This window comes from Paenibacillus sp. F024 (assembly GCF_057814255.1).
The window spans coordinates 1-113,281 of sequence record NZ_JBVASZ010000011.1 but is presented as its reverse complement, the minus strand read 5'-3'; the positions used below and the strand labels follow the sequence as shown (position 1 = coordinate 113,281).

At 48.0% G+C, this 113,281-nt stretch carries 120 protein-coding genes and 3 pseudogenes (1 of these 123 cut by a window edge); 90 read left to right on the top strand and 33 right to left on the bottom strand.

Annotated elements, in window-relative coordinates; all coding sequences use genetic code 11:
- The 6 genes in view from ACZYR9_RS13520 to ACZYR9_RS13495 are tightly spaced (at most 57 nt apart) and all read left to right on the top strand, a layout consistent with a single transcriptional unit that may run on beyond the window.
- A protein-coding gene (locus ACZYR9_RS13520) for a CaiB/BaiF CoA transferase family protein (RefSeq protein ID WP_488979020.1) crosses the window boundary here: on the top strand, positions 1-771 show its 3' portion. 444 nt of this gene lie to the left of the window's left edge; the window shows 771 of its 1,215 coding nt (coding positions 445-1,215); its start codon lies off the left edge, out of view; its stop codon occupies positions 769-771.
- Entirely contained in the window at positions 771-1,556 is a 786-nt protein-coding gene (locus ACZYR9_RS13515; RefSeq protein WP_488979019.1) for an enoyl-CoA hydratase-related protein, read from the top strand. Before ACZYR9_RS13520 ends, ACZYR9_RS13515 begins: the two co-directional genes overlap by 1 nt.
- A gap of 15 nt (positions 1,557-1,571) precedes the next feature.
- Positions 1,572-1,988 carry a PaaI family thioesterase gene (locus tag ACZYR9_RS13510; protein WP_488979018.1) on the top strand — a complete coding sequence of 139 codons (417 nt, stop codon included), beginning with the start codon at positions 1,572-1,574 and terminating at the stop codon, positions 1,986-1,988.
- Positions 1,989-2,045: 57 nt separating this feature from the next.
- Positions 2,046-3,074 carry a tripartite tricarboxylate transporter substrate binding protein gene (locus ACZYR9_RS13505; RefSeq protein ID WP_488979017.1) on the top strand — a complete coding sequence of 343 codons (1,029 nt, stop codon included), beginning with the start codon at positions 2,046-2,048 and terminating at the stop codon, positions 3,072-3,074.
- Positions 3,075-3,518: a tripartite tricarboxylate transporter TctB family protein gene (locus tag ACZYR9_RS13500; protein ID WP_488979016.1), complete on the top strand. Its 444-nt coding sequence runs from the start codon at positions 3,075-3,077 to the stop codon at positions 3,516-3,518. It abuts the gene before it with no gap.
- A 21-nt stretch (positions 3,519-3,539) separates the two neighbouring features.
- Positions 3,540-5,048, top strand: a complete 1,509-nt coding sequence (locus ACZYR9_RS13495) for a tripartite tricarboxylate transporter permease (RefSeq protein ID WP_488979015.1) — start codon at positions 3,540-3,542, stop codon at positions 5,046-5,048.
- 84 nt (positions 5,049-5,132) lie between these two features.
- Here ACZYR9_RS13495 and ACZYR9_RS13490 read toward each other — a convergent pair whose 3' ends face one another.
- Complete coding sequence (locus tag ACZYR9_RS13490) at positions 5,133-6,176, bottom strand: FUSC family protein (protein WP_488979014.1); 1,044 nt, start codon at positions 6,174-6,176, stop codon at positions 5,133-5,135.
- A gap of 221 nt (positions 6,177-6,397) precedes the next feature.
- Between ACZYR9_RS13490 and ACZYR9_RS13485 the strand changes: the two genes are divergently transcribed.
- Complete coding sequence (locus ACZYR9_RS13485) at positions 6,398-6,709, top strand: hypothetical protein (protein ID WP_488979013.1); 312 nt, start codon at positions 6,398-6,400, stop codon at positions 6,707-6,709.
- A 287-nt stretch (positions 6,710-6,996) separates the two neighbouring features.
- Positions 6,997-7,656, top strand: coding sequence for a phosphatase PAP2 family protein (locus ACZYR9_RS13480; protein WP_488979012.1), 660 nt, complete (start codon positions 6,997-6,999; stop codon positions 7,654-7,656).
- A 144-nt stretch (positions 7,657-7,800) separates the two neighbouring features.
- Here ACZYR9_RS13480 and ACZYR9_RS13475 read toward each other — a convergent pair whose 3' ends face one another.
- Positions 7,801-8,724 (bottom strand): S66 peptidase family protein, encoded by a 924-nt coding sequence (locus tag ACZYR9_RS13475; RefSeq protein ID WP_488979011.1) that lies wholly within the window; start codon positions 8,722-8,724, stop codon positions 7,801-7,803.
- 441 nt (positions 8,725-9,165) lie between these two features.
- Here ACZYR9_RS13475 and ACZYR9_RS13470 point away from each other — a divergent pair, with 441 nt between their 5' ends.
- Positions 9,166-9,915: a sulfite exporter TauE/SafE family protein gene (locus ACZYR9_RS13470; RefSeq protein WP_488979010.1), complete on the top strand. Its 750-nt coding sequence runs from the start codon at positions 9,166-9,168 to the stop codon at positions 9,913-9,915.
- A gap of 2 nt (positions 9,916-9,917) precedes the next feature.
- Here the strand turns inward: ACZYR9_RS13470 and ACZYR9_RS13465 are convergent, their stop codons facing one another.
- The 3 genes from ACZYR9_RS13465 to ACZYR9_RS13455 all read right to left on the bottom strand — a co-directional run bounded on the left by ACZYR9_RS13465 (position 9,918) and on the right by ACZYR9_RS13455 (position 12,465).
- Positions 9,918-10,775 (bottom strand): alpha/beta fold hydrolase, encoded by an 858-nt coding sequence (locus ACZYR9_RS13465; RefSeq protein ID WP_488979009.1) that lies wholly within the window; start codon positions 10,773-10,775, stop codon positions 9,918-9,920.
- Positions 10,776-10,952: 177 nt separating this feature from the next.
- Entirely contained in the window at positions 10,953-11,468 is a 516-nt protein-coding gene (locus ACZYR9_RS13460; protein ID WP_488979008.1) for a MogA/MoaB family molybdenum cofactor biosynthesis protein, read from the bottom strand.
- A gap of 1 nt (position 11,469) precedes the next feature.
- Positions 11,470-12,465, bottom strand: a complete 996-nt coding sequence (locus ACZYR9_RS13455; RefSeq protein ID WP_488979078.1) for a CobW family GTP-binding protein — start codon at positions 12,463-12,465, stop codon at positions 11,470-11,472.
- A gap of 276 nt (positions 12,466-12,741) precedes the next feature.
- Between ACZYR9_RS13455 and ACZYR9_RS13450 the strand changes: the two genes are divergently transcribed.
- The 9 genes from ACZYR9_RS13450 (at position 12,742) to ACZYR9_RS13410 (ending at position 21,467) form a co-directional block, all read left to right on the top strand.
- Entirely contained in the window at positions 12,742-13,200 is a 459-nt protein-coding gene (locus tag ACZYR9_RS13450; protein WP_488979007.1) for a hypothetical protein, read from the top strand.
- A gap of 32 nt (positions 13,201-13,232) precedes the next feature.
- Positions 13,233-13,382, top strand: a complete 150-nt coding sequence (gene rpmG / locus ACZYR9_RS13445; RefSeq protein ID WP_488979006.1) for a 50S ribosomal protein L33 — start codon at positions 13,233-13,235, stop codon at positions 13,380-13,382.
- 91 nt (positions 13,383-13,473) lie between these two features.
- Positions 13,474-15,057, top strand: coding sequence for a nickel ABC transporter substrate-binding protein (gene nikA / locus ACZYR9_RS13440; RefSeq protein ID WP_488979005.1), 1,584 nt, complete (start codon positions 13,474-13,476; stop codon positions 15,055-15,057).
- A gap of 1 nt (position 15,058) precedes the next feature.
- A complete protein-coding gene (nikB, locus tag ACZYR9_RS13435) occupies positions 15,059-16,003 on the top strand; it encodes a nickel ABC transporter permease (protein ID WP_488979004.1) in 945 nt (314 codons plus the stop codon).
- Complete coding sequence (gene nikC / locus ACZYR9_RS13430) at positions 16,000-16,878, top strand: nickel transporter permease (protein WP_488979003.1); 879 nt, start codon at positions 16,000-16,002, stop codon at positions 16,876-16,878. The genes nikB and nikC overlap by 4 nt, the downstream gene beginning before the upstream one ends.
- 14 nt (positions 16,879-16,892) lie before the next feature.
- The gene (locus ACZYR9_RS13425; protein ID WP_488979002.1) at positions 16,893-17,774 is read left to right on the top strand and encodes an ABC transporter ATP-binding protein; all 882 of its coding nucleotides are present in this window, start codon (positions 16,893-16,895) and stop codon (positions 17,772-17,774) included.
- On the top strand, positions 17,767-18,546 hold the full coding sequence (locus tag ACZYR9_RS13420) for an ABC transporter ATP-binding protein (protein WP_488979001.1): 780 nt from the start codon (positions 17,767-17,769) through the stop codon (positions 18,544-18,546). Before ACZYR9_RS13425 ends, ACZYR9_RS13420 begins: the two co-directional genes overlap by 8 nt.
- Positions 18,547-18,700: 154 nt before the next feature.
- Positions 18,701-21,028, top strand: coding sequence for a type IA DNA topoisomerase (locus ACZYR9_RS13415; RefSeq protein WP_488979000.1), 2,328 nt, complete (start codon positions 18,701-18,703; stop codon positions 21,026-21,028).
- A gap of 28 nt (positions 21,029-21,056) precedes the next feature.
- Positions 21,057-21,467: a DUF4395 domain-containing protein gene (locus ACZYR9_RS13410; protein ID WP_488978999.1), complete on the top strand. Its 411-nt coding sequence runs from the start codon at positions 21,057-21,059 to the stop codon at positions 21,465-21,467.
- Between the two features lie 61 nt (positions 21,468-21,528).
- Here ACZYR9_RS13410 and trhA read toward each other — a convergent pair whose 3' ends face one another.
- Positions 21,529-22,164, bottom strand: coding sequence for a PAQR family membrane homeostasis protein TrhA (trhA, locus tag ACZYR9_RS13405; RefSeq protein ID WP_488978998.1), 636 nt, complete (start codon positions 22,162-22,164; stop codon positions 21,529-21,531).
- A gap of 115 nt (positions 22,165-22,279) precedes the next feature.
- Complete coding sequence (locus ACZYR9_RS13400) at positions 22,280-23,605, bottom strand: N-acyl-D-glucosamine 2-epimerase (protein ID WP_488978997.1); 1,326 nt, start codon at positions 23,603-23,605, stop codon at positions 22,280-22,282.
- A 250-nt stretch (positions 23,606-23,855) separates the two neighbouring features.
- Between ACZYR9_RS13400 and ACZYR9_RS13395 the strand changes: the two genes are divergently transcribed.
- The 3 genes from ACZYR9_RS13395 to ACZYR9_RS13385 all read left to right on the top strand — a co-directional run bounded on the left by ACZYR9_RS13395 (position 23,856) and on the right by ACZYR9_RS13385 (position 26,371).
- Positions 23,856-24,857: a CobW family GTP-binding protein gene (locus ACZYR9_RS13395; protein ID WP_488978996.1), complete on the top strand. Its 1,002-nt coding sequence runs from the start codon at positions 23,856-23,858 to the stop codon at positions 24,855-24,857.
- A gap of 68 nt (positions 24,858-24,925) precedes the next feature.
- Positions 24,926-25,381, top strand: a complete 456-nt coding sequence (locus ACZYR9_RS13390) for a Fur family transcriptional regulator (protein WP_488978995.1) — start codon at positions 24,926-24,928, stop codon at positions 25,379-25,381.
- Between the two features lie 153 nt (positions 25,382-25,534).
- A complete protein-coding gene (locus tag ACZYR9_RS13385) occupies positions 25,535-26,371 on the top strand; it encodes an alpha/beta hydrolase family protein (protein ID WP_488978994.1) in 837 nt (278 codons plus the stop codon).
- Positions 26,372-26,381: 10 nt separating this feature from the next.
- Here the strand turns inward: ACZYR9_RS13385 and ACZYR9_RS13380 are convergent, their stop codons facing one another.
- Positions 26,382-27,164, bottom strand: a complete 783-nt coding sequence (locus ACZYR9_RS13380; RefSeq protein ID WP_488978993.1) for a YheC/YheD family protein — start codon at positions 27,162-27,164, stop codon at positions 26,382-26,384.
- 107 nt (positions 27,165-27,271) lie between these two features.
- Between ACZYR9_RS13380 and ACZYR9_RS13375 the strand changes: the two genes are divergently transcribed.
- The 4 genes from ACZYR9_RS13375 to ACZYR9_RS13360 all read left to right on the top strand — a co-directional run bounded on the left by ACZYR9_RS13375 (position 27,272) and on the right by ACZYR9_RS13360 (position 30,284).
- Positions 27,272-27,730 carry a protein-tyrosine phosphatase family protein gene (locus tag ACZYR9_RS13375; RefSeq protein WP_488978992.1) on the top strand — a complete coding sequence of 153 codons (459 nt, stop codon included), beginning with the start codon at positions 27,272-27,274 and terminating at the stop codon, positions 27,728-27,730.
- Positions 27,731-27,924: 194 nt separating this feature from the next.
- The gene (locus ACZYR9_RS13370; protein ID WP_488978991.1) at positions 27,925-28,782 is read left to right on the top strand and encodes an ABC transporter substrate-binding protein; all 858 of its coding nucleotides are present in this window, start codon (positions 27,925-27,927) and stop codon (positions 28,780-28,782) included.
- A 106-nt stretch (positions 28,783-28,888) separates the two neighbouring features.
- Positions 28,889-29,569, top strand: coding sequence for an amino acid ABC transporter permease (locus ACZYR9_RS13365; protein WP_488978990.1), 681 nt, complete (start codon positions 28,889-28,891; stop codon positions 29,567-29,569).
- The gene (locus tag ACZYR9_RS13360; protein WP_488979077.1) at positions 29,562-30,284 is read left to right on the top strand and encodes an amino acid ABC transporter ATP-binding protein; all 723 of its coding nucleotides are present in this window, start codon (positions 29,562-29,564) and stop codon (positions 30,282-30,284) included. Before ACZYR9_RS13365 ends, ACZYR9_RS13360 begins: the two co-directional genes overlap by 8 nt.
- 86 nt (positions 30,285-30,370) lie before the next feature.
- Here ACZYR9_RS13360 and ACZYR9_RS13355 read toward each other — a convergent pair whose 3' ends face one another.
- The 3 genes from ACZYR9_RS13355 to ACZYR9_RS13345 form a co-directional block, all read right to left on the bottom strand.
- Positions 30,371-31,543 (bottom strand): M20 family metallopeptidase, encoded by a 1,173-nt coding sequence (locus ACZYR9_RS13355; RefSeq protein ID WP_488978989.1) that lies wholly within the window; start codon positions 31,541-31,543, stop codon positions 30,371-30,373.
- Between the two features lie 125 nt (positions 31,544-31,668).
- Positions 31,669-31,854 (bottom strand): hypothetical protein, encoded by a 186-nt coding sequence (locus tag ACZYR9_RS13350; RefSeq protein ID WP_488978988.1) that lies wholly within the window; start codon positions 31,852-31,854, stop codon positions 31,669-31,671.
- Positions 31,855-32,040: 186 nt separating this feature from the next.
- Positions 32,041-32,211: an aspartyl-phosphate phosphatase Spo0E family protein gene (locus ACZYR9_RS13345; protein WP_488978987.1), complete on the bottom strand. Its 171-nt coding sequence runs from the start codon at positions 32,209-32,211 to the stop codon at positions 32,041-32,043.
- Between the two features lie 186 nt (positions 32,212-32,397).
- Between ACZYR9_RS13345 and ACZYR9_RS13340 the strand changes: the two genes are divergently transcribed.
- From ACZYR9_RS13340 to ACZYR9_RS13330, 3 genes are all read left to right on the top strand, one after another.
- Positions 32,398-32,544, top strand: coding sequence for a hypothetical protein (locus ACZYR9_RS13340; RefSeq protein ID WP_488978986.1), 147 nt, complete (start codon positions 32,398-32,400; stop codon positions 32,542-32,544).
- A gap of 121 nt (positions 32,545-32,665) precedes the next feature.
- Positions 32,666-33,148 carry a DinB family protein gene (locus ACZYR9_RS13335; protein WP_488978985.1) on the top strand — a complete coding sequence of 161 codons (483 nt, stop codon included), beginning with the start codon at positions 32,666-32,668 and terminating at the stop codon, positions 33,146-33,148.
- 79 nt (positions 33,149-33,227) lie between these two features.
- A complete protein-coding gene (locus ACZYR9_RS13330) occupies positions 33,228-33,956 on the top strand; it encodes a phosphonate ABC transporter ATP-binding protein (RefSeq protein WP_488978984.1) in 729 nt (242 codons plus the stop codon).
- Positions 33,957-34,035: 79 nt separating this feature from the next.
- Here the strand turns inward: ACZYR9_RS13330 and ACZYR9_RS13325 are convergent, their stop codons facing one another.
- Positions 34,036-35,013, bottom strand: a complete 978-nt coding sequence (locus ACZYR9_RS13325) for a YpdA family putative bacillithiol disulfide reductase (RefSeq protein ID WP_488978983.1) — start codon at positions 35,011-35,013, stop codon at positions 34,036-34,038.
- A gap of 255 nt (positions 35,014-35,268) precedes the next feature.
- On the opposite strand from ACZYR9_RS13325, the gene ACZYR9_RS13320 reads away from it, so the two are divergent.
- The 7 genes from ACZYR9_RS13320 (at position 35,269) to ACZYR9_RS13290 (ending at position 43,255) form a co-directional block, all read left to right on the top strand.
- Positions 35,269-35,805, top strand: a complete 537-nt coding sequence (locus ACZYR9_RS13320; protein WP_488978982.1) for an NfeD family membrane protein — start codon at positions 35,269-35,271, stop codon at positions 35,803-35,805.
- Positions 35,806-35,818: 13 nt separating this feature from the next.
- Complete coding sequence (gene floT / locus ACZYR9_RS13315; RefSeq protein WP_488978981.1) at positions 35,819-37,336, top strand: flotillin lipid rafts scaffold protein FloT; 1,518 nt, start codon at positions 35,819-35,821, stop codon at positions 37,334-37,336.
- 282 nt (positions 37,337-37,618) lie between these two features.
- The gene (locus ACZYR9_RS13310; RefSeq protein WP_430071914.1) at positions 37,619-38,668 is read left to right on the top strand and encodes a Bug family tripartite tricarboxylate transporter substrate binding protein; all 1,050 of its coding nucleotides are present in this window, start codon (positions 37,619-37,621) and stop codon (positions 38,666-38,668) included.
- Positions 38,669-38,758: 90 nt separating this feature from the next.
- The gene (locus ACZYR9_RS13305) at positions 38,759-39,223 is read left to right on the top strand and encodes a tripartite tricarboxylate transporter TctB family protein (RefSeq protein ID WP_430071873.1); all 465 of its coding nucleotides are present in this window, start codon (positions 38,759-38,761) and stop codon (positions 39,221-39,223) included.
- A 30-nt stretch (positions 39,224-39,253) separates the two neighbouring features.
- The gene (locus tag ACZYR9_RS13300) at positions 39,254-40,780 is read left to right on the top strand and encodes a tripartite tricarboxylate transporter permease (RefSeq protein ID WP_430071876.1); all 1,527 of its coding nucleotides are present in this window, start codon (positions 39,254-39,256) and stop codon (positions 40,778-40,780) included.
- Between the two features lie 116 nt (positions 40,781-40,896).
- Positions 40,897-42,540 (top strand): ATP-binding protein, encoded by a 1,644-nt coding sequence (locus ACZYR9_RS13295; RefSeq protein WP_488978980.1) that lies wholly within the window; start codon positions 40,897-40,899, stop codon positions 42,538-42,540.
- Positions 42,530-43,255, top strand: a complete 726-nt coding sequence (locus ACZYR9_RS13290) for a response regulator (RefSeq protein ID WP_488978979.1) — start codon at positions 42,530-42,532, stop codon at positions 43,253-43,255. The genes ACZYR9_RS13295 and ACZYR9_RS13290 overlap by 11 nt, the downstream gene beginning before the upstream one ends.
- 14 nt (positions 43,256-43,269) lie before the next feature.
- On the opposite strand, the gene udk is transcribed toward ACZYR9_RS13290, so the two are convergent.
- Positions 43,270-43,884 carry a uridine kinase gene (gene udk / locus ACZYR9_RS13285; RefSeq protein WP_488978978.1) on the bottom strand — a complete coding sequence of 205 codons (615 nt, stop codon included), beginning with the start codon at positions 43,882-43,884 and terminating at the stop codon, positions 43,270-43,272.
- 204 nt (positions 43,885-44,088) lie between these two features.
- Here udk and ACZYR9_RS13280 point away from each other — a divergent pair, with 204 nt between their 5' ends.
- Entirely contained in the window at positions 44,089-44,484 is a 396-nt protein-coding gene (locus ACZYR9_RS13280) for a hypothetical protein (RefSeq protein ID WP_488978977.1), read from the top strand.
- 70 nt (positions 44,485-44,554) lie between these two features.
- Here ACZYR9_RS13280 and uraA read toward each other — a convergent pair whose 3' ends face one another.
- The 4 genes from uraA to ACZYR9_RS13260 all read right to left on the bottom strand — a co-directional run bounded on the left by uraA (position 44,555) and on the right by ACZYR9_RS13260 (position 49,625).
- Complete coding sequence (gene uraA / locus ACZYR9_RS13275) at positions 44,555-45,835, bottom strand: uracil permease (RefSeq protein ID WP_488978976.1); 1,281 nt, start codon at positions 45,833-45,835, stop codon at positions 44,555-44,557.
- Between the two features lie 95 nt (positions 45,836-45,930).
- Positions 45,931-47,016, bottom strand: a complete 1,086-nt coding sequence (locus tag ACZYR9_RS13270) for a Ger(x)C family spore germination protein (RefSeq protein ID WP_488978975.1) — start codon at positions 47,014-47,016, stop codon at positions 45,931-45,933.
- A 5-nt stretch (positions 47,017-47,021) separates the two neighbouring features.
- Positions 47,022-48,137, bottom strand: coding sequence for a GerAB/ArcD/ProY family transporter (locus ACZYR9_RS13265; RefSeq protein WP_488978974.1), 1,116 nt, complete (start codon positions 48,135-48,137; stop codon positions 47,022-47,024).
- Positions 48,138-48,140: 3 nt separating this feature from the next.
- Positions 48,141-49,625, bottom strand: a complete 1,485-nt coding sequence (locus tag ACZYR9_RS13260; RefSeq protein ID WP_488978973.1) for a spore germination protein — start codon at positions 49,623-49,625, stop codon at positions 48,141-48,143.
- Between the two features lie 204 nt (positions 49,626-49,829).
- Here ACZYR9_RS13260 and ACZYR9_RS13255 point away from each other — a divergent pair, with 204 nt between their 5' ends.
- The 7 genes from ACZYR9_RS13255 to ACZYR9_RS13225 all read left to right on the top strand — a co-directional run bounded on the left by ACZYR9_RS13255 (position 49,830) and on the right by ACZYR9_RS13225 (position 56,168).
- Positions 49,830-50,135 (top strand): DUF3846 domain-containing protein, encoded by a 306-nt coding sequence (locus tag ACZYR9_RS13255; RefSeq protein WP_488978972.1) that lies wholly within the window; start codon positions 49,830-49,832, stop codon positions 50,133-50,135.
- Between the two features lie 165 nt (positions 50,136-50,300).
- On the top strand, positions 50,301-51,335 hold the full coding sequence (locus ACZYR9_RS13250) for a tripartite tricarboxylate transporter substrate binding protein (RefSeq protein ID WP_488978971.1): 1,035 nt from the start codon (positions 50,301-50,303) through the stop codon (positions 51,333-51,335).
- A gap of 96 nt (positions 51,336-51,431) precedes the next feature.
- On the top strand, positions 51,432-51,878 hold the full coding sequence (locus ACZYR9_RS13245; protein WP_488978970.1) for a tripartite tricarboxylate transporter TctB family protein: 447 nt from the start codon (positions 51,432-51,434) through the stop codon (positions 51,876-51,878).
- Between the two features lie 21 nt (positions 51,879-51,899).
- On the top strand, positions 51,900-53,420 hold the full coding sequence (locus tag ACZYR9_RS13240; protein WP_488978969.1) for a tripartite tricarboxylate transporter permease: 1,521 nt from the start codon (positions 51,900-51,902) through the stop codon (positions 53,418-53,420).
- 195 nt (positions 53,421-53,615) lie between these two features.
- A complete protein-coding gene (locus ACZYR9_RS13235; RefSeq protein ID WP_488978968.1) occupies positions 53,616-54,296 on the top strand; it encodes a GntR family transcriptional regulator in 681 nt (226 codons plus the stop codon).
- A 108-nt stretch (positions 54,297-54,404) separates the two neighbouring features.
- A complete protein-coding gene (locus ACZYR9_RS13230) occupies positions 54,405-55,088 on the top strand; it encodes a haloacid dehalogenase type II (protein WP_488978967.1) in 684 nt (227 codons plus the stop codon).
- Between the two features lie 21 nt (positions 55,089-55,109).
- Positions 55,110-56,168: a tartrate dehydrogenase gene (locus tag ACZYR9_RS13225; RefSeq protein WP_488978966.1), complete on the top strand. Its 1,059-nt coding sequence runs from the start codon at positions 55,110-55,112 to the stop codon at positions 56,166-56,168.
- Between the two features lie 46 nt (positions 56,169-56,214).
- Here ACZYR9_RS13225 and ACZYR9_RS13220 read toward each other — a convergent pair whose 3' ends face one another.
- Positions 56,215-57,093, bottom strand: a complete 879-nt coding sequence (locus tag ACZYR9_RS13220; protein WP_488978965.1) for a LysR family transcriptional regulator — start codon at positions 57,091-57,093, stop codon at positions 56,215-56,217.
- 124 nt (positions 57,094-57,217) lie between these two features.
- Between ACZYR9_RS13220 and ACZYR9_RS13215 the strand changes: the two genes are divergently transcribed.
- The 10 genes and pseudogenes from ACZYR9_RS13215 (at position 57,218) to ACZYR9_RS13170 (ending at position 62,838) form a co-directional block, all read left to right on the top strand.
- Entirely contained in the window at positions 57,218-58,429 is a 1,212-nt protein-coding gene (locus tag ACZYR9_RS13215) for an MFS transporter (RefSeq protein ID WP_488978964.1), read from the top strand.
- A 77-nt stretch (positions 58,430-58,506) separates the two neighbouring features.
- The gene (locus ACZYR9_RS13210) at positions 58,507-58,938 is read left to right on the top strand and encodes a GNAT family N-acetyltransferase (protein WP_488978963.1); all 432 of its coding nucleotides are present in this window, start codon (positions 58,507-58,509) and stop codon (positions 58,936-58,938) included.
- A 28-nt stretch (positions 58,939-58,966) separates the two neighbouring features.
- Positions 58,967-59,188, top strand: a complete 222-nt coding sequence (locus ACZYR9_RS13205) for a hypothetical protein (RefSeq protein ID WP_488978962.1) — start codon at positions 58,967-58,969, stop codon at positions 59,186-59,188.
- Positions 59,189-59,577: 389 nt separating this feature from the next.
- Positions 59,578-59,817, top strand: a complete 240-nt coding sequence (locus ACZYR9_RS13200) for a YkuS family protein (protein ID WP_488978961.1) — start codon at positions 59,578-59,580, stop codon at positions 59,815-59,817.
- 988 nt (positions 59,818-60,805) lie between these two features.
- Positions 60,806-60,970 carry a helix-turn-helix domain-containing protein gene (locus tag ACZYR9_RS13195; protein WP_488978960.1) on the top strand — a complete coding sequence of 55 codons (165 nt, stop codon included), beginning with the start codon at positions 60,806-60,808 and terminating at the stop codon, positions 60,968-60,970.
- A gap of 15 nt (positions 60,971-60,985) precedes the next feature.
- Positions 60,986-61,303, top strand: a complete 318-nt coding sequence (locus ACZYR9_RS13190; protein WP_488979076.1) for an XdhC family protein — start codon at positions 60,986-60,988, stop codon at positions 61,301-61,303.
- Entirely contained in the window at positions 61,188-61,811 is a 624-nt protein-coding gene (locus ACZYR9_RS13185) for a nucleotidyltransferase family protein (RefSeq protein ID WP_488978959.1), read from the top strand. Before ACZYR9_RS13190 ends, ACZYR9_RS13185 begins: the two co-directional genes overlap by 116 nt.
- 65 nt (positions 61,812-61,876) lie before the next feature.
- Positions 61,877-62,191 (top strand): annotated as a pseudogene (locus ACZYR9_RS13180) (hypothetical protein); the annotation flags it as partial.
- 48 nt (positions 62,192-62,239) lie between these two features.
- Positions 62,240-62,621: pseudogene (locus ACZYR9_RS13175) on the top strand (molybdopterin cofactor-binding domain-containing protein); the annotation flags it as partial.
- Positions 62,620-62,838, top strand: a complete 219-nt coding sequence (locus ACZYR9_RS13170; RefSeq protein WP_488978958.1) for a 2Fe-2S iron-sulfur cluster-binding protein — start codon at positions 62,620-62,622, stop codon at positions 62,836-62,838. The pseudogene ACZYR9_RS13175 and the gene ACZYR9_RS13170, both read left to right, overlap by 2 nt.
- Positions 62,839-62,899: 61 nt before the next feature.
- On the opposite strand, the gene ACZYR9_RS13165 is transcribed toward ACZYR9_RS13170, so the two are convergent.
- From ACZYR9_RS13165 to modA, 3 genes are all read right to left on the bottom strand, one after another.
- Positions 62,900-63,997: an NAD(P)-dependent alcohol dehydrogenase gene (locus ACZYR9_RS13165; protein WP_488978957.1), complete on the bottom strand. Its 1,098-nt coding sequence runs from the start codon at positions 63,995-63,997 to the stop codon at positions 62,900-62,902.
- A 212-nt stretch (positions 63,998-64,209) separates the two neighbouring features.
- Entirely contained in the window at positions 64,210-64,869 is a 660-nt protein-coding gene (gene modB, locus ACZYR9_RS13160) for a molybdate ABC transporter permease subunit (protein ID WP_488978956.1), read from the bottom strand.
- Between the two features lie 5 nt (positions 64,870-64,874).
- Positions 64,875-65,726, bottom strand: coding sequence for a molybdate ABC transporter substrate-binding protein (gene modA, locus ACZYR9_RS13155; protein WP_488978955.1), 852 nt, complete (start codon positions 65,724-65,726; stop codon positions 64,875-64,877).
- A 166-nt stretch (positions 65,727-65,892) separates the two neighbouring features.
- On the opposite strand from modA, the gene ACZYR9_RS13150 reads away from it, so the two are divergent.
- From ACZYR9_RS13150 to ACZYR9_RS13100, 11 genes are all read left to right on the top strand, one after another.
- A complete protein-coding gene (locus tag ACZYR9_RS13150; RefSeq protein WP_488978954.1) occupies positions 65,893-66,843 on the top strand; it encodes a substrate-binding domain-containing protein in 951 nt (316 codons plus the stop codon).
- 175 nt (positions 66,844-67,018) lie between these two features.
- On the top strand, positions 67,019-67,324 hold the full coding sequence (locus ACZYR9_RS13145) for a creatininase family protein (RefSeq protein ID WP_488978953.1): 306 nt from the start codon (positions 67,019-67,021) through the stop codon (positions 67,322-67,324).
- Between the two features lie 66 nt (positions 67,325-67,390).
- Positions 67,391-67,534 carry a hypothetical protein gene (locus tag ACZYR9_RS13140; RefSeq protein ID WP_488978952.1) on the top strand — a complete coding sequence of 48 codons (144 nt, stop codon included), beginning with the start codon at positions 67,391-67,393 and terminating at the stop codon, positions 67,532-67,534.
- A gap of 8 nt (positions 67,535-67,542) precedes the next feature.
- Complete coding sequence (locus ACZYR9_RS13135) at positions 67,543-68,106, top strand: hypothetical protein (RefSeq protein WP_488978951.1); 564 nt, start codon at positions 67,543-67,545, stop codon at positions 68,104-68,106.
- Between the two features lie 477 nt (positions 68,107-68,583).
- A complete protein-coding gene (locus ACZYR9_RS13130) occupies positions 68,584-69,588 on the top strand; it encodes a 2-oxoacid:acceptor oxidoreductase family protein (protein WP_488978950.1) in 1,005 nt (334 codons plus the stop codon).
- Between the two features lie 31 nt (positions 69,589-69,619).
- Positions 69,620-71,923: a thiamine pyrophosphate-dependent enzyme gene (locus ACZYR9_RS13125; RefSeq protein ID WP_488978949.1), complete on the top strand. Its 2,304-nt coding sequence runs from the start codon at positions 69,620-69,622 to the stop codon at positions 71,921-71,923.
- Between the two features lie 76 nt (positions 71,924-71,999).
- Positions 72,000-72,296, top strand: coding sequence for a hypothetical protein (locus ACZYR9_RS13120; protein ID WP_488978948.1), 297 nt, complete (start codon positions 72,000-72,002; stop codon positions 72,294-72,296).
- Between the two features lie 33 nt (positions 72,297-72,329).
- Positions 72,330-72,851 carry a hypothetical protein gene (locus ACZYR9_RS13115; protein WP_488978947.1) on the top strand — a complete coding sequence of 174 codons (522 nt, stop codon included), beginning with the start codon at positions 72,330-72,332 and terminating at the stop codon, positions 72,849-72,851.
- 92 nt (positions 72,852-72,943) lie between these two features.
- The gene (locus ACZYR9_RS13110; protein ID WP_488978946.1) at positions 72,944-73,633 is read left to right on the top strand and encodes a response regulator transcription factor; all 690 of its coding nucleotides are present in this window, start codon (positions 72,944-72,946) and stop codon (positions 73,631-73,633) included.
- Positions 73,630-74,994, top strand: a complete 1,365-nt coding sequence (locus tag ACZYR9_RS13105; protein WP_488978945.1) for a sensor histidine kinase — start codon at positions 73,630-73,632, stop codon at positions 74,992-74,994. Before ACZYR9_RS13110 ends, ACZYR9_RS13105 begins: the two co-directional genes overlap by 4 nt.
- A gap of 241 nt (positions 74,995-75,235) precedes the next feature.
- Positions 75,236-75,745, top strand: a complete 510-nt coding sequence (locus ACZYR9_RS13100) for a C40 family peptidase (RefSeq protein ID WP_488978944.1) — start codon at positions 75,236-75,238, stop codon at positions 75,743-75,745.
- 145 nt (positions 75,746-75,890) lie between these two features.
- On the opposite strand, the gene ACZYR9_RS13095 is transcribed toward ACZYR9_RS13100, so the two are convergent.
- Positions 75,891-76,817 (bottom strand): DMT family transporter, encoded by a 927-nt coding sequence (locus ACZYR9_RS13095; protein ID WP_488978943.1) that lies wholly within the window; start codon positions 76,815-76,817, stop codon positions 75,891-75,893.
- Entirely contained in the window at positions 76,814-77,743 is a 930-nt protein-coding gene (locus ACZYR9_RS13090; RefSeq protein WP_488978942.1) for a DMT family transporter, read from the bottom strand. Before ACZYR9_RS13090 ends, ACZYR9_RS13095 begins: the two co-directional genes overlap by 4 nt.
- 232 nt (positions 77,744-77,975) lie before the next feature.
- On the opposite strand from ACZYR9_RS13090, the gene ACZYR9_RS13085 reads away from it, so the two are divergent.
- Positions 77,976-78,500 (top strand): ADP-heptose synthase, encoded by a 525-nt coding sequence (locus ACZYR9_RS13085; RefSeq protein ID WP_488978941.1) that lies wholly within the window; start codon positions 77,976-77,978, stop codon positions 78,498-78,500.
- 45 nt (positions 78,501-78,545) lie between these two features.
- Positions 78,546-79,349: a (S)-benzoin forming benzil reductase gene (locus ACZYR9_RS13080; RefSeq protein ID WP_488978940.1), complete on the top strand. Its 804-nt coding sequence runs from the start codon at positions 78,546-78,548 to the stop codon at positions 79,347-79,349.
- On the opposite strand, the gene ACZYR9_RS13075 is transcribed toward ACZYR9_RS13080, so the two are convergent.
- Positions 79,346-79,876, bottom strand: coding sequence for a hypothetical protein (locus tag ACZYR9_RS13075; RefSeq protein ID WP_488978939.1), 531 nt, complete (start codon positions 79,874-79,876; stop codon positions 79,346-79,348). The two genes, ACZYR9_RS13080 and ACZYR9_RS13075, sit on opposite strands and share 4 nt — an antisense overlap.
- Before the next feature lie 150 nt (positions 79,877-80,026).
- Here ACZYR9_RS13075 and ACZYR9_RS13070 point away from each other — a divergent pair, with 150 nt between their 5' ends.
- Positions 80,027-80,569, top strand: coding sequence for a hypothetical protein (locus ACZYR9_RS13070; protein WP_488978938.1), 543 nt, complete (start codon positions 80,027-80,029; stop codon positions 80,567-80,569).
- A gap of 115 nt (positions 80,570-80,684) precedes the next feature.
- Here the strand turns inward: ACZYR9_RS13070 and ACZYR9_RS13065 are convergent, their stop codons facing one another.
- A complete protein-coding gene (locus ACZYR9_RS13065; RefSeq protein WP_488978937.1) occupies positions 80,685-80,936 on the bottom strand; it encodes a DUF2533 family protein in 252 nt (83 codons plus the stop codon).
- A 115-nt stretch (positions 80,937-81,051) separates the two neighbouring features.
- Here ACZYR9_RS13065 and ACZYR9_RS13060 point away from each other — a divergent pair, with 115 nt between their 5' ends.
- Positions 81,052-81,705 carry an NUDIX hydrolase gene (locus ACZYR9_RS13060; RefSeq protein ID WP_488978936.1) on the top strand — a complete coding sequence of 218 codons (654 nt, stop codon included), beginning with the start codon at positions 81,052-81,054 and terminating at the stop codon, positions 81,703-81,705.
- 261 nt (positions 81,706-81,966) lie between these two features.
- On the top strand, positions 81,967-82,647 hold the full coding sequence (locus ACZYR9_RS13055) for an SOS response-associated peptidase (protein ID WP_488978935.1): 681 nt from the start codon (positions 81,967-81,969) through the stop codon (positions 82,645-82,647).
- Between the two features lie 89 nt (positions 82,648-82,736).
- Here the strand turns inward: ACZYR9_RS13055 and ACZYR9_RS13050 are convergent.
- Positions 82,737-83,083 (bottom strand): annotated as a pseudogene (locus ACZYR9_RS13050) (aldo/keto reductase); the annotation flags it as partial.
- A gap of 130 nt (positions 83,084-83,213) precedes the next feature.
- Positions 83,214-83,405 carry a hypothetical protein gene (locus tag ACZYR9_RS13045; protein WP_488978934.1) on the bottom strand — a complete coding sequence of 64 codons (192 nt, stop codon included), beginning with the start codon at positions 83,403-83,405 and terminating at the stop codon, positions 83,214-83,216.
- A 191-nt stretch (positions 83,406-83,596) separates the two neighbouring features.
- Here ACZYR9_RS13045 and ACZYR9_RS13040 point away from each other — a divergent pair, with 191 nt between their 5' ends.
- Positions 83,597-85,126 (top strand): NAD(P)H-hydrate dehydratase, encoded by a 1,530-nt coding sequence (locus tag ACZYR9_RS13040; protein ID WP_488978933.1) that lies wholly within the window; start codon positions 83,597-83,599, stop codon positions 85,124-85,126.
- Between the two features lie 167 nt (positions 85,127-85,293).
- Entirely contained in the window at positions 85,294-86,523 is a 1,230-nt protein-coding gene (locus ACZYR9_RS13035) for a PASTA domain-containing protein (RefSeq protein ID WP_488978932.1), read from the top strand.
- 34 nt (positions 86,524-86,557) lie between these two features.
- On the opposite strand, the gene xerS is transcribed toward ACZYR9_RS13035, so the two are convergent.
- Positions 86,558-87,643 (bottom strand): tyrosine recombinase XerS, encoded by a 1,086-nt coding sequence (gene xerS, locus ACZYR9_RS13030; RefSeq protein WP_488978931.1) that lies wholly within the window; start codon positions 87,641-87,643, stop codon positions 86,558-86,560.
- Between the two features lie 638 nt (positions 87,644-88,281).
- Here xerS and ACZYR9_RS13025 point away from each other — a divergent pair.
- The 8 genes from ACZYR9_RS13025 (at position 88,282) to ACZYR9_RS12990 (ending at position 98,180) form a co-directional block, all read left to right on the top strand.
- Positions 88,282-89,307, top strand: coding sequence for a Gfo/Idh/MocA family protein (locus tag ACZYR9_RS13025; RefSeq protein ID WP_488979075.1), 1,026 nt, complete (start codon positions 88,282-88,284; stop codon positions 89,305-89,307).
- A gap of 20 nt (positions 89,308-89,327) precedes the next feature.
- Positions 89,328-90,599, top strand: a complete 1,272-nt coding sequence (locus tag ACZYR9_RS13020) for an ABC transporter substrate-binding protein (RefSeq protein ID WP_488978930.1) — start codon at positions 89,328-89,330, stop codon at positions 90,597-90,599.
- An 11-nt stretch (positions 90,600-90,610) separates the two neighbouring features.
- Positions 90,611-91,600, top strand: a complete 990-nt coding sequence (locus ACZYR9_RS13015) for a carbohydrate ABC transporter permease (protein ID WP_488978929.1) — start codon at positions 90,611-90,613, stop codon at positions 91,598-91,600.
- Entirely contained in the window at positions 91,597-92,439 is an 843-nt protein-coding gene (locus tag ACZYR9_RS13010; protein WP_488978928.1) for a carbohydrate ABC transporter permease, read from the top strand. The genes ACZYR9_RS13015 and ACZYR9_RS13010 overlap by 4 nt, the downstream gene beginning before the upstream one ends.
- Before the next feature lie 27 nt (positions 92,440-92,466).
- The gene (locus ACZYR9_RS13005) at positions 92,467-93,642 is read left to right on the top strand and encodes a Gfo/Idh/MocA family protein (RefSeq protein WP_488978927.1); all 1,176 of its coding nucleotides are present in this window, start codon (positions 92,467-92,469) and stop codon (positions 93,640-93,642) included.
- A 21-nt stretch (positions 93,643-93,663) separates the two neighbouring features.
- The gene (locus ACZYR9_RS13000; protein WP_488978926.1) at positions 93,664-94,629 is read left to right on the top strand and encodes a sugar phosphate isomerase/epimerase family protein; all 966 of its coding nucleotides are present in this window, start codon (positions 93,664-93,666) and stop codon (positions 94,627-94,629) included.
- Positions 94,630-94,783: 154 nt separating this feature from the next.
- Positions 94,784-96,319, top strand: coding sequence for a response regulator transcription factor (locus tag ACZYR9_RS12995; RefSeq protein ID WP_488978925.1), 1,536 nt, complete (start codon positions 94,784-94,786; stop codon positions 96,317-96,319).
- Positions 96,312-98,180 carry a sensor histidine kinase gene (locus tag ACZYR9_RS12990; RefSeq protein ID WP_488978924.1) on the top strand — a complete coding sequence of 623 codons (1,869 nt, stop codon included), beginning with the start codon at positions 96,312-96,314 and terminating at the stop codon, positions 98,178-98,180. The genes ACZYR9_RS12995 and ACZYR9_RS12990 overlap by 8 nt, the downstream gene beginning before the upstream one ends.
- Positions 98,181-98,259: 79 nt before the next feature.
- On the opposite strand, the gene ACZYR9_RS12985 is transcribed toward ACZYR9_RS12990, so the two are convergent.
- Complete coding sequence (locus ACZYR9_RS12985) at positions 98,260-98,571, bottom strand: hypothetical protein (RefSeq protein ID WP_488978923.1); 312 nt, start codon at positions 98,569-98,571, stop codon at positions 98,260-98,262.
- A 63-nt stretch (positions 98,572-98,634) separates the two neighbouring features.
- On the opposite strand from ACZYR9_RS12985, the gene infC reads away from it, so the two are divergent.
- The 3 genes from infC to ACZYR9_RS12970 all read left to right on the top strand — a co-directional run bounded on the left by infC (position 98,635) and on the right by ACZYR9_RS12970 (position 100,788).
- Positions 98,635-99,108, top strand: a complete 474-nt coding sequence (gene infC, locus ACZYR9_RS12980) for a translation initiation factor IF-3 (protein ID WP_488978922.1) — start codon at positions 98,635-98,637, stop codon at positions 99,106-99,108.
- Positions 99,109-99,162: 54 nt separating this feature from the next.
- Entirely contained in the window at positions 99,163-100,473 is a 1,311-nt protein-coding gene (locus tag ACZYR9_RS12975) for a hypothetical protein (RefSeq protein WP_488978921.1), read from the top strand.
- Between the two features lie 66 nt (positions 100,474-100,539).
- On the top strand, positions 100,540-100,788 hold the full coding sequence (locus tag ACZYR9_RS12970) for a hypothetical protein (RefSeq protein ID WP_488978920.1): 249 nt from the start codon (positions 100,540-100,542) through the stop codon (positions 100,786-100,788).
- Positions 100,789-100,866: 78 nt separating this feature from the next.
- Here ACZYR9_RS12970 and ACZYR9_RS12965 read toward each other — a convergent pair whose 3' ends face one another.
- Positions 100,867-101,496 (bottom strand): TraX family protein, encoded by a 630-nt coding sequence (locus tag ACZYR9_RS12965; protein WP_488978919.1) that lies wholly within the window; start codon positions 101,494-101,496, stop codon positions 100,867-100,869.
- 51 nt (positions 101,497-101,547) lie between these two features.
- Complete coding sequence (locus tag ACZYR9_RS12960; protein ID WP_488978918.1) at positions 101,548-102,027, bottom strand: MarR family winged helix-turn-helix transcriptional regulator; 480 nt, start codon at positions 102,025-102,027, stop codon at positions 101,548-101,550.
- A gap of 152 nt (positions 102,028-102,179) precedes the next feature.
- Between ACZYR9_RS12960 and ACZYR9_RS12955 the strand changes: the two genes are divergently transcribed.
- The 4 genes from ACZYR9_RS12955 to ACZYR9_RS12940 are packed head-to-tail and all read left to right on the top strand — an operon-like array spanning position 102,180 to position 105,566.
- Entirely contained in the window at positions 102,180-102,815 is a 636-nt protein-coding gene (locus ACZYR9_RS12955) for an HlyD family secretion protein (RefSeq protein ID WP_488978917.1), read from the top strand.
- Positions 102,816-102,854: 39 nt separating this feature from the next.
- A complete protein-coding gene (locus ACZYR9_RS12950) occupies positions 102,855-104,483 on the top strand; it encodes a DHA2 family efflux MFS transporter permease subunit (protein ID WP_488978916.1) in 1,629 nt (542 codons plus the stop codon).
- A gap of 44 nt (positions 104,484-104,527) precedes the next feature.
- The gene (locus ACZYR9_RS12945; protein WP_488978915.1) at positions 104,528-105,055 is read left to right on the top strand and encodes an NAD(P)H-dependent oxidoreductase; all 528 of its coding nucleotides are present in this window, start codon (positions 104,528-104,530) and stop codon (positions 105,053-105,055) included.
- A 34-nt stretch (positions 105,056-105,089) separates the two neighbouring features.
- Positions 105,090-105,566 (top strand): hypothetical protein, encoded by a 477-nt coding sequence (locus tag ACZYR9_RS12940; RefSeq protein WP_488978914.1) that lies wholly within the window; start codon positions 105,090-105,092, stop codon positions 105,564-105,566.
- A gap of 97 nt (positions 105,567-105,663) precedes the next feature.
- On the opposite strand, the gene ACZYR9_RS12935 is transcribed toward ACZYR9_RS12940, so the two are convergent.
- On the bottom strand, positions 105,664-107,301 hold the full coding sequence (locus ACZYR9_RS12935; RefSeq protein ID WP_488978913.1) for an S-layer homology domain-containing protein: 1,638 nt from the start codon (positions 107,299-107,301) through the stop codon (positions 105,664-105,666).
- 199 nt (positions 107,302-107,500) lie between these two features.
- Entirely contained in the window at positions 107,501-108,346 is an 846-nt protein-coding gene (locus ACZYR9_RS12930) for a polysaccharide deacetylase family protein (protein ID WP_488978912.1), read from the bottom strand.
- Positions 108,347-108,681: 335 nt separating this feature from the next.
- Here ACZYR9_RS12930 and ACZYR9_RS12925 point away from each other — a divergent pair, with 335 nt between their 5' ends.
- The 4 genes from ACZYR9_RS12925 to ACZYR9_RS12910 all read left to right on the top strand — a co-directional run bounded on the left by ACZYR9_RS12925 (position 108,682) and on the right by ACZYR9_RS12910 (position 112,804).
- Positions 108,682-109,440 (top strand): SDR family NAD(P)-dependent oxidoreductase, encoded by a 759-nt coding sequence (locus ACZYR9_RS12925; protein WP_488978911.1) that lies wholly within the window; start codon positions 108,682-108,684, stop codon positions 109,438-109,440.
- Positions 109,441-109,649: 209 nt separating this feature from the next.
- The gene (locus ACZYR9_RS12920) at positions 109,650-110,195 is read left to right on the top strand and encodes a MerR family transcriptional regulator (RefSeq protein ID WP_488979074.1); all 546 of its coding nucleotides are present in this window, start codon (positions 109,650-109,652) and stop codon (positions 110,193-110,195) included.
- 232 nt (positions 110,196-110,427) lie between these two features.
- Positions 110,428-112,017, top strand: coding sequence for a PTS sugar transporter (locus tag ACZYR9_RS12915; protein ID WP_488978910.1), 1,590 nt, complete (start codon positions 110,428-110,430; stop codon positions 112,015-112,017).
- A gap of 232 nt (positions 112,018-112,249) precedes the next feature.
- Positions 112,250-112,804: a hypothetical protein gene (locus tag ACZYR9_RS12910; RefSeq protein ID WP_488978909.1), complete on the top strand. Its 555-nt coding sequence runs from the start codon at positions 112,250-112,252 to the stop codon at positions 112,802-112,804.
- Positions 112,805-113,281: the final 477 nt, after the last annotated feature.

The following is a 113,281-nucleotide window of genomic DNA, read 5'->3' as shown; positions in this document are numbered from 1 at the left end:
AGAATGACCGGTGAACGCGGTGGAGGTCCCGTCAGAGTTGGAGTAGCTATTAACGATATTGCCGCCGGCGTAACGGCAGCCTATGGCATACTGGGCGCCCTTTTCCATAAATTAAAAACAGGGGAAGGACAATATCTGGAAACGTCCTTGGTAGAGGCGGCATTGGCATGGACATTCTGGGAATCGGCGGCATATTTCGGGTCGGGTGAAATTCCCGAGGGAACCGGAGCGCGTCATAGAAGGTCAACTCCCTATCAGGCCTTCAGAACGAAAGACGGATATGTCACGATTGGGGCGGGCAACGATAAGCTGTGGACCATTTTGTGTCAAAAAGTATTGCTAAAACCGGAATGGATTGGCGATGAGAGGTTCATTGATTTACAAACCAGAATGAAAAATATCGACTTGCTGGAGGGCCTGATCGAAGAAATATTAATGCAGCAGCCAACCTCTTACTGGGTTGAAAAATTGGATCAATTTGGCGTACCTGGGGGCCCCGTATACACCTACGACCAGACCTTAAGCGATCCTCACATCCTGGCCAGGGATATGGTCCTCGATATGAAGCATCCGATTCTGGGAGATATGAAAACGTTAGGCTTCCCGGTGAAGTACTCGGGGACGCCGCTTTCGATCCGAATGCCGGCTCCATGGCTCGGACAGCATACGAAAGAGGTGCTTTCCGAATTGGGATTGCAGGAAGAGGAAATCAATGAATTGTACAAGGAAGAAGTGGTTTTCAATAAATATCCATTAAAGGAGACGATCTAATGATAACAAATCATGTTTATCTGGAAAAAACGGGAGAAATCGCTACCATTTATTTTAACCAGCCGGAAAAAAGGAATGCTTTAACCCATGAAATGTGGAAAACGATTCCATCCCTGCTGGATGATGTGGATCAGGATCGGAGCATAAAAGTGCTCATTTTGCGTGGAGTAGATGAAACGGCGTTCGCCGCAGGAGCGGATATCAGCGAGTTCAAAACGTTAAGATCCACCGCTGAAGGCGCCAAAATTTATAACGATGCTTGTCATAAAGCGGAAAGGCAATTAGCGGGCTTCAAAAAGCCGGTCATTGCGATGATACAGGGACCCTGCATCGGCGGCGGCTGCGAATTAGCGTTAGCTTGCGATTTCCGTTTTGCCGACACGACGGGACGCTTTGGTATAACCCCCGCCAAGCTAGGTCTCGTATATGGACTTGATGCAGCAAAACAATTGGTTAACCTTGTCGGGCCATCCAATGCCAAGTATATTCTGTTTTCCGGAAAAATACTCAACGTGGAGCACGCGCACAGAATTGGGCTTGTTGACGAAATTTATTCACCGGAGGAAATTGTAGAAAAGACGTACGAATTTGCTCATTTGCTATGCAAAAACGCCCAATTTACCGTACGCAGCATGAAGTATATCATTTCTGAAATTATGAGAGGCGTGACGGAGGACACGGAGGAAACCAAACGTCTTCGACTGGATTCGTTCACTACGGAAGATTATCAAGAGGGAGTAAGAGCTTTCATGGAGAAGAGAAAACCGGATTTTAAGTACTCCTGAGAAGAAGGTGAATCCATGAACGTCGAAAGAGCAAGATCTAAATTTGAGGAGGCGGCTGCTTCCCATGAGTACGATTATGAGAAATTTTTTCTCTCGCGATTTTTTGATCTGAATTTTACCTATGAGGATGAAATTTGCATCGTGGAAGTTCCTGTCGAGGATTATTTGTTCAATACCCATAGGACATTGCACGGCGGAGTTATAGCCTTTATTCTCGACATGTCTATGGCGCATCTGTGCCAAAGGTTTGTCGGGCGGGGGGTTACACTAGAAATGAAAACCCAATATCTGAACGCAGTGGATTCCGGAGCCGTAAAATGCACCGCTTCCTTCTTGAAGAAAGGGAAGAAGATTGTTCACATGGAATCAAGAATGATCAATCAGGACGGCAAGCCGATCGCCTTTGCAACCGCCACATTTTATCTTGTTTGAGACTGACCCCGGCTTAAATGAAGAAATTGGCGAGAATATTTGAAAGGAGAGGGCCATATGAAAGGAAAAATGATGAAAATCGTTTCGATCGGTCTGTTGACCCTGTTAGTAAGCGCTTGCGGGGGGGCGGGGGGCGGGAGTCAACAGCCTGCACCGTCCAATTCAAACGATAAAGGGCAAGCCCAAGCCACGGAATTTAAATATCCGGAGAAGCGGCTTGACTGGACGATTGCCTTCGGCCCCGGCGGAGGTAACGATGTGATGTCCAGAACCATTATCGAAATACTGAAAAAGCATAATTTATATACACAGCCGATTGTTGCCGAGAATCGTCAGGGCGGAAGCGGAGCCACGGGTTGGGGGTACCTTAACAACCAAAAGGGAAATCCGTACCATATCAGTTCGACAAGCGGAAGTTTCATTACGACTCCGTTAGTGTCCGATACAGGTTTTAACTACTCATCGTTTACGCCGATTGCTCTCATGGCAACCGATGATATGTTGTTTATCGTAAGGGGAGACTCTGAATACAATACGATGCAGGAGTTTATTGCGGCTGCGAAAAGCGGCAAAAAGATGAGCATCGGGGGCATTGGGGTCGTAAACGTGGACGCACTCATTCCGAGAATGCTGGCGAAGGAAGCCGGATTTGATTTCGAGTATGTACCGTTCAACGGCGCAGGGGAAAATACGGGAGCGCTGCTTTCAAAAAGTATTGATGCGATCATGGCCAATCCTGCAGAGATCATCGGACAAATTCAGGGAGGAAAAATGAAACCGCTTGCATTTTCTGGCAAAAAGCGAATTTCCGCGCTCCCCGACGTTCCTACTTTATTGGAACTCGGTTACAAAGCGAACCTGCCCATGCCACGGGGAGTTGTGATGCCGGGCGGCGTTTCTAAAGAAGTTCAGAATTGGTGGATCGAAACCATGAAAAAATTAGCGGAAACCCCTGAATGGAAAAAGTACGTCAAAGATAATAGTTTGACGGAAGATCTGCGATTTGGGGACGATTTCGCCAAATATCTTGAAGAGACCAGCAAAACCTTTGAGTCCCTCCTTAAAGAGACGGGAGCGGTTAAATAAATGGGAATGAGACAGGGATTCTCGATATTTATGTTTTTGTTCTCCGTTGTGTTTTTACTTTTAAGTTTTAAGTTTGATTTATTCACAGATTCCAAGCCGGGTGCCGGCCTGTTCCCCATCACAACGGCCCTATTGCTAGTTATACTTACAGGATTCCGGTGCTTTAAAGACTTGCGGGATCGTCGCACGCAAGAAGGAAGCAAGGAACATGCCGCAGATGTATGGTGGCTCCTTATTCTTACGTCTTTGTTTGTTCTGCTTATGACTTATTTAGGGGCCGTACTTTCGATGGTGCTTTATATCTATTTCCTGCTATCCCGGTTCAATCCGAAGGCGTACGTTCAGAACGTAGTGAATAGCCTATTGATTCCTGCCATACTATTCGCTATGTTCGATATTTGGCTGAATGCGGGACTTCCTAAAGGTTTTTTGGGATTCATGTAAGGAACGCGGGGAGGAAGGAACGTGGAATTTTGGGACAATATCCTATTGGGATTTTCAATTGCATTCACCCCTGAAAATGTAATATTTGTAACCATCGGTGCTTTCATCGGCATGATTGTAGGGATCATCCCCGGATTCGGTCCATCAGCCGGAATTGCTATTCTCATACCCTTAACCTTTACGCTTGATCCCACGACGGCCATTATTATGCTAGCCGGTATTTACTACGGTTCCATGTATGGGGGAACGATTACTTCTATCCTGATTAATACTCCGGGGGAATCTGCAACCGTGGCGGCCACTCTGGACGGATATCCGCTCGCCAAACAGGGCCGTGCGGGTCCGGCCCTCGTCATGCAAGCGGTTGCCTCCTTTGTCGGCGGCACCGTCGGGGTGATCCTGATCTGCTCTATGTCGCCTTTTCTGGCAGACGTTGCGATGTCATTCGGTCCGTCGGAATATTTCATGCTGATGGTGTTAGGTCTTCTGATGCTGACCTTTATGATGGGTGAGAACAAAATCAACGGCGTCGTTTCGGCCCTGCTCGGTTTTGCCATTGCGATGGTTGGCGTTGACGTCGTATCAGGCCAGCAGCGGTTTACGTTCGGTTCGCCGGAGCTGATTAATGGAATTGATTTTATCCCCGTCGCCATCGGCCTCTTTGGGATAGGGGAATTGCTAAGCTGTATTAAGGAAGGAACCCATCGGGAAAAGAAAAAGGATTTGATTAAATTTTCCCTTAAGGAAAACTTTTGGCCAAACGCAAAGGATTTCGCGGATACCAAATATACTATCTTTCGCGGGTCGTTCCTGGGATTTTTCGTCGGAGTACTGCCAGGAGCAGGCGCAACCATCGCATCCCTGATGTCCTATTCGATGGAAAAGAAGCTTTCCAAGACGCCGGAAAAATTCGGAAAAGGTGCAATGGAGGGATTGGTCGGGCCGGAAGCGGCGAATAACGCGGCTTCATCCGGTGCCATGGTGCCGTTGCTCACTCTGGGAATTCCAGGATCGGGCTCCACGGCCGTTCTCCTTGGCGCATTTCTCATGTGGGGACTGCAGCCGGGTCCGATGCTGATGGAGACCAATCCCGATTTTGCCTGGGGGTTAATATCCAGCATGTACTTGGGGAATATCGTACTGCTGCTGGTCAATATTGTCGCGATCCCGGTGTTTGTCAAGGTTTTGCAGGTGCCTTACCGTTTGATCGTTCCTTCCGTGGTTGTCCTTTGCGTTCTGGGAACCTTTACGCTGAACGGAAGTATGATAGAAACCTGGATCATGTTGATTTGCGGCTTGATCGGATTCTTCATGAAAGAGTACGGATATTCTCCTGCAGCTACCGTCCTTGCGTTAGTATTGGGGCCCATGGCCGAAAATACGCTGCGTCAAGCACTGCTTTCTTCGCACGGAAGCTTGAGTGTATTCTTTACGCGTCCGGTATCATTAACTCTGTTTATCATTATATTATTCATTCTGGTGATTCCATTCCTACGAAAAGCAGGAAAAAGGGAAGGATTAGGAAGCTGATGAAGCACATATAAGCATCCCTTTTCTCGATAAGGAGAGGGATGCTTGTTTGATACCGGTACCTTTTTTATACAGCCCCCTCCATCATTGATGAAGCACCTGCACCAGCTCGGCCGTATCGGTATATAAGGAAACCGGATATTGGTAAGGCTCCATTCCCATGGGCAGTGCAGCCTGTATTGGAATGGGGGCGGCATACAACAGAGATTCCGGTGCCGAGGTGCTGACCTCGGTTTCTTTCCTTTGCAGCATTTCCTTGCGATCGCTCCAATACAAACCGATGATTCGCAGCTGATTGGACCAAAGCTTTCGGTCATCGAGTGACATGGTACCTGAAGAAGCCCAAAGTTCCATCGTTCTCAACGTTTTGGCCAAATAATCAATACCATGCTTGATTTGAAGCACATGCTCCCGATACACGCTTAACACATGTCGGCTTTTCTTTGCAAAAGGATTGTACTTCAGGCTTTTGAACGCTTTTTCCATATCCTTACCGGCTTGAAACAGTGAATCGTGGAAGGAATGAATTTCCTGCTTCAGTCGATGTCCCTCTTCCTTAGGACAGCCTCTGTGGACCCAACCAGCCGCCGCGATGAGGCGGTCAGATAGTTCGCCGGTTAATTGAATGAGCGGCTGCTTGGCCTGCTTCGTAAAATTAGGAGGAAATACGAGCATATGAATCACTAGGGCGATAAGAACGCCAATGCATGTATCCCGGATCCGATCAATCGGGTATTGTCCTGATTGATGAGTTAAAGCAAAAACGAATAAAACGCTTAAAGCGGCTTGATGGATGACGCTCTCGCTGGCTTTAAACAAGCTCATCACCCCTGTACCGGCCAGAAGCAGCAGAGCCAATGACCATCCGCTTAAAGGGAAATAACCGGCAATAAGCGCGGTTATACTGACTCCGACGATGGTGCCGATGACCCGATGATAAGAATATTGTACGGATTTTTGAACCGTCGATTGCAAACAAAGAATGGCCGATAGGGGCGCGAGATAAGGATGGCTGGATCCGGCAAGCTTGGCCAGTTCCCAGGATACGCCGGAAGCAGCCGCCATTTTGAATATTAGAATCCCTGCTTTTTTGGCCTTGTTTTTACGTTTTTGCTTAGTGGAATTCATCTTTTTCCTCCATATTTTGCTTATATCTAGAGTGTGTTATCAATCAACAGGGTATGCATAGCCGCAGTACAAGCATCTTTTTTTAGGGAAGTCCAAGCATGAGGTCATTTTCTTCCATAGGATATCAAGTGAAAGGTGACATTCAATGGCAAAAAGCCCCTGCTGCCAACGGTCCGGAGCCATTCTTGTCCTTTTTCAAAATGATGGGGGAGGGAACTTAGATGGAGCTTATTTATCCGTTAACCGAGAAACGAATTAATCCATATATCGGACGATGTGTTTGTGCAGTGCTGCACGACGGTTCCTATTTTATTGGGAAAATATCCCGGTGCGATGGCGGCATGTTATACTTTGACGGCTATTTTGACGGCTTGGCGTCGGTTTCAACGAAAAATGCAAAGACGGCGATGGAACAAGTCAGCCATCAAGTAAAAGCCAAGACATCGGCATTCTTTCCTGGAGCTTGGGCGGCATTTGCGATTTCTTTGGCGGCATTGGCTTTCCTTTTTGCTGTTCCATTCTTTTTTATTTAATCATTCCGGATCAAAAAGAAGATGTGTTAGCTGATTGCGGTGGGTGATCAGTCTAGGCACGTCTTTTTTTAGCACTTTGCTGTTGGGAGGAACAAATCGATGATATAAATATTTGAAATTGAGTTTATTCCAAGCGGTTTTGCTTTATATTGTTCTTATAGGTCATTCTTTGCGGAGTCCGCAAGTTGAAGTGGACAAGCCTCAATCATGGGCTGTTTTAAAGGGAATAATCTGAAAAACAAAGGGAAAATTAGGGTGAATGTGCACCAATGGAGGGATCATTACCATTGAAAATCATCAGGCTTCTTCTAACGCGCGGTTTGCTCATCGCAATTGCTTGCGGTATTGGCTTCGGAATGATTGCGGATTGGATTAGAGAGGAAGAGATTGCGTTTTTCGACAGTTCGCTCACAGCCATGATTTTGAGTTGGCAATCTCCGGCATTGACGAATATCATGAAATTTTTTACTGCCATAGGTTCAGGTCTTGCCGTCGCTATCATTACAGGGACCATCATGATATTCCTTTATTTTGTCGTCGGTCTCCGCAGGGAGCTTTATTTGTTTGCGGCGGTAGCAATTGGTTCCGCTGTATTAAATGTCACTTTAAAAATCGTTTTTTCACGTGCCCGACCGACACTTCACCGGATTATCGATGCTACGGGTTACAGTTTTCCGAGCGGTCATTCGATGGCGGCGTTCACTTTATATGGGATTTTGGCCTTTGTGCTTTGGAAGCATATTCAGACGACATTCGGGCGGGTATGTCTTATGCTCTTCAGCGCGTTTATGATCTTGATGATCGGGGTCAGCCGCATCTATCTGGGAGTGCACTATCCAAGCGATGTGTTGGGAGGATTTTTTGCCAGCGGCAGTTGGTTGGCTGTTTCCGTATGGTTCTATGAGAGATATCAGAAAAGGCATGCCCGGCTAGCCAATCAAGGATAAAACCATTACCATATCCTGCGGACGATTGAAGACTTGCTCCATCTTCCATCACTAGGGAAAACTTAATAGTTCAAGCTTTAACGTCCGTCTGGAAATAATCATGGATCAGGCCTGCGATATTAACAGCTGCAGGCCTGATGGGATCTACACACTGACCGTAGGTTCAAGCACAGCCAGCGTATTGTTAAATGTATTTAAATTGACCAGTGCGCCGATAGGCAGGGCTGCTTTATACAATCCATGCGCGGTTGAAAGGTTCGTCATCAGGGGTTTGCCGAGAGGGACAATAAATTCATTAATGAGATCCTCGTAAGATTTCCCATAAGCAATCTGACAGCCGGTGCATTCACCCATGACGATTCCAATGCAATCTTGAAACTTACCGGCCAGTTTCAGGTGGTTTAAATACCTGTAGATCGTATTAACCGGTTCGTGTGTATCTTCAATGACCAGAATCTTACCTCTTGTATCGACTTCAAAGTCTGTACCCAACGAGCCGACAAAGGAAGTCAGATTGCCTCCGACCAGAGGACCTGTAACATTGCCCTGCACTTTGCTGATCAAGGGAATATCCGGCGGATTTTGAATGAGACGATAAGGTGTGAAGGATGACGTAGCGGCAAAAAACTGGTTGAAATTATATGCAGGCGTCTCGGGTCGAAAGTCAATCAGCAGGAGACTTTGAAATGTGATTAAATTGGCTTTTTGGTACAGCACGTTTAATAATATCGTGATATCGCTGTAGCCTGTAATAATTTTAGGATTATGCTGAATAAAATTGTAATCCAGGTAGGGGAGAATACCGGCGACACCAACGCCTCCCCGGGAAGGAAGAATCATGCTTACCTGTCGGTTTCCGAACATGTTCATCAGATCCGAGGCCCGTTCCTGGTCTGTACCCGCAAGAAATCCGTTACGGGAATAGACATAATCCCCAACTATGATATTAAACCCCATACCTTTCAATGTTTCTATCCTCGTATTAATCACATCCGCGTCCAGCGGACTGCCCAAGGTCACGATTCCTATGGTATCGCCTTTTTTTAAAATAGGGGGTCGAATTGCCATAAGCATACATCCCTCCCGAAAAGCGTAAAAGTCTTCTTTATCAATTATATGGTTATATTCCATATGCATAACGAAAACTTCCAGTTTAAAACCAGTACTATGGATTCATATAACTGCAGCTTGAAATGGAAATCAAGAAGAATGGGGTCATCGGGAATATAACGGTTGGCTGGTGGCCGGGATAAAACTTCAGAAGAAGTGGCGCTCAGTATTGCAGCCGAATTATTGGCCGTTAGACATCGGCGTTCCCCCCGATTTTTACGTGACAAGCCAGGAGCTATTCATGAGAACCGGGTCAAGGGTCCGGAGAATCCGGGGCATGCGGCCGCTTCAGCCGGCATAAGTATAAGTCGTGCATGCGGAATATAAAAGGTTGTCTAGAGATATCCTGCTCTGTGATGTAAAATAGATGTAAAATACACCTGAAACCGGGGGATTCCTTTGACGATATCAGCGATTGCGATTTTCTTTGCGGTGCTGGCCCTTTTGGCTGGGGGATTCGCCAAAGGCATCAGCGGCATGGGACTCCCTGTCGTGGCGACACCGATTTTGGCGCTGCTATTTGATCTGCAAACCGCCATTGCGATCATCATAGTGCCTACACTGATAACGGATGTGGTCATGCTGATCAGAACACCAAAAAATTGGGGGTTGATCAAAAGCGCCGCTACCCTGATGTTGTTCGGAATGGGCGGGACCGCACTAGGAGCCTTGATGCTGGTTAACTTTGACCCGTCCATTCTTTCGGCCATCCTGGGAGGTATCATTCTTATTTTTGTGGTCACTTCTTTTTTTTCGCTTTTGCCCACTTTTAGACGTCGTCGTTGGATGGATGCAGCAGTAGGATTCATCGGAGGAACCGCTCAGGGCGCCGCCGGCGCCAGCGGTCCGATTATCAGCATGTATATGCTGCAGATGAAGCTGAGCCGTGACGAATTTTTGTTTATGATCAATAGTTTTTTCGTAACGATTGATGTAGTCCAATTTATGACTGTCTATCAGCTGGGGCTTTATCACGGACCTGTCATGTATTATTCGATAGGGGCGACCGTACCTGTCTTATTGGCGCTAACAGCAGCCTTTGCTTTACAAAAAAGAATTTCCGATCGATTATTTCGTTATTCTGTGTTGGTTGTTATGACCTTGAGCGCGTTGGTTTTATTATATAAATCGGTTCAATCCATTTGGTGAGCCTACAAGCGGGAAACGAGCCATTGAAAAATTTGTTCCAGCGCTTCTTGTTTCCGATGGCCCTGCAGGGGATGATGTTCCCCGTCCCGGAATACGATTCTTGTTTTATCTAAGGAAGGTATACGTTCGAAAAAATGATGAACAAGCTGGACATTAATGACCGGGTCGTATAAATCGTACAGGCATAATGCCGGAAAATGAAACTTTTGCACTTCCGATATCGCGATATCCCCGTTAAGCACCATTTCCGTACACCATCGAGGCGTATAGCAGATTGTCGGCAGGTGAGCTTCGATAACTTCCGAAGTCCAACCTGGCAGATCCGATCGGAAGCACTTTAATTTTTTTAAGCTTTCATTCCATTTGATCAGATCCAGAGGCAGATTTGGAGCGACAATCGAAAAAAATTCAATGCATTTTCTAATGATAAACGGCGGGGGATAAACCCCGAGTGCGGGAGAAGACAGTAAAACACCGGCTATACTGCAGGGCAATCGCTGCACATAACGTATGGCAATGAGACCTCCCATGCTATGTCCGAACAAATAGATCGGCAAACCGGAATATTGCTGCTGCAAGCGGGTGACCAGCTCTTCGAGATCATCCAGATACTCTTGGAACCGTAGAATGTGACCCCGCTTTCCGCCAGAACGTCCGAAGCCGCGAAGGTCAGGAGCAGCGAGCGCAATCCTCCGATTTAAACACTCCGAACCTACATAGGAGTAATCACCCGAATGCTGTCCTGCACCATGTAAAAAAACGATAAGAGCTTTTGCATGTGATGGAATCCAGGTACGGCAATACAATGCAGGCTGCCGAATGTGTGAGTCATACAGAACATTAGCCACAGGCTTGGACATGGGAAATTCCTCTGTTTCTTTTCGATATGCACACCTCATTTTCCGTTATAATATGCACTCTTTCCTTGCATCTGATACGTAAGCTGGGCTGGAAGACGGCTTTATATTCGCGCAGAATCATTTCAGGATGAAACCAAAAAAAGAACAGGATCGCTCCTGCTCAAGAATATCTAAAGCTTACCTATCTTTATAAATTTCCCGCATGACGTGCTTTAATTCCGGGATCAAAATCCGAGTTAAAGCCAATTTCACTGCTCCTGATGAGCCGGGCATTGAAAATATCGCTTTATCTTTATAAACGCCGCCGCAAGCACGGCTTAAAATCGCGGCTGAACCGATGTCCTCGGCAAAGCTGAGATAGCGGAAAACTTCTCCGAATCCATGCAGTTCCTTGTGCAGCAAATCGGAAACGGCTTCATATGTGGTATCGCGTTTGGCGATCCCGGTTCCGCCGTTAAGCATAACAGCTTCAATCTGAGAATGAAGAGACGCTTCTTTAATCACCGCTTGGATATCGTCATAATCATCCCGAACAATTCGGTAATCGACAACACTATACCCGTTGTTCTCCAGCAATTCACGCATCAGCTTGCCGCTAGCATCCGTATCGGGTGTTCTCGTATCGGAGACGGTAACCACCATGCAGCGAACCGTAGCCGGGGCTTGCCTGCGGTGTTCTTGAACGGATGACATCTCAGCTCACCACACAAGACGCAAATTGGGTTTTGAACCAGTTCTCGTCTAAATTCCGGCCGATGACGACAAATTCACTGCGCCTTAATTCGTCCGATTTCCAGGTGCGATCCGCATGGGAAGAGAAAAGCATATGAATGCCTTGAAAAACAACGCGTTTGTTAACCCCCTGAATATTCAGTATCCCTTTATACCTGAACGTATGTTCACCATGCTCGGACAACCATTGCATCATAAACTTTTCCAGCCTGTTTAAATCGAGAGGCCGTTCTTCACGAAATACGAGGGAGGTTACATCATCGTCATGGTCGTGGTCTTCTTCCTCCAGAAATCCGGGATCCAACTCCAGTTTTTTATCCAACTCGAAGGCATGAATTCCCAATATCTTATCGATTTCAATGTTTGATTGATGTGTTGGGTATATTTTGCTTGTCGGATTCATGCTGCGTAGGCGCTTCTCCAGCTTTTGCAAGGATTCATCATCTACCAAATCGACCTTGTTCAGCAAAAGGACATCGGCAAAGGCCACTTGCCCCTGCGCTTCATGACCTTCATCCAAATGCAGATTGGCATGCTTGGCGTCAACAACCGTTACGATCGCGTCAAGACGGTAAAATTCCGCCATTTCTTCATCAACAAAAAAGGTCTGGGCTACGGGAGCCGGGTCCGCAAGTCCTGTAGTTTCAATCAGTACGTGATCAAATTCAACCCTTCTTGGTCCGGCACCGCGTTTAGCGTCCATCAGATCTCCTAAAATACGAATGAGATCGCCGCGAACCGTACAGCAAATGCAGCCGTTATTCATTTCGAAAATTTCCTCATCCGCTCCGACAACCAGCTGATTGTCGATGCCCACTTCGCCGAATTCATTTACGATGACGGCAATTTTGTAACCGTGGTCAGCCGTTAATATATGATTCAGCAGCGTTGTTTTTCCTGCCCCCAAAAAACCGGTAAGAACGGTTACGGGAACCCGGGGATCTTCGTGTTTCATCATAGACAATGGCTGCAGCCTCCCTTGATTAAATAGTAAATATTACAATTTAACTATAGGGAATAGGATTTAGCTTGTCAATTAGAACATGCCGTATTTTTGTAAAAAATACTATTTACAAACAAAGCGGGGATAGTGTAACATGCTATTTAATACCTTATTTTCGTAATTATTACTATATAAAAGTTTAACGGTTTATTTTTTAAATTGTTGTAGTAATAATTACACTTAAATTAGAAAGTGGAATAGCCGGGGAGTGAAGTGATTTGGAGGATGGCCATGACCTGTGCAAATGAATCTGTATCCGTTGAAGAAGTTGTGCTCAGTCTTCATCACCCCATGAGCTGGCAGCGACGTCAGCAGGAGCTTCTCCGTTGGGTTGAGAGACCCAGGCAAAGCAGAGGCCCAAAGAAAGTTCAATGCCTCCTCGGAACTCATGTGGATGATGAGCTGTATGAAACACTGGTGCTGTTGAATGCAAAAGGAATCGTAACGGAATATTCATGTGCCGGAGTCAGCGTAAAGGATGATGTCCGCGAGCATTCACTCTATGCTTACATAAACTTGTATTCCAGCCCGTTGGCTGAAGCTTTTGTGCAATCGGCTATGAGCCGTTTGAAGGGCAGGCTGCTGGTTACTTATGACCCTGGCAAGCAGCGGTTTGATTTGTCTTCTTTTTATATTGGTCATAACCGTACATTTTGCAAGCAGCTTCAAGCTTGTGCGGAAGCCTTTTAACATGTTTGAAATCAGAGGGGAGGAGGGGGAGCATGCGAGTAATCGTCACATTAGCTTGCACTGAAACCGGCGATCGGAACTATACGACTACGAAAAACAAAAAAACGCACCCGGGTCGAATGGAATTGAAAAAATACTGCCCGCGTCTGAAGAGAGTGACGCTTCATAGAGAAACCCGCTAACGGAGCGTTTCATGATGAAGCCGTACTCATTAAGAGTGCGGTCTTCGTTGTGCTGCTATTAACACATATTATTTCGAAAGGATGTACCCTTATGTTTTCATACATATCTAAGTCTAAACGCGGCTCTGCCAAGCTACTATCGTTGCTGCTGTGCGGAGCGGTGCTCTTATCCGCCTGCAGTTCGTCGGAGTCAAGTACGCCTGGACAGAACGGAGTTGAATCATCTGACGCGGTAAAAAAAGCGACACTCATTTACCATTTCAAGAGCGGAAGCCTGGATCCCCATAACGACTGGATTGCCGTACGGGCTGGCATTGCAGAGACGCTGTTCCGGTTGGATGATAAGCTTGAAATTAAACCGTGGCTCGCTGAAAAATGGGAAAATAAAGACGAACTGACGTGGGTGTTCACACTTCGGGACGGCATTTACTTTCATGACGGAACGAAGCTGGATGCGGCGGCAGCCAAGGCTTCCTTTGAGCGTGCGGCTGCAGCAAGCAAAGCGCTTGCCGGAGCTTTGAAAATCGCTTCCATGGATGCAAACGGTCAGCAGCTGACTGTAGTTACAACGCAGCCGCATCCGGCCTTGCTCTCGGAGCTGGTCAATCCCAATGCGTCCCTTATTAGCGTAGAGGCGGAAAAGAAAATGGGCAAGGAAGCCTTTAATGCAGCGCCGGTCGGTACAGGGCCCTTTAAAGTGAAGCAATTTACACCGAATATCGAAATCCGGTTGGAGCGTAACGATAATTATTGGGACGGCAAGGCGAAGCTAAATGAAGTGGCTTTCAAATTTAATGAGGACGGCAATGTCAGAGCGCTGGCGCTGCAATCCAAAGAAGCGGACATCGCCACCCAGCTTCCGGCGGAAACGGTCGAAGCGATCGAAAAAGACGCTGCTCTTCAAGTGCAGTCCGTATCAGGGCTTCGTGTTCACTTTTTACTGTACAACCAGCAAAAGCCTCTGTTCCAAGATGTGAAGGTAAGAAAAGCACTGGATCTGCTTCTCGATCGGGAAAGCATTGCCAAGGACATTATGCTTGGACATGCGGCAGCAGCCAACGGTCCTTTTAATTCAAAGCTTCCTTTCGGCAGTTCCGAGGCGGTTCAAAAATTAAATGTGAATGAAGCCAAAGAATTGCTGGAGCAGGCGGGGTATAAAGATGGGGGCGACGGTAAACGGCTCAAGGACGGCAAGCCGCTGACCATAGACTTGATTACCTATAAAGGAAGACCGGAATTGCCGCTGATCGCCCAGCTGCTGCAGTCAGACGCCGCTAAAGCGGGAGTAACGATCAGCGTCAAAACGATTGAGAATGTCGATACGTATCTGCGCGAAAATAAGGATTGGGATTTGGCGACGTATAGTAATCTGTCCGCCCCCCGCGGCGACGGCGGCTATTTCTTGAACTCGGCCTTAATCCCGGGGGGATCTCTGAATGCTGCCAATATCAAGAGCGATAAGCTGACAGAAGTGATCAATCGTCTGAATGCCACCGGCACGCTGGAAGAACGCATTCGTTTGACTCAGGAGGCAGTAAGCGTCATTAAAGAGGAGGTTCCTCATTCCTATGCCGTTTATCCGAATCTGATTGTAGGCGTCAATCAACGGATTGCCGATTGGAAACCGGGAGCCGAAGAATACTACATTATCACCAAATCCATGGATGTGAAATGACGTGCTGAAGCTGATTCAAAAGCGCCTGCTGCAGCTGGTAGTTGTATTATTTTTTCTATCCATGCTGACCTTCACTTTAATGAAGCTGGCGCCGGGAGATCCTGTACTGCTCTTGCTGCGTGCCGACGAAGTAAATGCAACGCAGGCCGATGAAGCCGCGCTCCGTCAGGAGCTCGGCTTTGACCGACCGTTGCCGGTACAGTATGCAGAATGGGTATGGAAGCTGCTGCACCTCGATTTCGGAGATTCTTATTTTAAAGGGAAGCCTGTATTGGATACTTTGATTGACCGCTTGCCCGCTACTATTGAATTGACCGCAGGTGCACTTGTCGTGATGTTGATTTTTGCCGTGCCGTTAGGATTGTTATCTGCCAGGAATCAGGGACGCTTTGCGGATCAAGCGAGCCGCTGGTTTGCCTTAGTCAGTATGTCTATACCGACCTTTTGGATGGGGCTGCTGCTCATCTATCTTTTTGCCTATAAACTGCAATGGCTGCCGATTATGGGCAAAGGGAGCCTCGCCCATATTGTTCTTCCCAGTCTTACCCTGGGCTTGGGTCTTGCGGCTCTATATGCTCGCCTGCTGCGGGCCGGACTTCTGGAAAGCTTGTCACAGGAATATATTCGGGCTGCCCGTGCAAGAGGGCTGACGGAATGGCGGATCATGACCAGACACGCCTTAAGAGCGGCATTGCTTCCTGTGTTGACGGTTTTCGGGATGAGTATCGGCAGCTTGCTCGCCGGCTCTGTTGTTGTCGAAACGTTGTTTTCTTGGCCGGGTATAGGCAGTCTGGCGGTTGAAGCCATCTTTCAAAGAGATTATCCGGTTATCCAGGGCTATATATTGTTCACAGGAATTTTTGTTGTTGGAGTAAATTTGTTGGTTGATCTATGCTACGGCCTGCTCGATCCGAGAATTCGTTACGGAAAGGGGGAAATGACGTGAATCCGCAGGTGGCCTCCATTTCCCGTAACAAACCCGTGCGAACGACTGTTTTCCGACACGTGCTGCGCAAACCATCGACACGGATTGGGTTAAGCTTGCTGACCATGATTGTCCTTCTCACACTGATCGGTCCGTTCTTGGTACCGAACGATCCGTTGACGGTCAACATGTCGGAGCGTTTGCAGTCTCCAAGCTGGCAGTATCCGTTGGTTACCGACCCTATGGGAAGGTGCATCTTCTCCAGGCTGGTGTCCGGAGCCCGGACTACGCTCGGCGTTTCAGTTCTGGCCATGGCAGCCGTTGCTGTCGTTGGCATTCCGGTTGGCTTGCTGGCGGGGACGATCGGCGGACGTGCGGATTCCTTTCTGATGAGGGTGATTGACGGAATCGGGGCATTGCCGGAATTTTTATTGGCGATCGCCATTGCCGGATTCCTGGGTCCAAGTCTCACGAATCTGATCATCGCCATAATCCTTGTCAATTGGATTGGCTACGCCCGTGTGGTTCGAGGCATTGTTTTGTCCGAACGGGAGAAGGATTATGTGCTCGCTGCACGCGCAGCCGGGGGCGGGGCATGGACGATCATGAGGAGGCATATGCTGCCCCAAATCATATCTCCGGTAGCGGTGCTGGCAGCACTGGATACGGGAATGATCATTTTGATCATTTCCTCCCTGTCTTATTTAGGCTTGGGAGCTCAACCGCCGGCGGCGGAGTGGGGGGCTATGCTGAATGAAGGGCGTCCGTATTTCCAAACCGTTCCGGAGCTGATGATTTATCCGGGGGCGGCGATTATGCTGGTGGTCATTGCCTGTAATCTGATCGGTGAAGGACTCCGCGATATTTTGGACGTCCGAAGCTGGAATCATCATTGAGAGGGGGGATCAAGATGGATCGTTTGAAGTCCGGACCGATACTTCAGGTCAAGCATTTAAATGTGTACATGCGGCATGGAAAAGGAATCCACCCGCTGCTTCATGATATTAGCTTTTCCGTACAGCCGGGTGAAATGCTGGCCATTGTCGGGGAGAGCGGCAGCGGTAAAAGCGTCACAGCATGTACGATTATGGGTCTGCTTCCCAGCTCGCTGCGCATCGGAGGCGGGGAAATTGGGTTTGACGGCGAAAATCTGTTGTCCTTGTCTGTGAAAGACATGCGCCGAAAGCGCGGCTCCTGTATGGGATATGTTTTTCAAGATTATCAGGGAAGCTTTACACCGTTTATTAAGGTAGGCAATCAAATGGTAGAGGCGATCCGTTCTCATCGCAAGCTCTCCTTCGATGAAGCCAAGAGCATCGCCTTGGATTGGTTGGATAAGGTAAGTCTTCCCGCGGACAGGGTCTTTCAAAGCTATCCGTTCCAATTAAGCGGAGGACAAAAGCAGCGGGCCGCTCTGGCTGCCGCTATGATGCTTGAGCCTAAGCTCCTGATTGCAGATGAGCCTACAACGGCATTGGATGTGCTCACCGGCGAAAGGGTGATGGATTTGATCGCCATGCTGAAGCAGCAGACAGGATGTGCCGTTCTGATGATATCCCATGACCTTAGGCATGTGCTCAAACGGGCGGATCATGTCGCTGTGATGAGAGGCGGGCAGATACTCGAATTTGCGCCTGCCCGTCAAATCCGGGATAAACCGGCTCACGCGTACTCACAGATGCTGCTAAAAGCCAAGCCGTCATTGGCGGAGATGGAAGAAAGCTTGCCGGTATATGCCATATCGGAGTCTTATAAGGATAGCCGGGTGCTGGAGGTGGCTTCAGTTGAGTGAGCTTTTATACGTCAATCGGCTGCATAAAAGCTACAACCTGTCGGGTAAAAAGGTCACTGCCGTTCAAGACGTCACATTCGAAATCCGGAATGGAGAATGTCTTGGGCTTGTTGGAGAAAGCGGAAGCGGCAAAAGCACGTTAACTCGATTATTGCTTGCGCTGGAACGTCCGGACAACGGAGAAATAGAATTTAACGGAAGCTCTATATTGGGGATGAGCTCTCGTCACTTGCGCGAAATGAGAAGGCATATGCAGGTTGTATTCCAGGATCCGACCTCCTCTCTTAATCCGAAAATTCCCATCTGGCGTTCGGTGCTGGAGCCGCTGGATCATTTCCCGGAAGTCCTGCCCTCCATGCTCTCGGATGTCCGGCAATCCAGACGTCAGACGGCAGCCCGGTTATTTCATATGGCCGGTCTGGATCCCGAATACATGGACCATTATCCCCATGAATTAAGCGGCGGCCAGCGTCAGCGTGTCGCCATTGCCAGAGGGATTAGTTTGGGCCCGAAGCTTCTCATTTGCGATGAGCCGACATCCAGTCTTGACGTGTCCGTGCAAGGACAGATCCTCCAATTGTTGAAGAGCTTGCAAAAAAAGCTGGGTATGGCTTACTTGTTTATTTCTCACGATATTGCCGCCGTTCGAATGATGAGTGACCGTATGATCGTGATGAAAGAAGGAACCATCGTTGACCATTTTCTCAGCGATCAATTTTGGAGTGAAAACCGGCATGAATATACCCGTCTGTTAGTTGCGTCTGTGAGCTAGTGCACGGCTGTCTCCTCATAGGAGACGGCTTTTTTGCGTTTTCGGGGTTAATATGTTTATATGTTTAATGGTTGAACCTATCGAACAAGTTCGGCAATATGTTATTCTATATTTAGTATAGTAGTTGATGTTTCTATTGAGGAGCGATACGTGCTTGAAAACTCTAATCATTGCGGAAAAGCCCGATATGGGACGAAACATAGCTGCCGCAATAGATCCCAAGGCAAAAAACCACCGTTCTTATATCGAGGGCGAACAGTACATTATTACCTGGGCGATCGGTCACTTGATCGGATTGGCGGAGCCTGACGCCTATGATGATAGATACAAAAAGTGGAATTTTAACGATCTGCCCATTATTCCCGATCATTTCAAGCTGGTTCCTAATGCCAAGACGAAGGATCAGCTGAAGGTGATAGCCGAGCTGGCCAAGCGCAGTGACCGGTTGATTAACGCCTGTGACGCAGGGAGAGAAGGGCAGCATATTTTCTCATTGATTCAGCGTCATTTGAAGCTGAAGCATCCGGTCAAGCGGTTGTGGATTTCTGATTTGACGCCGGAAACCATCCGCAAAGGCTTTGCCGAGCTTAGGGAAGGGCTTGAATTTGAGCCCTTAACCCGGGCGGCCAGAGCGCGGAGCGAGGCGGATTGGCTGATCGGCATGAACGGCTCGCGGGCCTTCACGACCAAGCACCGGGAGCTGCTGTCCGTCGGTCGGGTACAGACGCCGGTGCTTGCGCTGCTCTATGACCGGCAGAAGGAAATCGATGCGTTTCAATCGAGCAAGTATTACGAAGTGGAGGCCTGGTTCTCACAGGGAGAAGGCTTATATCGCGGGCTTTGGCAGGGGGAGAAGCTCAACGACGGTGAGAAGGCGGCGGCGATTGCGGCCAAAGTGAAGGGACGGCCGGGCCGAATCGAGAGCTATGATGTCAAGGACACAAAGGAGTACCCGTTCAAGCTGTATGACCTTACGCTGCTGCAGAGGGAGGCCAATGCCAAATTCAGCTTTTCGGCCAAGAAGACGCTGGATCTGGCCCAATCGCTGTATGAGAAGCACAAGGCGATCAGTTATCCCAGAACGAATTCCAATTATGTGACCGAGCAAAATATTCCGGAGATGCACCGTGCGCTTGACCAGCTCGGCAAAACCGCTTATTCTTCTCTAGTAGAGCAGGCGGACAAGAAGCTCGTGCACAAAAATAACAAAGCGGTATGCAATCCGGCGAAGGTAGAGGATCACCACGCCATCCTGCCTACGCATAAAATGCCTGGCGGACTTGCGCCGGATGAACAGAAGCTGTACGATTTGATCGTCCGGCGCTTTTTGTCGCACTTCTATCCGCCGGCGTCGTACAAGGTTCATACGGTGCTTACAGAAGCTGAAGGCGAGCGGTTCAAGAGCACGATAAAGCAGCTGCTGTCTCCTGGCTGGAAAGTTATCTATGCGGATCAGGCCAACGAGAAGCCAAAAAGCCGCGGGAAAGCCAAGACCTCCGAGAAGGATGAGGACGACGATGGCGCGGAAGAGGAGATTCAAACGCCTTTTGCGCTGGACCCTTCACAGAAGGTTATCTGTAAAGATAGTGCAGCCAAAGAGAAGGAGACACAGCCGCCAAAGGCATTTACCGAAGGTACGCTGCTGAAGGCGATGGAAAGCGCCGGGAAGCAGATCGAGGATGAGGAGCTGCGGGACGCGATGAAGGACTCCGGGCTCGGGACGCCGGCGACACGAGCCTCGGTGATCGAACGGCTGAAGCAGGTAGGGTATGTGGTGATGCAGGGCAAGCGCATTGCGATCACGACCAAAGGCCGTACGGCCATTGAACTGATTCGCGATGCGGGCGTGGAATTGCTGACCTCGCCCGAGATGACCGGCCAATGGGAACGACGGTTAAACGAGATCGCCCGCGGCTCAGCCTCGGACGAGACGTTCATGCAGAACGTCAAGCGGTTCTCCGCCCTGATCGTAGAGAAGGTGCGGGTACAGCCGCCTGCGGCAAGGCAGGCATTCGAGGGCGAAGCGGCGGTTGCGGGTTCGCGCCAGCGGAGCAAGGGCAAGCGCAGCGCAAAGCCCACAGCCGGCGGCGGTGAAGCGTCAGCGGGTAAAGCGGCGTCTGCACGGACGCCGGCCAAGCGTGCGGCCTCGACGGTGGTGGAGACTGCAGCGCCGGAGAAAGCCGTTGCGCCTGCTCAGCCGCGGACGGTGCTGGCGGCATGCCCGCGCGAAGGCTGCAACGGACGGATTATCCGCGGCAACCGCGGTTACGGCTGCAGCGAGTTCAAGTCCGGCTGCGGCTTTGTGATTTGGAGGGATGCCTTCGGAGCTTCGCTTACCGATACGGCGGTCATGTATTTGCTTAAACACGGGCGTACGGCGCTGATGAAGCTGTCGGATGAAAACGGGCGGCCCGTGGAAGCCCGGCTTGTGCTGCAAAACAAAAACACCGGTCAGCTCAAGCTGGAACCGGTGACTTCATAATTGTCAGACGAAAGGTGGAACGATTGAGATGAAAGAAATACCTATTCCTTATGTCCGTGCGAACCAAACTGGAATTGTTTTATTTGTTGTCCTGGCCATCATCCTGCAGCAGCCCTTTTTGATCGCGGCCTTATGGGCGATACAAGTGATCGGCTTATGGCAGGGGGTACGCGCAAACCTGATAGTACAGCTTGCCGCGCCGCTGCTGCGAAGCCGTGTTGCCGGTGCTCAGACCGAGGCTGCGGAGCTTCAGCGCTTTAACAATTCGATTGCTGTCATTTTGTTGACCTTGTCCGTATTTTCTTTTTGGTTGCTGCCTGGGAGCTGGTTAGGCTATCTTTTTGCAGCAATGGTAGCCCTGGCGGCATTTATTGCGATTTGCGGCTTTTGCGTCGGCTGCTTTTTGTATTTCCAATTCAAACAGCTTCGCCGCAGATAAAGCTGCGTTGCATGCCCATAGACCGGAAGCACTCAAACGAGCCTTCCGGTCTATTCGTCTTTTATCTGGGCAAAACATAAAAATAAACGGTGACAAAATGACTGATGCTGCCGGCCAGTACGAAGAGATGCCAGATCGCATGATGATACCGGATTTTTCTCCATAGATAAAATACCGTACCCAGCGTATACAGCAATCCTCCCGCAACGAGCCAGGTAATGCCCGCCGGGGCAAGCTCTTCCTGCAGCGGACCAAAAGCGAACATCACCATCCAACCCATTGCGACATAAAATAGTGTGGACAGTACAACGAATCGTTTGACGAAGAAAAGCTTGAAAATGATTCCGGCAAGCGCTAATCCCCAGACAACTCCGAATAAACTCCAGCCCAGTGGACCACGCAAAGTAACGAGCAGGAAAGGGGTGTACGTTCCGGCAATCAGGACAAAGATCGCGGCATGATCCATGACCGAGAAGATATCGATCCATTTCTCTTTACGGGCGCTGTGCAGCAAAGTGGACGAGACGTACAGCAAGATCAGCGAAACGCCAAACACGGTAAAGCTGACGATGTGCCATGTGCTGCCATGGCGTAACGAATGAATCAGCAGCAGGACAAGGGCCGCCACACTGAGGACGGCTCCGATACCGTGAGTAACCGCATTGGCGCGTTCCTCTTTCCAGGGGTCCATGGTCATTGAAGCTCTCACTCCCATCGGTTCATGTAGTCCCCATACTTCCGTTTACGCAAACAAAACCGAGGCAGGAGACGCTGCTTTCATTGTACCTCGAATTGGAGCGGATGACCAATGATCAATGAAAATAAGGGATTTCTATCCGACACCCTCGGGGTGTTGTATTTTCCGGCTCATTCTTGAGCAGCCAACGCTGGGGAGTATCGCGGATCCCTGTGATATGAAGCTCAAACGAATCCTGGGGAAACTGCTTCGAATAAAGAACGACCCGGTGTCCGTCCACTTGGTCAACATGGATGGGGATCGTCAATTCGCTTCCCCTGCTGAAGCAACGGTAATGCTGGCTGCAGTCTGCTGAAATCGCGTCCACGCGTTTATTGAATTCCACCACAATGATATTTGGTTCGGGGCGTTGAACCCGGGCCGGGTTGGGCTTGTCTTCATACATCGACAGTCCGATGCTGTATTCGTAAGCGGTCCAGAAGCGAAATCCCAGCTTGGAGGCAGCCGCTGCAAAACGTTCGATCCAGTCACGGCTGCGCCGCATACGCCGAAGCGAACCGATATCGGTTTGTACGCCTAGCGGGATGGAAGCATGGGAAGCCCGGATTTGGTCGATAAACGGTTTGTAATGCTTTAGATAGTCGGGCTTCAGCCGTGCGCGCATCCAATCGGGCCAATGGGTTTGAATGATGTGCTCGTCCGGACGCACGGTGCGAATCATATCAGCGGCATCTATGCCTTGGTATTCTCTGAGAGCTTGAACGGCATCATGGCCTGCATTCACAGCGAGCGACCATGTCGCAATCCGTATCCCGGGACGGGCTTCACGAATACCGCCTGCACCGTTGACAAGTTCGTTGAGGAAGCGGTTGACCGTCTGCACCCGAAACTCAATCCAGAGCAAATACCGCGCCCGGTCCGTTTTATAATAGGCAGGAGAGCCGGGATAACGGAAATCAGGCATTTCAGCTCCGCTGAATCTTTTGAATGCGGCTCTGGCCAAGGGGCCGACGTCACCGTATACCCCGCTGTCCAGACCGTTCCATTCCGGGAAATAGGGCTCCGCAACCTCGAAGCCGGTGAAAGGGTACTGGCGGATCAGCTTGGACACGGCTGCTTTTTTCCATTCCAAATACGGATGACTGAACAGAGAGAAACGGTAAAAGCCGTCTTCCGCCGGTCTCAACAGGGTCATTTGCCAATCCTTCCATCCGGCGGGAAGATGGCCGGTCCCATAGGCTCCGTTGCCGAGGACCATGGCCCATACCTCAAAGCCCCGATCGCGCAAAGCAGCAACCAGGCGTCCATTGACTTGGGTTTCATTAGTCACAAAATAGCGTACAGAACGGAAGCCGGCCAGCTCCAGCTCCGCCGCAACGCTATCCTCGGACCGATCGAGATAATACGCAAACGTGGGGTCAATTTGTATGGTGGGCTGCATGACCGCCGCACCTCTCTTTCTGTTTTTCTTATTTATATCTATTGTACGCTTCGCTGTGGACGGTTTTCCAATGGAAAGCAAAAAAAGCTGGAATGTACGAAAAAGGCCTGATTGACGGAGTAACGGAAAAAGGTTAAACTTCTAATAGTAAAAATTACTATATTGTATAAGGTGAAATTGACAGTTTCAGACAGCGGGAGTACAATGTACCCTTGAAACGCAAACACGTACGAAAGCAGAGTGAGAAAAGATGAAGCAGCCTGTTTCTGTGCATATATTGACCGGGTTTCTCGGAAGCGGTAAGACAACGCTGCTGACCCGGGCACTGGATTACTATAAGCTGAAAGGCCTCAAGCCGGCCGTTCTCATGAACGAGCTTGGGGAAGTTAATCTGGACGGTATGATGGTGAATGAGGAAGTGCCCATGACCGAGATGCTCGGCGGTTGTATTTGCTGTACGATTCGCGGTGATTTAGGTATGGAGCTTAAACAGCTGATCCTCGATTATGAGCCCGATGTTGTGTTCGTGGAAAGTACAGGGGCAGCTAACCCGATGGAAATGCTCGACGGGATTACTGACGCCTCCATGCTGACGGAGGTGGAGCTTAAATCGGTCATAACGGTGGTTGATGCCGCCCAGCTTGCGGAGCGTTCGGTCAATCCGGCAGGAAAAACGTATCGCTTGATGAGTGATCAAATCCGCTGCGCAACAAGGATTATTCTAAACAAAACGGATCTCATTCCTCCTTCGGAGCTGCTGCGCTTGGAAGCCATCGTTAAAGATTTGAACCCTGTGGCTCCTATCATCCCGACGGTGCGCTGCGAGATCGACCTCACCGTGCTTGATCGTAAGGATAGTGGTGCGGTGAATCATGAATTTAAAGAGGTGAAAGCTTGCGGATGCGGAGGAGATCATGACTGCAAGGCTCATGGAGCTGTTCATGAACATGAGGATGTGCATCACCACAGCCACGAGCATGTCATGGCCTATACGCATTATTTCACACAGCCGATTGAAAGCGAGCGCTTTGAGGAGCTGGTGGGCAAGCTGCCGCATAACATCTATCGGGCTAAAGGGATTCTGTGGTTCAACGATACAAGCAGTCCCTTCTTGTTTCAGTATGCGTACCGCGAGATGGATTTTATCAAAATTACGCCAAAAGAAACGGTCCCGAATGTAGCCGTATTTATCGGTGAGCATTTCGACAAAACCGCTCTGTCACAGCAGTTAAAAGCGCTCGAAACCCGTTGAATCTTGACTCACTGTACTTATTCAGGCATTATTAATAGTATCCTAGCTTTAAATACGGAGAGATAGCTATGGCAAATCATGAGCATGACACGGAAACAACGACGGAAGAAATTCTGAAGGCGATGTCGGCAAAGGGCTGGCGAATTACGGATCAGCGCAGAAGCTTAGCCGGTTTGTTCGCCGGTTCGGCAGGATATTTGGCTCCGAAGGACGTCTATGAATATATGAGACAGCAGTATCCGGGCGTGAGCTTTGATACGGTATACCGCAACCTCCGGCTGTTGAGCGAAATGGGAGTGCTGGAGCAGATTTATTTGAACGACGGTTTGAAGTTCCGCGCTAGGTGCGAGTCGCATCACCATCACCATCTGATATGTATCAGCTGTGAAAGAACGATACCCTTCGAGTTTTGTCCGATGAAGCAAATGGACGGGATGCCGTCTGATTTTCAAGTGGTTAATCACCGTTTTGAAATTTTGGGATACTGCGGCGAGTGTACACCTGCGGGTCCGAAACGAGAATAGCCTTTGGCAAGCGTATGACGACTCCTCTGTCCCTAAGGACAGAGGAGTTTTCGTTTGACAGAAAATCATAGTGATGATAAGATATCGATTAAACATAGTAATAACATCGGAATAATGTGGTATATAAGATGATAAAGAAGGGTAGAGAACGTCATGGAACATCATATCAGCATTCGCAGCGGTGAGCTGGAGCTTGCGGCAACGCTGCATTACCCCGAATCGGGAAATGGGGATCTTCTGACAAGAACGGGAAATGAGAAGTTCCCGATCATTATCATCGCTCACGGCTTTGTCGGCAGCAGGATTGGAGTAGACCGGTTGTTCGTGCTTGCGGCAAGGGAATATGCACAAAACGGATATATGGTGCTTCGATTCGACTATGGCGGCTGCGGGGAAAGCACGGGCGACTACGGCAGCGGAGGGCTTGATTCGATGATTGATCAAACGCGCTCCGTTCTTGACTACGCCCTGGATATAGATTGTGTAGATCCGCAGAGGGTTATTCTGCTAGGGCATAGCCTGGGCGGTGCCGTTTCCGTACTGACCGCAGCCCGGGATAAAAGAGTCAAAACGCTTGTGCTTTGGTCGGCTGTAGCTTACCCTTTTAACGACATCGTTGGAATTACGGGTAAAAAATCGTACGAAGAAGCGGTGCAGTTCGGATCATCCGATTATCTCGGTTATGCCTTAAAACCCGTTTTCTTTCAATCGCTTGCCAAGCATCAGCCTTTCGAGCAGCTTCGAAAATTTAACGGCGATGTATATTTGGTCCATGGCACGGCTGACGAGGTGATCCCCGTCGATTACTGCTACCTGTACCAAAAGCTGTTCTGGCTTCGCAGTCAGGGCCAATGTGATCAAGAGGTTATTTTTCAAGCGGATCATACCTTCTCAGGCGGACAGGCTAAAGAGCAGGTCATTCATAAAACACGGGATTGGCTTCTTCAAATCGACAAACGCAAGAATGAATGGAACGATTGGACCATTTAAGGCGCAAGTCTTAATCGTCACGCCGGCCGTAGCTTCTGGCATAAGCGGCCATCCGGCGATATGCGGCCGCATCGATTTTTTTCACAGCACGAAATTGAGGATGATAGGTATTTACCTCCAGTATCCATAATCTCTGCCTGTTATCATAGGCCAAGTCGATACCCGCTTCATGCATTCCCGTATGTTTTTTACTTAATGTACGGGTGATATCGACCGCCGTTGCCAATAACGAACGGATCCGTGAACGAGTTTCGTTTGGGGAACAGCGTTTAAATTTAAAGTATTTTTGAATGGTGAAAATTTGTCCGCCTTGATAATAATTGGTTACGATATTGTTTTTTCTGCCGACTTTCACAATTAAACCGGTACAAGTCCAGGGTCCTTGAGGCTTGCGCTGAACCATTGCCCTGATGTCATAGGGACGTCCTAACACCTGATCCAGTTGAATGTCCTTTTGAACGATCATTCTTTGTTTATACCGGGTTTTTAAATATTTATAGACCGTTGACCGGTCTCGGAATTGCTTTACAATAGGTTTTTTCTTAGCCGTTGTATACAGAGCATAGCCTTGCTTTGAATGTACCAGCTTGCATACGCCGATTCCCAAGGAACCGATGTCCGGTTTTAGGTATACGGATTTGTATTTTTGAGTCATCAGCTTCAGGTTATTTGATGTCAAGGGTACGGTATGGGGAAGCAGACGCTCTATCTTCTTACTTGCTTTCAATTCATTATAGACACTGAACTTTCCCCGGATCGTGCTGCTTTTATATTTTTTTTTGTACGAAGGCACAGCGACCACCTCCTGATAGTGTATGTGTGTTGTGAATAAAGAAATTGTGTCTTTGTGCATGCTTTGATAAACTTATTACATGTACATGAAAGAGGAGAGTGGCGGTTATGTCGGAATCCAAAAAATCATATCAAGCCTTGGTGGATAACCAAATATTCATTGGTGGAGCACAGGATATTCAGTCGTTCATAGATGATGAAGAGTGTGACGTTATCGTAGACCTGAGGGCGGAAGCTCCTGACGCGGGATTCGAAAAGGAAGGCGTATTAAGAGTGCATATTCCGTTGGTTGATAAGGAAGAGGGGCAGGAGGGACATCTTAAGCAGGCCATTGATACAATCGTAAAAGAAGCCCAAGCGGGGAAAAAAGTAGCATTTCACTGCGCAGCGGGACGCAGCAGAGCCGGAAGCGTAGCGATTGGTACGCTTCTTGCGCTTGGACTCAGTGAATCTGTAGATGACGCCGAAGCTCAAATTCAAGCGATCCGTCCGGAAGTCGTGGTTCATGAGAAGCTGAAGAAGTCTGTAGCTGAGCTCTTTCAGCTCGATGATTTGAAAACCGATTAGTGTGTCGAAGACGGTATTCCCATACCTAGGGTGTACCGTTTTTTTAATATTTCCTTAAAGTAAATAATGCCATTAAGTACCATTATTAATTTGTTTATTCCATAAAACACATGCTGCTTCCATCGTTAGATATGTTGTAAATATAGTATCTCTATTATATAATGTTGAAGTTACTTAGAAAGGAGAATTGACCAATGTTAAAAAACAAGGCAATTGCACTTATGCTCATGAGCTTGCTTCTGATCATATCTGCTTGTGGAACGAAGCCTGCTGCGACAACGGAACAAAATGGCGGAGGTAATAACACATCCCCGACCTCGACGCAAGCAGAATCAAAACTGGAGAAAATTAAACAGGCCGGCAAAATCGTAGTCGGTACCAGTGCGGATTATCCCCCTTACGAATTTCATAAAGAGATCAATAAAAAAGATGAAATTGTCGGATTTGACATCGAAATAGCCAAAGCGATTGCCAAGGATCTGGGCGTAGAGCTGGAGATTAAAGATATGAAATTTGAAGGATTGCTGGCAGCACTTCAAGCCGGTAATGTCGATTTCATTATCTCCGGGATGACGCCGACGCCTGAGCGTATGAAAGCTGTAGATTTTACCAAAATATATTATACAGCCGTTCAAAAGGTAGTCGTCAGGGCAGAAGATAAGGACAAATTCAACTCGATTGACTCCTTAAAAGGTCTGAAGGTGGGAGCCCAAAAAGGCGCTACGCAGGAAAAAATCGTGAAAGAGCAAATGCCGGCGTCTGAAGTGAAGCCGCTTGGCAAAATTTCCGATTTGATGATGGAGCTGAAAAATAACAAAGTAGATGCGCTCGTAGTAGAGCAGCCGGTAGCCGAGGCTTACTTAAGCAAGAACAAAGATCTTACGATCTCGGATATCAAGCTATCTTCCGACGACAGCGGCTCCGCGATTGCCGTGAAAAAAGGCAGCACGGATCTCGTTGAAGCCATGAACAAAACGCTGGACAAGCTGATCCAGGATAAATCCATTGATAAATTTGTCACCGAAGCGAACGACCTGGTGGAAACACAGTAATCGGGCCAGGGCTGGGAAATGATCGGACAAAAACCTGAGCGGAGCTTTTTCCGGCGGGTTTTTGTTCGGTTTTAAGCCTTTCATTTCAAAAAAAGGAGGGGAACGGATGGATTTTTCATTTTTGCCGACGTACTACATGTTTTTTATTAATGGTGCCAAAATGACATTGATTTTGTCCTTTTTCACCGTCATTTTTGGGGTCATTCTCGGAATCTGCCTTGCGCTAATGCGCATGTCGCGCATTGCTCCGTTGAAGATGCTTTCCGTGTCCTATATCGAATTTATCCGAGGAACGCCTCTGCTGGTGCAGGTGCTGCTGTTTTATTACGGATTGCCCAAGCTGGGCATCCAGTTTCCCGATTTGCCTTGGCTCGGCTCCGCGTTTCCTGACGTAGCGGCATGTATACTGGCACTGTCGTTTAACAGCGCTGCCTACGTGGCGGAGACATTCCGCGCAGGTATTCAAGCGATCGACAAAGGGCAAATGGAGGCGGCACGCTCGCTCGGCATGCCTCATGCCATGGCGATGCGCCATATTATATTGCCTCAAGCCTTCCGCAACGTACTGCCTGCGCTGGGTAACGAATTCATTACCATTATTAAAGACTCTTCAATTGTTTCGGTCATCGGGGTGGCTGAGCTGATGTACAGCGCAGATACGGTGAAGGGCAATACGTTCCAACCGTTCGAGCCTTTGATCGTAGTATCGATCATTTATTTCATCATGACATTTGTGTTGTCGAAGCTGCTTGGCATAGCGGAAAGGAGGCTGAAGACCTCTGATTAAAGTTACGGATTTGCAAAAGGCGTTTGGAAATCATCGTGTGCTGAACGGCATTGATATCGACATTGGCCAAGGGGAGGTCGTCGTTGTCATCGGCCCAAGCGGTTCGGGCAAAAGCACGTTCTTACGCTGCTTGAATTTGCTGGAGCAGCCTACCGGAGGAGATATTGAATTTGAAGGAACCTCGTTGATCCGGGGCAAGCATGACATCAATTCCCTGCGTCAACGGATGGGGATGGTATTCCAGCAGTTTAACTTGTTTCCGCATATGACGGTGCTGGAAAACATTACCCTGGCTCCACGCAAGCTGAAAAAGATGAGCGACGATGAAGTAAACAAAATTGCAAGGGAGCTGCTGAGGCGAATCGGTTTAGCCGATAAAGCAGACAGCTACCCGGGACAGCTGTCCGGCGGTCAAAAGCAGCGGATCGCCATCGCAAGAGCACTTGCCATGTCTCCTAAGGTGATGCTGTTTGACGAGCCTACGTCAGCGCTGGACCCGGAGATGGTTGGCGAGGTGCTGGATGTGATGAAAGAGCTGGCGGCCGAGGGGATGACCATGGTGGTCGTCACCCATGAAATGGGCTTTGCCCGTGAGGTCGGCACCCGTCTGATCTTTATGGACGGCGGTAAAATCATAGAGCAGGGCAAGCCTGCGGAAGTGTTCGCCCATCCTCAGCATCCGCGGACCAAGGAATTTCTGGGCAAAATATTATAAGTTTAAACACACAAAAAAGGCAAATGAGCCAAGGGAATGGCTTATTTGCCTTTTTTGATTTTGTGATGAATCCGCTAGTCTTCTTATTATCCGTTATGGACACTGCGTTCAAACTCTTCACGGATGGAGCGGAGCAGATCGGGACTGACCATCACGTCGCATGCCGTAAAGGCCAGTACCTTGGCTGCGAGAAGCATGCCTTCAAAGGCTCGCGGGAGCATGGCCAGATCGCGAAATTCCTTTGTATGCAGCAGGTGCCGTTCATCCACTACCTTCACATAGGGATGTATGGTCGGGCAATGACGGGACACGTTGCCCAAGTCGAGGGAACCGTGATCCTTGCCGCTTTCGATCATGTCTTCTGAAATGCCCATTGCTGTTAAATTTTCGGTAAACAGATCCGATAATACACGGTTTGTAATCAATTCATCGTAGGAGTATTCATAATTGGACCATTTCATCGTGCTTCCGGTTTGAAGTGCCGCTCCTTCGGCACAGCGAAGAACCTTCTGTACGATTTCATCGGTATAGGGGCGGTTCGCAGACCGGATATAAAACTGCGCAGCGGCGTAATCCGGTATAATATTCGGTGCCTTGCCCCCCTCGGTAATGATTCCGTGGATGCGCGCGTGGCTTCGAAGCTGCTGCCGCAAAGCGCCGATCGATTGAAACAACAGCAGTACCGCATCCAGCGCGTTAACGCCCTCATAAGGACTTGCTGCCGCATGAGCGGATTTTCCGAAGAATTCGAATTCAATTGCATCCATGGCCAAGGATTTACCCGATTTCTCATAGGTGTGATACGGATGCGCCATCATGGCGAAATCGACATCATCGAACATCCCGTCGGCGGCCATAGGAACCTTTGCGCCTTTAGTTTCCTCAGCAGGTGTCCCGTAGACCCGGATCGTGCCGCCGATTTCATCGATTACCGCTTTGAGGCCGACAGCGGCGGCCAGTCCCATAACGGCAATCAAGTGATGCCCGCAGGCATGTCCAAGCTCAGGCAGCGCATCGTATTCACACAAAAAAGCGACCGTGGGGCCAGGTTTGCCTGAACGGTATGTGCCTATAAAGGCGGTAGGGAGATCGAGAACCGGAGATTGGACCTCAAAGCCATGCCCGCGGAGCGCTTCCTTGAGCCGGGACGAGGCTTCCCATTCCTCGTGTCCGAGCTCCGGATGCTCACCGATATATCTGGACAGGTTGGTAAACGATTCACTGTAACGGTCGATGACCGAAGCAATCTGCTGCTTCATTGACGATGCTGCTCCTTTCAAAAGCTTCAGTGTGAATCCATTATATATGAGAGGACTGAACAAAACAAAAGATCCTAATGCATTGGTTTGCATCAGGATCTAGTTAGCGATTTGATTCAGGACAGCTACTGAACGTTTCTCCGGCTGTCGAGAATTTGCTGTTCGAGCTGTTTTTTGATTTTATGCATCGCATCGACCTCAAGCTTATGATTTTCCCGGAAACGGACGCCGGTAAGGGACAAAGCTTCATTTAAGGTCAACTCAACGGAAATCTTTTTCTCCTGCGGTTGTTGATGATCATCATGATACATGGTGCATCGCTCCTTTAAATTATCGTTTGAGTGGTGCATCAAGAGAGTGCATCAAGCAGGGGATACAAGGTTCGAATCATGCTGAAACCCTTGATTTTCCTTGGTTTTAATATAACACATCATGTAACATTTATCAAGTCAAAGCACAAAAAAGAGGCACATTGATTTCAATTCAACGGCCTCCTTTTATTGAAGCTTGTCCTTCATTCGCAAACGTTGGATCGATAGGACAAGGCTATCGATTTGTTGGCTGAGCTCGACTACCTTAGGATCTACAAAGCTTCCTGTCTTCTCCACCAGCACATAAAGCTGGCTCTGCATACGTTCCATGCGGCGTTTCAATTCAGCTTCATCCATGAATGTCCTATCACATCCTAATATCTAAATTAAATATAAATCCTTAACATATTATAATACGATGATAGTGTAAAAAATGTAAATATGTGTCGAAAACTTTATTAAATTTTTATGACAAATCACAAAATATGCATAATAAAGTATGTTTATGGCACAATATCTTGGTATGGGAGGTGATTCCGGTAGATGGATAATCGAAAAACCAAGAAGAGAAGCAATCCTGATTTCAGGGAGCATAGGTTTACGCAAGAGGGTACCATCGTTGAGCCCGATAAAGTGAAAATTTACCCGCCCAGTATGAATGAGATCCCTAAAGAAACGAATCCTCAATAAATAATACCGATGCATTGAAGTGATCCGAAGCTGTCCAGATATGGGCGGCTTTTTCTGCGTATTTTTCGATTTAATAATTTTTGCCAATGGATTAAGATAAATAGCAGGGAGGCGGTGTAAAATGAATAACGACTGGGTACGAAAGCTGATCGACTATCATTTTTGGGCGGTAGAAGCCTGGATAGGGTATTTAACGGATAACGAAGAGGAAGTAATGTATACGTCTGTGCCTGGCGTTTTCTCTACGATTGGCGAAACTTTGGCTCATTTGGCCGATATCGATGGAATGTGGTTATCCCGTGTTCAACAGAAAGCCTGCTTCATCAATAGAAGCGAGCGGCCATCCATTGGAGAGCTGGAGCGGCTATTTGCGCGGCTTCGCGCGGAGTACAAATTATTTTTGCAAAGTGTAAGCGCCGAGGACACGGTAACGTATTTCAATTCCAAGGGAGAACCGTTCACCAATTCGATTCTTGAAATCGCACAGCACATATCGAATCATGGTACATATCACCTAGGCAATATCTCATCGATGATGCGGCACTGGAAAGCTTCCGGAGCATCTACCGATTTTATTTATTACTTGAGACGGGTTAACGGTTAAGCTGGCACGTTGTGGTTTTTGCGCTGGGGAGCATGGTATATTTAGTAGAGACGGATAGATGTAAAGGAGAATCGGATGGATGATGATTGTACGAAGCTTGAGTAAAACCTTTCCTCCCGATTACCGCGTGCTGCAGCGTATCAGCTTTCAAGCGGATGAAGGCGATTTAGTCGCCCTGCTTGGGTCCAGCGGAAGCGGCAAAACCACGTTTTTCCGGTGTCTGATGCTGAAGGAAAAATGGGACGAAGGACAATATATTTATGAAGGCAAAGATATTTCGTCCTTGAATGCTTGGGATAGATTTCAGCTCCGCAAGCAGTGGGTATATTTGGAGGAAAAGCCAAGCTTGCATTTGAAAAAAACGGCTGTGAAAAATGTGCTGTCTGCACTGCTGTTCAAAAAATCCTGGTGGCGCTTTCTTACCAATACCGTATCGGAAGACGACCATATGGAAGCAATGGATTATTTGGACAGAGTGGGTCTGCTCGATAAGGCTCACGAGCCTGTCGAGAAGCTCAGCGGAGGGGAGAAGCAGCGGGTAGCCATTTGTAAGGCGTTGATTAAGGAAGCAAAGGTGATTTTTGCAGACGAGCCGGTGTCCGGACTTGATCCCGAGGCGGCCAGCCGCGTCATGGAGGATCTGCAAACGATCTGCCGCAAAAACAAGATCCTCGTCTTCTGCAGTCTCCATCAAGTGGAGCTTGCAGAGAAGTTTGGCACAAGAATTTGGGGGTTGTCCGGCGGGAAACTGATTGTCGATATCGCCGGGCGCCGTCTGACGCAGCGGGAAAAGGATCTGATTTTTTAAATCAGTGCCAAGAAATGGTCAAAGGTCGTCCTGAACGGAAGCTCGGGACGACCTTTTGCATGAAATCGGTCTTCGGGAATTATTTGTTCGAAGCGATATGAGCGGCAATACGTCCTCCGTGCAAACGGCCGGTTTCGATGAACACTTCGTTGGCATTGGAGCCTGAAGCCGCAACTCCCGCAATGTAAAGGCCGGGGATGGTCGTTTCCATGGTGTCCGGGTCATGCTTGGGTACGCCGTCCGCCTCCATGTTCAATTCGGCGCCCGCTTTGGTAAGCAGGTTTCGATCAGGGCGGAAGCCGGTTAAGGCAAGGACGAAGTCATTATCCAGCGTTTGCTCCTGCCCGTCCGTTACGACAGTGATCGCTCTTTCGGTAATGTGTGTGACCCGTGAACGGAACATCATCCGGATTCTGCCTTTGCTTACCATGCTCTCGAATATGGGCAGAACCCAAGGCTTAATGACGGACGAATACGCAGCGCCCCGGTATATGACCGTTACGCTTGCTCCTGCGCGAAGGAGCTCCATCGCAGCGTCAATAGCGGAGTTGCTTCCGCCGATTACGGCTACCCGGGTCCCGGTATACGGGTGGGCTTCTCTGAAATAATGCGTTACATTGGGTAAATCCTCACCAGGGATGCCCAGCATATTCGGATGATCAAAGTATCCGGTGGCTACGACAACATAACGAGAACGTATGATTTGAGTGGAGCCGAATCTGTTCTGTACAGTCAGCTCGAAGGTCCCATCGGCTTGACGGTTGATTTCCGTAACCGTTTCATATGAACGGATACGCAACTCACTGCGTTGAGCCACATTCCGGTAATAGTTTAAAGCTTCCAGCCGATAAGGCTTGTCGTTTGGGGTGGAAAAAGGATACCCTCCGATTTCAAGCAGCTCCGGCGTACTGAAAAATTGCATGTACGTCGGATATAAATAGATCGAATGCACAACGCATTCCTTTTCGATTACAAGCGGATTCAGACCGATTCTCTGCAGCTCTATGGCGGCAGACAAGCCGCAAGGGCCCGCTCCGATCACAACGATTTCTTCCAAAACGAACACCTCGCCCGTTTACCTATAATCAGGTATATACTTGATGATTCCCTTATCCATAGTAACCGATTTGGCTAAGGGTTTCCAGTTTACATGGACAAAGAGATGATCGCAGAATCCAAAACGCAGCTTATGTAGAGTTGTGTTCTTTTTTTGTACATAATTCTGGGTTTAGGAGGCAAATATGCAACTTATTAGGTGTATGTTTCGTATTACTCAGTGTGCACATTTGATTGAGCTTTGGGAGGGAACAACATGTTGGAGCTGTATTGGGGGCTGCTTATTACCGGAGTTTTGTTTGCACTGGTGACGGTTGTATTTGGTGACTTGCTGAGCGGCGCAATGGACGGAATGTTGGATTGGATGTCTGGCGACGTGATGCATTACCTGCAGCCGATGGTGCTGTTTAGCGGTGTGACGGTACTCGGCGGCGCGGGTATTTTGCTTACGAAGTATACCCCGATCGCAGCTGCTGCAGTGTTGATTCTGTCTCTGCTCGCCGCCATCCTATCCGGAATAATGATTTTTTTCTTCTATGTCAAGCCGATGAAAAATACCGAGAACTCATTGGCTTTCTCCATGCAGGACATGGTCGGAAGGATCGGGGAGGTGTCGGTACCGATTCCGGCCCAAGGCTGTGGAGAGGTCGTGATGCGGATGGGCGGAGGGATTACGAATCAGATTGCGGAAAGCTTTGACGGCAATGAGATCGAGTCGGGCGCCAGAGTGGTGACAGTGGAAGTGAAGGACGGTACGCTGTTCGTAACCCGTCTGGATGAACCCAAGTTGTAAAGGAGAGATGGGTATGGGAATATCTGAATTTTTGACAATTCCAATCATTGTTGTCGGGGTGATCGTCGTTTTGGGCCTGGCTTTTTGGGCCAGGTACAAAACGGTAAGTCCGGACGAGGCGATGATCGTGACCGGATCGTTCCTCGGCAGCAAAAATGTGCTGACCGACGACACCGGACGAAAAATTAAAATTGTTCGCGGCGGAGGATCTTTCATTCTCCCGATTTTTCAACAGGCTGAATTTATCTCGCTCTTGTCTCATAAATTGGACGTTTCCACCCCGGAGGTATACACCGAGCAGGGCGTTCCGGTTATGGCCGATGGTGTTGCCATTATTAAAATCGGAGGTTCCGTCGAGGATGTCGCCACAGCCGCGGAGCAGTTCATGGGAAAGCCGACGGAAGCCTTGAAGGGCGAGGCTCAGGAGGTGCTTGAAGGGCATTTGCGGGCTATTTTGGGCTCGATGACGGTTGAGGAAGTATATCGCAACCGCGATAAATTCGCGCAGGAGGTTCAAGGCGTAGCGGCCAAGGACCTGAAAAAAATGGGCCTCCAGATCGTTTCCTTTACCATTAAGGATTTACGAGATAAGCACGGCTATCTAGATGCGCTCGGGAAGCCGAGGATCGCAGCCGTAAAGCGCGATGCGGAGATCGCTGAAGCGGAAGCCGTAAGAGATTCAAGAATACAAAAGGCGCGCGCCGAAGAGGAAGGTCAGAAAGCGGAGCTGCTGCGCGATACGAACATCGCCGAGGCTTCGAAGGAAAAAGAGCTGAAGGTGGCTTCATTTAAAAAGGATCAGGACATGGCTCGCGCTGAAGCGGATCAAGCCTACCATATACAAGAAGCCCGCGCCAAGCAAAGCGTTGTCGAGGAGCAGATGCGGGTCGAAATCGTACGCAAGGAGCGCGAAATTGATCTGGAAGCCAAAGAGATTCTAAGGCGCGAGAAGCAGTATGATGCTGAAGTGAAGAAAAAGGCGGATGCCGATCGTTATGCGGTGGTTCAGGCTGCAGAAGCGGAGAAAGCCAAGCAAATTACGGAAGCGGACGCAAGACAATACCGTATTGAAGCGGAGGCAAGAGCGATGGCGGAGCAGAAGCGCCTTGAAGGGCTGGCTGTGGCGGATGCCGAGCGGGCCAAAGGTACAGCCGAAGCGGAGGTCATCCGTCTGCGCGGTTTGGCCGAAGCAGAGGCGAAGGAGAAGCTCGCACAAGCGTTCGAGAAATTCGGCGAGGCGGCCGTACTCGACATCATCGTGAAGATGCTTCCTGAGCTCGCAGGTAAAGTAGCCGAGCCGCTGAAGTCAATCGACAAGCTGACTGTCGTCGATACGGGGAATGGGCAAGGCGCGGCGCGCGTCAGCAACTACGTGACACAGCTGATGGCTACCGCCCCGGAGATGCTGAAGAACGTAAGCGGAATAGACGTGGAGAATCTGGTCAAAAGCTTGACGAATCGCGCAGGAGCAAACGTTCCTCCGATTCAGAGTATACCCGCGGCTTCGCCGGAATCCAAACCTCAGGTCTAGCCGGATTTCACTCACGGATTGTCCTATCCGTTGGCTGTAAAGGGAAATTGGTAACCGCCAACATGTTATCAAAAATAGGGCATTTGTAAATCATTGTCCTCTTGCATATACGCGCAAGAGGATTTTTTGTTGTGAACATAATGAACAAAATGCGCTAAATAAGGTTTATTCAACTTATGATCATAAGCTATACCTATGAAAGCGCTTGATGCTAAAATAACAAAGCAATCAGGAAAGCGCTAACATAAAAATAAAGCATTTTGGGGGAGGTACTTAAAAATGATGTTAAAAACATTATCACGTCATTCTTGGAAAATGGTGCTGGCCGGTGTCATGGCTGTTAGCTTGACTGCCTGTGGAAGCGGATCCAGCACACCACAAGCCGGTCAAGGTGGGGCTCAAGCGCCAGCGGCTTCAAAATATCCGGAAAAACCGCTTGTTGTCGTTGCTCCATCCGGCGCAGGCGGCGGTTGGGACAAAACGGCTCGATCCATCGCCAAAGTGCTTGGCGAAAACAAAATGGTCGGTCAATCGATGACGGTAGAGAACAAGCCGGGCGGCGGCGGAGCGGTATTCTTGGCTGAATACGCCACCAAGGACGTGAAAGACAACTACAAACTGTTCGTAAGCTCTCCGCCGATCCTGATCAACAATCTGAAGAAGGAAGGCAACAGCCCGTATGGCTACAAGGATACGACACCGCTTGCCCAATTAACGAAGGACTACGGTGCGATTGTGGTGTCGGCCGACTCCAAATTCCAGGATATGAAATCGCTTATTGATGCATTAAAAACGGATCCTACAAAGGTGACTGTTGCCGGCGGTTCCGCTCCTGGCTCCATGGACCATTTGATTGCAGTACTTCCTGCATTTAAATCCGGTATTGATCCTAAACAAGTGAAGTACGTTTCTTATGACGGCGGCGGAGAAGCAATGACCGCGCTGCTTGGTAAGAACGCCGACGTTATCGCAACGGACGCTTCAAGCGTAGGCGAATATTTGAAAGCCGGAAAAATTCGCGTATTGGGCATTTCTTCTCCTGAACGCTTGGGCGGTAACCTGAAAGATATTCCGACGTTGAAAGAGCAGGGGATCGATGCAGAGTTCAATATCTGGCGCGGTATTTTCGGACCGAAAGAGATGAGCGCGGATGCGCTTTCTTTCTGGGATGCAAAGCTGAAGGAACTGAACGATTCGGAGGCTTGGACCAAAGAGCTTCAGGCGAATACATGGGAAAAAGACTATAAAAATTCAAACGATTTTAAGGCATTCCTTGGACAGCAGGAGACACTTATTAAAGAGATGCTGACCGCATTGGGTATGGCGAAATAATATAAGACATCCGATCGAAGAAGAGATAACGCCTGAATACGGCCGCTCTCTTCTTCGGTAATTTCGGTTGGTGCGGGGAGGAAGCTACTTATGAATAAAGCGTTTGACCGATCGGCAGGGATTGTATTTTTAGCCATAGGCGCCGCGTTCGCTTTCGGAAGCCGGTCGATCTCAAGCAGTGCTTACGGAAGCAACGTTGGACCATCGATTTTTCCGTTAATTTTAGGAATGATTCTCATGCTCCTTAGTGCAAGACTGATCTATGAAGCCATCAAATATCCTAACAATAAAAACGATTCTTCGAAGCCAAAGCTCGACTATAAGCGTTTCGGCATTATTGTAGCCGCTACGATCCTATACGGTCTTTCTATGGAACATATCGGGTATGTCATCAGTACGTTTTTATTTTTGCTTATCGGGTTTCAAACGATGCAGCGCGATCGGTGGGTTTCGGCCATTATCATTTCAGCGCTTTTCTCGGGTGGGGTCTATTATTTATTCGTCGTCGTGCTTCAGGGCTCGCTGCCGGGATTACCTGATTGGCTTGGACTATAAGAGGGAGCGGCGCCTTAGGAGGGATATCATATGAGCACAATGCAATATTTAATGGACGGCTTTATCACTGCTTTTGCTTGGCACAATCTGCTTTTTGCTTTCTTTGGCGTACTCATCGGTACGGCGGTAGGCGTTCTGCCCGGTATCGGACCGATGAGCGGAGTGGCGCTGCTGATTCCGATTACCTCTTCGATTACAGGAGGCATGTCTCCGGACGAAGCGGCTGTAAGCTCGATCATCCTGCTGGCAGGCGTATATTACGGCGCGATGTACGGCGGCTCGACAACTTCGATTTTGTTGAATACGCCGGGTGAATCGTCATCTGTCGTAACCGCGCTTGACGGTTATCAAATGGCGAGACAGGGAAGAGCGGGAGCCGCGCTTGCGATCGCTGCGATAGGTTCATTCATTGCGGGAATTTTCTCCCTGATCGGTCTCATATTCCTGGCACAACCGCTTTCCGCCGTAGCGGTGCGATTCGGGCCTGCCGAGTATTTTTCGTTAATGATCCTTGGCCTATGTGCAGTAAGCGGTCTAGCGGGAAAATCGATGACCAAGGCAATGATCATGACGATCTTCGGCCTCCTGTTGGCCACCATCGGTATGGACAATGTATCCGGTGTCGCACGCTTTACATTCGATATTCCGGTGTTATATCAAGGACTGGAGTTTCTTACCGTTGCTGTAGGTCTGTTCGCACTGGGTGAAGTATTTAAGACGATTTTGGAACGGGATTCCAACGATGGGACTATCGCTAAAATCAACCGCATCCTGCCGACGAAGCAGGATATGAAAGACAGCGGAATGCCTATGATCCGTTCGTCTGTGCTTGGATTCTTTATTGGTATTTTGCCGGGCGCAGGGGCAACGCTGGCATCCTTCTTTTCCTATATTATGGAGAAAAAATTGAGCAAGCATCCCGAGAAATTCGGTAAAGGGGCAATCGAAGGCGTGGCTGCACCGGAAACGGCAAACAATGCCGCGGCCGGAGGGGCGATGATTCCGCTTTTGACACTCGGTATTCCAGGCTCAGGTACAACGGCTATTTTGATGGGTGCGCTAATTATGTATAACGTTCAGCCGGGTCCTTTGCTGTTTGAAGAGCATCCTGGTGTGGCGTGGGGCTTGATCGCGAGTATGTTTATCGGCAATCTCATGCTTCTCATACTGAACATGCCGCTGGTTAGAGTATTTGCTAAAATTATCGAAACACCGACGAAGTATTTGATTCCGGGTATTGTCGCGATTTCGGTGTTCGGGGTCTATGCCGTACAAGCGTCGGTCTTTGATCTCATGCTGCTGGTCGGATGCGGAATAGCCGGATATTATCTGGCCCGCAATGATTTTCCGTTGGCTCCATTGGTGTTGGGCCTCGTTCTTGGTCCAATGATCGAGAACAATATGCGCCGGGCGCTTACGGGTTCCAATGGCGATTTTATGATTTTCCTGCAGAAGCCTCTTTCTTTGGCATTCCTTGTTATCGCAGTTCTTTGGATTACGGTTCCTATGCTGCTCAAGATGCGAGGCAAGAAAGTGCTTGTCAACGAAGAAGGCTGATCTTGATGTTTTGCCATCCCCGAGCTGGCCCTACTGGGCAGTAAGGGGATTTATTTCGTTAATCGGGAGAATATAGTATGCTAGTACTATCACCACCGGAAGGAGAATGAACGAAAGTGAAGCTGCAAACCAAGCTCATCGTACTCATTTGTTCGCTTCTGTTCACGGTGCTTCTTCTTTTAGGTGCCGTTGTTGAATATATGGTGACTTCCTTGTTGAAGGAGCAAATCGGCACAAGAGCCCTAAAGGTAGCCGAATCGGTAGCGTCGATTCCGGAAATCAGACATGCTTTTAATTTGCCGGATCCGTCCTTGGTCATACAGCCGATCGCGGAGGACATCCGTTCGAAAACAGGCGCTGAATTTATCGTCATAGGCAACCGGAATGAAATTCGATATTCGCATCCGTACCCTGACCGGATCGGCAAGGAAATGGTTGGGGGAGACAACGGACCGGTGCTTCAAGGGATGTCTATCATTTCTGAAGCCGAAGGCTCGCTTGGGCCGTCCCTGCGTGGCAAAGTGCCGATTTTCTCCGATCAAGGAGATGTTATCGGCATTGTTTCGATCGGGTTTATGATTGATGATATTAATCAATGGGACGATGTGTACCAGCAGCAGATTTTTCTGATCGCCATTGGCGCGCTGCTGGTTGCGCTGATTGGAGCAATAATGATTGCCAGAGGCGTTCGCCGTTCCATTCACGGATTGGAGCCGGAAGAAATCGGAGCATTGTATATGGAGAAGAAAGCGATACTGGAGTCGATCCGCGAGGCGCTCCTCGCTGTAGATCGAAGCGGACGAATCACCATGGCCAACCAGCAGACGCTGCACATCCTCGGTCTAAAGGACGATGCCGAGCTGCTGGGCAAACCGGTCCAGGATATTGTGCCGACAACCAGACTGCTGGAAGTCATTCAAACGGGACAGTCCCATTTTGACGATATTATGCTGATGAACGGACAAGAGGTTGTGGTTAACCGGGTTCCGGTGTTCAACCGGAAGCAGGAGGTTATAGGTGCCGTTGCCAGTTTCCGGAACAAATCGGAATTATTCCGTTTGGCTGAAGAGCTGTCTCAGGTCAAGCGGTTTGCCGAAGGGCTGAGGGCGCAAACGCATGAGTATTCCAATAAATTATATGTCATTTCCGGACTCATTCAACTCGAGTCGTATCAGGAGGCTGTTGAAATGATTTCGAAGGAGTCGGACGTCCATCAAAACCTGATTCAGTTCATCATGCGTGAAATTCCCGACCCGGTTATTGGCGGACTTCTCATCGGCAAATACAATCGGGCGCAGGAACTGAAAATCCAGCTTGAAATCGATCGCGAGAGCTCCTTTAGGGATGTGCCTAAATGGATTGACAGGGATTTGCTGGTAACGATCATCGGGAATCTGGCGGACAATGCCATGGAAGCGCTAGTGGAGCATTCGATCGATGAAGAGAAAAAAGTCATTATATTTTTGAGCGATCATGGCGATGATTTGATGATCGAATGTGAAGATAACGGACCGGGGATCCCGCGAGATTGGTCCGACCTTATTTTTGAAAAAGGAGTTTCAAGCAAAGAGGGCGAACATAGGGGAATTGGACTTTCTTTAGTAAAGCATGCTGTGCAAAGGCTTGGAGGCACGATTCAGCATGAGCCTTCCGCAGATAACGGAACAATTTTCTTTGTTGTGATCCCGAAACAAAGTGATAGTGTAGTCTCGGCAGATCGAATTCATGGGACGAAAGGGGTGATTTTGGATGGGGAATGAGAGGGAGGCGATGCTTCCGATTCAAGTCCTGATCATTGAAGACGATGAGCGCATTGCAGAAATCAACAGGCGCTTCGTTGAGAAGGTCGAGGGCTTTTCCGTTATCGGAATCGCTACCGACGAGCCGCAGGCGCTGGAACTGCTGCAGGTATTGGAGCCGGATCTGGTGCTGCTCGATATTTATTTTCCCGAAACGAATGGACTCGCGCTTCTTCGGATCATCGGACGGGAATTCAGTGATACGGATGTAATTATGATCACCGCGGCCAAGGAAGTAGATGCGGTTCGGGAAGCCATCCGGGGAGGCGTTTTTGATTACATTATGAAGCCTGTTTTATTTAACCGGATGAAGGAAACGCTTCTTCGTTACCAAGCCTTTCATCATACCATCCGTCAGCTCCGTCAGGAAAAGACCCATATCAGTCAAGACGAGATTGATCGTCTGCTTCAAGGCCCAGGAAAAAAAGAAGCTCCGGATGTCGGAGCTTCCCTTCCCAAAGGGATTGACAAGCTGACGCTGGATAAAATCATAGGAGCCATGACCGCGGCCGCCGAGCCTTTAACCGCAGAGCAAACGGCAAAGCTGGTTGGCGTAAGCAGGTCGACTGCCCGCCGATACCTTGAGCATCTTGTGGCCGAAAATAGGCTAAGAGCAGACCTCTCCTATGGTGATGTAGGACGTCCGGAGCGAGTCTATCGTAGAGCAAACAATTAAGTCACATTAATAATTCACTGCATTAAGTATTTTCCTGTCAAAATGGATAGCAATTGTATGCCGACCTCGTTGTGTCCGCCTTCGGGTATGATGAGATCGGCGTATTTTTTAGACGGCTCGATAAAGGCCTCGTGCATGGGCTTAACCGTATTCATGTACTGATCGTAAACCGACTGAATGGTTCTGCCTCGATCATTGATATCTCGGAGCACACGCCGTAAAATGCGCACATCCGGATCCGTATCGACAAATACCTTGATATCAAGAAAATCTCTCAGATGCTCGTCCGACAACACATGAAGCCCTTCGATCATGACGATTTTGTTGGGCTTTAGCTCAATGAATTCGGTCGCAGACCGTGTGTGACGGGAAAAATCATACACTGGAGCGAATACGATATTGTTCTGTTTGAGCTGCTTGAGGTGTCCGAGTAGCAGGCTGTTATCGAATGCCAGCGGATGATCGTAATTAATCGATTCCCGTTCTGTGAACGTAAGATGAGCATGGTCTTTATAATAATTATCTTGTGAGATAAAAGTGACCTTATCCGATCCCAGCCGGTGAATAACCGAGCGCGCTACCGTCGTTTTACCGGAGCCGGTACCGCCTGCAATGCCGATAACTAACATAGTTAATTAAAATCCTCCTTCAGCACTTATCCTCTTCAATTTCCGTATTGTAGCATAATGGCTTAGGGAAAACGAGATCGCACATCCACCATCCGAGCCGCCAGGATTGTAGTACTGGCATCGTGTTTTATGGTATCCTAGTATTATGGCAGTGATCCATACGTTCAGACGATTCCAGAGCGGAACTATAAGGAGGAAGGAACGATGAACGAAAACTTCATTAAGATCAAAGAGCTTGAGGGTGATCTTAAGCTGTCCCACAAAAAACGAGATTTCGGTCTCACGGTATCAACCAAAGAATTGATTTTTCAAAAGCCTCATGCGAATTACCATATTAAGCTGGAGGATATCATCAGCATCACTCCGTTTGACCTCCCGATAGGCTCCCGTCCGATTCGTCTTAGCACCGGCAAGTCTGTAGGCAGCGAGACTGTGAATGTTCAGTCCGGGATGCAGCATTACCGGCTGTATGTGAGAGAAGCGGTGCTGCATAACCGCAGCGGCATTTTCAAGCTGGGCTCGGCTCAATTTATTCTTCCCATTCTGCACGATTTGCTTATGGCGATATCCCGGTACGGCGGTTTGGAAGCCATCACGTAATACGGCATGAAACGGTAAATACCCTGCAAAGGCATCGCTGCCGCTGCAGGGTATTTAGATTATGACGGCCTTATTCGCTTGTTTCGTTCATTAGCTTTAATTTCTCCAGCACCTTAAAGAAGAGGCTGATTAGAATAGCCAGGACAGTCGCAAGCGCCATCCCTTTGAGTGAAAAGCTTCCGATGGTCAGTGTAGCTCCGCTGATGCCGATGACAAGAACGATGCTCGTCAGGATCAGATTGCTTGCTTTGGAGTAATCAACCTTCGTTTCGACCAGCATACGGACCCCGGATGCCGCGATGACGCCAAATAAAAGGAGCGATACACCGCCCATTACCGGAACCGGGATCGTGCGGATGATTTCGGTGAGCTTCCCGAAGAACGATAGGAAAATGGCGATGACCGCAGCTCCGCCAATGACCCAAGTAGAATAAACGCGGGATATAGCCAAAACACCGATGTTTTCTCCGTACGTTGTATTCGGCGTGGAGCCCACGAAGCCGGAAAGGATCGTCGAGATCCCGTTACCCAGTAAGGAACGATCCAATCCCGGGTCTTTAGATAAATCTTTTCCAACAATATTGCCGGTCACAATCAAGTGTCCGATATGTTCTGCTATGACGACGAGTGCAGCCGGTGCAATGATGATAATGGCCGTGAGGTTAAACTGCGGAACATAAAAGGTCGGAATGGCTAGGACGTCCGCTTTTGCAACGGCTTCAAAATGAACAAAGCCCATGAAAAAAGCAAGAATATAGCCGCAAATAATGCCGATAAGTATCGGGATGATTTTTAAAAAGCCGCGAAATACCACGGAGCCGATAATAGTAATCAGCAAAGTGACGGAAGAGACGATGATCGCTTTAGGGTCGGGCGACCATTCCGTTACATCGGACGGTTTGATGAAGCCTGCCATTTGGGCGGCTACCGGTACCAGCTCCAATCCGATAACGGTTACGATGGCGCCCATGGCTGCAGGAGGAAAAACGATATCCAACCAGCCGGTTCCCACTCTGCGAATCAATAGAGCGACCAAGGTGAAAATAATCCCCGATACAATAAATCCGCCGAGAGCGGCTTCATAAGGCATCTTCGCTCCCAATACAGCAAATACAGGAGATAAGAAGGCAAAGCTGGAGCCTAGGTAGGCCGGTATTTTCCCTTTACAGATCCATAGATACAGCAATGTTCCGATTCCGTTCATCAGCAGAATCGTCGCCGGATCCACATCAAAGAGGAAGGGGACAAGCACGGTTGCGCCGAACATGGCGAATAAGTGCTGGAAACTGAGCGGCAAGCTCTGCAGCAGCGGCGGCCGCTCATGAACTCCGATTTCTTTAGGTTGCTTCAATACGATACACTCCTTGACGGTCTTGGTTAATATAAATACCTCAACTATCTTATCAAATTTCGACAAAAATGCCATCCTTTTTTTAAAGGTACGGGTTATCTGTTTATTCTTTTCAAAGGCTGTAAATCAAGCCGATATATAACATTGATCTTCATCTGCCGCAAATAAGCAGACCATTCTTTTTCTGTCAGGGGTCGGGAAAAAGGGCGAAGGGTGCGCTTGCCTATTTGCAAAGGGTCAACATCCCATTTTTGCAGTTTTTTAAGTAAAGCTGTTGATTTTTTCTCCAAATACGTTTTTATCTCTTGATTAAGACTTTCAAAGTCTCTGGCTGCAGACAAATTTTTGTTTCCGCGGTATTCCTCGATTTTGCCGCTTAGCTCCACATGGATAGAAATCTCCGAATAATCCTTATTGAATTGAAAGCGGGGCTTGGATCGAACATGGCCTAAACTTACAGCTAAATCGGGAATAGAAAAGATTTTGAGGTAATGATCGTTGCCGAGCAGCTGAAAAATTTGGTCATCGAGCTTGTTGATGGTAGCCACAAGCTTGTCCTTTTTGAAAAATGCGGTTCCTTTATAAGTAAAATTCGTCTTACCAGCCTGAAAAAGAGGCATGAACGGATCCGAGTAAGGAGAATAAAGCTTATTTTTGAATTCATGCAGATTTACGATGCTCATTTCACCTTGATGCTTATCCTCATAGTGCTTGAACATCCGGTAAAGGAAATAATCCAGATTGGCTTGCTTGCTTAACTGGCCTTTAATATAATCGTCAAAATTTCCATGTATGACCGCTACGTAAAGGCGTTGGGATATATTGGGGTCATTTAATAGCGTATCGATCAGAGTCAGGATGCCTTTTTTGGCCAGCATATCAATGATTAACACCATCCGAAGCTGACCGGATTTTAATTCCCGATAATAAATTAAATTAAAATCCTTTCCTCCCTGCTTGAGCAGCTCGACATCCATGCTGAGCAGACGCTTCTTTTCGTTAATTAATGGAGGAACCAGCGTACTGATTTTTAACTTCCCTTTTTGGCCTTCTTTGATAGACCAAAATACGACCGGGGCGATTTCTTCAATGGTATTGTTCTCCACAAACGGAGAACATCCCGTCATGGCGACGAGCATGCACAACAGAGCTATATGAAAATAAGTTTTGATCTGCACCATAATATTTAGACACGCCCCTTTAATCTGCCGGCAATGACAAGGATGGATGGAACCAGCAGGTAGGATAATGCACTAAAGATTACCTCCAGGATCAGTCCGAAGCTCCTCTCGTTTCCTTCCTGCCAGAATGATACATTGGTTATAAGCAGACATCCCAATAGGATCATGCAGCTTGCAGCAAACCCCGTTCGACTGACCGGCGTATCCCATGTACCCAGCATGATTCTGCCGGCTCCGTACAAAAAGAGAATAAAAATGGATGCAACAAAAACAAAGTGAAACATGTTTAAAGAAAGCAGGATCATATCGATTCGCTCGAAGACTGGAGATTGAAGGTATCGGATCATATTGATTACCGGGAATTCGCTTTTGCTTAAATAATTGGAGCCATAGAAAAATAACGAAGCTATAAATACAATTAAATATTCAAAAACGGTGAGCGCATTCGCAGCGGATGCATATTTAAGCAGCTTTGGTCCTGTATCCAGCCAGGGAATTAAACAAACCAGGTATTCAGGTCCAGACATAGCCGACCAAATGAATAATAAGCCTTTCCAGGAGTCCGCGGTCCAGCTTATCGGTATAAGGGGATATAGATCGTACAGCGAAGCAACGGGCGGAATGAAAAAGGGCAAAAACAACAATATCATCCAATATGATGCTAAAAAAGCAATGACAACAAATCGTATGGCTGTATTTATTCCCATAACGGCTAAATAGCAGCTAATGAGAAAAATGAAAAAAATCAACCAATTGGTATTCATGGAGGGGAATATGAAATGATGAACGACTTCGACATAACTTAATGTGATCACTGTGATTTTGACTAAAATAATAATCCAGCCGGCAAAAGCTATGATACGTATTCCCTTTTTTCCAAAGAGTTGAACAAATCCCTGAACATCCTTTGCCAACGCATGAGAGGACAACCATTTGGAAAAGATGATCAGATTGATTTGCGATAGTATTCCTATAACCACGATCCCCCAAATCATATACGGATGCACCAAATACATGGGAATCAAGAATACAAAGTAAAGCAGCTGCATCCTGTTTACCAATAACATGGTATATACGCCGCCAAAGGTAGACGATTTTTCATATAAGGAAAATGCTCTCATTGATTATCTCCTTCGCCAATATCGGCGTTTTTCCAAAGGCTGCAAAGATTCGGGACGCGTTTTCATCCATGGCAGGGGCGCCCGGATAAAAAGATCCAGCCATTCTTTCGCGTAAAATGGAGCCACAGGTGAAAAGTAGGGCTGCTTCAATGAAGTAAGCCCGTTCATATGGGCGAGTAACAGGATGTACCCAAATGCCATTCCAATGATCCCCAAAAAAGCGGAAAGCACAAGTAAAATAAATTGAATAAGCGTGTTCGATTTGGTTACCAGATAATTGGGGACCAAAAAGGAAGCAATGGACGAGATCCCTACTAACACAATTAATATTTTGCTTGCAAAACCGGCTTGGACTGCGGCTTGACCGATGACGATACCTCCGATGACGCCTAAGGTTTGACCCGATTTGGTCGGCATCCGCAAACTGGCCTCTTTGATGATCTCTAGGGTGATCAGCATCAGAAACGATTCCCAAAAGGGAGTAAAAGGCAATTTACTTCTGGACTCCAGCAGAACAAAAAGAAATTGCAGCGGTATCATTTGATAATGATGTGTCGATAACGCGACATAGAGCGGGACCAAGGTAATGGCTAAAAAAAAGCTTAAATATCGGATGGAACGGAAAAAGCTGGCCACCATCCAGCGGTTGATATAATCCTCCGGGGATTGAAAAAGATGAAAAAACGTAATCGGAGCTACGATGGCAAAGGGTGTGTTGTCGACCAAGATCACCAATTTGCCCAGACCTAAGGAGTAAACACAGGCATCCGGCCGATCGGTTTGCATATATTGCGGAAAAACGCTGTGCGTATGGTCATCCATAAAAGCGGTCAGGTTGGACGACTCCAGGATCAAATCAAAATCGATATTGGATATTTTGCTTCTTGCAATGGATATGAATTCAGGATTGGTCAAGCCTTCAACATACATCAGAACAATCTTGGTTTTGCTCAAATAACCTACGGAAAACTTTTCCGTCTTTACATTTGCTACAGGCATGCGTCTGCGAATCATAGTGATATTTTGCTCGATTTGTTCACTGAAGCTGTCTTTTGGACCATAAATAATGGTTTCCGTCTCGGATGGTTCTATTGCCCGGCTTAACGAATTCTGAAGAGGGACAGACCACCATTGATTGTGGGATGAGTCGTGTACAAGAATCGAACCTTGTAAAAGCATATGATGTGCCACAAGCAAGGTTTTTACAGCAGACACATTGTAATCTGCAATACATTCGTAAATGTACTCCTGAGAACAATGGTTGATCGGCTCGATAATGGCTTCATTTAATCGCTCTTTATCGATCAAAGTTCTTATGTATGCCATCGTTACCTTGTGATTCCGGATGGATCGCCGCTCAATGATTTCCGCATCATGCATGTTGGCCAGCATTCGTTTTAATCCTTCCATCGAAAGAACGTCATCCTGATCAGCATCATGATGCCGTCGAATGCTCTCACTAGCAGGCCTATTCCAAAATTTGAACATACAGACCACCTAAAGGATGAAGTGTTTATCCATTTTATCAAAATTACAAACCATTTCCCGTATATTATGAACCGTTGGGTTTCATTTCATCCACCGCTTAGACGTATTATGAATGAAAAGTTCAATCCTTGAATTTTCCATAGTTAATTTCAATACATCATGGAAATTATACGTTTAAACCTGCTTGAAAAAGGAGATCGCTTGATGCCGAAAGTACTGGTTGCCGTACCTGGAGAAGATGTCAAAATCCAACAGATCACCGAGGGGATGAAGTCGCTGCATACGCTGATTGACGGATCGCTTGATTGTTTTCAATTGGGAAAGGGGTTTACTTTGTACTGCAATCAAGAGGGGACGGATCGGGATTTGCCCCTTAATACCCATTTTGCCCGCGGGATTATTAAAGGGCCGTTCGTCATTGCGAAGACGGATTCGCAAGGGAATGCCTTAGGGCTTGATGATCAGGATCTTCATTTCATCACCCACACTTTTCTGCGAAACGAATCTTAAAGGTTAAGGTCGCCAGAAACTATGGAATGTAAGACCAAAATGACCAAAAGAACCAATATGGTCGAAAGATTGTTTTCGTTTTGAATTCCCATTAATATGAATTTTAGAAATTATGAAACCGCTTACTAAAAGCGCTTTCCAAATCATATCATAGGGGGAATTCAAATGAAGAAAAAATCGTTTGGCGGTATTCTAGCCACAGCATTACTTGCGGTAGCTGTAGCCGGCTGCGGATCTGCGCCTGCATCAAATGGATCATCGGGCAATACGGCCGCACCTGCTAAAGAAGAACCGAAATACCCGACAAAACAAATTGAAATCACCGTACCGTTCGCGGCTGGCGGGGGAACGGATATTTTTGCAAGAGCGATGAGTGATTACTTAAGCAAGGAATGGGGTCAACCGGTCATCGTCGTGAACAAGCCGGGCGCCGGAGGAGCTACCGGAACTCAATTAGTTCTGAAGCAAGGAGCGAAGGACGGTTATTCCGTCGTGACTCAAAGCGTTTCCGCTGTTACGGGACTATTGGCAGGTGTTCCAAACTTGCCGTTTACCATTGACGATTATCAGTTTATTGCCAAAACAACCAATGACCCGCTGGCCTGGGTTGTAAAGTCGGATGCTCCTTTTAATACGATTGAAGAGCTTAATGACTTTGTGAAGAAAAATCCGGATAAGCTCAGCTTTGCAAGTAATGGACCTACGGCTATCGCTACGTTTGGCGTAATTCAGTGGCTGGACAGTATCGGCGGAGATTTCTCCAAAGCCAAGCTGATCGTAACCAACGGTGCCGGAGATGCCCTTCCTAAAGTTGCCGGCGGACACATCATGCTTGGGGTTCAAGGGGTAAGTGAAGTAAATAACCTGGTTAAGGCTGGCAAGCTGAAAATACTGGCTATTGCCTCGGATAAACGCAGCACTTTCTTCCCGGATGCTCCTACTATGGAGGAAAAAGGGATCAAGGGAATCACCGCATCGTTCTGGGTAGGGGTATCGATGCCAAAGGGCGTTCCGGATCATGTAGTGAAGAAGTGGGAAACCACCATTGACAAAATGCAGAAGGACCCTGCATTCCAAGAGAAGCTGAAGTCGATGAGCGTTCAAGGCGCATATTTGAATGCTGCTGATTATGCAAAATATGTAAAAGAAGAAACAGAACTCTTCTCCAAAATTGTAAAGGACAAGGGACTCATTAAGTAATAGGTGGAAAAGGAATCTCCTCCTTCTATTGGTCTTCCAATAGAAGGAGGAGGTATGTAAAAGAACGGATTCATACAAACAGAGGGGGGAGAAACTATGCTGGCCGATCGTATTGGGGGTATTATCAGCATTATTTTCGGAAGCATCTCGATGTCTGAGGCTATACGTTTGTACCCGGCGCGAATGGATACGTTCGTCGGGGATCATACGATGCCCGGGCTTGTAGGCGGCGCTTTAATTTTGTTTGGGCTATTGATGGTTTTCTTTATAAAGGGCGAAAGCTTTAAAGTAGAATTTCCGGATCGCGTCATCATGAGAAGCATGCTTGCAGCCATGGGATTATTGTTCGCTTATTGGTTTGCCATTCCTTATTTGGGCTATGTCATCAGTACGTTATTGGTTTCGATCGGGTTGTTTAAAGTTCTTGGTTTTTTCAGTTTTGCCAAATCGGCGATTTACGCCATCATTTTAAGTGCGGTTTTTTATCTGCTCTTTATTTTTTGGCTCGGAATGCCGTTCCCACGAGGAATCTTTAATATTTAACGAAGGGGTGAAACATAAACAATGGAAGCACTAAACATGCTTTTACACGGATTTGGAGAAGCGTTAACACCCCTTAACCTTGCGATGGCCATATTGGGTGCTCTTGTTGGAACCTTGGTCGGCATGCTGCCGGGGCTCGGACCTACTTCCGCAATTGCCATTTTGCTGCCTTTAACGACAGTGCTCGGTCCGGTAGAAGGAATTATTATGTTAGCCGGAATTTATTATGGTGCCATGTACGGCGGATCAACGACAGCCATTCTGCTTAACATTCCCGGAGAGGTCTCGTCGGTTCCGACTTGCCTGGACGGTTATCCGTTGGCCAAACAGGGAAAGGGCGGACCGGCGCTAGGAATTGCCGCCATCGGTTCCTTCGTGGCTGGAACCATGGGAGTGATCGGTCTTGTATTCTTCGCTCCGCTTCTTGCAGACCAGGCGTTAAAATTCGGCCCGCCCGAATATTTTGCGCTTATGCTGCTGGCGCTGACAGTGATTGTAAACTTAGCGGGCAATTCCATTATTAAAGGCTTAATCATGGGACTTTTCGGTTACTTGCTTTCCATGGGGGGAATGGGTCCTTCCGGAGGCCAGATGCGGTTTACGTTTGGAAGCGATACCTTAATGTCAGGTATTGATATGATCAGCGTGATCATCGGATTATTTGCTATTACCGAGGTTATCAAAGGCATGGAGGAGAAGAGCGGAGCCATTGCCCCCGGCAAAATCGGCAGTGTTTATCCCAGCTTTGCGGATTTGAAGAAGAGCTATAAAGCGATGTTCCGCGGTGGTTTTATCGGCTTTGTCCTCGGCTTATTGCCGGGCTGCTCCACTGCCGTTACGACTTTTTTGGCCTATGACGTGGAAAAGAAGGTCTCCAAGCATCCGGAACAATTCGGCAAGGGGGCAATAGAAGGCGTGGCGGCGCCGGAATCGGCCAACAATGCGACTAGCTCTTCCGGATTTATCCCGCTCTTTGCGCTTGGCATTCCGAGTTCTCCACCGCTGGCCGTTCTGCTTGCCGGCTTAATGATCTACGGATTGCAGCCCGGACCGGTATTGTTTGAACAAAACGGGGGCTTTGTATGGACGATCATCGCTAGTATGTTTATCGGCAATGTGATGCTGCTTGTACTCAATTTGCCGCTTGTAGGGTTATGGGCAAAGTTAACTACCGTACCGTATGGTATAATGGCACCGGTGATCCTGGTATTAAGTATTATTGGCGCTTACACGGTGAGAAACAGTTTATTTGATGTATTCATGGCCTTAGTCTTCGGCGCCATCGGTTACTTCCTGCAGAAATACCGCTGGCCGGTGGTACCGCTTATTCTTTGCTTTATTCTGGGACCGATGTTCGAGCAGTCCTTTGTTCAATCCTTGTCGATGTCGGCCGGCGATTTCTCCATATTCGTTACACGTCCGATTGCATTAGCGATCCTGCTTCTGGCCGTAGCGCTATTTATTATTTCGTTGATTCTGATTCGGCGCACGAAGCAGCGGGTTCAAGCCGCAGTCGGTTCTGAAGTCGATATCTCCGGATAAGCATAAATAAAAGGGAATTCAGAGCTTCTCTGGTCACGGTTATTTATCCGATAACCTTCCATAGGACGATGAATTCCCGTTTTTATTTCAAACGATGACAGAACGACGAAACATTATCATTCGTTGACTTCATCTGAGGCATTGATTACATTAATACATATAATCATTGTCGACAGACAACAAGAAGGTGAATGAATGGATTCCTACTCCGTCGAGAAACCCGTACCATACTACGATCAGCTGTACCATGCCATCAAGAAAATGATTTTTGACGGTATATTCAAGCCCGGAGATCGGATTGTTGAGTCTAGACTGGCCAAGGAAATGAATGTCAGCCGAAGCCCGATCCGCGAAGCGATCCGGGCCTTGGAGAAAGAAGGCTTGGTTGTCATTGACGACAAATCGAGAATCGTCGTGTATAAGCCGACAGTCAAAGATGTGGAGGATATTTATCAATGCCGGATGGCGCTTGAAGCGCTTGCTGTCCGTGTGGCCGTTCAAAAAGCGACAGACGCTGAATTGAAGCAGCTCGAGGAGGCTTTATTATTGGCCAAGTCAAAAATTGAACAGCCCGATGGGTATGATAAGGACGAAGTGATCAGGTTAAATGAACAATACCATCAGCTGATCATCCGGTTCAGCCGGAATGACCGGCTGCAAAAACAATTAAACGATTTAAGATCCTTGACATTTTTGTACCGGATTTTGAATTTTCAGGGAGAAGCCCGCGATCGGATGATTTATAACCAGCATGCGGAAATCTATGACTATATGAAGCACCGTAACGGGGAAGCAGCGTCCAATGCCATGGTACGCCACTTAACTGCCGACTATGAGCATTTGATTCAAGTTCTGGGTCAGTCCGAAAAGCATTAAAATAAACGATCCGATTCAAAAAAAGATTAAAAAAACAAATCGGATCTGCTATACTAAAATTGCTTACTGTCGACAGTCTTCATTTTATGTGAGAGGAGGATCGAATCCATGACCTATCGGTTGATTACTTTTGATGTTTACTCGGCTTTGGCTAATATTGAGGGGAGTCTGGTTCCCGAGCTTGCAAGGGAATTCGGTCAGGATAAGCTTGATGTGACGGCTTTTTTCCGGACATGGCGTACCCGTCAGTGGGATTATTTATTGCTTAACAATTCACTGGAAACAGGACATTCAAGCTATGATTACATCACCCGCTGTGCGTTGGAATACACGGTCAAGCGATTCGGCGTTCAACTATCCGATGAGGCCGGTGAACGATTATTAGCGGCATGGACAAGGCTGAGTCTTTGGCCGGAAGCGGCGGAAGTCTTGTCCGAAATTCAAAATAGAGGCTATCCAATCGCCATTTTATCTAACGGAACCGAAGCTATGCTGGAAGCTCTTCGAGATGAGGTCGGCATTCCGTTTGATTATATTTTTGCTTCGGATCAAGCGGGAGCGTATAAACCAAGCCCCCAAATCTATGAGCTTCCGTTTACTCGGCTTGGATTGGACAGAAAGGAATTACTGCATGTCGCAGGCTCTTCATTTGATGTGATGGGAGCAAAATCAGCGGGGCTTACCTGTGTCTGGTCCAACCGGTTGAGTGATTATACGCTTGACCCCCGTTATCATCCTGATTATGAAATGGCTGATTTAACGGGTTTGCTTCAAATATTAAGCCCAAAGTAGGGAATCGGAGGAGAATTATACATGAAACAATACGATATTGCGGTTATTCCAGGGGATGGGATCGGCAACGAAGTCGTCCCTGCGACATTAGAAGTGTTGAACACGGTAGCGGAAGTTCACGGCGGATTGGATTTTAAATTTACAAGCTACCCATGGAGCTGCGATTATTATTTGGAACACGGTAAAATGATGCCTGATGACGGAATACAAATTCTGCAAAATTATAATGCGGTGTTTCTTGGAGCGGTAGGCGATCCCAAAAAAGTTCCGGATCATGTTTCTCTTTGGGGATTGCTGATTAAAATCCGCCGCGAATTCGAGCAGGTGATCAATATCCGTCCGGCCAAATATCTAAAAGGGATTCAGTCGCCATTACATAACCCGAGCGATTTTGATTTGATCGTGGTGAGGGAGAACAGTGAAGGAGAATACAGCGAGATTGGCGGAAGGATTCACAAAGGAGAAGATGAGGTAGCGATTCAAGGGGCTGTATTTACCAGAAAAGGAACGGAACGGGCCATCCGCTACGGCTTCCAGTTGGCTGAGCAAAGAAGAGGGCGTGTCACCAGCGCAACCAAATCCAATGGCATCGTCCATTCCATGCCATTCTGGGACGACGTATTTCATGAAGTGAGCAAGGATTACCCCGGGATCGAGACATCGTCGTGTCACATTGACGCCTTGGCCGCATTCTTTGTTACCCGTCCGCATACCTTCGATGTCATCGTCGCAAGTAATCTTTTCGGAGACATCCTAACCGATCTGGGTGCGGCGATCATGGGAAGCATCGGGATCGCTCCGGCAGCCAATATTAACATCAACGGGAAATATCCGTCGATGTTTGAGCCTGTTCATGGTTCAGCACCCGACATTGTCGGCAAAGGAATCGCTAACCCTATAGGACAAATCTGGACGGCCAAAATGATGCTGGATCATCTAGGTGAAGCGGAAGCAGGCCGCAAAATGCTTGAAGTGATGGAAAGCGTGCTTCAAGACGGTATCAAAACTCCGGATATCGGCGGCAAATCGTCGACCACCGAGGTGGTCCAGGAAATTTGCCGCCGACTGAAAACATTGTAATTCACAAAAAAACAGGAGCAGAGCTGCTTCTGTTTTTTTGCTCTCATTATAACCATTCCTTGAGAAAGTTCATAAAAGTTTGGCATGCTTTCGATAAGTACGTATCCTTGTTCCATGAAGCTCCCAAATGCAGATAAACCGGAGGATCAAGGGAAACGGGAACCAGCGAAGGATCGTCGTGCTTGATCACCATACGTAAAAACAACGTGATCCCTAAGCCTTCGGATACCAAGGATTGGATCAAGGACAATTGATTGGTCGAGAAAGTTACATTCGGCGGAATCGCTCCATGGCTGCTTGCTTCCATGATGATCTTGCGCTGCAGATAACCTTCTTTGAACAGAACAAGGGGCTCGCTCAAAATGTCCTGCAGTTGAATAGCTGAACGTTCCGCAAGCGGGTGACCGGCCGGCAGACAAACAACCATTTCTTCCCTTAACAAAGGGATGACTTCATGATGCTCCTGATGGTGGTCGCCGAGAGCGATGATTCCAATATCCACCTCTTTGCGGTCCAACAGCCTCTGAACCTCCAGGGTTCCCGCTTCGACTACGCTGATCGTAAGAGCGGGGTATTTCTTTTTAAACTCTTTAATGATTTGGGGAAAGTAATAGCTGCCGAACATGGAGGGAAGGCCGATTCGGATCTCGCCTTTTTCAAGCCCTCTTAACTCCTCCATTTCTTTGCGCGCTTCTTCCACACGGCTGAGGATGGCTTTTGCATGAACCAGCAGCGCACGGCCTTCAGGGGTTAAAGCCACCGCCGCTTTCTCCGAACGGTCAAACAAGGTGAGCTGCAGCTCTTCCTCCAGTTTATGAATAGACTTGCTGATAGCCGGTTGAGCCACAAGCAGCTTTTCGGCTGCTCTAGTAAAGCTTCCTGAGTTGGCAATTTCTACAAAGTACTGCAGCTTTTTGAAATCCATAGAGGATTCTCCTTTAGGCGACAACATTCCTTTTGGTTATCGAAATCATGAAATTAATATATTTTATTAATAGTATGTCATCATGGTATCATCTGTAGAACAGTCATGTAAAGGAGTTTAAGGGATGAATTACGGTTCAGGAGAATATTGGAGAGCTACGGCGGCTCTAAGTCTGGGTTCATTTTTGGTATTTGCCATCGTATATTTGACTCAGCCGCTGCTGCCTTTATTCGTGGCGGAGTTTGGATTAAGCGAATCTATGTCGAGCTTATCCCTTTCGGTTGTTATATTTTGTATCAGTATAGCCTTGCTGATCTACGGGCCTGTATCGGATGCGGTTGGAAGAAAGCCGATCATGGTCTGGTGCATGGCAGGCGGGGTCGTTTCAACGGTTTTGACCGCTTATGTCAGTGATTACTCCGTTCTTCTAATTCTGCGGGCCATTCAGGGGTTGTTTCTTGCAGGACTTCCGGCCTTGGCTATGGCCTATATGAGTGAAGAATTTTCACCCAAGGCCTTAAGTGTTTCTATGGGTCTTTATATCGCGGCAAACAGCCTTGGAGGGATGAGCGGACGAATTGTAAGCGGGGTGGTCGCAGAGCATTGGGGATGGCGCTCTTCCTTTACCATAATAGGCCTACTGTCGGTGGTTTTGTTTGTGACCTTTGTGTTTTTGCTGCCCCGTTCCCGTAATTTCAAGCCTTCGCCGCTGCAATGGGGCAGTGCCGCTTCGGCGATGGCCAGTCATGTCAAAAATTCGACGCTGAGCATGGGAATGCTGATCGGCGGCCTGCATTTTTTTGTTTTTATCGGTTCGTTTAATTACCTTACCTTCCTGCTCAGCGAGCAGCCCTACCATCTAACCCCATCACAGCTGGGCCTGCTGTTTCTGGCCTACGCTGCCGGCAGTCTGGGTTCTACAGTTTCCGGAAGGCTGTCTGACCGATGGGGCAAAAGCCGCTGTATGATAGCGGGGATCATGATATTTGCGTCAGGTTTGCTCCTTACGCTTGTCGGTTGGCTGCCGGTCATTCTGATCGGACTGGTGCTGCAGTGCTTCGGATTTTTCTTTTCCCATTCGGCTTCGGCAAGCTGGGTCAATTCACGGGCTGCCTTTGCCAAGGCAAGCGCGGCAAGTCTTTATTTATTCTCTTATTATTTGGGAGGAAGCTTGGGAAGCTTCTACTTGGGCTGGTTCTGGCAGCTATACCGTTGGCCTGGCGTGGTCGGCGGGGGAATGCTGGTTTTTGTGCTGACTTTCTACTTGGCCAGAAAGCTGTATGCAGAGGAGAATCAACAACTGGTTCAGGTTAACGGAATCATCACAACGAAATAAAAAATTGGACAACGACGGAAATTATGATTTAATGAAATAGAAATCTCAATATTGAAACGGTAACGGAGTGACTTTTGATGTTGGTGGATATTAAACAAAGACTCAGTGAAGAGGTTATTCAGGAGCTGCTGTCGTATTCCGTCTTTCCCGTTCAGGGTTTATTGGAAAAGGAACTGAAAGCCTATGCGGAGGAGGACAACCGCGAGCTGTATGGATATGAAGAGGATGGCCAAATCATTGGTGTTGTCGGATTTATTGCACATCCCGATGGACTTCTGGAAGTAAAGCATCTTGCCGTGCATCCGGAATTTCGAGGACAAGGCTATGGCCGCGGACAATTGCTGGAGCTGATCGAACTCAAAAAACCGCTGACCATTCATGCGGAAACTGACGAAGAGGCCGTGGAGTTTTATCGGAATATCGGTTTTTCTATTAGAAGTCTTGGGGAGACTTTGCCCGGTGCTGAACGTTTTCGATGTGTGTATGAAGTGGAGACGGAAGATTATTGAACGAAAAGTCTTTTGGGAGTAAACTTTTATGCAGCTGCTCATGGCAGCTGTTTTTCTTTGCCGATTTTTGAATCGTATTGCGCTGAATTACGCCTATAATATAGTGACACGTAAAGGGAGGCGAAGCACATTGAACCGAGACAACGAGCAGTACCTATGGCAAAGGATTCGAAACGGTGATAAAGAGGCCTTCGGGACACGGGTCGAGCCGTTGATTGCCAGAGCATACCGGACTTCTGCGGCAATTTAAACTCATCCCATTTAGCGGAAGAAGCGGTACAGAATGCATTAATTGAAGCGTATACGAACATTACGAAGGGGAGAGAGTCCGGCATTTTCGCTGCTGGTGCAGCAGGTTAATCGCCCATAGGGGCTGGACCTCGTCAGACAGGAGCATCGGCATCGGCTAGAGGAATTGAATATACCGGGGGTTGGCACCGCGGATGACAGTGACAGCAGCAGTCCTTACCCGGATCTGTACATCCCGGCCTCAAAGCAGGATAAGTACACGACTTCTTTACAGCGTGTAAGCGATCCGATTGTCATCCATAAAGATTATCCTGTATCCCTAAAATTGCACGTATAAAAAAGGGAACAACCCGGGCACACTACAGCATGGAAAAGGAGGGAAGATAAGCCATGGCAAAAATTGCGGTAGAAAACAGCTTGGAAGAGGTGAAAAACGCTCTTCAGCAAAATGGACATGAGGTTGTTTCCATGAATAGCGGAAATTTGCAAAATTGCGATTGCTGCGTAATCTCCGGTCAGGATAAGAACATGATGGGAATAAGTGAAACCGTGACTCAAGCGTCGGTGATTAATGCTCAAGGCATGACCCCGGATCAAATTGTAGAGAGAGTAAACCAAAGCTTGAGCTAGAATGATATCTTATGAAGTACACCCGCTACCTGCGGGTTTTTTTGTTTGGGTTAACGTTGTTGACCTAGCGGAGACTGAGCTAACGTTCCCGCTAAGGCAACAACTTTACAATGTAATCTAAATCCACTTATTTTTCATCTCCTGGATTCTCTTTGCCTGTTCTTTGCAATCCACCAAATGTTACCGAAAGGATCTTTAACTCCACCATATCTTTCGCCGGCATGCTTCATGTCGGTTAGAACCATTATCGATTCTGCTCCGTGCTGGATGGCTTTTTCATAAATGCTGTCACAGTATGGAACATAAATGTAAATGGAAGCTGGAAATGTCCCGTATTGATCAATTGGCTCGCCAGCCATAATAATGTAAATCCCCAACTATAATTTCAGCGTGCTTTTATAAATCCGGTTCCCTTTAGATATTAACCTGTCCGTTTGATTAGCAAGAAAAAGCCAACCGTCGAAGGATGCTATTTGTTTCAGTTACGGTAAACAGGCAAGAAGTATTCACCATATTTTTCTTATTCGACGCAGTATTCTCATTATCCTTGCTATCCAAGAACCGAAACCACGCTGTATATAATGCAAATTCTGATATTAACTAAACAGAACGAATGTTCGAAATCATCAAGTATCCACAATTTGATTGAACATAGCCTAACACAAAACAAATAAAGTCAAGATAATGTTATAATAGATGACATATATTATTGAAAATGTGCATGATTCTTTATATAATGTAATATATGATTACATATTCGTTTCGTATAAGATATCCAATCCCGCTGCACGCATATCCAAGGTTATTCCTGGGAGGGGAGTGCCTATGCATCTTGCCGTCGAACAGGTGATGTCAATTTTCCCGTTACGAAGGCAGGCTCATCGCAGGTAAAGCCTGTACTTCAAGAATCGTGAAATCCGTCAATGTAATGGATGCCCCGGACATCACCGATTGAATAAAAGACGGTGATCCGGAGTACGTGCAGGATATGCTTCGTCCATTAGAGGTGTTCATCAAGAATGACGGGCAAATGAATGAAACAGCCAAGCAGCTCTATATTCATCGAAATGCCGCCGCATATAGATTGGAGAAGATCGGCGAATTGCTGGAGGCGCCGATGCGAGCAAAGCGGGAAGCGGTGCTTGCCAAGTAATTGAAACCGAAGGGCATGCTTGTCGGGGTGATGGGTTCCGCATCCCGAACGGAGCGTAGGCTCAAGTGCCGCCCCGCTCTGGAATATTTGCATTACCCGGTCGGGTTGGATATCGGTGCGGCAGGCCCGGAGGAAATCGCCGTGAGCATTACGGCTGAATTGATCGAACGAAAGAGACGGACTTATATAAATCATGACGGAGAGGAGCGGCAAATGCATGAAACCGAATATTGCAGGCATCTATTTAGCGGCAGGAGCCGGGGAGCGGATGGGAGGCTCCAAGCTTTCCGTAGAAATCACGCCGGGCGAGCGTCTTGGCGCATTCGCCCTTGAGGAGGCGCTTCGCTCAGCCTTGGGACGGATATATGTCGTCAAACGGGAAGGGCAGTCGACCGATTGGCTGCCCTCATCCTTTTATGAAGCTGAAGCGGAAGGACGCGCTTGTCTGGTTGTGTGTCCGGATGCGATGTACGGCATGTCCCATTCTTTGAAATGTGGACTTATGGCCGCATGTGAGACGTCTCAGCCGGAAGCGGTTGTTGTCATGCTCGCGGATCAGCCTCTGATCAAAACGGAAATGATTGACCGCTTGATCCGCTCATTTCAAAATCATCGGACACTTGATTATTGTGCGTCCGGACACATGGGCCTGCCCAAGCCTCCAGTATTGCTTTCCCGAACGATGTTTGCATCGATAGGTAAGCTTACGGGAGATGATGGGGCCAGAATCTTGTTCATGGAGCCCCATTATTGCGGCATGATTCAGGAAGACCCTGACGTTCGGCGGTTTATCGATGCGGATACGCCTGAAGATATAGAGCGGATCCGGTTGTATTGTTAATCCCGAGTGACAGTTGAAGGGTGCAACTCACGTTCGGATACGGATGCAGGGGGAATGAACGATAAATGATTCGGGAGGGGAATGGACATGGCGATCGGCAAGTATATCCAACCTTCCGAGCCGAGGGTTTGGCAGCCTTCAGATTTGAAAGAAGCATGGGGGCGGAGAGCACTTACGTGTCTGGAGGCTCGCTGCTCGGGATACAGTGGGAGTCCGGGTTATCCCGTATACCCATGCATCTGATCAGCTTGGAGGGTATAGCTGCACTGCAAGGCATGCGGGTACTTGAGAATGCAGGATCGAGGGTCCGGTTTAGAATCGGTAATATGATTCGTCTGGCGGAATGCAGACGGCAACCAAGAAGCCAAGGCGCTGGCCGAGTCATCTCTACCCCTTCCATCCGGAATATAGGAACTTTAGGCGGCGATGTGGCTTCCGCGATAGCTGCTGTAGCAGCAGAAAGAATGGAAATCGCGGAGCAGGCGCTGCACTTGATTGAGGTTGCTTATGAGCCCTTGCCTGTGCTGGATGATCCCGAAGCTGCGCTGCGTCCGGATGCCCCGAGGCTGCATGCTTCAGGCAATGTGCTGCATCGTACTTCCTATCAACGGGGTGAGGTATCAGGACCGCTTCGAGTCCGTCCGCGCAGGCTTGAAGCGGCATCCGATGAAGATTGCCATGCGTACCGGCGTTGATGCTGAGGGGCGATTGGTTGCTCACCAGGTATGGATTATCGCGGACACCGGCGCATACGCGACCCTGGGACCGGCTGTACTGAATTTCGCATCCGAGCACAGCATAGGCGGCCATGTCCATAAAGGGATTGATTGAAGCCAATCCTTGCCCGAATCGCTCGGAAATCGAAGAGGCTTTGTCGGGCAATTTATGCCGTTGTACCGGATACGGTCCGATCGTTCGGGCGGTAGAAAAGCTCTCTGAACAACATAAGGAAGGGGGAGATAGCCAGGTCTTGACGAGGAAAGGAAGCACGGGCTCTCTTCAGGAAAAGTGTCAGGTCTATCTATGAAATGAGCAGGGCTGCCTTATGGAAGGCAGCCTGTTTACGTAAAGAGTATGGCGGTAGAAGTTTATCCGATCTTTACGATCGGCTTGATCGTAACCCCCGTCTCCGAATCGTGTGCCGCTTGGTTGATTTCTTCTATAGAGTAAAATTTAACGAGCTTGTCAAAGGGGAATTTCCCTTCTCTGTATAATTGAATGAGCTGGGGTATGAATATTTGCGGAATGCTTGAACCGAGCAGCAAGCCGGTCACATTTTTCTCAAACAGTATCGTATTCACATCCAATGAAACCTCGGTGCCCAGAGCCGGCGCGCCGATGACAACGGCAGTCCCTAGTGTAGCAAGACAGTCCACCGCTTGACGCAATACCTCCGGTCTGCTGGTGGTTTCTATGGAATAATTGGCCCCTTTACCGGTGATCCTTCGAATTTCATCCACCGTATTTACGTTTTTGGGATTAACCGTATGTGTTGCACCCAATTCCTTGGCCATGGAAAGACGGCTTTCCTGAACGTCAACGGCGATGATGGTTGCGCAATTGGCCACTTTAGCTGCCATCAGTGCGCTTAACCCTACAGAACCGCAGCCGAATACCACCAGGCTTGAGCCTAACACCGGCTTTAATTTATTAAGAACCGCTCCGCTACCGGTTTGAACACCGCACCCCAGAGGACCCAACAGCTCTATAGGGACATCCTTGGTAACGCTTACAACATTTCTCTCCGAAACGACAGCATAGTTGGAAAAGCTGGATTGACCAAAGAAATTGGCCACATCTTTACCGTCCTGCGTATGTAAGCGGCAAGTTCCGTCAGACATGGTACCCGTGAAATTCAGTTCATAGAAGGTTTCGCAGGCATAGGGCCGGCCCGTACGACAGCTTGTACAAGAGCCGCAGGATGAGAATGACAGCACGACGTGGTCTCCCGGCTGTACGCTGGTTACGCCATCGCCGACGCGTTCGACAATCCCTGAGCCTTCATGACCTAGTACAGCAGGAAGCGGAACAGGGTAATACTGATCCCGGACAATCAGATCCGTGTGACAAATCCCTGCGGCCACAATGCGGACTAATACTTCACCCGGTTTGGGATCGTCAATCTTGATCGTGTCGATGTGGAACGGTTCGCCTTTACCTTTGGTAATCGCGGCTTTCGCTAACATGAACATCCTCCTCATTTTACAAAATGGCAGCGCTTTCCTTGCAATTAAAATATACCATAGGATTCATGAGCAGAGATGATTTTAGCGGAACTGGATGAAATTTTAAACATGGCGATGATCATTTTTTGAAATCCTCCTGATGCCGGTAGGTTTACGGCTATGGAATGGCACGCAGGAGGACTGAAGAGCCTGAACATGCGTTGGAGCATAAACTAATGATCTTTGCGTCGGGTTAAGAGCAGCATAATAAAGGAAATGACTATCATGGCTCCCGTCCATGCCCACGCCATCGGAGTGTTGCCCGCATCGACCGCAACATAAATGGCAGTAGGTATGGTTTGAGTTTTGCCGGGAATGTTCCCGGCGATCATCAAGGTTGCGCCGAATTCACCTAGTCCCCGCGCGAATCCAAGGATAAAGGCGGCTAGTAATGACCGATAGGTTAAAGGGAGTGTGATGTACCTAAACACTTGCCATTCGTTTGCCCCGAAAGAACGTCCTGCATCCTCCAAATCCCGGTCGACGGAAGCATAGCCGGCCTTCATGGTTTGATAGACAAGCGGAAAAGCTACAACGATGGAAGCTACCACGGCAGCCCACCAGGAAAATACGATCGGAGCATTAAACAACCATTCGATGAGGCCTCCTAACCAGCTTTTACGGCCAAGCATAACTAAGAGCAGAAATCCGACAACGGTTGGAGGGAGCACAAGCGGCAGCATAAATGTGGTTTCAAGAAGCGTCTTTCCTTTAAACGAATGCCGGGTCATCCACCAAGCGGCACCTGCTCCTAATACGGCCGCCACTATACTGGATAGCATAGCCACTTGTAACGATAATCGGATAGGGGACCAATATTCATTCCAATTCATGTCCATCATTTGGGTATAGAAAAACCATATTTAACGAAAATATCTAACGCCTCTTTCGATTGCAGGTATGTAAACAGATCTTCGGCTTCTTTACCATGCTTCGTAGCTTTGACAATCCCAAGCGGATACTCGACAGGAGTATAGGTTTTCGAATCAAGAGTAAAAGCGATATTCACCTTCTTTGAAGTCAAGGCGTCTGTCTTATAAACAAATCCGGCGTCGGCATTTCCGGTCTCCACATATTGAAGCACTTGTCTAACGTCTTTTCCTTGAACGGTTTTGGGCTGTAGTATTTCCCAAAGTTTAGCGTTTGTAAGCAATTCTTTGGCATAGCTGCCGGCCGGGACGCTTTCCGGGATGCCGATCGCCATTTTTTTTACTTCAGGCTTCGTTAGATCCGTAACCCGTTCAACCGGCGTTTTCGCATCTGCCGGAGTTACGACGACAAGCTCGTTGTTCAACAAATTGATTTGTTTATTTGTATCGATCAGCTGTTTGTCGATGAGTGCCTTCATGTTCTTGGGCGCTGCGGAAAGAAACAAATCTGCCGGGGCTCCCTGCTCGATCTGCTGTTGAAGCGCGCCGGATGCACCCAAGTTAAAGCTCAGTTTGATGTTTGTATTCTTGGATTCGTAAGCCTGCTGAATTTCCTTGAGCGCATCTGTCAGGCTTGCAGCCGCAGAAACGGTTAATACAATGGTTTCCGCAGGCTTCTGATTCGGTTGGCTATCGCTTGGTGCCTGTGCACTGCTGCCGGCGTTTGTGGATGAATTTGGCTCCGAGCCGCAGCCTGAGAATACGAACATCATGGCAGTGACAAATAACAGAACAATACTTGATTTAACATACTTAACCATATTACCCCTCCATTTAAATATAAATAGTAATAAATAAATATATTTAGTATGATTATATACAGCGGTTTTATATTCTGTAAACCTATTTAAGGAACATTTTAGTCGACTTATGATAAAATAAAGATAACGTCACGACAGGCAATAACAACCGGCAGGGAGGAACGGGATGTCTAACGAATTGTCCTATACAACAGAAGATATCGCTAAAATACTAAAAATTTCCAAGCTTACGGTATATGATTTGATCAAAAAAGGGGAGCTGCCCTCCTATCGGGTTGGCAAACAGATGCGGATAGACGCGGCCGACCTCGAAGCGTATAAGCAAAGAAACAGAAGCATTACGGTTCCTGAGAAGCCGGTTACCCCTGATGCTCTTATAAGATCTGCCCCGTTGACCTTCCATAACGGAACGCGTTCTATCGTTATCACCGGGCAGGACATCAGTTTGGATATACTGGCAAAGCATATCGAAAAGAATATCGTTGGTGTACGGCCCCTGCGTTCATATGTAGGGAGCCTCGACAGCTTGATATCTATGTATCAAGGTGAATCGGACATCGTCAGCACTCATCTATTGGACGGTGATACGGGCGAGTATAATCTCTCCTATATCCGAAAATTGCTCGTAGGCTCGTCTTTTTTGGTGGTGAACCTGCTTTCGCGTAGAGCCGGACTTTATGTTCAGCAGGGCAATCCGCTGAATCTCGGCAGCTGGAGTGATTTGAATCGACCAGGCTTACGGATTGTGAACCGGGAAAAAGGTTCGGGAGCACGTGTATTGCTTGATGAGCAGCTTCGTCTGCACGGTATTCCTTCGCACCAACTTAATGGATATCATAAGGAGGAAACCAATCATTTAGGGGTAGCCGGAAAAGTGGCTTCCGGGGAGGCGGATGTCGGCATAGGAATCGAAAAGGCCGCTTCGATCGTCGGAAATGTCGATTTTATCCCCTTGATTCAAGAACGATACGATCTCGTTATGATGAAAAAAGCCGAAAATCGGGATTGGATTGAAGCTTTAATTTACATTTTGAAATCCGAAGCGTTCCAAAATGAACTGCGTACCATTCCCGGTTATGATTTGTCATGGACAGGACAAATTCTTCTGGAAACTTAAATCTTTTTTTAAGCAAACATTTAAACAAAAGCCGATTATTCCTTATCGCGGGAATGCTCGGCTTTTTTAATGATAACAACGCTTTTACTGAGCACTAAATTGATGGAATATATATGTTATATAAGGCGGGAAATGCGCACAAAACATAAAAATAATGTTATGCTGAACAAGATGAATGGAAGATATATTCGGAAGAGCTTGGGAAGAACGGTTTTTACCGCGTTTATCGAAGCTGGAGGCTGATCGGATTCCAAAGAATCACGCGCTCGTTGTTTTACCGATAGGGGCAGTGGAGCACGGACCACACTTGCCCGTCTTTACAGATACTTTAATTGGGGAAGCTTTGTTGCCATACACGTTCGAAGCGCTCCCGAGAAATGCTGAAGTGTGGCTGCTTCCATCGCTGCCTTATGGGAAAAGCACGGAGCATCTCGGCCATCCGGGTGTGGTCAGCCGGGGCCGGATCGTATCGTATCGGTGACGGCACCGGCCCGATCAACGGTGATGGAGCAGTTTATATTCGATAGCGGGAGCAGGTGCATGGTACATGAAATATAAGCTGGACCACATTAACAAAATGGAGAGGGAGACATTCGTCGAGGAGATCGGCCGGGTGTTCGAGCATTCGTCTTGGATATTCCCGAATCCGGATTTAGCGGACATGATAACGTTATCTTTGCGCTTAATGTGAAATTAGAGATGCGGGGCCGCGCTTTCCTGGCTTCATTCACGGAAGGGGACAATTCACTCGTCGTCACCACCGATTCCATGAAAAATCTGGTCCTCCGTCATGCGGCGGATTACGAAGGCAGTTCGGTGGAAGGCTTCCTGCATCACATTAGCCGTATCCTGTTATCGAAATATTCCCAAATGACTTCCGTTCATATTAGTGCAGACAGAATCCCGTTCGAAGTGCTGCCTGTGCCGGAATCCCATGACCGCCCGCTCTTCATCTGGCACAACATCGGCTGGAAGTACGCAAATGAGCTGGATGCCATTTCTCCGGGAGAAGGAAGCTATGTCGCTGCTGAGCAAATTCGCGATATTGCACATACCGTTTTTCATGATAATCATAGTCCCTCCATCCAACATCTGATCTATCTTATCGGACTTCGCATGTTGTTCCGGTTTCCACAGCTGTCGGAGACCTGTTTCGAGTCAAACAACCGTACTTGGGAAACGGTCGTCGAAGATATTCCCGGCTCTGAAGGACGCGTTATACGAAATCAAGGCCTCCCTACGGCTTTCAGGGCTTTACCATGACACAGGCCGACTTGACTGAGGCGAACGCCGGGGCGGCAGATCCTAGGGGCCTGGGGTGACAGCCTTGCTTTAGGCTGGTAGACCGGCTGAAGCAGGATCCAAAAGAATGAGAAATAAATGCCAACCGGAGTTGGAAGCGGTTGGGCTTTTTGCGGTCTAGCTTCGGTTTCGGAACTCCAAAAGAATCACCATTCTTGTAATGTTTTATAACAGGTAATAGCTGTTTCATAACAGATAGTTTAATATAAACCATTATTTTTAGCTTGTTTTTTGCAAAAATTGGACAACTGGCTTTGTAACCAATGATAATTACTGCACATAAAGGTAATATATAGAAAATAAAACGAGTTTCATGTTAGATTATCTTCGAAAAACGCTTTCAAAATTGTCAAAAACTCTATGCGCGAAGAATAGAAACTGGTATACTGTTTCGTAGGAATTATATACCTTTCTAAATATATGAGGGGAGTTGAACTCATGAGGGTTCTACCGAAAACGAACGAACTCGGCTTCTTTGAAATTCGGCTCGAATCCATCGGCGGTCTGGGGGCGAATCTGGCAGGTAAGATGCTGGCAGAAGCAGGCGTTGTTGGAAGCGGTTTTAATGGCGTAAGCTTTTCTTCTTATGGTTCTGAGAAAAAAGGTTCGCCAGTAAAAGCACATATTCGCTTTTGCGATATGGATACGAATATACGCGATACCACGCCGGTTGAACGTCCGCACGTAGTAGGTGTGTTTCATGAAAATTTGTCCAAAACCATTAATGTCGTCAGCGGCATTTATCAGGATAGCGTAGTTTTGGTTAACTCCGCAAAGACTCCTGAAGATTTGAAGGAAAAATTGAAGCTCATCGGCGGCACGGTTGCCGTGGTCGATGCCACAGGCATTGCGCTGGAGGAGAAAAACCGTGTCAACATGGCGATGTTGGGCGGATTGTTCCGTCTTTGCGAATTCCTTGATTTTGAACATATGAAGGGAATTATCCGCAAATCGCTTGAGAAAAAATATCCTGGCGCGGTGGAGCCGGCTCTTAGAACCTTCCAACGCGGCTATGATGAAGTTCAGTTTCAGACGTTCGAATTGCCGGAAGGAACGGAGATGCCTAAGCCGAAGCGTTGGGATATCCCGGTACTCGGCTATGCCACCCAGGCGATCGGCGGAATGGTAACGAACCCGGGTAACAGTATCTTGAAGGATCTGAGCATTTCCCGCAGCGGGATGATGCCTCATTTTGACGATGATAAATGCATTCACTGTGCGGCATGCGACACCGCCTGTCCGGACTTTTGCTTTGTCTGGGATGAGCAGCCGGACAAGAAAGGCCGTCCGCAAATGTTCCTTCAAGGCATCGATTATCAGTACTGCAAAGGCTGTCTGAAATGCGTTGTCGCCTGTCCGACGGAAGCGCTCTCTGCGAATCGTGAGACGGACGGCTACGCTGAGGCGAATCGCGTTGCGCACCGCTTCAACTTGGCGAACTAGCTTACAATTAACAGGGAGAGGTGAAGTCATAATGGCAATCGATATCAATAAAGAAGTCAGCGAGGGAACGGTAGAGCAGCGGATGGTATACGAGTCCGGCAACGAGATGGCTGCATATGCCGCTCACCAGATCAACTATCATGTGATGGGTTATTTTCCAATTTCCCCGTCTACTGAAGTTGCCCAGTTCCTTGACTTGATGAAGGCCAACGGCCAACATGATATAAAACTTATTCCGGCAGACGGTGAGCATGGCTCCGCAGGGATTTGTTACGGTGCTTCGACTGCGGGCGGCCGCGTATTTAACGCCACCAGCGCGAACGGATATCTTTATATGCTGGAGCAAATGCCGGTACAATCGGGAACGCGTTTTCCGATGGTTATGAATTTGGTTTGCCGTTCCGTTTCGGGACCTCTGAACATTCACGGCGACCATTCCGATTTGTACTATGCTCTGAATACCGGCTGGCCGATCCTGATGTGCCGCGATCCTCAAGCCGTTTACGATATGAATATTATGGCGATCAAACTGGCGGAAGATCCGGAAGTTCGTTTGCCGGTTATCGTAGCCTCCGACGGCTACTTTACTTCTCACCAAAAGCGCCGCGTGCAAACCTTCGCTCACAAAAGCGATGTTCATGCGTTCATCGGCGAGCAGCCGAAGCAATTCCCGCACGTGCTTGATCGCAATAATCCGATCACCGTCGGACCTTATATGAATGAACCCGACTACATCAACAACTGCTTCCAGCAATCTGAAGCGATGTACAGAGCAGGAGAGGTATTCGACCGCATTCAAAAGGAATACAAAGTATTGACCGGTCGCGAGTACCCGATTCTTGACCTGTATCGTATGGAAGATGCGGAAGTGGCCGTATTCCTGATGAACTCTTCCTCTGAAATTATAAAAGACGTTGTCGACCAGCTGCGTGCCCAAGGCATTAAAGCAGGCTCTATCGCACCGAACATGATTCGCCCGTTCCCGCAGAAGCAAATTGCAGAAGCGTTGAAGAACGTCAAAGCCGTTACGATCGGGGACCGTGCCGATTCTTACGGTGCCCATGGCGGTAATATGACGATGGAGATCAAAGCTGCGCTGTTTACGGAAGGTAACCGCGATACGATGGTTATCAGCCGGATCTACGGTCTTGGCGGTAAAGATTTCTACGCTGAGGACGGCCATGCTTTCTTCGAGCTCGCTATCGATGCAGTGAAAAAAGGCCGTGTCGATGTGCCGTTCGATTATTATGGGCATACGCCTGGCGATCCAAACAACAAACCGAAACGCGTGATTGAGCCGATGAAGTACGAGGATCTCAAAACGGGCTTAATTACCGTTAATAAAGACGAAGAAACAGGACAGCTCAAGGTAAAAGTACCTCCGATCCGTCAATTGACCAAGAAGCCCAAGCGTCTTGCGCCTGGCCATGGAGCATGTCCGGGATGCGGTATCTTCTCCGGTCTCGAGCTGTTCTTCAAAGGAATTGAAGGCGACATCGTAGCGTTGTTCCATACGGGCTGTGCCATGGTTGTTACAACAGGCTATCCTTATTCGTCCCACAAGGCGACGTATATTCACAACCTGTTCCAGAGCGGCGCCGCTACACTGTCCGGTGTGGTTGAAATGTTCTGGGAACGCAAACGCCGCGGCGAGCTGGATTCGTTGAATCTGCCGGATGATTTCACATTTGTCATGATCACCGGAGACGGCGGTATGGATATCGGTATGGGGCCTGCCATCGGCGCCGCCCTGCGTAATCATAAAATGATCATTCTTGAATACGATAATGAAGGATACATGAATACGGGAGCCCAGCTGTCCTACTCGACGCCGCTCGGCCATCGGACATCCACATCCAACGTCGGCAAGCATCAAGGCGGTAAGCTGTTCCACCATAAAGATACACCGCAAATTATGGCGGCTACCAATATTCCTTACGTATTTACCGGCTCGGAAGCCAATTCGCAGGACCTGCTCAAAAAAGCGGCGAAAGCTCAGTATTATGCACAAAACGAAGGTTTAGTATACGGCAAAATTTTGATAACCTGTCCGCTCAACTGGTTATCTGAGGAGCAAATTGGACAAACGCTGATCGACGAAGCCGTTAACTCCTGTTTCTTCCCACTTTACGAGGTTGAGAACGGGGTAACGACGATTACGTATAATCCGGAAGAGAAAAACAAACGGATTCCTGTAGGCGAGTGGCTCAAAAATATGGGCAAAACAAAGCACCTGACCAAGCCTGAATACGCCGAAGCGCTTCAATCGTTCGAGAACGAAGTGGAACGACGCTGGAGCCGTTTGAAGGCGAAGCACGAAAATCCTTACTTGTAAGGCACATGCTCAGGCGCAAACTCTTCATTGAGCTTGCGCCTTTGCTTTTGATCACACAGATATGGAGGGATGTCCGATGTTTTATGTACTTCGGCACACCCAAACCGGTGAAATTGCAGCCTGTATTCAAAAAAACAACTATGATTTGGATTACTACGGCGCCAAGCAGTGGGATGACGAGACTACGGCAGAAGGGGAAATGAATGCATTCCTTTCCATGATCGGACGTGACGATCCACATTTATGGCAAATTCTTCCGATACAGGAGAACCGATTAAAGATATTCAATGTAAAGCTGAAAAATGACCCAACCCGCAAGCTTTATTTAGACCCGGAAGGGAATATGACCGTCGATTCAGCGCTGGATGCCTAATGTTGACGTAAAGAACGGGGAATGGAAACCATAATGAATACGAATCTTTTTGATCAATTTGCAGCCGCCGCCACGGAGACTGAGCTGAGCGTATTTCAAGAAACGATCCGAAAGGGCGGATTTACGGCCTTTCGCATGTTTATAGACGGGTTTCGCGAGCAATTGAAGCGCTATGAGGATAACGAGGGTGCGGCAATGAGCCGTTTAGTCGCTTTGGCCAAGGAGCTTTTTCCACAGCCTCAGCTATTCAGTCCGGCTTGGGCATCGATTTGGGAAGAATACGAGCTCATCGTCACGTATAAGCAAACCGTCCTCGAGACCATCTCAGCCGATCAACGGGATGGAGAATGGCAGATTATCCTGGATAACCCTTACACCAATTCGGAATTAATCTGTTATCCCAGCTTGTCATTTATGGAAGGCGCTTATATGTACGCTTATTTTCGGACGGATTTGAAAAATAATGAGTATATCCGTTTGCAAAAAATTCAAAACGTGATTATGGCCTTCGGGAGCGAACGAACCGAATCCATGAAGAAGAGCAATGAACGCTAATTCGCGGCGCATTGCTCTTTTTTTGTTTATACGGAATAAGGGGGATTTCCCTTGGAAATGATGAAACCAAACGTCAAAATAATGGAGAACCTATGGCCGATTCCATTCTTATTATTGAAGATGAAGAGCAAATCTCACGGGTACTGAGACTTGAACTTGAACATGAGGGATATCAAGTCGGCACCGCCTTTGACGGCAAAGAAGGGGTAAGGTTGGCTTTAGGTCAGTCTTGGAGCTTAATCCTGTTGGATGTCATGCTTCCTGAATGGAACGGGCTTGAGGTGCTCCGGCGAATCCGTCAGACCGGGGACAGCGTTCCCGTTATCCTATTGACGGCCAGAGACGCCACTCCGGATATCGTCAGCGGATTTGAGCAGGGTGCCAATGACTATGTAACTAAACCGTTTGCCATTGAAGAGCTGCTTGCCCGAATCCGCAATCTCATCCATATTACAGGCCGTCCAAAATCTTCAGGAAATGTGCTGGAGGCCGACGATTTGCAGTTGGACCTGGCGGCCCGTAAGGTGACACGCTGCGGAAACGCCATTGAGCTTACACCCAAAGAATTTGACCTTTTACAATATTTAATGGAGCATAAAGATCATGTGGTAAGCCGGGACCAAATTTTGTCCGATGTCTGGGGCTATGATTTTGTGGGTGACACCAACATTGTAGATGTTTATATCCGCTATTTACGCCAAAAAATCGATAAAGGCTATCAACCTAAGCTGATTAAGACGGCACGGGGAGTCGGATACGAACTGACGGTACCTGAGCCATGAGTCTTCGCACGAGGCTGATTTTGCTGACGGGAATCTGGATTTTGCTTATTGTACTGTTTTTTAATTATTTTATCTATTTCTATATACTTAAGAAAACAACAGATGCCGAGGTACAGCATCTTTGGAACAAAGCGCAGATCATTCTCCGCAATCCTGAAATGAAAATACCTGATAATTGGTCAAAATCGGAAGTTTTTAACGAGTTTCAAGACTCCAATTCACTCATACGGATTATCACCCCGCATGGAACGATAGCCGCTCAGATGGTAACCAATGAACAGCTTGCGGATCATCAGCCGGTTTATCGTACCGATTATCACTTTACCGTTGAAAATGATCTTAACGACAAACTTCTGTTCATACAAGTGCCGATTGTAGAAAATGGGGTTCAAATCGGACTGCTTGAATTGGGTAAGGCACTGAATGTCCTTGGTGATTTTATGGAATTTTTGGGGACCGGGCTTATGGTGACCACCGTCAGTGTGCTGCTGTTCTCTTTAATCGGAGGGGTGTTTTATACCCGAGTCATCATACGGCCGATCCGAAAACTGCTTGAGACGATGGAAACCATTCGCAGCAAGGGCCAGTTCATTCAATTAAGTCCCCAATTTACCACAAATCATGATGAGCTGGGAAGACTGGGTAAAACGTTTAATCAGATGATCCACAGTCTGCAAGAAAATGATCTCAAGCAAAAACGGTTTGTTTCCGATGCATCCCATGAGCTGAGAACACCTTTGACTGTTATTGAAAGCTATACTTCTATGCTTCAGAGATGGGGAGGAGAAGATCCGGACCTTCGTCAAGAAGCGTTGGGCGCCATTCATTCCGAAGCTGTCCGCCTTAAGGGTCTGATCGATTCTCTGCTGCATATGGCAGAGATCGAACGTCATCCCGAGTCAGAGCTGCGAAAAATGAATCTGAAGCCTTTAATCGATACGACGGCCGAGCAGCTGAGCCTGGCGTTCAACCGTGAAATCAAGGTGGAAACAGACTCTTCAGAGCTTTATTGTATGGCAGACGGAGAGAAAATCAAGCAGCTGTTGATCATTCTGCTGGACAATGCCATTAAATATAGTAAAAAGCCCGTAGCAGTTCTGTGCAAAGCAGAAGGCGATTTCGTAGTCGTGCAAGTGAAGGATGAGGGGATCGGGGTTCCGCGGCAGGAGCTTGGCCAGCTTTTCGAGCGATTTTATCGAGTAGATAAAGCAAGAAGACGCGGCACAGGAGGGTCTGGTCTTGGGCTTGCGATCGCCAAACGGATCGTAGAGCAGCATAGGGGAATGATTCGGTTGGACAGCGATGAAGGAAAGGGAACGACCGTCACCGTACGTTTGCCGACGAAAGAAAGGGAAACGTGATGTTGAGCGGTCCAAGTTCGGAACGTATGTGCCGAAAAGCCAGTTAAGCCAAAATACGTACTGGTTGAAGATCAATTGTCAAGAGATTTTTTATGAGAACATTCTCATGGACTTTTAATAATAGCAATGGATATTAGAGCTCATAAGGCTTTGGACCTTCCTTGGTAAATGGTGGATTTTTTAAATGTGATAAGGTGGTATCAGGCATTTAACAAACCACATTCCAAGGGAGGAAACAAAGATGACGAATACGAAACGAGTTGGTAAACTGCTGGCGGGCGTAACTCTCAGCCTGGCTATCGCTTTTTCCGGAGGCATGGTGATCGCACCACAGCCTGCACATGCGGCTTCTGCAACAAGCGCCGCTACCGCCGATCGCGTGATTGCTACCGGAAAACAATTTCTGGGAGTTCCTTACCGCTTTGGAGCCAAATCGGGAAATACGAATGCATTTGATTGTTCCTCTTTTACTCAATATGTATTCAAGAAAAACGGGATTAACCTTCCACGTTCATCGAGACAGCAAGCTACTGCCGGCACCTTTGTACCGAAGAGTCAGCTGCAGCCGGGAGATTTGGTTTTCTCTGATACGAACCGGGACGGGAAAATTAATCACGTAAGCATTTATATGGGTAACGGCAAATTGCTTCACACCTACAGAGTCGGCATTGGTGTTACGATTTCAAATTTTAAAGGCAGCACTTGGGACAAGACCTATGTCACAGCAAGACGTGTTATTGCTAACAAATGATTAATTAACTGACCGACCCTCATCGAAAGCTAGCTGCACTAACGAAAAGCTGTGATATAGCCATTATATAATAGCAAATAAGAGTAATGCCGATTATACGAAAATAGGCTGCTGAAGACCCTTTAGGTCTCCAGCAGCCTATTTTTTAAGATACCTTTGGAGGAGAGCTTCTTTGCAACAGCTCCGGGGACTTCTGCTTTTCATTCGACAGAAGGAACAGCCAAACTCCTAACAGCAGCAGGAGCCCCGCGGCAGCCTGCAGCCAGGTAACGGATTCGCCTAACAGCAAGTAGGCCAGAATGGTAGCCCCAAGCGGCTCGCCCAGTACGCTCATCGATACGGATTCCGGTCGCATAAACTTGAGCAGCCAATTGAACAGATAATGGCCGAACAAGGTAGGAACAACCGCCATCAGTACGAAGATGCCCCATTCCTTGGCTTCGTAGCTGATAAAGCTATATCCAAGTACGATATTATAAATGGCAAGCACTGCCGCGGCAAAGAAGAACACGAAGAAGCTGTAGAGAAAAGCGGGAACGCGGCTTAGCAGGCTTTTTCCTAAAAGCATGTGTATGGCGACCGCGATGGTCCCAAGCAGAGACAGCAGGTCTCCCAGCAGCGCCTGCCCGGTTAGTCCCCAATCTCCATAGCCGATCAATATAGCTCCAGCGATGGCGATCAGCATGCTGGTTACCGCGAATGCATTAGTCTGCTGCCGCAAAAAGATGCAGGCACCGATCAGAACGAAAACTGGTTCTAAGGCCAGGATGGCTGTGGAGCTGGCCACCGTAGTCAGCTTTAATGAACCCATCCATAATAAGAAGTGCAGCCCAAGCGCAAGCCCCGACAAAGCCAGCCCCAACCAATCCCGCGGACGGATGCTGCGGACTTTTTCACGATAGCCCCATATGAACGGAAGCATGATCAGAGTCGTAATTACGAGCCTGTACATGGCGATGACGGATACCGGTGCATTGGACCATCGTACGAAGATGGATGAAAAAGAAATCGCTACGATGCCGACGACCAGCAGCAGCGGCAAAGGAACGGGGATACTGGGTTTGGAATTCATGAGGATGTTAGCTCCATTCGTTTAGGTGAAGGCTTTAACCGCCTATTCATAAAATAGACGCCGGTAATAATCAACACTGCGCCGATCAGATGGTAAGCACGAATCGATTCACCGGCAAATAACGTAGCAAAGATCGCGCTAAACAGCGGAATCAAGTTCAAAAAGCCGGAGCAGCGCGACGGGCCAATCATGGCAATAGCCGCATTCCAGGCCGTAAAAGATAACAAGGATGGAAAAATTCCGATAAACAGCACCCCGGAGACAAGTCCGGCGGTCCACTCAATCTCAGAGCCGCGGATGGTCCATTCGACAATCGTGCTTGGGATGAGAACGACCAACGCCATGATCAGCGTAGCAACAAATAGGGCATGGACAGGCAGCTCTCCCGCAAACTTTTTCATCCCTACGGAATAGAGAGCCCAACAAGCGATTGCGGCAAGCATCCACAAATCGCCCCGGTTAAAGCTTAGGCCCGCGATGGCCGACCAGCTGCCGCGCGAGATAATCCATAGAACGCCGGTCAAAGATAGCAGGATCGCTGGAAGCACACGCCAATTGATGCGCTCCTTTAGCATAAATAAAGAAAAGACGACGATCATCATAGGAGTTGCCGCGTTCATCAGCGATGCGTTAATGGAGCCCGTATATTGTACCGCAATATAGGTTAATGTATTAAACCCTGCGATGCCGGTGAGTGATAGAAACAGCACCATCCGCCATTTTTGCATGATTTCCTTTCGGTATCGCCAGCATTCTGCTCCCCAGAACGGGAGGATGACAACCAATGCCAGACTCCAGCGGATCAACGCCAGCAAAAAAGGAGGAACCTCGGTTACGAGCGTTTTGCCTACCACAAAATTGCCCCCCCAAAAGCAAGTCGCGATAATCAGAAGTATGTATGGTGATTTCCACAATGTTTTTACCATTTGAAGTGCAGCTCCCTTCTCTGATGACAATCCTTACTAGAAAAAAACATTTCCTATTATATCACCAATTGGCTTATTCTCACTAGCAGGCAGGGCAAAAAAATGTCATCGTTTCCATTGTGTAGTGCAAAGCTTTGCGGGTTCAGCCGCATTGGACTTTTCCGACTATTTATGATATCACATAAATAGGGGACAAGAACGTATGGACGCATATGGATAGGGGGAGTGCAGCATGTCCCGACGGTTTGTCATTGAAGCGGTCATGGTAGCCATTTACGGGGAGTTGATGGTACCGAGCCGACCGGTGGAATATTTAATCCCATACTCAAGTATACTGGAGCTTTATGAAATGAAAGACAGCAAGGAACCGGTGATGCCGGATGCAGACGACGACGTGCACGTGAAAGAAAAAATCGGCGAGCTGATTACCTTTTTCGATGATCCTTTCAATAAGAAAAAGCTTGAACGCGCGCTTCAGGCGCCTTGGCGAAGCAGTCCACCCATCCCGGTAAACGATCAGGTGACCTTTTTCGTCATCCATTCCATCGAGAATGCGCAGTACGGTGAAGCTTTGGATCCGATCGAAACGGAGGTTGTACTTACCTCGCTGCGTGAAAAGGTCCCCGTGCTGACCGATCAAATCGAACTGATGGAAAAGATCATTCAAGCCGAAATTCCGGTACAGGTTTATGATGTGTACGACTTTGAATTCGCAGTCGAAGACGGAATTACGGCAGACGATTGGATGAAGCTCTAGCGAATATTTGCCTTTTTCCCCGTAAAAGGGGGTTTTTGTGTTTGTATGTCTATGGAAAGGAAAGATCAAGCCACAATGCAATTGTATATCATTACCGGTGCGACCTCCGGAATTGGGGAAGCGCTCGCCAAACGTGTGTTAGCCTCCGGTCACTCGGTCATATCCGTATCCCGCACGTTGAATGAGTCCCTGACCGTAATTGCGGAAGAAAAGGGGACTTTTCTGACCGGGTATCCTTGTGATCTCAGTGAGACGGATAGCCTTATGCCGCTTATGGAACGGATAATCCGGGAGTTCGATATCACACAGCTTTCAAACGTGACCTTGGTTAACAATGCAGGCATTCTGAAGCCGATCATGCCGTTGGAGCAGGCCGGATCTACGGAGCTGACGGCGCATCTGCATATCAATCTGCTGGCTCCGATGCTGCTGACCTCAGCTTTCATCCGCTCAACGAGCGTATGGCCGGATACCATATCCAAAACGGTGGTTAACATCTCGTCCGGTGCAGGGAAAAAGCCGTATTCCGGTTGGAGCGCTTATTGTACGGCCAAAGCGGGACTCGATATGATGACGCGCTGTGCCGGGAAAGAGCAGGGGGATGGCCCAGGCGCGGTAAAGCTGGTTTCCATAGCGCCGGGCGTTGTCGATACCGGGATGCAGGAGCAAATTCGTGATACCGAACCCGAACGATTTCCGGAGGTGGAACGGTTTATCGGATTGAAAGCGTCCGGAAGCTTATATTCGGCCGATGATGCCGCCGAGCGGATTTTGTCCATTCTGGATCAAGGAGATTTTGAACAGGGAGACGTGATTGATGTACGCCATTATTCCCTGCCGGAGCGTTAATTTATAACGGTACGATATGCCGCGGTGTCTTGTACCATTTTGATCACATCCGGGACAGTTAACCCCATAAAATGTTGAAATCCGTCTTCATGCAAAGCGATCAGCTTACCGTCCTGTACCGGGTATAGACCTTGCCATTGGCCTAAAAGAGAATACATGTTCGTGCCCGCTGCTTTCCGGAGGAATACTACATATTCACCTTCAGCTAACGGACCGGTGTAGGTTAGGTTCAATGGATCCGAAGGCTTAGGCAAGGGCTCAATGCCATCTGTAAGAATAGGGATGGAGGATAGCGCAGGAGGGCCTTTCAGCATCTGCAGCACATGCAGCGGCTGAACATAATTAACCAGCCTTCCCGGCCCTATGGGAACTTCGGTTGGGTAGGAGGCCGTACGGATGCCGACGCGTCCGAAGACGATGACATCTGCGTCACGAATCAGCTCTTGATGTGAAGCCACCTTTTTATGGATTAACCGCAGCTTGCTTACATCCGGCTGTGCTGCAGCCGGAAATGCAGGTAACAACAACAGGATGCATCCGGCTATGAACAGGACTAATGTTCGTTTCAGCTCAAATCACTCCTTTCATGACAGGACACAGGAATAGGGACGCTTCTAGTTTCAACAGAATGAAATCAATTATTCATTCCCATGCCGGATAACAAGCGAGGTGTTCATATGTTTGATCCAACCATATATGATAATTTGAAGGTGGTTATGGAAGGCCATTTGTACGATATGGATGCTGAAGGGAAGCTCAGGGTCGTCGATAGAGAAGATCTGGTCGATCTGGCAAAGATGGGGCGTACATTTCGAATGAAATTCATTTTGGGAAAAGGCGGAGAGCGCTTCAGCTCAACCGTCACGCTGTACAGCGGGTTATCGGATTTTTCCGGAGAGCTTCGCGGGCTTCATGCAGCGGGTGAAAGTCCGGGAGCGAGGCTGGAGCTTCAGCTGGACATGCCGGCTGAGCTATCGGAGAACAGACAGACCATTCATGAGGTTGTAACAGGCACATGGGGAGAAGATTGGTTGATTCGGCATGAGCGGCTCGAGGAGTTGTCTATGACTTCTTCTGCGTCCGATAGCACTGAACATCCCGGCAGCTATCGGATCAAGCTAGCCTTAGCGCGCAAAATTGATGAAAGCCACATCGAAGATATGGGGGCGCTCCTTGAGCATTTGCTTTATACTTCAAGGGTGATCCATGACATGCACTAACCAACGGACCTAAACCCAAACCTATCGCCAAATGCGGATATCTAACCAAGGTACGTGCACTTAACGATAGGGTTGGGTTATTTCTTACCAATTTATGCGTCTTAAGCAGTTAACCTTAGCGTTTCACAAACTCGCGCACCATCTCTTCCGTTACGAAAACGCGGGTAGGGGAAATCCCTTTTTGCGCATGCTTGTTAATTCGGGCTGTTACTTCATTGATCGGCTCGACACTGAAGGGAAGACCTGCGGCACATTGTGCAACCGCTTGTTCAATAGCGCGTTCCCGTTCATTCTCCAGCTCAATAAACCGCTCAAGATGGGCATGCTGCTTTCGGGTGTGACTTGTAATGGCTTCATGGACATTCATTGAAAATTGCAGCTCCTTCTATCAATACGCTATAATCGTTTACATCTTACTATAGGATGAAGCGTTGTGGCAAACTTTTGTCAGACGCTTGATCAGCCGAAAGGAAGCATCCGTTATGAATTCAGACAAATCCAGTGAGCTTCTGGATATTTTCGATTCATCGATGAATCCCATTGGGAGGGCTGCTCGTGCGGAAGTCCACGCCAAAGGCCTGTGGCACCAAACCTTTCAATGCTGGATTTGGCACGATGCGAAAGGGGAGGCGGCGCTCTTGTTTCAGGAACGGCATCCGAATAAAGATACCTTTCCTGGCTTACTGGATATTTCGTGCGCGGGACATTTGCTTGCCGGCGAACGGGTGGAGGATGGTGTCCGTGAGCTGGAAGAAGAGCTCGGATTAAACGTTCCGTTTGACAAGCTGATTTCGTGCGGCATTTTCGCGGAAGAGGACCGGATTTCTGAAAAGCTTATCGACCGTGAGTTCTGTCATGTGTTTTTTTACCCTTGCCAACAGCCTTTAACGGACTATCTCCTGCAGGAGGAGGAGGTCACAGGCCTGTTCCGTGTACCCCTTAGCGACGTACGACGGTTGGCGGCGGATCCGAACTTTCAGGCGACTGTTCAAGGCGTGGTGCCTGACTCGCACCAGCGCGGCCGGATGCATTCGGTGGAGAGAACCGTTCGCAGGGAAGATTTTGTTCCACATTCGGAAGCTTATTACAAGCTGCTCCTGGGGGCTATTGAGAACTATTGCCAGGACCCTTCCTGAAGGAGCGGGAAATAAACGGGGATTCATTTCCCGGGCAAGCGCATAAGTCGATAAAAAATTTCAAATTATCTGAACCTTTCGACAAAAACATCTTTTCCCCTTGTAGCATCCTCTACACCTTGATCAAACGTGTGGCGGGCAGGTGATAACTCGCCGTCATTATCATTGCAATAGCAAGCCGGTGTCGTTTTCGTAGACAACGGCTGAATAATTTTTTTATACATGAAGATACTGGAGCTAAAAACATAAGAGGTGTTCTTCATGTGTAATCGTTTTTCTCTGACAACGGAGCTCCCGGAGTTATCCCATCATTTTAAAGTTACGGATGTAACGTTTCCATATAAGCCCCGCAGCCACAATATACCGACTCAGCCGATTTCGGTGATTATCGCTGATCAGCAGGGACGAAAGCTGGAGGAGCATCGCTGGGGCCTTATTCCGTTCTGGGCCAAGGATGCGGTTAATGCCGACAGTGCCGAGCTCCACGAGAAGCCGGCCTACCGTAAAATGTTTTCGAAGCAGCGCTGCGTCATTCCTAGCAGCGGATTCTATGTATGGAAACAAAAGGGAAAAGCCAAGCAGCCGGTACGCGTTGAGATAGTGGACAAACGTGTGTTCGGTATTGCCGGATTATATGAAATTTGGAAGGACGCCCGCGGTCGAGAACATCGTACCTGCACAATCATCACTACGGTATCGAACAGGCTGGTTTATGAATATGACGAACGGATGCCCGTCGTCTTACATGAACGTCATATGGATGCATGGCTCGATCCTGGAATGAACGGAGAGCCGGATTATCTGCAAAGCCTGCTCAAGCCATATGCACCTGAACGTATGAAGGCTTATCCGGAATCCGCTCGAAGCCTTCCGGTCAAAGAGCAGACGGAGGAGCTTATCGAGGAGCCTCCGGCCAAGTACGCCATGATAATCAAAAAATAATATGCCGTATTCATAAAAAACCAGCCATTACTGACGGTAAGCTGACCGATTCAGCAGGGCTGGTTTTCAGTATAAAGATAATGCCGTTCTTACTCTTGCAAAATCGCTTCGATCCGGTCAGGCACATCCTGCGAAAGGACGACACCGGAAGCGCCGCAGTTCTCCACAACCTGCTCCGGACGACTGGCTCCGACCAAGGCGCTCGCCACATTGTCCTTCCTGTGGCTCCAGGCCAATGCCAGCTGTGAAACCTTGATACCAAGCTCGGAGGCAATGCTCTCCAATTGCTCTACCTTCACCAGCTGACTTTCTTGAATTCGTCCTTCTTCCCAGCTTTTGCTTACTGCCCGGCTGTCAGCAGGAAACGCTTGGCCCGGCGATATTTACCGGTGAGCAGCCCTTGTGCGAGAGGGGAGAAGACCACTTGACTGATCCCTTTCACTTACTTTCAATCCGCTCCTGCCCAATTTTCGATATTTCATCGTTCGTACCTCCTGGATCGTGTGTTTTTTGACAACAATGCCATTATATACAAACCGTTCGTAAGTAGGAGAAGGATTACCGATCTAAACGTGATAGCTTCCGATCGGCTTATTCAATACCCATTCGAGCAGCATAATTTGCTCTTCAAGATGATTCATTTCCGATTGGAGCGCAGACTTAGCCTCTTCGGGTGAAGCACTCAGACGGCTTTGAAGGGATTGCCTCTGTATAATAAACTCATTCAGCTTTCTTTTTACTTGATCTTCTGTTCTCATGACATTTCCCACCTAACTTCTTATGTGATAACAAGCTCCATGGTAGCAGATTGCAGGAAGGGATGGAAGCCAGAGATAACATTGTATTTACATAATATATATTATGTAATTAAATAAAGGCCAAATGCGGCATCTGCAATGGTATGTTATAATGGCATTGATTAACTTCAACAAAAGGAGGCATTTTCCTAATGCATATCGTTACTGCTGAAGAAATGAGGCGGATCGATCGCTTCGCGATCGATAGCATTGGAATGCCCGCCATGGTCCTTATGGAAAATGCAGGTCGAGCTGTGTCGCAAGAGGTCATTTCCTTTTTCGCAGGCCAGCCGAAGCGAATCGCTATTCTTACCGGTAAAGGCAACAACGGTGGAGACGGCATCGTCGCAGGCCGGCATCTGCAAGAAGCAGGTTTTCAGGTGAAGCTTATTTATGCCGAATCTCCAGACCGGTTTAAGGGAGAAGCGGCGCTTCAAAGTCAAATCGCACATAAGTGGGGACTTTCCCATTGTATATATAGATCGGAAGAACGAATAAACTGGGAATTGTACGATGGAATTGTGGATGCCCTTCTTGGAACAGGGAGCAGAGGAGCTCCCCGCGGTGCTTATGCCAAGCTGATTGAGGAAGCGAATCAATCCGGGCTGCCGGTGATTTCCATCGATATTCCCAGCGGATTGGACGCAGATACGGGACATATTCATACGCTGTGCATTCGCGCAGAACGGACGGTAGCTCTGGCGTTTAGCAAACGGGGATTAGAGCAGTTTCCCGGCGCGCAGCAGGCGGGGATCGTTATTGTCCGTTCGATCGGTATTCCGCCGGGATCAGCGGATCGGATGAACGTCAATACGTTTAGGATTGAAGAGCCGCTTCTCTCGGAAAAGCTTGGTTTGACCAGTTATCGTAAGCGGCTGTCCGATACGCATAAAGGCACGTTCGGACATGTGCTTGTTGCTGCAGGCAGCCGGGCGATGGCGGGGGCGGGGCTATTATCCGCCAAAGCCGCACTGAGAAGCGGTGCGGGACTCGTTTCGTGGGCGCTTCCGATGAGTCTTATGGAGTCGATGCTCGGACATCTCCCTGAAGCGATGCTGCGTGGAATCACCGATGAAAAGCATGGCGATTGGAGATCTATCGATCCCAAGGAGCTTATCGCTCTGGCACAGGATAAGAACGCAATACTGTTCGGTCCGGGAACGGGACGGTTTGCACAGGACGACCGGTTTGTGCGCAGCATTTGGGAAGATACGGCGTGCCCCCTTGTGATTGATGCGGACGGGTTAAATATGCTCGCGGCCGCCTCGGATTTTGATGCTTGGGTCCAGAGAAAAGCGTCCGTTGTGCTTACGCCCCATCCTGGAGAGATGGCCAGATTATGCGGACAATCCGTCAAGGATATCCAGCAGGACCGGATTTCTAGCGCGAGAAAGTATGCGGTTGAATTCCAAGTCACCCTCGTGCTTAAAGGCGCAAGAACAGTCGTAGCGACTCCGGATGGTGCTGTCTATGTGAACACCACGGGTAATGCCGGGATGGCCACAGGCGGCGCGGGAGATGTGCTTGCAGGGCTAATCAGCGGCTTGCTGGCGCAAGGCTATTCCGCTGCACAGGCCTCATGCCTTGGCGTTTACTTGCATGGAGCTGCCGGAGATCGCGCAGCGCAAAGACGAGCCCATCAAGCATCGTTAATCGCAGGTGATATCATCGAAAATTTGTAATGATATTCATTACATATATTGAATATAAACATCATTAATTATATATGGAATTAACTAATTGAGAGAATCATGCCAATTACCTCATAAAAACGGCTTTCTATCCGAACCATTATATAGAAATTCATTTCACGGATAGAATGAACATTATCTTTTTGCAGGAGGTTTTCATGGAGACACGCATCAATCAACGTTACGAGCTTTTGGAGCCGATCGTTCCGATGCGGAGCGGTATTTTATACAGCGGAAATGACTTATTTTTAAATAGAGAGCTTATTTTATTTGTTGTTGATAGCCAAGGCGAAACGCATAAACAGGCTTATCTCCGGCTGCTTCAGCAGGTTGCCATGTTCAACGACAACCGGTTTCTTCATATTCTCGATGTCGGCATAGAGAATCATCGTATATTTGCGGCGCTTAAAACGTTTGCCGGCAAACCGCTGATCCAATGTCTTAAGCATCATACCTATACCGCACAAGAGGTCATCGCAATGATATTTGAACTCGGTAAAGGTGTACAGGATGCGATGGAGCATGGGATTTCCGGTTTTAGCGTACTTTCAAGCAATATATGGGTCGGCGATGACGGACAGCTGAAAATCGTGAACTATTGGGAAAAAGGAGAGCCTGCGGAGCGGGGGGTTCAGGGCTTGGCCGGGTTGCTTTTTCAGCTGCTGACCCGTTCCGAGACGCTGCCGGATTCTGTAGAAGCCGCTGAGGATTCGCTTCGCATGGCATTCAAAGAAATCCCCGCAAGTGATAGGGAAATGCTCATGATGACCTGGAGAAGGTCGTGGAACGGTCAAAATACATTATCCTCTTTTATTCTCGGCTTGCAAAACGCAGCGCAGGAGTCTTGGACCAAAGACACGCCGCTTGAAGAGCCTTTCACTGAGGAGAATGAGGCGTCCGACGAATTGGCGGAAGATAACGAAGAAGAGCAGCCCAGAAGAGGTTTTTTGTGGCGTACAGGGGTCAAGCTGCTGATCGGAGCAGGTGTGGCCAGCTTTTCCGGGCTGATCCTGATCTTTCTCTTTGGTTTGGGCGGATCGGAGACTCAAAAGCAAGTGATCCAGGATTCTTCGAATCAGAGAGATATCGTATTAAATACGCCCCCGGCCTCTACCGTGCCTGAGCCTCAGACAACGGAAGAGCGGGAGACACCAACAGAGGATGTGGAAGAGCCGCCTACTTCGGACGGTCCAGTTGATGTACCTACCTTAGTCGGTCTTAGCAGGGAGCAGGCGGAGAAGCAAGCTGTGGCCTCGGGACTTCGGTACAAATACTTTATTGAGCCGGATAGCAGTCCTGCCAACACTGTATTTAGGCAGGACATGGAACCCGGTCAGAAGGTGAACAAAGGTGACAGTATCACCTTCTGGGTCAGCAAAGGAAACTAATCGGGCATAAACTCATGTGGCTTTGAAATGCAGCTTATGCGCCGTCCGATGTTTTATCGATGGCCTCGGCCATCGTTTTATCCGTCAAATGGGCATAGATTTGCGTCGTTTCGGGGGATGCATGTCCGAGCTGCTCTTGCGTTTTGTATAAATCATTACGCAGATAATAATCCGTCGCAAAGGAATGACGCAGCTTATGCACGGATAAATACGGTTTACCGAATCGTTTGGCATATTTGACGACCATTTCTTGAATGGCCCGTTTGGTCATTCGTTCGCCTTCTTTTTTGCCGTTCGCTACGGCGAGAAAGAGGGCCTTTTCGCGTTTGGGCGCTTTGTACTGCGTCTGCCGCAGCTCCATATACTTGGAGAGATCATCGATCGCTTCCTGACGAAAATACACAGGTGTTTTGAAGGTATCGTCATTTTTGCCCTTGCGGTAAACATAGGTCAGCTTTTTTTTCAAATCGATGTCGTCCACATTCAAATTGACAACCTCGGAGACGCGAAGTCCGGAATTCAGAATCAAGCTTATGATGCAAGTATCGCGGATTTTGTTCAACTCGTAAGCATAGAGGGCCTGCTTGTTGTTGACGACATCTTGTCCATAGCCTTGCTGAACATATCTGATAAATTCCAAGATTTCCGACTCCTGAAGCAGCTTGCCTTCAAGCTTAGCAGCGGAATCCTTCGGCTTGTGCGTTCGCTTGATTTCCACTTTGGCCATGACATTCCTCTTCAGCAATGGATAGAAATTCTCATCCTCCGCAATTTGGCTTAAGTAATGAAAGAGCGATCGCAGGGAGGAAAGCTTGCGGGATATTGTTGTTTTTCCATTGGCATTCTCCTTGCGGGAGGCCAGAAACATTTTGAAATTATCGATGCTGTCCATATGCAGCTTCTCCAAATCCTCAATCGGAATCTCACGGAGAGCCGCGGCTGAAGTAAGACCTTCGGCCATCAGCCAGGAAAAAAACGTCTCATAATCCCGTATATATTCCAGCAATGAGGAAGGAGAAAGGTCAGGCAGCTTATAGTTAATAAATTTTTCTACGTACCACGGCATCATCGGCACTTTTTTATCCAGTTCGTTGCGGTCTTTTATTTTGATGATATTCATGGAGACTCTCACCTCAAAAAACGGAGTAAAATCGTTAACATAATATTATTTATGTAAACAAATAATTTATTAGCTTACTATATCATCATACCATCAGGGAAGGTTGGGTTCAAAGCCATATTACACATCACACTAAGGCATTTGTCCGGGGAAATACAGTTCCAGACTAAGAACATCCAATGGTTTAGGATTTTTGACGTCAGTAGGCCCAACCCAAACCGGGAGCGGTATCGATTACGTGGATTGACGCTTTGGGCAAGTGAGGGTTGCATACGTTTTAATTTTCGTTTCCATATCGGAACTGATTACCATAAGTGACGCCGAGTCCTCGAAATTATTGATGGGCTTCGGAAGCCGTAGTACTCAATTTGCTTCAGTTTAGTGGAAATGCAAAAGTCATGATGAAGCTTATGCATGAAACGATAAACCATCTCTGTTGACTAGCATTATAACACAACTGGGAATTATTGGATTCGGGTCATTAAACTGAAGAAAGGAGGTTGAAGCGAAAAGGACTTATATTAATAAATTATATATCGCGCCTTAATTTTTTGGATTCATGGATCCTCCATGATTGGGTATAGTTTTATGTAAGCGCTTATCGCTTAAGAACAAAGGAGGTCTCCTGCGTGAGCATAATGCGGATTATTCAAATCGGAGCCGGTGGATTCGGACAATCCTGGCTTCAAATTGTTAAGGACTACCCTGGGGCGGAGTTGGCGGCGGTGGTTGACATCATGCCTGACAATCTGGCCAAAGCGGCTCAAATCACCGGTTTGCCTCAAGAGCGATTATTCCGGCAGCCGGAGGACGCCTTCCGGGAAATCGAAGCGGACATCGCCTTGATCGTTACCCCGCCGCAGACGCACAAGACTCTTGCCGTTCAGGCGCTGGAGGGAGGACTTCACGTTTTGATGGAAAAGCCGATGACCCATACCTATGAAGAAGCGGTTGAGCTGCTTGACGTCAGCCGGGGCTTTAATCAACAAATCGCGGTCAGCCAAAATTACCGGTGGAGAGCTCCCGTTCAAACCGTTAAAAAGCTTCTGAACGAGGGGGCGGTCGGCTCTGTGGGTTATGTGGAATATGCATTCCGCAAGGCCATGAAATTCGGAGGTTGGCGCGATAAATACACCGACATTTTATTGGAGGACATGGCGATTCATCATTTGGACATTCTCCGGTTTTTGCTTAACGCAGAAGTGGAAGAGATCATGGCGCGAAGCTTTCGGCCCTCATGGAGCTGGTTTAGCGGCAATCCCTCCGCCAGCGTCACCATGCAAATGGAAAAGGGAATCCATGTGCACTATTTTGGAAGCTGGGTTTCCCGGGGGAAGGAAACGAGCTGGAACGGGGATATACGCATCGTCGGGGATCAAGGCGCGATCGAGATGATCAATGATGAAATCACGTTATGGACAGGTGATGCTCCCGAGAACGCCGTAGGCCGTGTCATCGAACCCAACCCCGCACCATTGGGTGACCGAGCGTCGTCTCTAGCTGATTTTGTAACGGCGATTCAGCAGCACCGTATTCCGGCGACGCCGATTCAGGATAACATTCGCAGCTTCGAATTGACCTGTGCGGCCATTCAGTCGGCCACAAGCCGAATGCCGGTTCGTCTGAATGATTTCAGCCTTTTGCAAAAAGCAAAGCAATCATGAAAATGGGAGGGACGATATCCATGTGGAGAAAAATCGGTTTGGCGGCACTCGTATCCGTATTGGGACTTACCGCAGCTTGTAATCCCAGCTCTACCGGGGACGGGTCGACGTCTCCTTCGGGGGCGCCGGCATCCGGCGGACAAACGAGCAATTCGACCGATAAGGTGAAGATTACCTGGTGGGATTATATGAATTCCGATGCGATGGTCGCCGCACTAACCAAAGTGATCGACGATTACCAGAAAGCGAATCCGAATGTGACTATCGAACGTACGTACGTTCCGTTCGGCGATTTAAAAAATAAGCTGCTGTTAGGCTCGGCTGCAGGGCAACTCCCCGACATCGTATGGATCGATAACCCGGATCATCAGGCGTTCGCTGCAGCCGGCGTTCTCGCCGATATCACGGCGGAGGTGAAGGCGTGGGGGCAAGCCGATCAATACTTTGAAGGTCCTTGGTCTTCGACAGTCTACAAGGATAAAAATTACGGCGTGCCGAACAGCAGCAATAACCTCGCGCTATACTATAACGTCGATATGCTGGAGCAGGCGGGCGTCAAGCCTCCCACAAACTGGAACGAGCTGTTGGATGCCGCCAAAAAGCTGACGAAGCAGGGCGTTTACGGCATGAGTGTCTCCGCTGTGAGAAACGAACAGGGAACGTTCCAGTTTCTGCCGTTCGTGTGGCAGGCCGGCTCGGATTTGATGAGTTTCAACAGTCCGGGCACAGTAGAGGCGATTAAGCTTTGGAAGGAGCTTCTGGATAGCAGCACGATGTCCAAGGAAATCCTCGGACAAGATCAGCAGGCCACGATGCTGCAGTTTGTCGCAGGTAATACGGCCATGATGGTCAATGGAACGTGGCAAATTCCAGTGCTGAAAAAGGATGCCAAGTTTAAGTGGGACATCGTTGCACTGCCCGTCAACAAACAAGGGGGCACGATTCTCGGCGGGGAAAATTGGGCGATTACTTCGACGTCGAAGCATAAGGATATCGCCTGGGATATTGTAAAGTTCGCCAACCAGGGAGAATACTTGAAAAACTTCCTGAAGGCGGCGGGCCGACTGCCCAGCCGCAAGGATTTCATCCAAGATCCTTATTGGCAGGCAGACAAACATTTAAAAATTTTCTCGGACGGCATGAATGTCGCTAAAGCCCGTGCGTACGGCCCTAACTATCCGAAAATTTCCGATGCGGTGCAGGAGATGATTCAACAGGTGTTGACGGGAGTGAAATCACCGGAAGACGCGGTTAAGGAAACGGATGCCAAAATCAAACCGCTTCTTCAATAACAGGACAAGGGATGAAACCGGACGGTTTCATCCCTGCACAGGGAATGAGGGAGATTATGGAGAGAGAGCTTTCACCCGCATCAAGAAGGCATGTGCCGAACGCTTCCCGAAGAAGCTTGTACAGCTTGTGGAACCGTCTGACCAATTATGTTTTCGTATTGCCCGGCGTCCTGTTTATGGTCATCTTTCTTGTGTTTCCAATTTTGTACAACTTACTGATCAGCTTTCAAAATGTTACTCTGATCAATTTGAGAGGCGAGCACGATTTCGTCGGACTGCTGAATTATAAAACGATCTTCCAGGATGAATTATTTGCGGTTTCTTTTAAAAATTCAGCCATATTTACGGTGCTGAGCATCGTTTTCCAATTCGGGATCGGCTTCTCGCTCGCCTTGTTTTTCAATCAGCGGTTTCCGGGACGCGATATGATGCGTTCGGTGATGCTGCTCGCATGGATGATGCCGATTGTCATTACAGCCACCTTATTCAAGTGGATGCTGGCAGGCGATCACGGCGTAATAAACTATCTTATGCAGCAGCTCGGTTTGATCGAAAATCACCGTTTTTGGCTGTCGGAGGAAAAAACCGCATTATACGGCACCATTCTGGCCAATATTTGGATCGGGGTTCCGTTTAATATGATCATCTTGCTAGCCGGACTGCAGTCCTTGCCGGACCATCTCTACGAGGCGGCCAAGATCGACGGGGCGGGGCGCTGGCGCCAGTTCCGCTATATAACCATGCCGCTGATGAGGCCTACGATTCTGGTGCTGCTGATGCTCGGGCTGATTTACACCTTTAAAGTCTTTGACCTGATTTTTATCATGACCGGAGGAGGCCCTGTCAACGCGTCCACGGTATTTCCTCTGTATGCGTACCGCCTGGCCTTTGTCAACTTCGAATTTAGTTTGGGCGCTGCCGTATCAAGCGTTATGTTCTTTATACTTATCGCTTTGTCGGCCGTTTATCTTTGGTTGATGCGAAAGGAGGAGCATCATTGACGGCACATGCCAAATACCGCAAACAAGATTTCGCGCTTACTTTCATTGGAGCTGCGGCTACCCTAGTGTTTTTGTTTCCCGTGTACTGGATGATCGCTACGTCGCTCAAGCCGATGGGGGAATTGTTCGCCAACCCGCCGCATATGTTCCCTCATGAGCTCACCTTTTCCGCCTATATCGACAATTTTATGTCCAACCGTTCCATGCTCGGGTATATCGGCAACAGCTTTATCATCGCATCGGGCACGATGCTGCTCACGCTGGTCCTTGCCGCTCCTGCGGCCTACGGTCTGGCCCGGCTGCGCATGTGGGGGAAAGCCGCGATCCTGATTTTGCTGCTGGCCACCCAAATGCTGCCGACGATCATGCTGGCGATGCCGTTGTTTATCGCATTTTCCAAAATGCAGCTGATCAACAGCTTCCTTGCCTTAATCGTCGCCAACACAACGCATTCGCTGCCTTTTGCGATCCTCGTGCTGCGCCCTTATTTTCTCGCGCTTCCTTCGGGTCTTGAAGAAGCCGCTTTAATTGACGGCAGCGGCAAATTCAGCGCCTTCTGGCGGATCATTCTGCCGCTGGTGAAGCCGGGCCTGCTGACGGTAGGCGCGTTCTGCTTTCTCTGGGGCTGGGGGGATTTTATATTCGCCCTGACGCTTACGACCAATGAAGCCATACGTCCGCTGACTATGGGGTTATACAAATTTATTGGCGAGTATGGAACCGAGTGGAACAACCTCATGGCTGTAGCGACGATCGCTGCGCTGCCGATCATTCTGATTTTTGTCACTTTGCAGCAATATATTGTCAGCGGCTTGACGAGCGGCTCCATGAAGGACTAGCACACTACAAGAAAGGAATGGTGAATCATGCCAGAGACAGCCCCAAAGCAAGTCCGTATTGGAATGATCGGCTACAAATTTATGGGGAAGGCGCACAGCCATGCTTACCGGGATTTGCCCTTTTACTTTGATACGGATGCGGTCCCCGTGCTTCAAGCGATTGCCGGCAGAGACGAGAACGGCGTCCGTTCCGCCGCGCATAAGATGGGCTGGGCCTCCTATGAAACGGACTGGAAGCGCCTTGTGGAGCGGGACGACATCGACTTGATCGATATTGTGACCCCGAACAATACCCATGCCGAGATGGCTATCGCCGCACTGCAGGCCGGAAAGCATGTCCTCTGCGAGAAGCCGCTTGCCATGAATGTCGAGCAGTCAAGGCGGATGCTGGAGGCGGCAAGAGCGTCGGGCAAGCTGCATATGATTTGCCATAATTACCGGTTTGCTCCGGCCGTCCAATTTGCCAAAAAGCTGATCGAAGAAGGAAGGCTCGGCCGCATTTATCATATACGCGCCACCTACCTGCAGGATTGGATCATGGATCCGGAATTCCCGCTGGTCTGGCGTCTGCAAAAGGACGTCTGCGGTTCCGGAACGCACGGCGATCTCGCGGCTCACATTATCGATTTGGCCCGTTTTCTGGTCGGTGAGTTTACCGAGGTCGTCGGAACGATGGAGACCTTTATCAAGGAGCGCCCGATCGCTGAAGCGAGCGGAGGACTGAGCGGAAGCGGGAAGAGCGGCACTAAAGGAACGGTGGATGTGGACGATGCCTCGGTATTTATCGCCCGGTTTGAGAACGGGGCCATCGGGACATTCGAAGCCACCCGGTTTGCGGGCGGGAATAAAAACGGCAAACGCTTTGAGATCAACGGCGAGAAAGCGTCGATCCGCTGGGATCTGGAGAACATGAACAATCTTGAGGTCTACTTTGCCGATGATGAACCGGGACTCCAAGGCTACCGGTTGATCAATTGTACGGAAGAGCATCACCCTTATGCCGGCGCCTATTGGCCTGCGGCTCACATTATCGGATATGAGCATACATTTATCAACCTGGTGCATGAGCTGATGAACGGGATCGCCCAAGGCTATCAACCCGCTCCCAATTTTGAAGACGGAGTTAAAAATCAAGTCATTCTGGAAGCGGTGGAAGCTGCATCGGCGAAGAAAAGCTGGGTAAGCATTGATAACGCCATTTAAAAATAGAAGGGAGATTATCATATGAAATTAGGCGTATTCCTGACCTTGTTCAGAAAGAAATCCTTGGAAGAAGCGCTCTCTTATGCAGCTGAATGCGGGGTTCAAACGGTAGAGCTTGCCACAGGCGGCTATGTCGGCAACCATCACTGCAAGCCTGCAGAGCTGCTGGATAACCCCGAAGAAATCGAGCGCTTCCGGCAATTGCTTGACCGTTACAAGCTGGAAATCAGCTCGCTGAGCTGTCATGGGAATCCGCTTCACCCTAACAAAACGATCGCCGGGGAGCATCACCGCGACTTCCAGAACACGATTCGGCTGGCCCAACGCCTGGGCGTCGATACGGTCGTCAATTTCTCCGGCTGCCCGGGCGAATCGGAGACCTCGCAGCGGCCCGTATGGATCACGTGTCCCTGGCCTACTGACTTTGCGGAAATCGTAGAGTGGCAGTGGCAAGAAAAGGTGATTCCGTATTGGAAAGAGATGGGCTCGTTTATTCGCGAGCATGGCGTCAAGGCTGCCGTTGAGCCCCATCCCGGATTTGTAGTCTACAACACGGAAACGGCATTAAGGCTTTGTGATGTGGGAGGAGAGCAGGTAGGGGTGAACTTTGATCCCAGCCATCTGTTCTGGCAGGGCATGGATCCGGTTTCGTCCATCTTGGCGCTGAAGGACCGGATTTATCATTTCCATGCCAAGGATACGGTGATCTTCCCCAATAATACGGCGCTCAATGGGGTGCTGGATACGAAATCATACAGAAATATCGCCGACCGATCTTGGGTTTTTCGGACCGTAGGCTACGGTCATGGAGCCGACACCTGGAAATCGATCATCAGCGCCCTGCGGATCGCAGGCTACACCGGAGCCATCAGCATCGAACACGAAGACGGGCTTATGTCCGTGCAGGAAGGCTTTAATAAAGCGGTTCGCTTTCTTGAGGACGTATTGATAACAGAAACCACCGGTGATATGTACTGGGCAAATTAGCAATTTATTAATTAACCATTCCTGTGTAGTATAGATAATGTCCGACAATAACTAAGCGGTATCCCTGGTTTGCTGTACAGGCAGACATACGGACGGCGCGGCAATGAGACGGTATTGGCCCATTGCTGCGCCGTCTTTAACAATGGAGGGGAGTATGTCTGAAATGAACATTTTAGTGGTTGAAGACGAGCAAGCGATTAGAAAAGGATTAGAGAAGGCCATTACCCAGCTGAATGACGGCTTCTGTGTATTAAGTACGGCAGACGATGGGGAAACGGCACTGCAGTGGCTCGAGACAGCCGAGGTTTTACCCGATTTGATTATCACGGATATTTATATGCAGTTTATGGACGGCATTGAATTGATTGAACAGGTAAATCTCCGTTATCCCGGAATTACCTGTGCGATCTTATCCGGACATGAGGATTTCAGGCTCGCGCAAAAAGCGATCGACCTAAAGGTATGCCGGTATATCACCAAACCGATTCAGCCGGCAGAACTGCATGGCATCTTATGTGTGATCCGTGAGGACATCGTCAAGGAGCGTTTGCGCATGGCCTCTCAACAGCATGCGGCCAGACCGGCAAACACCAATACCGAGAGTTATGTGAGGGAGAAGCTTCTTTCGGACTTGCTGGATGGAAAGCTGCTTTCCATGGCGGAGCTGAAGGAGAATGCCGACTGCTTTCCTTTCCCCCTGGATGGGGAATATGCCGGCGGCGTCGTCCGGTTGAAGAAGAGCGAGCTGGAGCTGTCACAGCGGGATTTGCTGCTGTACTGCGCCGGAACAAAGCATCTGTTTAGCGAAACCCTCCTCGCAGACGTCCAAGGCTTTGTCTTGATTAAGGATGAACGAACGCTGGTGTTCGGTATTCACCCTGCCGATTCATACACGGCTGACGGTCTGCACAATTTTGCCCTTCTGGCCGACAAAATTCTTGGAATTCCGGTGGCCACCGCAATCGGAACGGTTGTTCGCGGCATTGCCCGGATCCCGCAGTCCGTAGGTCAAGCCTACGATCTATTGGAAGCCCATTCCTTGGGGAAATCTTGCTATCCACTGGAGGAGGAGCAGAAATTCCGCATGGCGCTGGGCACGGGAAGGTCCGAGGAGGCGCTGGTGCACGCACGGCAATTTCTTCGGATGCTGACGGCGGACAATCCGGGAGATGCCCATACGCTTCAAGGCTTATATAAGCTTGCTGTCTCCGTAGAAAAACTGTTTCAAGAACTGGGAATTCAATATCCCGCACTACCGCAATTGCATCATCCATCGATGGCTGCCGCAATCAAACGGATGGAGAAGTGGCTTGAAGCGTGTGTAATCAGCCGCGGTACGGTAACCAAAACCAGCGTAACCTCTGATATTGTTGACAGGGTGGCCGCATACATAGAACAGCATTATCACGATTTTTCCCTTACTCTTCAATCGCTTGCCGATCTCGTTTCGCTGCACCCCAATTATTTGACGCAAACGTTCCGTAAGCATACCGGGCTCTCCTGCATGCAGTATCTGGCCAAGACGCGTATGGAAAAAGCCAAGCAGCTGTTAAACAACACCGATCTGAAAATATCCGAAATAGCGGAAAAGGTCGGCTACGAAAACCCTCTTTATTTCAGCAGCTATTTCAAAAAATGGGTCGGTAAAAACCCTTCTGACTACAAAGGGGAATCCGGTTCCTATGCTTAATCGGCTCTTCACGTATTTCTTTCAATGGTACGCCACCCTCAACAGCAAAATATTCATCAAGCTCATTCTTATCATCTCGATTCCGAATCTGCTGTTGATCGCAGTCATTGCCCAGCTGATGTCCGATCAAATCGACCAAAAAGAGGCGGAAATGAACAATACCCTGTATGTGCTTGAACATGCGACGAGCAGAGAAATACGGGCCATTTTTAACGATGTAACGACCTTAACGAACCAAATTTTGATTGACCCTGACGTGCAGCGTATCTTAGCCTCCGCCAAGCAATCCAAGGAGGATGGAGCTGCAGGACGCTGGCTGGATCAGAACGTTCTTCTTCAGGAGAAATATGACAATCAGCATGCCATGAGGAACCTGCTGTCCCGATCCAGGCTGGTTTGGAACAATATATTTTCCATCGCCGTCGTCGATCTGAATCGAGAGGTATATTTGAATACCTCGGAAAATTATCAGATTTATCCTGAAGATTTGGAGCGTTCCGAGCTGTTTCAGACGGTGGTCTCGGCAGAGCAGTCCGGATTGGCATGGAGCGTGAGCGACGCACTCATCAAAAACGAGGATATGATTACCATCACCCGAAAAATCTATGGAGTCACCCAGCCGACCGATGTCATCGGGTATGTCATTGTCAATCTTTCTTTGGATGCGGTTCGCAGCTCCTTTGATACCTATAATTATTACGGTCAGATGATATTCGGCATGATTAACGCCTCGGAGAGCGCATGGATGGTATACGACAGCAAGAAAATCCAGGGCGGGACAGGCCAGTTGATCGATCAGGCCGCGGTAGATATCGCTTCGAAGCTGACAGATGTTCATCTTAACGACCGCACATGGAGAACCGTTCTCATGAGATTGGATCGTCAGGGCTATCTTTTTGTCGGGCTCGACAAGGAATTTATTCTTAAAGAAACGGGTGAAATCCGAAAGAAGCTGATATACGGTTATGTGATTTTTCTACTGCTTGCTTTGATCGTATCCATGTGGGCTACCAAAATACTGTCTCAAAGGCTCAGACAGCTTATCAAGGCCATGCGCAAATTCGGTCAAAAAAAGTGGGGGACGCGAATATCACTCAAGGGCAACGATGAAATCCGAATCATCGGAGACCAATTTAATCTGATGGCGTCGGAAATCGAGGATTTGATGACGGATTTAAAGGAGCAGCAGCGCTTAAAAAGGCTGTTTGAGCTTAGAGTTCTGGAGTATCAGATCAATCCTCATTTTTTATACAATACATTGGATTCGATTCATTGGCTTGCTCAGGAGAATGAACAACCCAAAATCAGCGAGATGGTCAGCGGGCTGTCCAAGCTGTTCCGCATGATTTTAAGCCAGGGCCGTGAGACCATCACGCTGGCCGAAGAGTTTGAAATGGTGCGTGTCTATCTGCAGATTCAAAAAATCAGGTTTGAGGAGCGTTTCGACTTTGCCCTCCATTTATCTGACGAGGTTGCGCAGTATCCGATCGGCAAGTTGGTGATGCAGCCGCTTGTCGAGAATGCGATTGTGCACGGGATGCGGCGGTTGAGAAAGAAGGGTTTGATCCTGATTACAGGCTTTCTCGAAGAAGATGAAGTTGTCGTGGACGTTTCGGATAACGGAGTGGGGATGACCGGGGAGCAGCTGAATAAACAGCTGGAATTGTTGAATGGCGACGTTCTGGAGGAAGGCATTATATCCTCATCGGGCTACGGGATGAAGAATGTGGATTCCCGCCTCAAGATGCTTTATGGCGCCTCCTATCGGATGCTGATTCATTCCTCCAAAGATACGGGAAAGGGTACGAGCGTACAGTTTAGGATCAAAGAACAAGTCATGAAAATGGGAAAGCCATTGTAATTCAATTCCCGCAAATCAAAAGTCTGTTCCGGCATAGGCCAGAGCAGATTTTTTGTTTGCGGAGTGAACGGTATTTTCATTATCGATTGGTGCGCTTCCGACGGTTTTGAATCTCCTCTGTCACAACCAATGCAAGTTCATCATTACCGAACAGAGATAAGACGCCGAGCAGTGTTTCATCGGCAATTTCACCGGCTTCTTCCTTAGGCACGGTCAATTCGATGGTCTGCTGCAATGAGGGATTGGGATCCTGCTGCGGATAAGCCCGACGGTACAAATCGGCCGGATCGAGATCATGATTAATGCACCATTGGGCGAATACAAGAATCATCATATTCTCGTCACGCTGGTAATTGCGGATGATTTGCTGTTCAAGTTCTTTCTGACTCATTGAAAAATCTCCTTTAACACGGTAATATGGGTTCATTATAAAGAAAGTTCAGGTGTAATGCCAATGATTATGAATGAAAAAATTAAAGCCTCCGAGGTCCGACTCACCGGACTGAACGGAGAAGACCTGGGAGTTGTCCCGACGAAAGAGGCTTTGGCTTTAGCCAAAAAGCTGAAGGTGGATCTGGTTTGCACCTCACTCATGAGTAGTCCTCCGCCATGTAAGCTGATTGGAGCGGGAACGGCCAAGCAGGAGGCGCAGCAGGCTAAGAAACAAGAACGTGAACCTAAGCTCAAGGAGATCCGTCTTACGCCCCAGATCGAAGCCCATGACTATGAAACCAAAATGCAGCAGGCGCAGCGCATTCTCAAATCCGGCGATTCGGTCATGCTCGTTGTGCGCGTGCAGGGCAAAGAAGGCGGGAAAGCGAAAGCGCTTTTAGAGGAATTGGCTCGGGATCTAAGCCTGTCAGGCCGTAAAAAAACAGGGATTCAGGCAAGCGGCAAGCAGGTCGCCGTTCAAATCGATCCGTTCTAAATAAGAGCGCGGCAGTCCACAGCTAGACCATATCATAGATAGGGATGGGGAAGCGTGCTTCGGATCATATTGTTTTATGTCCCATTGGGAACCTCGTTATTATTGGCCGCTTTGACGCATGTCATTGTTAATGGCGTATTGGCCCGTTCTGATCAGCCTGATGTCACAATAAGCAGCTATGCTGTGGCGTTAAGCTTGTCCTTTCTGATCGATTTGCCGATGAATATCATCCGGCAAGTCTCCAGTAAATACTCGCGAGACCGTATTTCTTTTCGGGCGGTGGCACGTTTGACCGCTGTTACTGCGGGGATTCTCATTGTCTTAAGTCTGATCATCGCCTTTACTCCGGCAGGACAGCTGTTGTTCCGCTATGTCTTTGGTGTAAAGGAGCATCTCATACATCCTACCGTCCAGGTATATCAAGTGCTTGCGCTGCTGTATCTTGTTACTGCAATCCGCTGTTTATTTCAAGGTGTGATCATCAACCAGCTGCGTACAGGATGGATGACGGTTGGCATGGCGGTTCGGGTAACGGTCATGCTTGGGATGTCCTGGTATTTTATTCAAAATGGCTGGACCGATGACGGAAGATATGGCGCTCTTATTTTCCTGGTCGGTGTCATCATCGAATGCGTGGTCGCCTGCTGGGAAGGATCGTCTCTAAAAAGGCGGCTGCCAGAAAGAAACGGAGATCAAAGCATAGAGCGGGCGCGTCAGCTGCTTCCTTTTTATATGCCTTTACTCTATTCTTCGATGGTTCTTGTGTTGTTGAATCCGTCGATTCAAGCTGCTTTAAATAACAGTGCGAATCCGACATTATCGGTCGCCGCGTATGCGGTTGCCATCCAGCTCGCCAACATGGTCGCCTGGTTCTGTGCATCCGTGCATCAAATCGTCATTCAATTTTATTCAACGGACCGCCGTAATGTTTTGATTATCGTTGCTTGTTTATCCGTACTATCGCCTGCATTTCTCCTGTCGATTTCCTCGAATACAGGAGGAGGATGGCTGCTGGAAGGTGTGCTTGGGTTACATGGGCCGCTGCTGCAGGAAATTCAGGTGCTGCTGAGGTTTTTGGCGATTCAGAGTCTATTGTTTCCGTGGATCGATTTTTTGGCCGGGAAGTGTATGCTGTTGGGGAAAACCAAGCCGATTATGGCGAGCAAGATGATATCCGTTGTGTTCTCCATCGTTTTATTGATTCTGTTCGTCTATACCATTCCCCATATGAATGGGGGATTGGCCGGTCTGGCTGCCGCCGTTGCGGCGCCGTTGGAGCTGCTGTCCGTGTATATCTTGCTGCGGCGGTTAGAAAAAAAATCGGATCCGTTCCGGCTCAACCGCTCAACAGGCTCGGCCTTATAGCGATTCTGTTATATGGACAGGCTATAACAAATGGTTGATGAATGAAGAGTAAAGGAGGATTAGAGCATGAGTTCCGGAGAACTGGAAGAACGATTGGCGCAAAAGCTTATGGAAGGTGAGCTCAGGCAGGAGAACGCCAACGAAGCTGCACGCAAGCGGCTGCCGCTCAAGACGGAGATTCGTATTCAAGCGCAAATCGATCCGATCGTGGAAGAAACCAGAATATACCGTCAGCTGGCCTCGGAGGTGGATGGCCGATATGCCAAGTATGACCATATGGTGAAAGATTCTAAGGATAAAGAGAATCATGAATAGTTGAATTCTATAAGAGGTTTAAACATCAACGGGGTGAGGAGCAGCTGCTCTTCACCCCGTTTTTTTACAAGCTGCAGATCAGGATTGTTCAATCCAAGCGTAAAGAAGGAATAAGAGGAGCAAATGGGCGGGATAGAAGCTGCGATACAGCCATTTCTTCACATTGAGTGAATAATAAGGAATCGGGTAAGCGAACAGAAGGGTTCCCAATAGACTGAACAATTGTACCCAAGCTCCTGTACCATATGCGGCCATATACATAAAATTCAGTGCGATATGATAACCGATCATTCTCCAGCCGGTACAATAACGGTAAATGAAAACCAGCAGGACTCCATAAATCCCGTAATCCATGGGGATAAGCCATGTCGCGCAGAGCAGTCCGGCAAGGAGTATATTCCTGTATCGCGCATTTGCAATGTGATCGAGCACAACCAAGCCTAATATCGAAAACAAGAGTGTGAAGATCACATTTAATTCCCAATCATCGAATGCCAGAGTGTATGGAATCTGTGACAAGCATGCGAGCCAAAACAGTCTCCATAAGTAGTTTTTTAAATTGCTCGTATAGAGGTAGCCTTGAACCAGGAACCAGCAGTAGAGTGGAAAGGCCATACGGCCGATGATACGGAACAAATCCGTATGAGGGAAAAAAATATACCCCACATGATCAATCAGCATCGTAATCATCGCAATCAGCTGCAGCATTTCGGAATCACCCTCAACCTCGTTACTCGTAACGTTAAATCATTATATCATTTATAGCTCATCCGAATCGATCTTCTTGGCCAACTGCACGGATATTTTATCCACCAGGTAAAATAACTGCTCCCGTTCTTCCAGCGATAGCGGCTCAAGCATATCAACCAAAAGCCGGTTTCGGACATCCATCGCGTCTTCAATAAGCTTTTTGCCATAGGGGGTTAGCATAAGCCTGACCGAACGGCGGTCCTCCCGGCTCCGGAGCCGCTCAACAAGCTTGTCTTCCTCCAGCTGATTCAGCGAAATCGTCGTAGCTCCCGAGGACAGCTGCAGCTGCCGCGATATATCGGCGACCATGCAGGTTTGCCGGTGGTATATCGTTTTTAGGATATGATATTTGGTTGCATTCATACGAAACTGCGGATCTTTATGGCAGGTTTCCAGCAGTTTCATTTTGTATCTTATGAACGTCTCGTTCAGATGATCCATAGCTTCGATTTGAGCGGTTAGTTCCATTGGACCTTTATGCCCTTCCATTGTCTCTATTCATCTCCAGTAGATTCATTCATTCCAGTATACAGGATTTCTTTACTATTTGTATTCTTATTTTTATTGTGATAAATTATTTTATTGTAAAATACTTTGTAATAAAGTAATTCATATATTAAAATATGGAGGGAGAATGTTCAATGAAAGGTCGATTGTTCGCAGCCAACTTGTTTGGCATTTTATTTATCGTAGCTCTGGTTATGGGAGGCTTTTATTACTACCTTCAAAGCTCTCAATACATTAAGACCGAGGATGCACGTGTTGCCGGAGATATAATCAGCCTGTCCGCGCCAACGGCAGGAACCTTGACCAGCTGGAGCGGGAAGGAAGGGGATGTCGTTTCGAAATCCAACACCGTAGGCCAAGTCAATGACGGTACCAAGACGGTAAATGTTAGTCCTATGCTTGAAGGTACAATTGTGAAAGCCCAGGCTAAAGAAGGCCAAATGGTTCAACCCGGTCAAACCTTAGCCCAGATCATCGATATGAAAAAGCTGTATGTTACAGCTAATATTGATGAAACCGACGTTAAAGATATTCAAGTCGGATCGGATGTCGATGTCACGGTCGACGGAGATTCCAACAATACGTTGAAAGGGAAGGTAGAGGAGATCGGACGCGCAACCAACTCCGTATTTTCCCTGCTGCCGACAAGCAATACCAGCGGTAACTATACGAAAGTAACGCAAAAAGTACAGGTGAAAATCTCGATCAGCAATTATTCGGATAAAGTCCTTCCAGGAATGAATGCCGAAGTTAAAATCACGAAAAAATAAGTTGTCTGATAGAAGAAATCAATGGAAAGGAGCAGCGATATGGCTTCACAACATACGGCTGTGAAGAGCAGCGGCGGCGGTATATCTCAACACATCCCGCTATTGACCGTGTTGATGCTGGGATTGTTCTTGGCTATTTTGAACCAGACGTTGTTAAACGTTGCTCTTCCACATATGACTGCCGAATTCGGTGTGACGACGAACACGATTCAGTGGCTGCTGACCGGTTATATGCTGGTCAACGGGATATTAATTCCTTTATCCGCCTTCTTAATCGAGAGATTCGGAGTTCGTCTGTTGTTTTTGATCGCGATGTTTTGTTTTACGGTAGGTGCGCTGATCTGCAGCGTGGCCCCGAACTTTTCTATTATGCTGACCGGCCGTTTGATTCAGGCCGTAGGAGGGGGAGTGCTTTCCCCGCTTGTCATGAGCGTAATTTTGTACATCTTCCCTCCGGAGATGCGCGGCAAGGGGATGGGGCTTTTCGGGCTGGCCATGATGTTCGCTCCGGCAGTAGGTCCGACACTGTCAGGTTGGGTCGTGCAGAACTATGACTGGCATCTTCTCTTTTCGGGAATGATACCCTTAGGCATTTTGGTTCTTATTATTGCCTTTTTTAAGCTAAAGAACATAGAAGAACCGAAAAAAATCAAGCTCGATTATTTCGGTACCTTTACCTCTTTAACCGGGGTTGGATTGCTTTTATATGGCTTGACGGAAGCGGGAACCAAAGGCTGGACGGATCTAACGGTTTTGGCCTATATTATTGTCGGCCTGGTTTTAATATTCGTCTTTGTTCTGCAGCAATTGCAGTCCGATACGCCTATGCTGGATATGCGCGTGTTTAAATACAGCATGTTTTCCTTATCCACAATTATCAATGTGTTTCTTACGGCAAGCATGTTCGCGGGAATGATTCTGCTCCCGATTTACTTGCAAAACTTAAGAGGCTTTACGCCTCTGGAATCCGGGCTTCTTATGCTTCCGGGTGCGCTGGTGATGATGGTCATGTCACCTGTATCCGGGATATTATTCGATAAAATCGGTCCGCGGCCGTTGGCGATCATCGGAATGATCATTACGACCGTAACCACATTTGAATTTACCAAATTGACATTGGAATCGACCTACAGCTTTATCATGATTCTGTATTTGCTTCGTTTCTTTGGAATGTCGTTATTAATGATGCCGATTATGACGGCGGGAATGAATCAGCTTCCACAAAGCATGAACAAGCACGGTACAGCCATGTCCAATACGCTGCGGCAGATTAGCGGTTCGATTGGCACAAGCCTGATCACTACGATTTTTACAAACCGGACAACGTTCCATTTTGCTTCGTATACCGATCAGATGAATACTACAAATCCAAGCTTTATAGATTCGTTTAATACACTGGTACGCAGCATTGCGGATACAGCACACCTGCCGTTGGCACAGGCACAAACGCAGGCCATAAACGCGCTTGCCGGACAAGCCAGACTGGAGTCCACAGTGATGGGAATCAACGATGCATTTTTCTGGACCTCCATCATTTCAGCCGTTGCCTTGGTTCTTAGTGTATTTCTGAGGGATGTGTGGAAAGATAAAGAGGCAAAGAAAAAGGAAGAGATCACGCACACCGAGGTCATTATGCTTCCGCCACCCGGGCAAACCCGGCAAGGCTAATGTACGGAAAGTGTTAGAAATCTCGTCAAGCGGAGGCGATTAAGATGAAAATTTACATTGTATATGATAGCGAAGGCGGTCATACGGAAGCCCTGGCCAAAGCTATCGCTGAAGGAGCCTCGAGGGAGGACCGGGCAGAGGTATATATTCATGATGTCCATTCGGCAAGTGTTTACGACCTTGCCGATATGGATGCCATCATATGGGGATGCCCCGGCCACTTTGGAACGATTAGCTCAGGATTAAAAGCCTGGATCGATAAACTCGGACACCTCTGGGCGAACGGCAAGCTGATCAATAAAATCGGGGCGGTATTTTGTACGACGGCGACACAGCATGGCGGCTTAGAGTCAACCATGGTCAGTCTGATGACGCCCATGCTTCATCATGGAATGATTATTGCGGGTCTTCCCGGCAATATTCCAGAGAATGCCCTATACGGTTCTTATTATGGTGTCGGCATCACTTGTCCGATCGATAAGGAAGAGCTCATTAGCGAGCAGGGAAAAGAGCTTGGCAGAGCATTGGGAGAACGGGTCGCCCAGATTGCGAAGAGATTTGTACATGTGTAAATCGCGGCCATAGTGTAAGAAAGGGGGAGAGGCGATGATTATTCCCATTTTGAGCATTGCCATAGGCCTGATCCTTATTGTGATTCTTATTATTTATAATCTCCGTTCTTTCTCATCAACCTCCAAAAGAAGCGAAAGACAATATCCTGCCGCCGAACGTCATGAAGAAAATATGGAGAAGCCGGAATCATCCGACGTTGCCAAAACAACTTTAGTAACCCAACAGGATTCACCGTTCACAGCGCATTCGGAAAGCTCCCGATCCTCATCGGAAAGCATTCCGGTAAGAGACAAGCCTTCAGCTCTTCAAAGAAGTGATTCAGATGAAACTCTTCGGCCGGTGAATAACCATAAAATCGACGATCAGGACTACCGAAAGGCGCTTCAAAAATTTCGTCAGCCGGACAAGCCTGAACGTTCTAAGGACAATCCGGATAAAGAACCGATGAAGGATGACGATTTTCGTGCCGCTTTGCGGTCTATGACGTGTAACAGGGAGGATAAGCAATAAAATGAGCGGGCTTGAAATCTCAGTGAACCGCACGCCTTCATTGCAAAAAGACACTTGCTGTGCCAATAGGCAAACAAGTGTCTTTTTGTTTTTAAGATCAGCGAAGCTGAAATTCTGTGGCTGCGCTCTTCGTATTCGGTAAATGTGCTGTCAAATCAAACCCCGTAACGTTGCCGGTAACATGTACGGTTCCATCCGGGTCGATGGTCACCGTACCCGTCGGGCCGTTATCCGGATCGCCAACAATATTCTCCGGTATAATAATGACAGCTAGGGCAAAGTTATACTTTTGCACTTCATCTTTTTGGTATTTAATACCATAGTTGTCGTATACTTTAAGATTCATTGCGGTATAAGCATTAAATTCGGCGGAATACACGTTATTGGTTACCGTCATTCTTTGATACGCTCTCGAATCAGCTTCCAGCTGGGTTGCGGCTACGACATCGTTTTTGACATTCATGGTCACCGATGTAACTTTGCTTTCGCCCTTATTGGTCCTATAAACGATATTCACAATCGCTGTACCCGCTTTATTGCCCAGAACATAGCCGCGGCTGTCACTGGATCGGCCGACTCTAAGCACATTGGGATCGGATGATGTGATCGATTCAATAATACCGCCTACGGCAACTTCTTCACCAGCCGCATTCGTGACATTAAATTTGATTTCTTTTGCAAATTTGCTTCGTGTGGGATCTTCGGCTATGGCTTGGGTTACTAATCCGTCAAAACCTGTAGCCCCACTCGTTAATCCGCTGTCGATCACAGCGGCGAGATCGCCAGGGCTCGTAATCGATACTTTCGGATCGTTAGTGCTGATCGTTGCTGAAACGGTCAACGTCGCAGTAAGAGGTTGGCTAAGACCGCTTAGTATGATCGTGTATTCACCGGAGGTAAGCTCCGTACCGCTAATGGTTAAATCGGCTGATTTACGATCATTGGACCACATGGTGGTTGTAGATAATTGTTGGGTATCCTTTTTAAGGGAAAGCGTTACCTTGGAAGGATCGACAGCCTGGTTTAATGTCACTTGGACGCTTTTATTATCGGCGGATTTGACCGAAACAATCGTTACCGGAGCCGTATTGTTCTGCTTATAGTACGCTTCGGAGCCGGCATGTGCGCTAACGACCAGATCGGCACGAGAAGCTACAGTACTGCCATCTTTGCCTGACGGATGGATTCCTAGAGCCTGAGCTTGCTTTACAGCGTCCTCATACCAAGGGCTGCCTGCCAAGCTCACTTGCTTGCCCAAACCGACCACGAAAACTTTATCCAGTTGACCAATCGTTACATTATCTCCCGGGGCAAATTCCGTATCGGTCATTCCGTCGATCAGTCCGGCTTTCTTCGCAGCTTCAATGTAAGGAATGGCCCAGCCATTCTGCGGATCATCGGCACGAACATCCGAAAAGCTGGAGGTTCTCAAGCTGTAATCCACTTCTAATTCGAAGACTAATGCAGCCACCTTTGCAAACTGGGCACGAGTCATGTTTGCATGAATGCCGAAGGTATCCTCCGAAACCCCTTCAAAAATCCCTTGAGACAGTAATGAATCAATCTTTGCTTTCAAAGCAGGATCTATATCAGCCAAATCATTGAAAGCAGAAGACACCTTTGCGTTTGCCGCGGTAAACGCAGCCTTATTTTCTACCGGATTGGCCATGGCTATGGACGAAAACATGGTAAAAGCCAATGTCGAGCATGCCAATATTTTGAAGCTTTTGTTCACCGGAAACGGCCTCCTTCATTATAAAACTCTACTAAAACGGCTGGCAGAAAAGGGTAGATTATAAACGGGTGCAGCTATCTAATTATACATTGGCAGGATTACCAAAGTCATCTGGAAATAAATTTACAACAGTATAAAGACGGGGTAAGGGTTATTTATGTTTACATAATATTAATTATGTTAAGTTATTTGAAATAAATCAGTAATGTTTATGTAAATTACGCATGATCAAATTATTGACTGAGACAGGTTTAACAAAAGGACTGCCTGCATTAATACGAGGCAGCTGCATCCTATCCGTTTGATTTGTCACCATCCCGCTTTTCGTTGTAAAACCGTAACGGATTCCGGACTGCATTAGCAGCGATTCGGAGGTAGAGTCGTAGCTCCCAAACGGATAGGCATAAGTGTCTTCCACATTAGGCTCCAGCGCTTGTAATTTATGAATGCAGCGTAAAGTATCTTCTGTGATCCGCTTATGATAGTCATCATCCGTTTCCAAGCTTCCATTTATCTGAATCTTATTCGTAAGCAAAGCCTTGGCCTCTATTTGTTCATGGAGCCGGTCGGAATGGCATTGAAAATCCAACTCAGGATCCTCCGATACCATTTGTGTGATTTCCTCAGGTGTTAATGAAGGGATAGCCGAACCACCGGGATTTTCCAAATCTTTGGTGATTACAAAATTGACAGCAGGGATATGAAGCTCATGTAAAATAGGGTATGCCTTCGTATAAAAGCTTTCGTACCCGTCATCGAAAGTCACCAACACCGCATTGTCAGGGACAGAGGCTGTGCCCGTGAGAAAATTCTTTAACTGATTCAGAGTAATAAAATGATATCCCCGATGAAGCAAATCGGTCAGCTGTCCTTTAAATAAACCCGAGGTTATGGTCACCGGACCTGGAGTGTCGTCATCGATATGGTGATACACCAAAACGGCTACCTGGTCTTGATAAAGAGGACTTTCTTTTTGTTGGAAAGAATAAAAATTGATTAGAATGACCAATAAACCCACGAATATCAGACCCGTCCGGCGAATCATTTCAAACGCTCCTCTTCATTTTTATCAGCATGGTCATAGAACTGAATTTGCCTATGCGGTTTGGCGGCCATCCCTCCTGGGCTGGTATTGTACTGGAAGCTTTAAGCCATCCGCTGACAGGTCAAATGGCTGTGATTCTTTCAGTATAATATCATGAATAAATGAGAAGAGGATTAAATTTTTGCTTGTATGATTCGGGAGTCCATCATTCTTAATCGGCTTCTATTTTTTATTAGACATGAGCGGTTTTATAGTAGACAATAGAATTAATTCAACTTCTGTTTCACGCTTACATAAAGCAAATAAATTCACAAGCCGCATAGGAGGATAAGCTCATGTTTAACCTTGACGGAAAAGTGGCCATCGTCACTGGAAGCGGTTCCGGTATCGGAAAGAGCATTGCACTGGGGATTGCTCAAGCCGGAGCTGATCTTGTTATTACCGAGCTCCCTGGAAAAATAGAAGCGGCCCGTGCGACGGCAGAGGAAGTCCGCCAAAATGGCTCGAAAGCTTTGGCCGTTGAATTGGATGTAACTGATGTGCGCAGTATCGGAAATATGGTCGGGCAAGCTTGTGATGCCTTTGGGAAAATAAATGTACTTATAAACAATGCCGGAGTGATCATCAGGAAAAAGGCAGTAGAGGTTACGGAAGAAGAATGGGATCGGGTGATGGATGTCAATTTAAAGGGCGTATTCTTTTGCTGTCAAGCGATCGCTAAAGTGATGATCCAGCAACGCGGCGGAAAAATCATCAACATCGCGTCAATCAACGGAATGGTCGGTTCCGCTGAACGTTCTTCCTATACTGCAAGCAAGGCAGGCGTCATTAATCTAACCCGGACGCTTGCAGCGGAATGGGCGGAATTTGGCATCAATGTAAATGCCATCGGTCCGACGTATTTATTAACGCCATTAACCGAAAATTTATTTGCACAGGACGCCTTTAGAGAAGAGTACCTTCGGCGTCAGCCCATCCAGAGGATCGGAAGGCCAGAGGATGTTCTGGGCACGGTCATTTATCTGGCGAGCTCTGCCTCCGATTTGGTCACAGGCCATACCGTTATGGTCGATGGAGGATGGACGGCAGTGTAAATTCCCAAGGGCAGCAGGTCAACAGCAATCGTCAAAATTCAACGCATCGAAGACAATACCAAAGCGTCATTCCTCACTATTGTTAAATATCCGACACCCCGATTTCGACTGTAAATTCATCTCTTTGAAGCTACAATGAAAATAGTAGAAGCGAGAATGGGAATAGGTGTTGGCCGAGATTTAAATAGGGAGGGAATATTGTGCAAACGATGTTCGAATTGGAAAATGAAGCTTCTGCCGAAGTCTATTACACTACCAAACAAGTCTCAGAAATAACGGAGCTGTCGGACGATTTAATCCGTGTGTACCAAAAGGAATTTAATTTACAAGTCGAGCGTACCTCTCGCGGTCATCGGCGTTTTAATCAAAAGAACATCACCGATTTACTGGCGATTAAAGAAAAGATTCAAAGCGAAGGCTGGACCTACAACCAGGTGCGTGAATGGCTTGGGGGCAATGTCATCATTTATCACTCACCGGAAGCCAAATCTAATTTCGACAAACAATTGGATGACCTTGCCGAAAAGGTATCGGACCAAAACGAACTTATTCATTTGTTAATTCAAAAGTTGGATGAGCAATCGAAAGCGATGGAGCAGCAGCAGCAATATATCGAGGATTCAATAAAATGGCGCGATCGGCAGATCACAGAGCATCTCCGCTCCCAATTTGAGGCAGCGGTTTCCGTTGAGGCGCCGAAGAGAACCGGTCGGTTCAGGCCTGGATTATTTCAACGCTTATTCAAAATCAGATAGGACTTTGCATTTATATTCACATTAGATATAACCTATTTTATCCGTAATCTGTAAATTTGTAGTTGATATGCATCCACACTTTGGTATAATCAGTATATAAGTATATTTTATTGAAAAGAGCTTTGGGACGAGGGAAAGGAAAGCATCTTCCTCACTGCAAAGTTCTTTTATTTTGATAACGAAAGATGACCATGAAGTCACTTGTAATTTGAAGATCGAGAGGGGCAGAACGTTGAAGCAAGTCGCCATCCTGGGAAGCAGCGGGGGGAATTTATTTAATTTGGGAGGGGAAGAGCCCGACAAATTGATCGGGGAAATCATAACCCAGTGTAAAGGTGCCGGTGTTCAGATACGGGCTCTGCAATTTATCTCAGCCTCCGAATCCATGGATTCGGCTAAAGACCAGACAACCGCTTCACTATACAACTGGGATCCGGAGGAACTGCGTATCAGGAAGGTGTTCGAGGGATTATTGAAGGACACGAACCTGGCTGCCGCAGCATTAGATGCCGAAATTGCCGAGTTCATCAGCTCCGGAAGTATTGACGGTTTGATCGTTATGAGTACCGATCCTGAGCATGTCAATAAACAAGCCATCTTGGCAGCGGCAGAAAAAGGGATACCTGTCGTCGGTACAGGCGGTACCTCAATGGCCCTAATCCGCTCTAATGGGGCAAATGTCATCGCTGCTTCAGGGACAACAGGTACGACTAACCGGACCAGAGCGGTTTCTTTCTTGACTTCATTATGCAAATATTGGGGAATCAAGTATTACCCCGTACTTGGGGAGGCTAGAGCAGATCGTGCTTTCACATCCGGGAGCCCATTTAAGAAAATCAATCTAAAAGGGGTTATGCAGTCTTCGTTGCCCGCTTTTATCGCAATGGCCATTGTTTTGGCTCTCAGCCAGATCCCGGCGCTGCAAGGATTAAAAGCCGTATTTGATCTGATGATTAAAGCGCTGCCTGTAATTTTGGCCGTTATCGCGGCGAAGCAAATATCTGATTTGGATGAAGTATCCATTGCTGCCGGTGTTATAGCCGGTACTTTATCCATTGAAGGAGGCATTATCGGGGGAATCATCGGTGGTATCGGAGCCGGATTGCTGGTGCAATTTCTGTTTACGAAATGTGTACAGTGGCGGTTTCCTATGACAACCGTGAATATTGTTGCAGGAGGATTTGCCGGTCTTATATCCGGACTGATCGTTTATTACTTCATCGCACCGATCGCACTGCAAGCCGGGGAATTGATCCGCTTTGTCATTGATCAGGCCGTTTCGTTTAATCCCATTCTTGCGGGGATCATTGCCGGACTCCTGATATGGCCAGCTATTCTAGGCGGTATTTATCATGCGGCCATTCTTCCGATCGTTCTGCTGGAAATGGAGAATACGGGGAACAGCTTCTTAGGCGCTGTTGATATGGTCGGCTTAGTCATGGTGTCTGCAGGCATTACATTGGCCAACATCGTTGCTCCGCGTGACAAGGGGGAAGCCGCCGTAGCCACTCCAGGCTTTCTGATTAATATGGGCTTCGGTACATTTGTCGAGGCTGCATATCCCTTCATGTTTTCCAACAAGATCGTTTTTATGGGCGCAATCATTTCAGCCGGCGTGGGAGGGGGACTTGTAGGCTTGTTCAACATCCGGGGTACAGCCTATGTTCCATCTTTCATGGGGCCGCTGTTATCGAACAATATGGGCGGCTTTATCATTGCGATGGCTGCTGCACTGAGCTTGGCATTTGTGATTACGGTAGTAGCAAACAAGTCTGTGAAGAAGAATCAACAAGAGAATATCAAACCATCCTCTGCAGTTTAATTAAGAGTGGTCAATAATAAATGAGGCTATGCACAAGAATTTTTCTTTGGCATAGTCTCGTTTCGTTTTGCTCAATGCACCTATAGGCCATTTTTATTATTTATTTCAATACCCAGTTCAGGTCGTAGTTCTCAACATACACTGGGTTACAAAAGCATTAGCGCAGCTGTAGACGCCAGATATGTCGAAAAGGAGTGATATGGCTTTGATATTCTTGAATGAGTACATGAAAATGGAAATAAAAGGGAAGAGAAACAATGGGGCAGGTAGAGAGCAAATTGTATACGATCTAGGTAATGGTCCGCTTATTTACACAAAGCCCATTAAGGTTTTAAATAATCGTTACTATTCAGCAAAGAAAAAAAATAAAAAGAAGAAAAAATTCATCGGGGCAGGCGCAAGAAGGATTGTGTATGATCTTGGCAATGGAAAAGTTTTGAAAGTTGCCAAATCGATTTATGGCATCAAAAGCAATAGAAGAGAAGTGCTGACTTTTAAATCATCTTCGCCTTACTTAAGAAAATATCTCGGTAAAATTATCAATTATGATAGAAATGGATATCATTGGCTAACAATGAAAAAATATAAGCGGAAAATCCCGCACCTAAAAATAAATAAGAGGAAAATATTACGACTGAGAGCCATATTTAGAAGCTATGGAATTATTCCATATGAAATTCTTACTCATAAGGGTAAACCTAATTATGCAAATTTGCGTTTAAAGAAATATGGAAAGATTGTCGTGATTGATTATGGAAATTTTAGATTTCGCAGAAAAATAAGATGAAATATATAAATTCCGGCTGCCGATACGATGTAGCCGGAATAAGATTAAGCGAGAGCACATTGAACATATATATAGATGTATGAATTTGAGTCATATTGTATATTATCGCTATACTTATTCACAAAACCCGTATTTTGTACATATATCTATAAAACACCTATAAGCCTTCTTACATATGAATTTATGGGTTTATGTCCAATTGTCTAATGACTCAAATCCCTCCCCAATGACGACTCAACAATACCCTCAATAAGGGTTTTGACACAAATGTGCCCTCAATCAACTAAATGATTGAGGGCACATTTGTGTCATTGTTCTGGTTTGCTTACAAACCCAAAGGCATTCCATAAATAGGGCTTGCTGAACGGGTCACATTTTACGGCATCACGGGCAAGCGGAATGCAAGGGTCGACCAGAGCCATTGCAAAAAAGGCAAAAAGAGAACCCGGAGTCTCTTTTCGAGGTTCATGACCAGCA

Coding starts and splice junctions, on each gene's coding strand:
- ACZYR9_RS13515 (WP_488979019.1), top strand. CDS start 771: ATGATAACAAATCATGTTTATCTGGAAAAAACGGGAGAAATCGCTACC.
- ACZYR9_RS13510 (WP_488979018.1), top strand. CDS start 1,572: ATGAACGTCGAAAGAGCAAGATCTAAATTTGAGGAGGCGGCTGCTTCC.
- ACZYR9_RS13505 (WP_488979017.1), top strand. CDS start 2,046: ATGAAAGGAAAAATGATGAAAATCGTTTCGATCGGTCTGTTGACCCTG.
- ACZYR9_RS13500 (WP_488979016.1), top strand. CDS start 3,075: ATGGGAATGAGACAGGGATTCTCGATATTTATGTTTTTGTTCTCCGTT.
- ACZYR9_RS13490 (WP_488979014.1), bottom strand. CDS start 6,176: ATGAATTCCACTAAGCAAAAACGTAAAAACAAGGCCAAAAAAGCAGGG.
- ACZYR9_RS13485 (WP_488979013.1), top strand. CDS start 6,398: ATGGAGCTTATTTATCCGTTAACCGAGAAACGAATTAATCCATATATC.
- ACZYR9_RS13475 (WP_488979011.1), bottom strand. CDS start 8,724: ATGGCAATTCGACCCCCTATTTTAAAAAAAGGCGATACCATAGGAATC.
- ACZYR9_RS13465 (WP_488979009.1), bottom strand. CDS start 10,775: ATGTCCAAGCCTGTGGCTAATGTTCTGTATGACTCACACATTCGGCAG.
- ACZYR9_RS13460 (WP_488979008.1), bottom strand. CDS start 11,468: ATGTCATCCGTTCAAGAACACCGCAGGCAAGCCCCGGCTACGGTTCGC.
- ACZYR9_RS13455 (WP_488979078.1), bottom strand. CDS start 12,465: ATGATGAAACACGAAGATCCCCGGGTTCCCGTAACCGTTCTTACCGGT.
- ACZYR9_RS13450 (WP_488979007.1), top strand. CDS start 12,742: ATGACCTGTGCAAATGAATCTGTATCCGTTGAAGAAGTTGTGCTCAGT.
- rpmG (WP_488979006.1), top strand. CDS start 13,233: ATGCGAGTAATCGTCACATTAGCTTGCACTGAAACCGGCGATCGGAAC.
- nikA (WP_488979005.1), top strand. CDS start 13,474: ATGTTTTCATACATATCTAAGTCTAAACGCGGCTCTGCCAAGCTACTA.
- ACZYR9_RS13425 (WP_488979002.1), top strand. CDS start 16,893: ATGGATCGTTTGAAGTCCGGACCGATACTTCAGGTCAAGCATTTAAAT.
- ACZYR9_RS13410 (WP_488978999.1), top strand. CDS start 21,057: ATGAAAGAAATACCTATTCCTTATGTCCGTGCGAACCAAACTGGAATT.
- trhA (WP_488978998.1), bottom strand. CDS start 22,164: ATGACCATGGACCCCTGGAAAGAGGAACGCGCCAATGCGGTTACTCAC.
- ACZYR9_RS13400 (WP_488978997.1), bottom strand. CDS start 23,605: ATGCAGCCCACCATACAAATTGACCCCACGTTTGCGTATTATCTCGAT.
- ACZYR9_RS13395 (WP_488978996.1), top strand. CDS start 23,856: ATGAAGCAGCCTGTTTCTGTGCATATATTGACCGGGTTTCTCGGAAGC.
- ACZYR9_RS13390 (WP_488978995.1), top strand. CDS start 24,926: ATGGCAAATCATGAGCATGACACGGAAACAACGACGGAAGAAATTCTG.
- ACZYR9_RS13385 (WP_488978994.1), top strand. CDS start 25,535: ATGGAACATCATATCAGCATTCGCAGCGGTGAGCTGGAGCTTGCGGCA.
- ACZYR9_RS13375 (WP_488978992.1), top strand. CDS start 27,272: ATGTCGGAATCCAAAAAATCATATCAAGCCTTGGTGGATAACCAAATA.
- ACZYR9_RS13370 (WP_488978991.1), top strand. CDS start 27,925: ATGTTAAAAAACAAGGCAATTGCACTTATGCTCATGAGCTTGCTTCTG.
- ACZYR9_RS13365 (WP_488978990.1), top strand. CDS start 28,889: ATGGATTTTTCATTTTTGCCGACGTACTACATGTTTTTTATTAATGGT.
- ACZYR9_RS13355 (WP_488978989.1), bottom strand. CDS start 31,543: ATGAAGCAGCAGATTGCTTCGGTCATCGACCGTTACAGTGAATCGTTT.
- ACZYR9_RS13350 (WP_488978988.1), bottom strand. CDS start 31,854: ATGTATCATGATGATCATCAACAACCGCAGGAGAAAAAGATTTCCGTT.
- ACZYR9_RS13345 (WP_488978987.1), bottom strand. CDS start 32,211: ATGGATGAAGCTGAATTGAAACGCCGCATGGAACGTATGCAGAGCCAG.
- ACZYR9_RS13340 (WP_488978986.1), top strand. CDS start 32,398: ATGGATAATCGAAAAACCAAGAAGAGAAGCAATCCTGATTTCAGGGAG.
- ACZYR9_RS13335 (WP_488978985.1), top strand. CDS start 32,666: ATGAATAACGACTGGGTACGAAAGCTGATCGACTATCATTTTTGGGCG.
- ACZYR9_RS13330 (WP_488978984.1), top strand. CDS start 33,228: ATGATGATTGTACGAAGCTTGAGTAAAACCTTTCCTCCCGATTACCGC.
- ACZYR9_RS13320 (WP_488978982.1), top strand. CDS start 35,269: ATGTTGGAGCTGTATTGGGGGCTGCTTATTACCGGAGTTTTGTTTGCA.
- floT (WP_488978981.1), top strand. CDS start 35,819: ATGGGAATATCTGAATTTTTGACAATTCCAATCATTGTTGTCGGGGTG.
- ACZYR9_RS13310 (WP_430071914.1), top strand. CDS start 37,619: ATGTTAAAAACATTATCACGTCATTCTTGGAAAATGGTGCTGGCCGGT.
- ACZYR9_RS13305 (WP_430071873.1), top strand. CDS start 38,759: ATGAATAAAGCGTTTGACCGATCGGCAGGGATTGTATTTTTAGCCATA.
- ACZYR9_RS13300 (WP_430071876.1), top strand. CDS start 39,254: ATGAGCACAATGCAATATTTAATGGACGGCTTTATCACTGCTTTTGCT.
- ACZYR9_RS13290 (WP_488978979.1), top strand. CDS start 42,530: ATGGGGAATGAGAGGGAGGCGATGCTTCCGATTCAAGTCCTGATCATT.
- udk (WP_488978978.1), bottom strand. CDS start 43,884: ATGTTAGTTATCGGCATTGCAGGCGGTACCGGCTCCGGTAAAACGACG.
- ACZYR9_RS13280 (WP_488978977.1), top strand. CDS start 44,089: ATGAACGAAAACTTCATTAAGATCAAAGAGCTTGAGGGTGATCTTAAG.
- ACZYR9_RS13270 (WP_488978975.1), bottom strand. CDS start 47,016: ATGGTGCAGATCAAAACTTATTTTCATATAGCTCTGTTGTGCATGCTC.
- ACZYR9_RS13265 (WP_488978974.1), bottom strand. CDS start 48,137: ATGAGAGCATTTTCCTTATATGAAAAATCGTCTACCTTTGGCGGCGTA.
- ACZYR9_RS13260 (WP_488978973.1), bottom strand. CDS start 49,625: ATGTTCAAATTTTGGAATAGGCCTGCTAGTGAGAGCATTCGACGGCAT.
- ACZYR9_RS13255 (WP_488978972.1), top strand. CDS start 49,830: ATGCCGAAAGTACTGGTTGCCGTACCTGGAGAAGATGTCAAAATCCAA.
- ACZYR9_RS13250 (WP_488978971.1), top strand. CDS start 50,301: ATGAAGAAAAAATCGTTTGGCGGTATTCTAGCCACAGCATTACTTGCG.
- ACZYR9_RS13245 (WP_488978970.1), top strand. CDS start 51,432: ATGCTGGCCGATCGTATTGGGGGTATTATCAGCATTATTTTCGGAAGC.
- ACZYR9_RS13240 (WP_488978969.1), top strand. CDS start 51,900: ATGGAAGCACTAAACATGCTTTTACACGGATTTGGAGAAGCGTTAACA.
- ACZYR9_RS13235 (WP_488978968.1), top strand. CDS start 53,616: ATGGATTCCTACTCCGTCGAGAAACCCGTACCATACTACGATCAGCTG.
- ACZYR9_RS13230 (WP_488978967.1), top strand. CDS start 54,405: ATGACCTATCGGTTGATTACTTTTGATGTTTACTCGGCTTTGGCTAAT.
- ACZYR9_RS13225 (WP_488978966.1), top strand. CDS start 55,110: ATGAAACAATACGATATTGCGGTTATTCCAGGGGATGGGATCGGCAAC.
- ACZYR9_RS13220 (WP_488978965.1), bottom strand. CDS start 57,093: ATGGATTTCAAAAAGCTGCAGTACTTTGTAGAAATTGCCAACTCAGGA.
- ACZYR9_RS13215 (WP_488978964.1), top strand. CDS start 57,218: ATGAATTACGGTTCAGGAGAATATTGGAGAGCTACGGCGGCTCTAAGT.
- ACZYR9_RS13210 (WP_488978963.1), top strand. CDS start 58,507: ATGTTGGTGGATATTAAACAAAGACTCAGTGAAGAGGTTATTCAGGAG.
- ACZYR9_RS13205 (WP_488978962.1), top strand. CDS start 58,967: ATGCAGCTGCTCATGGCAGCTGTTTTTCTTTGCCGATTTTTGAATCGT.
- ACZYR9_RS13200 (WP_488978961.1), top strand. CDS start 59,578: ATGGCAAAAATTGCGGTAGAAAACAGCTTGGAAGAGGTGAAAAACGCT.
- ACZYR9_RS13195 (WP_488978960.1), top strand. CDS start 60,806: ATGCTTCGTCCATTAGAGGTGTTCATCAAGAATGACGGGCAAATGAAT.
- ACZYR9_RS13190 (WP_488979076.1), top strand. CDS start 60,986: ATGCTTGTCGGGGTGATGGGTTCCGCATCCCGAACGGAGCGTAGGCTC.
- ACZYR9_RS13185 (WP_488978959.1), top strand. CDS start 61,188: ATGAAACCGAATATTGCAGGCATCTATTTAGCGGCAGGAGCCGGGGAG.
- ACZYR9_RS13170 (WP_488978958.1), top strand. CDS start 62,620: ATGTCCATAAAGGGATTGATTGAAGCCAATCCTTGCCCGAATCGCTCG.
- ACZYR9_RS13165 (WP_488978957.1), bottom strand. CDS start 63,997: ATGTTAGCGAAAGCCGCGATTACCAAAGGTAAAGGCGAACCGTTCCAC.
- modB (WP_488978956.1), bottom strand. CDS start 64,869: ATGAATTGGAATGAATATTGGTCCCCTATCCGATTATCGTTACAAGTG.
- modA (WP_488978955.1), bottom strand. CDS start 65,726: ATGGTTAAGTATGTTAAATCAAGTATTGTTCTGTTATTTGTCACTGCC.
- ACZYR9_RS13150 (WP_488978954.1), top strand. CDS start 65,893: ATGTCTAACGAATTGTCCTATACAACAGAAGATATCGCTAAAATACTA.
- ACZYR9_RS13145 (WP_488978953.1), top strand. CDS start 67,019: ATGGAAGATATATTCGGAAGAGCTTGGGAAGAACGGTTTTTACCGCGT.
- ACZYR9_RS13140 (WP_488978952.1), top strand. CDS start 67,391: ATGAAATATAAGCTGGACCACATTAACAAAATGGAGAGGGAGACATTC.
- ACZYR9_RS13135 (WP_488978951.1), top strand. CDS start 67,543: ATGCGGGGCCGCGCTTTCCTGGCTTCATTCACGGAAGGGGACAATTCA.
- ACZYR9_RS13130 (WP_488978950.1), top strand. CDS start 68,584: ATGAGGGTTCTACCGAAAACGAACGAACTCGGCTTCTTTGAAATTCGG.
- ACZYR9_RS13125 (WP_488978949.1), top strand. CDS start 69,620: ATGGCAATCGATATCAATAAAGAAGTCAGCGAGGGAACGGTAGAGCAG.
- ACZYR9_RS13120 (WP_488978948.1), top strand. CDS start 72,000: ATGTTTTATGTACTTCGGCACACCCAAACCGGTGAAATTGCAGCCTGT.
- ACZYR9_RS13115 (WP_488978947.1), top strand. CDS start 72,330: ATGAATACGAATCTTTTTGATCAATTTGCAGCCGCCGCCACGGAGACT.
- ACZYR9_RS13110 (WP_488978946.1), top strand. CDS start 72,944: ATGGCCGATTCCATTCTTATTATTGAAGATGAAGAGCAAATCTCACGG.
- ACZYR9_RS13105 (WP_488978945.1), top strand. CDS start 73,630: ATGAGTCTTCGCACGAGGCTGATTTTGCTGACGGGAATCTGGATTTTG.
- ACZYR9_RS13100 (WP_488978944.1), top strand. CDS start 75,236: ATGACGAATACGAAACGAGTTGGTAAACTGCTGGCGGGCGTAACTCTC.
- ACZYR9_RS13095 (WP_488978943.1), bottom strand. CDS start 76,817: ATGAATTCCAAACCCAGTATCCCCGTTCCTTTGCCGCTGCTGCTGGTC.
- ACZYR9_RS13090 (WP_488978942.1), bottom strand. CDS start 77,743: ATGGTAAAAACATTGTGGAAATCACCATACATACTTCTGATTATCGCG.
- ACZYR9_RS13085 (WP_488978941.1), top strand. CDS start 77,976: ATGTCCCGACGGTTTGTCATTGAAGCGGTCATGGTAGCCATTTACGGG.
- ACZYR9_RS13080 (WP_488978940.1), top strand. CDS start 78,546: ATGTCTATGGAAAGGAAAGATCAAGCCACAATGCAATTGTATATCATT.
- ACZYR9_RS13070 (WP_488978938.1), top strand. CDS start 80,027: ATGTTTGATCCAACCATATATGATAATTTGAAGGTGGTTATGGAAGGC.
- ACZYR9_RS13065 (WP_488978937.1), bottom strand. CDS start 80,936: ATGAATGTCCATGAAGCCATTACAAGTCACACCCGAAAGCAGCATGCC.
- ACZYR9_RS13060 (WP_488978936.1), top strand. CDS start 81,052: ATGAATTCAGACAAATCCAGTGAGCTTCTGGATATTTTCGATTCATCG.
- ACZYR9_RS13055 (WP_488978935.1), top strand. CDS start 81,967: ATGTGTAATCGTTTTTCTCTGACAACGGAGCTCCCGGAGTTATCCCAT.
- ACZYR9_RS13045 (WP_488978934.1), bottom strand. CDS start 83,405: ATGAGAACAGAAGATCAAGTAAAAAGAAAGCTGAATGAGTTTATTATA.
- ACZYR9_RS13040 (WP_488978933.1), top strand. CDS start 83,597: ATGCATATCGTTACTGCTGAAGAAATGAGGCGGATCGATCGCTTCGCG.
- ACZYR9_RS13035 (WP_488978932.1), top strand. CDS start 85,294: ATGGAGACACGCATCAATCAACGTTACGAGCTTTTGGAGCCGATCGTT.
- xerS (WP_488978931.1), bottom strand. CDS start 87,643: ATGAATATCATCAAAATAAAAGACCGCAACGAACTGGATAAAAAAGTG.
- ACZYR9_RS13025 (WP_488979075.1), top strand. CDS start 88,282: ATGCGGATTATTCAAATCGGAGCCGGTGGATTCGGACAATCCTGGCTT.
- ACZYR9_RS13020 (WP_488978930.1), top strand. CDS start 89,328: ATGTGGAGAAAAATCGGTTTGGCGGCACTCGTATCCGTATTGGGACTT.
- ACZYR9_RS13015 (WP_488978929.1), top strand. CDS start 90,611: ATGAAACCGGACGGTTTCATCCCTGCACAGGGAATGAGGGAGATTATG.
- ACZYR9_RS13005 (WP_488978927.1), top strand. CDS start 92,467: ATGCCAGAGACAGCCCCAAAGCAAGTCCGTATTGGAATGATCGGCTAC.
- ACZYR9_RS13000 (WP_488978926.1), top strand. CDS start 93,664: ATGAAATTAGGCGTATTCCTGACCTTGTTCAGAAAGAAATCCTTGGAA.
- ACZYR9_RS12995 (WP_488978925.1), top strand. CDS start 94,784: ATGTCTGAAATGAACATTTTAGTGGTTGAAGACGAGCAAGCGATTAGA.
- ACZYR9_RS12990 (WP_488978924.1), top strand. CDS start 96,312: ATGCTTAATCGGCTCTTCACGTATTTCTTTCAATGGTACGCCACCCTC.
- ACZYR9_RS12985 (WP_488978923.1), bottom strand. CDS start 98,571: ATGAGTCAGAAAGAACTTGAACAGCAAATCATCCGCAATTACCAGCGT.
- infC (WP_488978922.1), top strand. CDS start 98,635: ATGATTATGAATGAAAAAATTAAAGCCTCCGAGGTCCGACTCACCGGA.
- ACZYR9_RS12970 (WP_488978920.1), top strand. CDS start 100,540: ATGAGTTCCGGAGAACTGGAAGAACGATTGGCGCAAAAGCTTATGGAA.
- ACZYR9_RS12965 (WP_488978919.1), bottom strand. CDS start 101,496: ATGCTGCAGCTGATTGCGATGATTACGATGCTGATTGATCATGTGGGG.
- ACZYR9_RS12960 (WP_488978918.1), bottom strand. CDS start 102,027: ATGGAAGGGCATAAAGGTCCAATGGAACTAACCGCTCAAATCGAAGCT.
- ACZYR9_RS12955 (WP_488978917.1), top strand. CDS start 102,180: ATGAAAGGTCGATTGTTCGCAGCCAACTTGTTTGGCATTTTATTTATC.
- ACZYR9_RS12950 (WP_488978916.1), top strand. CDS start 102,855: ATGGCTTCACAACATACGGCTGTGAAGAGCAGCGGCGGCGGTATATCT.
- ACZYR9_RS12945 (WP_488978915.1), top strand. CDS start 104,528: ATGAAAATTTACATTGTATATGATAGCGAAGGCGGTCATACGGAAGCC.
- ACZYR9_RS12940 (WP_488978914.1), top strand. CDS start 105,090: ATGATTATTCCCATTTTGAGCATTGCCATAGGCCTGATCCTTATTGTG.
- ACZYR9_RS12930 (WP_488978912.1), bottom strand. CDS start 108,346: ATGATTCGCCGGACGGGTCTGATATTCGTGGGTTTATTGGTCATTCTA.
- ACZYR9_RS12925 (WP_488978911.1), top strand. CDS start 108,682: ATGTTTAACCTTGACGGAAAAGTGGCCATCGTCACTGGAAGCGGTTCC.
- ACZYR9_RS12920 (WP_488979074.1), top strand. CDS start 109,650: ATGTTCGAATTGGAAAATGAAGCTTCTGCCGAAGTCTATTACACTACC.
- ACZYR9_RS12910 (WP_488978909.1), top strand. CDS start 112,250: ATGGAAATAAAAGGGAAGAGAAACAATGGGGCAGGTAGAGAGCAAATT.